Origin of the sequence: Streptomyces sp. NPDC058653, assembly GCF_042716895.1 — a bacterium.
Classification (GTDB): domain Bacteria; phylum Actinomycetota; class Actinomycetes; order Streptomycetales; family Streptomycetaceae; genus Streptomyces.
The window spans coordinates 1-115343 of record NZ_JBHXRM010000017.1; the positions used below are offsets into that span (position 1 = coordinate 1).

At 71.3% G+C, this 115343-nt stretch carries 90 protein-coding genes and 1 riboswitch; of the genes, 47 read left to right on the forward strand and 43 right to left on the reverse strand.

Annotated elements, in window-relative coordinates:
• Positions 1–320: 320 nt before the first annotated feature.
• Positions 321–962: a DNA-3-methyladenine glycosylase gene (locus ACFWU9_RS16525; protein WP_384318824.1), complete on the reverse strand. Its 642-nt coding sequence runs from the start codon at positions 960–962 to the stop codon at positions 321–323.
• 75 nt (positions 963–1037) lie between these two features.
• Here ACFWU9_RS16525 and ACFWU9_RS16530 point away from each other — a divergent pair, with 75 nt between their 5' ends.
• The 3 genes from ACFWU9_RS16530 to ACFWU9_RS16540 all read left to right on the forward strand — a co-directional run bounded on the left by ACFWU9_RS16530 (position 1038) and on the right by ACFWU9_RS16540 (position 3149).
• Positions 1038–1820, forward strand: a complete 783-nt coding sequence (locus ACFWU9_RS16530; protein ID WP_384318826.1) for a sporulation protein — start codon at positions 1038–1040, stop codon at positions 1818–1820.
• An 87-nt stretch (positions 1821–1907) separates the two neighbouring features.
• The gene (locus tag ACFWU9_RS16535) at positions 1908–2447 is read left to right on the forward strand and encodes a YbhB/YbcL family Raf kinase inhibitor-like protein (protein ID WP_384318828.1); all 540 of its coding nucleotides are present in this window, start codon (positions 1908–1910) and stop codon (positions 2445–2447) included.
• Positions 2448–2636: 189 nt separating this feature from the next.
• A complete protein-coding gene (locus tag ACFWU9_RS16540; RefSeq protein ID WP_384318830.1) occupies positions 2637–3149 on the forward strand; it encodes an HNH endonuclease in 513 nt (170 codons plus the stop codon).
• A 7-nt stretch (positions 3150–3156) separates the two neighbouring features.
• Here the strand turns inward: ACFWU9_RS16540 and ACFWU9_RS16545 are convergent, their stop codons facing one another.
• The 4 genes from ACFWU9_RS16545 to ACFWU9_RS16560 all read right to left on the reverse strand — a co-directional run bounded on the left by ACFWU9_RS16545 (position 3157) and on the right by ACFWU9_RS16560 (position 6453).
• A complete protein-coding gene (locus ACFWU9_RS16545; protein ID WP_384318832.1) occupies positions 3157–3924 on the reverse strand; it encodes a sulfite exporter TauE/SafE family protein in 768 nt (255 codons plus the stop codon).
• A 139-nt stretch (positions 3925–4063) separates the two neighbouring features.
• The gene (locus tag ACFWU9_RS16550; RefSeq protein ID WP_189108739.1) at positions 4064–4993 is read right to left on the reverse strand and encodes an SPFH domain-containing protein; all 930 of its coding nucleotides are present in this window, start codon (positions 4991–4993) and stop codon (positions 4064–4066) included.
• A 144-nt stretch (positions 4994–5137) separates the two neighbouring features.
• Positions 5138–5566, reverse strand: a complete 429-nt coding sequence (locus ACFWU9_RS16555) for an NfeD family protein (RefSeq protein ID WP_384318834.1) — start codon at positions 5564–5566, stop codon at positions 5138–5140.
• Between the two features lie 95 nt (positions 5567–5661).
• Positions 5662–6453, reverse strand: coding sequence for an ABC transporter ATP-binding protein (locus ACFWU9_RS16560; protein ID WP_384318836.1), 792 nt, complete (start codon positions 6451–6453; stop codon positions 5662–5664).
• Positions 6454–6577: 124 nt separating this feature from the next.
• On the opposite strand from ACFWU9_RS16560, the gene ACFWU9_RS16565 reads away from it, so the two are divergent.
• Positions 6578–7366: a hypothetical protein gene (locus ACFWU9_RS16565; RefSeq protein ID WP_384318837.1), complete on the forward strand. Its 789-nt coding sequence runs from the start codon at positions 6578–6580 to the stop codon at positions 7364–7366.
• A gap of 113 nt (positions 7367–7479) precedes the next feature.
• Here ACFWU9_RS16565 and ACFWU9_RS16570 read toward each other — a convergent pair whose 3' ends face one another.
• The 3 genes from ACFWU9_RS16570 to ACFWU9_RS16580 form a co-directional block, all read right to left on the reverse strand.
• A complete protein-coding gene (locus ACFWU9_RS16570; RefSeq protein ID WP_384318839.1) occupies positions 7480–7731 on the reverse strand; it encodes a chaplin in 252 nt (83 codons plus the stop codon).
• A 140-nt stretch (positions 7732–7871) separates the two neighbouring features.
• On the reverse strand, positions 7872–8519 hold the full coding sequence (locus ACFWU9_RS16575; RefSeq protein WP_384318840.1) for a response regulator: 648 nt from the start codon (positions 8517–8519) through the stop codon (positions 7872–7874).
• The gene (locus ACFWU9_RS16580; RefSeq protein WP_384318842.1) at positions 8512–9657 is read right to left on the reverse strand and encodes a GAF domain-containing sensor histidine kinase; all 1146 of its coding nucleotides are present in this window, start codon (positions 9655–9657) and stop codon (positions 8512–8514) included. The genes ACFWU9_RS16575 and ACFWU9_RS16580 overlap by 8 nt, the downstream gene beginning before the upstream one ends.
• 197 nt (positions 9658–9854) lie before the next feature.
• Between ACFWU9_RS16580 and ACFWU9_RS16585 the strand changes: the two genes are divergently transcribed.
• From ACFWU9_RS16585 to ACFWU9_RS16595, 3 genes are all read left to right on the forward strand, one after another.
• On the forward strand, positions 9855–10553 hold the full coding sequence (locus ACFWU9_RS16585; protein WP_384318844.1) for an SDR family NAD(P)-dependent oxidoreductase: 699 nt from the start codon (positions 9855–9857) through the stop codon (positions 10551–10553).
• Positions 10554–10603: 50 nt separating this feature from the next.
• On the forward strand, positions 10604–11698 hold the full coding sequence (locus tag ACFWU9_RS16590; protein ID WP_384319045.1) for an S-adenosylmethionine:tRNA ribosyltransferase-isomerase: 1095 nt from the start codon (positions 10604–10606) through the stop codon (positions 11696–11698).
• Positions 11699–11958: 260 nt separating this feature from the next.
• Entirely contained in the window at positions 11959–12705 is a 747-nt protein-coding gene (locus ACFWU9_RS16595) for a transglycosylase SLT domain-containing protein (protein ID WP_384318846.1), read from the forward strand.
• Between the two features lie 128 nt (positions 12706–12833).
• Here the strand turns inward: ACFWU9_RS16595 and ACFWU9_RS16600 are convergent, their stop codons facing one another.
• Positions 12834–15398 (reverse strand): FHA domain-containing protein, encoded by a 2565-nt coding sequence (locus tag ACFWU9_RS16600; RefSeq protein WP_384318848.1) that lies wholly within the window; start codon positions 15396–15398, stop codon positions 12834–12836.
• 307 nt (positions 15399–15705) lie between these two features.
• Here ACFWU9_RS16600 and serB point away from each other — a divergent pair, with 307 nt between their 5' ends.
• Positions 15706–16953 (forward strand): phosphoserine phosphatase SerB, encoded by a 1248-nt coding sequence (gene serB, locus ACFWU9_RS16605; protein ID WP_384318850.1) that lies wholly within the window; start codon positions 15706–15708, stop codon positions 16951–16953.
• Positions 16954–17112: 159 nt separating this feature from the next.
• On the opposite strand, the gene ACFWU9_RS16610 is transcribed toward serB, so the two are convergent.
• The 4 genes from ACFWU9_RS16610 to ACFWU9_RS16625 all read right to left on the reverse strand — a co-directional run bounded on the left by ACFWU9_RS16610 (position 17113) and on the right by ACFWU9_RS16625 (position 19506).
• Positions 17113–17631 (reverse strand): SixA phosphatase family protein, encoded by a 519-nt coding sequence (locus tag ACFWU9_RS16610; protein ID WP_384318851.1) that lies wholly within the window; start codon positions 17629–17631, stop codon positions 17113–17115.
• A 75-nt stretch (positions 17632–17706) separates the two neighbouring features.
• The gene (locus ACFWU9_RS16615; RefSeq protein WP_384318853.1) at positions 17707–17913 is read right to left on the reverse strand and encodes a hypothetical protein; all 207 of its coding nucleotides are present in this window, start codon (positions 17911–17913) and stop codon (positions 17707–17709) included.
• 136 nt (positions 17914–18049) lie between these two features.
• Positions 18050–18166: an SGM_5486 family transporter-associated protein gene (locus tag ACFWU9_RS16620; protein ID WP_384318855.1), complete on the reverse strand. Its 117-nt coding sequence runs from the start codon at positions 18164–18166 to the stop codon at positions 18050–18052.
• Positions 18167–18183: 17 nt separating this feature from the next.
• Positions 18184–19506 carry a CynX/NimT family MFS transporter gene (locus tag ACFWU9_RS16625; protein WP_384318856.1) on the reverse strand — a complete coding sequence of 441 codons (1323 nt, stop codon included), beginning with the start codon at positions 19504–19506 and terminating at the stop codon, positions 18184–18186.
• A 77-nt stretch (positions 19507–19583) separates the two neighbouring features.
• Here ACFWU9_RS16625 and ACFWU9_RS16630 point away from each other — a divergent pair, with 77 nt between their 5' ends.
• A complete protein-coding gene (locus tag ACFWU9_RS16630; RefSeq protein ID WP_384318858.1) occupies positions 19584–20258 on the forward strand; it encodes a FadR/GntR family transcriptional regulator in 675 nt (224 codons plus the stop codon).
• A gap of 18 nt (positions 20259–20276) precedes the next feature.
• On the opposite strand, the gene ACFWU9_RS16635 is transcribed toward ACFWU9_RS16630, so the two are convergent.
• From ACFWU9_RS16635 to fabG, 3 genes are all read right to left on the reverse strand, one after another.
• Positions 20277–20816 carry a hypothetical protein gene (locus ACFWU9_RS16635; RefSeq protein ID WP_384318860.1) on the reverse strand — a complete coding sequence of 180 codons (540 nt, stop codon included), beginning with the start codon at positions 20814–20816 and terminating at the stop codon, positions 20277–20279.
• A gap of 159 nt (positions 20817–20975) precedes the next feature.
• Positions 20976–21749, reverse strand: a complete 774-nt coding sequence (gene fabI, locus ACFWU9_RS16640) for an enoyl-ACP reductase FabI (protein WP_384318862.1) — start codon at positions 21747–21749, stop codon at positions 20976–20978.
• Between the two features lie 4 nt (positions 21750–21753).
• Positions 21754–22473, reverse strand: coding sequence for a 3-oxoacyl-[acyl-carrier-protein] reductase (gene fabG, locus ACFWU9_RS16645; protein WP_384318864.1), 720 nt, complete (start codon positions 22471–22473; stop codon positions 21754–21756).
• Between the two features lie 191 nt (positions 22474–22664).
• On the opposite strand from fabG, the gene ACFWU9_RS16650 reads away from it, so the two are divergent.
• The 5 genes from ACFWU9_RS16650 (at position 22665) to ACFWU9_RS16670 (ending at position 28030) form a co-directional block, all read left to right on the forward strand.
• The gene (locus ACFWU9_RS16650) at positions 22665–24188 is read left to right on the forward strand and encodes a TldD/PmbA family protein (RefSeq protein WP_384318866.1); all 1524 of its coding nucleotides are present in this window, start codon (positions 22665–22667) and stop codon (positions 24186–24188) included.
• Positions 24185–25579: a metallopeptidase TldD-related protein gene (locus ACFWU9_RS16655; RefSeq protein ID WP_384318868.1), complete on the forward strand. Its 1395-nt coding sequence runs from the start codon at positions 24185–24187 to the stop codon at positions 25577–25579. Before ACFWU9_RS16650 ends, ACFWU9_RS16655 begins: the two co-directional genes overlap by 4 nt.
• 69 nt (positions 25580–25648) lie before the next feature.
• Positions 25649–26926 (forward strand): tyrosine--tRNA ligase, encoded by a 1278-nt coding sequence (gene tyrS / locus ACFWU9_RS16660; protein WP_384318870.1) that lies wholly within the window; start codon positions 25649–25651, stop codon positions 26924–26926.
• Between the two features lie 238 nt (positions 26927–27164).
• A complete protein-coding gene (locus tag ACFWU9_RS16665; RefSeq protein ID WP_384318872.1) occupies positions 27165–27539 on the forward strand; it encodes a DUF3099 domain-containing protein in 375 nt (124 codons plus the stop codon).
• A gap of 230 nt (positions 27540–27769) precedes the next feature.
• A complete protein-coding gene (locus ACFWU9_RS16670; RefSeq protein ID WP_384318874.1) occupies positions 27770–28030 on the forward strand; it encodes a hypothetical protein in 261 nt (86 codons plus the stop codon).
• Here ACFWU9_RS16670 and moaA read toward each other — a convergent pair.
• From moaA to ACFWU9_RS16685, 3 genes are all read right to left on the reverse strand, one after another.
• Positions 28013–29002 (reverse strand): GTP 3',8-cyclase MoaA, encoded by a 990-nt coding sequence (gene moaA / locus ACFWU9_RS16675; RefSeq protein WP_384318876.1) that lies wholly within the window; start codon positions 29000–29002, stop codon positions 28013–28015. The two genes, ACFWU9_RS16670 and moaA, sit on opposite strands and share 18 nt — an antisense overlap.
• A gap of 220 nt (positions 29003–29222) precedes the next feature.
• On the reverse strand, positions 29223–30872 hold the full coding sequence (locus ACFWU9_RS16680; RefSeq protein WP_384318878.1) for a cation acetate symporter: 1650 nt from the start codon (positions 30870–30872) through the stop codon (positions 29223–29225).
• Positions 30869–31240 carry a DUF485 domain-containing protein gene (locus ACFWU9_RS16685; RefSeq protein ID WP_384318879.1) on the reverse strand — a complete coding sequence of 124 codons (372 nt, stop codon included), beginning with the start codon at positions 31238–31240 and terminating at the stop codon, positions 30869–30871. The genes ACFWU9_RS16680 and ACFWU9_RS16685 overlap by 4 nt, the downstream gene beginning before the upstream one ends.
• Before the next feature lie 235 nt (positions 31241–31475).
• On the opposite strand from ACFWU9_RS16685, the gene ACFWU9_RS16690 reads away from it, so the two are divergent.
• A complete protein-coding gene (locus tag ACFWU9_RS16690) occupies positions 31476–33008 on the forward strand; it encodes a S8 family serine peptidase (protein ID WP_384318881.1) in 1533 nt (510 codons plus the stop codon).
• Between the two features lie 47 nt (positions 33009–33055).
• Here ACFWU9_RS16690 and ACFWU9_RS16695 read toward each other — a convergent pair whose 3' ends face one another.
• A complete protein-coding gene (locus ACFWU9_RS16695; RefSeq protein WP_384318883.1) occupies positions 33056–33724 on the reverse strand; it encodes a lysoplasmalogenase in 669 nt (222 codons plus the stop codon).
• Positions 33721–34554 (reverse strand): sterol desaturase family protein, encoded by an 834-nt coding sequence (locus tag ACFWU9_RS16700; RefSeq protein WP_384318885.1) that lies wholly within the window; start codon positions 34552–34554, stop codon positions 33721–33723. The genes ACFWU9_RS16695 and ACFWU9_RS16700 overlap by 4 nt, the downstream gene beginning before the upstream one ends.
• Before the next feature lie 195 nt (positions 34555–34749).
• Between ACFWU9_RS16700 and ACFWU9_RS16705 the strand changes: the two genes are divergently transcribed.
• The 5 genes from ACFWU9_RS16705 to ACFWU9_RS16725 all read left to right on the forward strand — a co-directional run bounded on the left by ACFWU9_RS16705 (position 34750) and on the right by ACFWU9_RS16725 (position 39572).
• Positions 34750–35748, forward strand: a complete 999-nt coding sequence (locus tag ACFWU9_RS16705) for a DEDDh family exonuclease (protein ID WP_384318887.1) — start codon at positions 34750–34752, stop codon at positions 35746–35748.
• Positions 35749–35811: 63 nt separating this feature from the next.
• Positions 35812–36045, forward strand: coding sequence for a hypothetical protein (locus ACFWU9_RS16710; RefSeq protein ID WP_384318889.1), 234 nt, complete (start codon positions 35812–35814; stop codon positions 36043–36045).
• 118 nt (positions 36046–36163) lie between these two features.
• Entirely contained in the window at positions 36164–36952 is a 789-nt protein-coding gene (locus ACFWU9_RS16715) for an SURF1 family protein (RefSeq protein WP_384318891.1), read from the forward strand.
• Positions 36953–36981: 29 nt separating this feature from the next.
• The gene (locus ACFWU9_RS16720; RefSeq protein WP_384318893.1) at positions 36982–38811 is read left to right on the forward strand and encodes a glycoside hydrolase family 15 protein; all 1830 of its coding nucleotides are present in this window, start codon (positions 36982–36984) and stop codon (positions 38809–38811) included.
• A 5-nt stretch (positions 38812–38816) separates the two neighbouring features.
• The gene (locus ACFWU9_RS16725; RefSeq protein WP_384318895.1) at positions 38817–39572 is read left to right on the forward strand and encodes an SDR family oxidoreductase; all 756 of its coding nucleotides are present in this window, start codon (positions 38817–38819) and stop codon (positions 39570–39572) included.
• Between the two features lie 62 nt (positions 39573–39634).
• Here the strand turns inward: ACFWU9_RS16725 and amaP are convergent, their stop codons facing one another.
• The 5 genes from amaP to ACFWU9_RS16750 are packed head-to-tail and all read right to left on the reverse strand — an operon-like array spanning position 39635 to position 41968.
• Positions 39635–40213: an alkaline shock response membrane anchor protein AmaP gene (gene amaP, locus ACFWU9_RS16730; protein WP_384318897.1), complete on the reverse strand. Its 579-nt coding sequence runs from the start codon at positions 40211–40213 to the stop codon at positions 39635–39637.
• 4 nt (positions 40214–40217) lie between these two features.
• Positions 40218–40913, reverse strand: a complete 696-nt coding sequence (locus tag ACFWU9_RS16735) for a DUF6286 domain-containing protein (protein ID WP_384318899.1) — start codon at positions 40911–40913, stop codon at positions 40218–40220.
• Positions 40910–41236 (reverse strand): hypothetical protein, encoded by a 327-nt coding sequence (locus ACFWU9_RS16740; RefSeq protein ID WP_384318901.1) that lies wholly within the window; start codon positions 41234–41236, stop codon positions 40910–40912. Before ACFWU9_RS16740 ends, ACFWU9_RS16735 begins: the two co-directional genes overlap by 4 nt.
• A 24-nt stretch (positions 41237–41260) precedes the next feature.
• The gene (locus ACFWU9_RS16745; protein WP_384318903.1) at positions 41261–41452 is read right to left on the reverse strand and encodes a hypothetical protein; all 192 of its coding nucleotides are present in this window, start codon (positions 41450–41452) and stop codon (positions 41261–41263) included.
• Positions 41453–41485: 33 nt separating this feature from the next.
• Positions 41486–41968 carry an Asp23/Gls24 family envelope stress response protein gene (locus ACFWU9_RS16750; RefSeq protein WP_384318905.1) on the reverse strand — a complete coding sequence of 161 codons (483 nt, stop codon included), beginning with the start codon at positions 41966–41968 and terminating at the stop codon, positions 41486–41488.
• Positions 41969–42061: 93 nt separating this feature from the next.
• On the opposite strand from ACFWU9_RS16750, the gene ACFWU9_RS16755 reads away from it, so the two are divergent.
• Positions 42062–42814, forward strand: coding sequence for a hypothetical protein (locus ACFWU9_RS16755; RefSeq protein ID WP_384318906.1), 753 nt, complete (start codon positions 42062–42064; stop codon positions 42812–42814).
• Between the two features lie 137 nt (positions 42815–42951).
• Positions 42952–43647, forward strand: coding sequence for a type 1 glutamine amidotransferase domain-containing protein (locus ACFWU9_RS16760; protein ID WP_384318908.1), 696 nt, complete (start codon positions 42952–42954; stop codon positions 43645–43647).
• Between the two features lie 44 nt (positions 43648–43691).
• Here the strand turns inward: ACFWU9_RS16760 and ACFWU9_RS16765 are convergent, their stop codons facing one another.
• The 3 genes from ACFWU9_RS16765 to ACFWU9_RS16775 form a co-directional block, all read right to left on the reverse strand.
• Positions 43692–44483: an enoyl-CoA hydratase/isomerase family protein gene (locus ACFWU9_RS16765; protein WP_384318910.1), complete on the reverse strand. Its 792-nt coding sequence runs from the start codon at positions 44481–44483 to the stop codon at positions 43692–43694.
• A 133-nt stretch (positions 44484–44616) separates the two neighbouring features.
• On the reverse strand, positions 44617–44835 hold the full coding sequence (locus ACFWU9_RS16770; protein ID WP_023542602.1) for a helix-turn-helix domain-containing protein: 219 nt from the start codon (positions 44833–44835) through the stop codon (positions 44617–44619).
• A 339-nt stretch (positions 44836–45174) separates the two neighbouring features.
• Positions 45175–46773: an ABC-F family ATP-binding cassette domain-containing protein gene (locus ACFWU9_RS16775; protein ID WP_384318912.1), complete on the reverse strand. Its 1599-nt coding sequence runs from the start codon at positions 46771–46773 to the stop codon at positions 45175–45177.
• Positions 46774–47008: 235 nt separating this feature from the next.
• On the opposite strand from ACFWU9_RS16775, the gene ACFWU9_RS16780 reads away from it, so the two are divergent.
• On the forward strand, positions 47009–47410 hold the full coding sequence (locus ACFWU9_RS16780) for a VOC family protein (protein WP_384318914.1): 402 nt from the start codon (positions 47009–47011) through the stop codon (positions 47408–47410).
• A 63-nt stretch (positions 47411–47473) separates the two neighbouring features.
• On the opposite strand, the gene ACFWU9_RS16785 is transcribed toward ACFWU9_RS16780, so the two are convergent.
• The 3 genes from ACFWU9_RS16785 to ACFWU9_RS16795 all read right to left on the reverse strand — a co-directional run bounded on the left by ACFWU9_RS16785 (position 47474) and on the right by ACFWU9_RS16795 (position 50996).
• Positions 47474–48907 carry a hypothetical protein gene (locus ACFWU9_RS16785; protein WP_384318916.1) on the reverse strand — a complete coding sequence of 478 codons (1434 nt, stop codon included), beginning with the start codon at positions 48905–48907 and terminating at the stop codon, positions 47474–47476.
• A gap of 180 nt (positions 48908–49087) precedes the next feature.
• Positions 49088–50215, reverse strand: a complete 1128-nt coding sequence (locus ACFWU9_RS16790) for an alpha/beta hydrolase (RefSeq protein WP_384318918.1) — start codon at positions 50213–50215, stop codon at positions 49088–49090.
• Positions 50216–50297: 82 nt separating this feature from the next.
• Complete coding sequence (locus ACFWU9_RS16795; RefSeq protein ID WP_384318919.1) at positions 50298–50996, reverse strand: class II aldolase/adducin family protein; 699 nt, start codon at positions 50994–50996, stop codon at positions 50298–50300.
• A 214-nt stretch (positions 50997–51210) separates the two neighbouring features.
• On the opposite strand from ACFWU9_RS16795, the gene ACFWU9_RS16800 reads away from it, so the two are divergent.
• The 9 genes from ACFWU9_RS16800 (at position 51211) to cobI (ending at position 64575) form a co-directional block, all read left to right on the forward strand.
• A complete protein-coding gene (locus tag ACFWU9_RS16800; protein ID WP_384318921.1) occupies positions 51211–52482 on the forward strand; it encodes an anion permease in 1272 nt (423 codons plus the stop codon).
• A 92-nt stretch (positions 52483–52574) separates the two neighbouring features.
• On the forward strand, positions 52575–52823 hold the full coding sequence (locus ACFWU9_RS16805; protein ID WP_384318923.1) for a hypothetical protein: 249 nt from the start codon (positions 52575–52577) through the stop codon (positions 52821–52823).
• Between the two features lie 245 nt (positions 52824–53068).
• Positions 53069–53145, forward strand: a riboswitch (cobalamin riboswitch).
• A gap of 142 nt (positions 53146–53287) precedes the next feature.
• On the forward strand, positions 53288–54274 hold the full coding sequence (locus ACFWU9_RS16810) for a cobalamin biosynthesis protein (RefSeq protein ID WP_384318925.1): 987 nt from the start codon (positions 53288–53290) through the stop codon (positions 54272–54274).
• Positions 54271–55833 (forward strand): cobyric acid synthase, encoded by a 1563-nt coding sequence (locus ACFWU9_RS16815; RefSeq protein WP_384318927.1) that lies wholly within the window; start codon positions 54271–54273, stop codon positions 55831–55833. The genes ACFWU9_RS16810 and ACFWU9_RS16815 overlap by 4 nt, the downstream gene beginning before the upstream one ends.
• Complete coding sequence (gene cobN / locus ACFWU9_RS16820; RefSeq protein ID WP_384318929.1) at positions 55830–59543, forward strand: cobaltochelatase subunit CobN; 3714 nt, start codon at positions 55830–55832, stop codon at positions 59541–59543. The genes ACFWU9_RS16815 and cobN overlap by 4 nt, the downstream gene beginning before the upstream one ends.
• Positions 59544–59595: 52 nt before the next feature.
• Complete coding sequence (locus ACFWU9_RS16825) at positions 59596–61647, forward strand: putative cobaltochelatase (protein ID WP_384318931.1); 2052 nt, start codon at positions 59596–59598, stop codon at positions 61645–61647.
• Positions 61647–62246 (forward strand): cob(I)yrinic acid a,c-diamide adenosyltransferase, encoded by a 600-nt coding sequence (cobO, locus tag ACFWU9_RS16830; RefSeq protein ID WP_384318933.1) that lies wholly within the window; start codon positions 61647–61649, stop codon positions 62244–62246. Before ACFWU9_RS16825 ends, cobO begins: the two co-directional genes overlap by 1 nt.
• A gap of 92 nt (positions 62247–62338) precedes the next feature.
• Positions 62339–63823: a cobyrinate a,c-diamide synthase gene (locus ACFWU9_RS16835; protein WP_384318935.1), complete on the forward strand. Its 1485-nt coding sequence runs from the start codon at positions 62339–62341 to the stop codon at positions 63821–63823.
• Complete coding sequence (gene cobI / locus ACFWU9_RS16840; RefSeq protein WP_384318937.1) at positions 63820–64575, forward strand: precorrin-2 C(20)-methyltransferase; 756 nt, start codon at positions 63820–63822, stop codon at positions 64573–64575. Before ACFWU9_RS16835 ends, cobI begins: the two co-directional genes overlap by 4 nt.
• Positions 64576–64592: 17 nt before the next feature.
• Here the strand turns inward: cobI and ACFWU9_RS16845 are convergent, their stop codons facing one another.
• Positions 64593–65369, reverse strand: coding sequence for a ZIP family metal transporter (locus ACFWU9_RS16845; RefSeq protein WP_384318939.1), 777 nt, complete (start codon positions 65367–65369; stop codon positions 64593–64595).
• Between the two features lie 92 nt (positions 65370–65461).
• Here ACFWU9_RS16845 and cobM point away from each other — a divergent pair, with 92 nt between their 5' ends.
• From cobM to cobC, 6 genes are read left to right on the forward strand one after another with little or no spacing between them, the layout of a single operon-like run.
• A complete protein-coding gene (gene cobM / locus ACFWU9_RS16850; RefSeq protein WP_384318941.1) occupies positions 65462–66289 on the forward strand; it encodes a precorrin-4 C(11)-methyltransferase in 828 nt (275 codons plus the stop codon).
• Complete coding sequence (cbiE, locus tag ACFWU9_RS16855; protein WP_384318943.1) at positions 66286–67569, forward strand: precorrin-6y C5,15-methyltransferase (decarboxylating) subunit CbiE; 1284 nt, start codon at positions 66286–66288, stop codon at positions 67567–67569. The genes cobM and cbiE overlap by 4 nt, the downstream gene beginning before the upstream one ends.
• A complete protein-coding gene (gene cobJ, locus ACFWU9_RS16860; RefSeq protein WP_384318945.1) occupies positions 67566–69314 on the forward strand; it encodes a precorrin-3B C(17)-methyltransferase in 1749 nt (582 codons plus the stop codon). Before cbiE ends, cobJ begins: the two co-directional genes overlap by 4 nt.
• Positions 69311–69934 (forward strand): precorrin-8X methylmutase, encoded by a 624-nt coding sequence (locus tag ACFWU9_RS16865; protein ID WP_384318947.1) that lies wholly within the window; start codon positions 69311–69313, stop codon positions 69932–69934. Before cobJ ends, ACFWU9_RS16865 begins: the two co-directional genes overlap by 4 nt.
• A complete protein-coding gene (locus ACFWU9_RS16870) occupies positions 69931–70881 on the forward strand; it encodes a sirohydrochlorin chelatase (protein WP_384318949.1) in 951 nt (316 codons plus the stop codon). The genes ACFWU9_RS16865 and ACFWU9_RS16870 overlap by 4 nt, the downstream gene beginning before the upstream one ends.
• Positions 70865–71956, forward strand: a complete 1092-nt coding sequence (gene cobC, locus ACFWU9_RS16875) for an Rv2231c family pyridoxal phosphate-dependent protein CobC (protein ID WP_384318951.1) — start codon at positions 70865–70867, stop codon at positions 71954–71956. Before ACFWU9_RS16870 ends, cobC begins: the two co-directional genes overlap by 17 nt.
• Before the next feature lie 183 nt (positions 71957–72139).
• Here cobC and ACFWU9_RS16880 read toward each other — a convergent pair whose 3' ends face one another.
• Together ACFWU9_RS16880 and ACFWU9_RS16885 are read right to left on the reverse strand one after the other, a co-directional pair.
• Positions 72140–73066 carry an SCO1860 family LAETG-anchored protein gene (locus ACFWU9_RS16880; protein WP_384318953.1) on the reverse strand — a complete coding sequence of 309 codons (927 nt, stop codon included), beginning with the start codon at positions 73064–73066 and terminating at the stop codon, positions 72140–72142.
• A 275-nt stretch (positions 73067–73341) separates the two neighbouring features.
• Positions 73342–74433 carry an amidohydrolase family protein gene (locus ACFWU9_RS16885; RefSeq protein WP_384318955.1) on the reverse strand — a complete coding sequence of 364 codons (1092 nt, stop codon included), beginning with the start codon at positions 74431–74433 and terminating at the stop codon, positions 73342–73344.
• Between the two features lie 102 nt (positions 74434–74535).
• Here ACFWU9_RS16885 and ACFWU9_RS16890 point away from each other — a divergent pair, with 102 nt between their 5' ends.
• From ACFWU9_RS16890 to thpD, 5 genes are all read left to right on the forward strand, one after another.
• Positions 74536–75666 (forward strand): pyridoxal-phosphate-dependent aminotransferase family protein, encoded by a 1131-nt coding sequence (locus ACFWU9_RS16890; RefSeq protein WP_384318957.1) that lies wholly within the window; start codon positions 74536–74538, stop codon positions 75664–75666.
• Positions 75667–75972: 306 nt separating this feature from the next.
• Positions 75973–76524, forward strand: a complete 552-nt coding sequence (ectA, locus tag ACFWU9_RS16895; RefSeq protein ID WP_384318959.1) for a diaminobutyrate acetyltransferase — start codon at positions 75973–75975, stop codon at positions 76522–76524.
• Positions 76525–76579: 55 nt separating this feature from the next.
• Entirely contained in the window at positions 76580–77848 is a 1269-nt protein-coding gene (gene ectB, locus ACFWU9_RS16900; protein ID WP_384318961.1) for a diaminobutyrate--2-oxoglutarate transaminase, read from the forward strand.
• A 111-nt stretch (positions 77849–77959) separates the two neighbouring features.
• Complete coding sequence (locus ACFWU9_RS16905) at positions 77960–78358, forward strand: ectoine synthase (RefSeq protein WP_384318963.1); 399 nt, start codon at positions 77960–77962, stop codon at positions 78356–78358.
• 6 nt (positions 78359–78364) lie between these two features.
• Positions 78365–79261, forward strand: coding sequence for an ectoine hydroxylase (thpD, locus tag ACFWU9_RS16910; protein ID WP_384318965.1), 897 nt, complete (start codon positions 78365–78367; stop codon positions 79259–79261).
• 70 nt (positions 79262–79331) lie between these two features.
• Here the strand turns inward: thpD and ACFWU9_RS16915 are convergent, their stop codons facing one another.
• Positions 79332–80381: an aminotransferase class V-fold PLP-dependent enzyme gene (locus tag ACFWU9_RS16915; RefSeq protein WP_384318967.1), complete on the reverse strand. Its 1050-nt coding sequence runs from the start codon at positions 80379–80381 to the stop codon at positions 79332–79334.
• A gap of 956 nt (positions 80382–81337) precedes the next feature.
• Here ACFWU9_RS16915 and ACFWU9_RS16920 point away from each other — a divergent pair.
• Both ACFWU9_RS16920 and ACFWU9_RS16925 read left to right on the forward strand, forming a co-directional pair.
• The gene (locus ACFWU9_RS16920) at positions 81338–83995 is read left to right on the forward strand and encodes an amino acid adenylation domain-containing protein (protein ID WP_384318969.1); all 2658 of its coding nucleotides are present in this window, start codon (positions 81338–81340) and stop codon (positions 83993–83995) included.
• Positions 83996–84026: 31 nt separating this feature from the next.
• Positions 84027–84803 (forward strand): thioesterase II family protein, encoded by a 777-nt coding sequence (locus tag ACFWU9_RS16925; RefSeq protein WP_384318971.1) that lies wholly within the window; start codon positions 84027–84029, stop codon positions 84801–84803.
• 82 nt (positions 84804–84885) lie between these two features.
• Here ACFWU9_RS16925 and ACFWU9_RS16930 read toward each other — a convergent pair whose 3' ends face one another.
• The 6 genes from ACFWU9_RS16930 to ACFWU9_RS16955 form a co-directional block, all read right to left on the reverse strand.
• Positions 84886–86112, reverse strand: a complete 1227-nt coding sequence (locus tag ACFWU9_RS16930; protein WP_384319047.1) for a 3-deoxy-7-phosphoheptulonate synthase — start codon at positions 86110–86112, stop codon at positions 84886–84888.
• A 38-nt stretch (positions 86113–86150) separates the two neighbouring features.
• Positions 86151–86426 (reverse strand): chorismate mutase, encoded by a 276-nt coding sequence (locus ACFWU9_RS16935; RefSeq protein WP_384318973.1) that lies wholly within the window; start codon positions 86424–86426, stop codon positions 86151–86153.
• A gap of 60 nt (positions 86427–86486) precedes the next feature.
• Positions 86487–87458, reverse strand: coding sequence for a quinone oxidoreductase family protein (locus tag ACFWU9_RS16940; RefSeq protein WP_384318975.1), 972 nt, complete (start codon positions 87456–87458; stop codon positions 86487–86489).
• Between the two features lie 187 nt (positions 87459–87645).
• Entirely contained in the window at positions 87646–88392 is a 747-nt protein-coding gene (locus ACFWU9_RS16945) for an RraA family protein (protein WP_384318977.1), read from the reverse strand.
• Positions 88389–88928 carry a bacilysin biosynthesis protein BacA gene (locus ACFWU9_RS16950; protein WP_384318979.1) on the reverse strand — a complete coding sequence of 180 codons (540 nt, stop codon included), beginning with the start codon at positions 88926–88928 and terminating at the stop codon, positions 88389–88391. The genes ACFWU9_RS16945 and ACFWU9_RS16950 overlap by 4 nt, the downstream gene beginning before the upstream one ends.
• 16 nt (positions 88929–88944) lie before the next feature.
• The gene (locus ACFWU9_RS16955; RefSeq protein ID WP_384318981.1) at positions 88945–89274 is read right to left on the reverse strand and encodes a cupin domain-containing protein; all 330 of its coding nucleotides are present in this window, start codon (positions 89272–89274) and stop codon (positions 88945–88947) included.
• Between the two features lie 372 nt (positions 89275–89646).
• Here ACFWU9_RS16955 and ACFWU9_RS16960 point away from each other — a divergent pair, with 372 nt between their 5' ends.
• Positions 89647–95757: an amino acid adenylation domain-containing protein gene (locus ACFWU9_RS16960; RefSeq protein ID WP_384318983.1), complete on the forward strand. Its 6111-nt coding sequence runs from the start codon at positions 89647–89649 to the stop codon at positions 95755–95757.
• Between the two features lie 55 nt (positions 95758–95812).
• A complete protein-coding gene (locus ACFWU9_RS16965) occupies positions 95813–97009 on the forward strand; it encodes an NAD(P)/FAD-dependent oxidoreductase (protein ID WP_384318985.1) in 1197 nt (398 codons plus the stop codon).
• 509 nt (positions 97010–97518) lie between these two features.
• Here ACFWU9_RS16965 and ACFWU9_RS16970 read toward each other — a convergent pair.
• Positions 97519–115017 carry an amino acid adenylation domain-containing protein gene (locus ACFWU9_RS16970; RefSeq protein ID WP_384318987.1) on the reverse strand — a complete coding sequence of 5833 codons (17499 nt, stop codon included), beginning with the start codon at positions 115015–115017 and terminating at the stop codon, positions 97519–97521.
• Between the last annotated feature and the right edge of the window lie 326 nt (positions 115018–115343).

Consider the following 115343-nt stretch of genomic DNA (forward strand, 5'->3'; position numbering starts at 1 on the left):
GTCTCCGGGCCCCTCCGGGCTTTCCCTTCGGTCTTGCTGTCCTGCGTTTCCGACTCTATCAGAACCTTTCAGGCCCTGATTCCCAGTCGGCGGGAGTGCCTGATAAGTAATCCGCTTTCGCGTTTCCCTTTCGGCGTGTCCACTACGTTAACCGATTCCCCGGGCGACTCATAATCGGGTCGAGCGAGTTCGAATTTCGGCATGCCGAAAGAGAACCCGTCAGGGGCACATGGTAGGTAGTGGATGGCCGCTCCGGGCTGCTGATGAGCAAGACCCGTTCAGAGCGGCTCGGGCTACATTAGGCGTCCGGACCCGGCGCGTCAAGTTGCCCTGCGGCGCGGGGTGTGGGCGCGGTACGGACTCACCGTCGGGTCGCCGTCGATCCAGAACCGCCAGGGGTGCGGGGCTCCTTCGCCGCCCACCCCGGTACGTGGGCCACTGCGTACCTGGTCAAGCGGCGGCGGCGTACCCATGTGGACCGACAGGGGCGTGTCGCCCCCGGTGCAGACGTCCGTGCCGTTCAGGGAGCGGTCGATGTCCAGGCCCGTGGCCAACCGGGCCGGACCTTTGGCCAGTTCCTTGTCGTTCCGGGCCGAGACACGTCGTTTCCGTACCTGCTCCGCCCCCTCCCGGATCTCGCCGGCGCGCAGCAGTACACCGCTCGCCCGGCCCTCCGGGCCGCACACCAGATTCAGGCAGTGCCACATGCCGTACGTGAAGTAGACGTACGCGTGACCGGGCGGACCGAACATCACGCTGTTGCGGTCGGTGCGGCCCCGGTAGGCGTGGGAGCCCGGGTCGATGTCGCCCGCGTACGCCTCCACTTCGGTGAGACGGAGTTCTATCGTTCCTTCAGCCGTGCGGCGCAGGAGGGTTCGGCCCAGGAGGTCGGGGGCGACTTCCAGCACGGGCCGGTTGAAGAAGTCGCGGGGCAGCGGCGTACGGTCGGGGCGCTCGATCATGTCGTCCGAGCGTAGCGGGGGAACCGCCCGCGGTCGTGACGCGTATGTAGAGGTCAGGATCTAGGAGGAGTGACTATGGGCTTCAAGAGGCTGCTCGCGAGCTTGGGCGCCGGCGGCGCGTCCGTCGAGACCGAGCTGACCGAGCTGAACGTCGTGCCGGGCGGGGTCGTCCAGGGCGAGGTGCGCATCCAGGGCGGATCGGTCGACCAGCAGATCGAGGGGCTCTCCGTCGGTCTCCAGGCCCGTGTCGAGGTCGAGGGCGGGGACCAGGAGGTCAAGCAGGATCTGGAGTTCGTCAAGCAGCGTCTCGGCGGTGCCTTCGAGGCGAAGGCCGGCGCGGTCCACGTGGTTCCGTTCGGTCTGGAGATCCCGTGGGAGACGCCGGTCACCAGCATCGGCGGGCAGCAGCTGCACGGTATGAACATCGGGGTGACGACGGAGCTGGAGATCGCCCGCGCGCTGGACTCCGGTGACCTGGACCCGATCAACGTGCACCCGCTGCCGGCGCAGCAGGCCATCCTGGACGCCTTCATCAGCCTGGACTTCCGCTTCAGGAGCGCGGACATGGAGCGTGGGCACATCCGTGGGACGCGTCAGCGGCTGCCGTTCTACCAGGAGATCGAGTTCGCTCCGCCGCAGCGGTTCCGCGGGCTGAACCAGGTCGAGTTGACCTTCATCGCGGACGACCGCGAGATGGACGTCATCCTGGAGATGGACAAGAAGCCGGGCCTGTTCAGCGCGGGCAGCGACTCGTACCGCGCCTTCCAGGTGGGTCTTAACGACTTCCAGGGCACCGACTGGGCCGCCTATCTCAACCAGTGGATCGCGGACGTCGGCGGGCGTCGGAACTGGGCCTGAGGTCCGTACGGCCTTAGTCTCGGCTGCGGAAGGCCGCCGGGCCCGGCGTGGCCCGGCGGCACCGAAGCCGAATCCGGAGGTTCAGTAGTGACCGAGGCGAAGAGGGCTCCACTCCCTCATGACTTCCTCCCGCCCGTGCCGTCCTTCACCGTGGTGAGCGACGACATCGCGCCGGGTGCGGTCCTGAAGGACGCCCAGGTCTTCGCGGCGGGGAACACATCGCCGCAGCTGCGGTGGGAGGGGTTCCCCGCGGAGACCAAGAGCTTTGCCGTGACGTGTTTCGACCCAGACGCGCCGACCGGCAGTGGTTTCTGGCACTGGGTGGTCTTCGACATCCCGGCGTCGGTCACCGAGCTTCCGGCGGGCGCCGGTTCCCGTTCGTTCGAAGGGCTGCCCAAGGGCGCCGTGCAGGCGCGCAACGACTACGGGACGAAGGACTTCGGGGGCGCCGCTCCCCCGGCGGGTGATCCCGCGCACCGTTATGTGTTCTCGGTGTACGCGGTGGACAGTGACGCGCTGGGTCCGGACTCGGACGCCTCGCCCGCCGTCGTCGGCTTCAATCTGCGGTACCACACGCTCGCGCGTGCGCAGCTGATCGGTGAGTACACCGCTCCGGCGGAGAGCTGACCGTTCAGCTGTTGTTTGCCCTGCCCTGGTCTTGGAGAGATCAGAGCAGGGCATTTTTTCGTTGCGGGGGTTATTGGGGTCGTCCTCGGAACTCGGATAGGCGGATATTGCGTTGTCCATCTTGGCGCGCCCGGCCAGAGTTGATCCCAGCCCGCCGTCCGGCGGGGCGGCACACGGGAGGTGGGCGGGATGCGGGACACGCTGGTACTGAATGCGAGCTTCGAGCCGCTGTCGACGGTGACACTCAACCGTGCGGTGGTGCTGGTCCTCCAGGACAAGGCCGTCGTCGAGCAGTCCCACCCGGCTCTTCGGGTGCGTGCCGCCGCGGTGGATCTGCCGGTGCCCCGGGTGATCAGGCTCTGCAGGTATGTACGGGTGCCCTTCCGAAGACAGGCACCGTGGTCGAGGCGTGGTGTGCTGATACGTGACCAGCACCGTTGCGCGTACTGCGGTCGGCGTGCGACGACCGTGGACCATGTGCTGCCGCGGTCGCGTGGCGGTGCGGACAGCTGGCTCAATACGGTCGCCTCGTGTGCCGAGGACAATCACCGCAAGGCCGACCGGACGCCGGAGCAGGCCGGAATGCCGTTGCTGCACGAGCCGTTCGTGCCGTCGCCCGCCGACGCGATGCTGCTGGCGCTGCGGGCCGGTGAGCGGTCGGCGCTGCCGCAGTGGCTGGCGGGGGCCGGCGCGGCGGCGTAGGTCTTGATCAGCGGGTGACGAGCTGGACGATGGCGGCGGTGCCGACGACCACGATCATCGTGCGCATCACGGTGGGTGAGAGTCGTCGGCCGACCTTCGCGCCGAGTTGGCCGCCGATGGCGGAGCCGACGGCGATGAGGACGACGGCCGTCCAGTCGAAGTCCGCCACGAAGAGGAAGAAGATCGCGGCGATGGTGTTGACGATGGCGGCTAGGACGTTCTTGACCGCGTTGAGCCGTTGCATCTCCTCGTCGATGAGCATGCCCATGAGGGACATGTAGATGATTCCCTGGGCGGCGGTGAAGTAGCCGCCGTAGACGCTGGCGGCCATGACGCCTCCGAAGAGGAGCGGTCCGCCGTCGGTCTTGGTGGCGACGTTCTTGCGTGCGCGGTGGCGCTGGACGGTTCTGGCGAGGCGGGGCTGGAGGATCACCAGGACGAGGGCGAGACTCACCAGGATCGGCACGATCGTCTCGAAGGCGGTCGAGGGCAGGGAGACGAGCAGGATCGCCCCGCAGAGGCCGCCGCAGACGGCGGCGGTGCCCAGGCGCGTGATGCGCCGGCGCTGTCCGGTGAGTTCCGCGCGGTAGCCGATGGCTCCGCTGACGGCGCCCGGTATCAGGCCGAGCGCGTTGGAGACGGTGGCGGTGACCGGTGGCAGGCCGGTGGCGAGCAGCACCGGGAAGGTGATCAGCGTGCCCGAGCCGACGATGGCGTTGATGGTGCCGGCGCAGGTGCCCGCGACGAACACGGCGAGCATCTCCCAGATGGTCACGCGACACGTCCCTCGGTGATCGGTGGTTGTTGAACCGATCATGCCCGAGGACGGGACCGTTCCCGTACGACGGGTGGTGCGTCGTACGGGAACGTGACGTACGGATCAGAGGGGGATCGCCCGGCGCGGGCGGGGGCCGTCAGTCGAGCGGTGCCTGCTGGCGGCGCTCCTTGCCGGTGTTGAAGCCCGGTACGCCGGAGCCGAGGTTGTCGAAGGCGCCGCTGAGTCCCTTGAGCGCGTCGCCGATCTCGCTGGGCACGATCCAGAGCTTGTTGGCGTCGCCCTCGGCGATCTTGGGGAGCATCTGGAGGTACTGGTAGGCGAGGAGTTTCTGGTCGGGGTCGCCGGCGTGGATGGACTCGAAGACCGTACGGATGGCCTGGGCCTCGCCCTCGGCGCGCAGGGCCGCCGCCTTGGCCTCGCCCTCGGCGCGCAGGATCGCGGACTGCTTCTCGCCCTCGGCGGTGAGGATCGCGGACTGGCGGATGCCCTCGGCGGTGAGGATCGCGGCGCGCTTGTCGCGGTCCGCGCGCATCTGCTTCTCCATCGAGTCCTGGATGGAGGTCGGCGGCTCGATGGCCTTGAGCTCGACGCGGTTGACGCGGATGCCCCACTTGCCGGTGGCCTCGTCGAGGACGCCGCGCAGGGCCGCGTTGATCTCCTCGCGGGAGGTGAGGGTGCGCTCCAGGTCCATGCCGCCGATGATGTTGCGCAGTGTGGTGACGGTGAGCTGTTCGATCGCCTGGATGTAGCTGGCGACCTCGTACGTCGCGGCGCGGGCGTCGGTCACCTGGTAGTAGATGACGGTGTCGATGTTCACGACCAGGTTGTCCTGGGTGATCACCGGCTGGGGCGGGAAGGGGACGACCTGTTCACGGAGGTCGATGCGGTTACGGATCGAGTCGATGAACGGGACCACGATGTTCAGGCCCGCGTTGAGCGTGCGGGTGTAGCGCCCGAAGCGCTCCACGATGGCGGCGCTCGCCTGCGGGATGACCTGGATCGTCTTGATCAGGGCGATGAATACAAGCACCACCAGGATGACCAGGACGATGATGATTGATGGCATCGCGTTCCCTACTGCCCTTCATACCGAACTGCCGGACTGTCAGATGATCGAGTTTCGCAGAACACGCCTGTCTGTGCGGGGCGTTCGGCCTGGTTGGCTGGGCGGCTCATGTCGCACAGGGGGGCGCGTCGGCCCTCGGGGGGCTCACATCACCACCGCGGTGGCGCCGTCGATCTCCGCGACGTCGACCTTCTCGCCCGGTTCAAAGACCTGTTCGGCGTCGAGGGTGCGTGCCGACCAGATCTCTCCGGCGAGTTTGATCCGGCCGCCGCTGCCGTCGACCCGTTCGACGACCACGGCCTGACGCCCCTTCAGGGCGTCGATTCCGGTGGCCAGGCGGGGAGTTCGGGCGCTCTGTCTGGCCGCCAGGGGCCGTACGACGGCGATGAGCGCGACCGAGACCACCACGAAGACAAGGACCTGTGCCACGATTCCGCCGCCGAGCGCCGCGACGACCGCACCGGCCACCGCGCCCACGGAGAACATCCCGAACTCGGGCATCGCCGTCAGGACGAGCGGTATCGCCAGTCCCACGGCCGCGATCAGCCACCACACCCATGCTTCGATTTCCACATCATCATGGTAGGTGGGCGGGTCCGGTCCGGACAGGGGGTGCGACCAGGTCATTCACGCTGCCCAGGCGCCGTGTTGGCGGTCGGGCGGTGGGATCAGCGCAGGGGGAGACCGCGTGCGGACCAGCGGTCGTCGGTCTGCTCCACGACGAGCGGGAGGCCGAAGCAGAGGGAGAGGTTACGGGACGTCAGCTCGGTCTCCATGGGGCCGGCGGCGAGGACCCTGCCCTGGCGGATCATGAGGACATGGGTGAAGCCGGGGGCGATCTCCTCGACATGGTGGGTGACCATGATCATGGAGGGGGCGTACGGGTCCCTGGCGAGCCGGCCGAGACGGCGTACGAGGTCCTCCCTGCCGCCGAGGTCGAGTCCGGCGGCGGGCTCGTCGAGGAGGAGCAGTTCGGGGTCGGTCATCATGGCGCGGGCGATCAGGGTGCGCTTGCGCTCGCCCTCGGAGAGCGTGCCGAACCTGCGGTCCAGGTACTCGGTCATGCCGAGCCGGTCGAGGAAGGCGCGGGCGCGCTGTTCGTCGACCTCGTCGTAGTTCTCGTGCCAGGTGGCGGTCATGCCGTACGCGGCGGTGAGGACGGTCTGGAGCACGGTCTGGCGCTTGGGGAGCTTCTCGGACATGGCGACTCCGGCGACGCCGATGCGGGGCCGGAGTTCGAAGACGTCGACCTTGCCGAGCTTCTCGCCGAGGATCCTCACCTTGCCGGTGGAGGGGAAGAGATAGCTGGACGCGAGGTTGAGGAGGGTCGTCTTGCCGGCGCCGTTGGGGCCGAGGATCACCCAGCGTTCGCCTTCCTTGACGGACCAGGAGACATCGTCCACCAGAGCGCGTCCGTCGCGGACCACGGATACGTCCACCAGCTCCAGTACATCGCTCATGAGCGCGTTGTCTCCCCATGCAGTCTTGAGATCTGGCATGCGCCTGTGGGCGCAGCTCCACAGGGAAAACCTACGCCACCGGTCCGGCGGTCAACTCCTTAGGTCCGTTCCCTAGGCTGGGGCCATGCTTGACGAACCACGCTCAGGACTGTTGGCGGCCTGGGGAAATGCCCTCCTTGCCGGTTTCGTATCGCCGGACGACGCGGTTGTCGCGATCGTCGGGCCGGACGCGGTGCACCGGGTGGCGGGGCTGCCGGGTGAGGCGGGGCCGGTGGGGCTGACGCTGGCGCTCGGGCGGCTGCGCGCGCTGGGGGTCACCGGGTACCGGGTGGCGCTTCCGGCGCCTGGCCATCCGCTGGGGCTCAGCGGGCCGCCGGAGTTCAACGCCCGGGCGCTGGAGGCGGAGGAGGCGGTCGTCGCCTCGGGGGCGCCGTACGGGCTGGTGCCCGAGGTGTCGGCGGTGGGTCCCGAGGGCGACCGTCATGTCGAGGTGCTCTGGGACTGTCTGTCGGTGCGCGAGGCGCCGCCGGCGGACGTGCCGTCGCTCGGTGAGGCGGAGCGGGAGCTGGCGGAGGCGCTGCGGGACGCGACGGACGCGCTGTCGCGGCTGGATGTCGCGGCGTCGGGGCCGGTGGCGGAGGCGGCGCTGGACGCGTACCGGGCGCGGTCGGAGCGGGGCCGGGAGGTGCTGGCCCCGGGCTATCCGCCGCGTGCGGTACGGGTGCTGGAGCTGGCGCGGCGGGTGGGGCTGCTGGTCGCGCTGGCGCGGGAGCACGGGCACGGCGGGGCGGTGAGCGCGTCGGAGATGGCGGCGCGCGGTGAGTTGCTGCGGCCGGTGGAGCGGGTGTCGCGGCGGGCGCAGGTGGCCGCGTACAACGCGTATGTGGAGGAGATGGAGCGCGGTCCGCGCTGAGCGCGGTGCACACGGAGCCGTCCCGGGTGTGAGGAACGGCACGGCCCCGGTACCCGTCGCTGAGGACGGGTACCGGGGCCGCGGTGCCTGGCGGACGGTGGCGCGGGGGTGACTCAGACGTTGAGGCCGCCGTTGCCGAACGCCGGGTTGAGGACGCCGATCACGTTGACCGTGTTGCCGACCGCGTTCACGGGAATCTGCACCGGGACCTGAACGAGGTTGCCGGAGCCGACGCCCGGGGAGTGGACGGCCTTGCCGTCGGCGTCGGCGTGGGGGCCGCCGGTGGCGAAGGCGGCGCCGGAGCCCGCGGCGACGAGCCCGCCGGCGATCATGGTGAGGGCGGCGGCCTTCTTGAAGTTGTTCATTTTCAGGATCCTCCATAGCAAGGGCCGCGGCGGTACTCCGCGGCACGCCATGGAGAACGCCCGGACACCGTCGGGGATACGCCGTGTGGGGGACATACACCCGACGGTATGAATCTCAGATCGGAATACGACGTTCCGAATCAGCCGGTGATCCCGTGCCGTACGGCCCACAGCGCCGCCTGCGTACGGTCCGCGAGATCCAGCTTCATCAGGATGTTCGAGACATGCGTCTTGACCGTCTTCTCGGAGAGGACGAGCGCGCGGGCGATCTCCCGGTTGGAGCGGCCGTCCGCGATCAGGGTGAGCACCTCGCGCTCCCGGTCGGTGAGCGAGGACCCCCGGCCCTGTCCCGACCCGGGGTCGTCCTGGGCCAGCAGGGCCCCGGCCACCTCGGGCTGGAGCAGGACATGACCGGCGTGTACGGAGCGGATGGCGCCGGCCAGCGCCTCCGGGTCGACGTCCTTGTACACATAGCCGGCGGCCCCGGCCCGTAGCGCGGGCACCACCGTGCGCTGTTCGGTGAAGCTCGTCACGATCAGCACCCTGGCCGGGTTGGCGAGTTCGCGGAGCTTGCGCAGCGCCTCGATACCGTCCGTGCCCGGCATCTTGATGTCCATCAGGACGACGTCCGGGCGCAGCTCCTCCGCGCCCGCGACGCCCTCGTCCCCGTCGGACGCCTCGCCGACGACCTCTATGTCGTCCTGGATCTCCAGGAAGGTGCGCAGCCCGCGGCGGACCACCTGGTGGTCGTCCACCAGCAGGACGCGGATTCTCTTCTCGTCAGCCACCGGGAACTTCCATCTCGATCGTGGTGCCCTGTCCGGGCGCCGATTGCACCGTCAGCCTGCCGCCGACACCGCTCGACCGGTCGCGCATCGAGACGAGCCCGAGGTGGCGGCCGGCCCTGCGCACGGCCCTCGGTTCGAAGCCCTTGCCGTTGTCGGTGATGCTGAGCACCGCGCCCTGGCCCCGGCGGGCGATGGTCACGTCGACCCGTTCGGCGCCGGAGTGCCGCAGCGCGTTGTGGAGCGCCTCCTGGGCCACCCGCAGCATCGCCTCCTCCTGGGAGGCGGGCAGGGCCCGTACCCCGCAGCTGTCGAAGGTGACGTGCGCGGAGTGGGCGCGGTCGAGCACCTGGATCTGGGTGCGGAGGGTATGGACGAGGCCGTCCTCGTCCAGGGCGGCGGGGCGCAGCTCGACGACGGCGGCGCGCAGCTCGTCGGCGGCCTCGGCGGCGAGGTCGGCGACCTGTTGCAGCTCGCCCTTGGCCCGTGCCGGGTCGCGGTCGATGAGGCTGGACACGGCCTGGGCGGTCAGCCGCAGCGAGAAGAGCTTCTGGCTGACGGCGTCGTGCAGCTCGTGGGCGAGCCGTGAGCGTTCCTCGGCGATGGTCAGCTCCCGGCTGCGCTCGTACAGCCGGGCGTTGGTGAGGGCGATCGCCGCGTGCTGGGCGAGGATGCCGAGGAGTTCCTCGTCCTCCTCGGTGAATCCGCAGCCGCCGGCCGGCTTGGGGCAGCGCTTGTTGGCGAGGAAGAGCGTGCCGATCGTCTCGTCGCCGTCGCGGATGGGCAGGCCGATGAAGTCGGACATGTCGGGGTGGGCGGAGGGCCAGCCCTCGAAGCGGGGGTCCTCCTTCACATCGGGGAGCCGCTCGGCGCGCGCGTCGTGCAGCATCGCCGCGAGGATGCCGTGCTGGCGCGGGAGCGGGCCGATGGCCTTCCACTGCGCGTCGCTGACGCCGTCGACCACGAACTGGGCGAAGCCTCCGTGGTCGTCGGGCACTCCGAGCGCGGCGTACTCGGCGTCGAGCAGTTCACGGGCGGAGGCGACGATCGTCTTGAGGACGTCGCGCACCTCCAGATGTCTGCTCATCGCGAGGAGCGCGGTGCTCACGGCGGCGAGCCCGGAGCTCGGTCGGTGGCTCATGGCCTCACCGTACCGGCGGGCGGGACCGCCCGGATCGGACCTCCGGCCCAGTGGAGGAGGCCTCCCGGCCTAGGCCCAAGTGCCTCCTCGTGGAGGGACCCGCGCCCGAGGCAGTGGGTCCCCTGTCCTTTCTATGTTGAGGACAACGGCTCTCGGCGACGTCCGGGGCCGACGCGAGGCGAGAGGGAGCGGACGCCATGTCGGTAGCGATCATCACGGGGGCCTCGAAGGGTCTGGGGCGGGCACTCGGCGGGGCGCTCGCCGAGGACGGGTGGGATCTGGTGCTCGACGCCCGGACCCCGGGCCCGCTGGCGGGGGCGGCCCGGGAGATGGGGGCCCATGGGACGCGGGTGACGGCGATCCCGGGGGATGTGACCGATCCCGTCCACCGTGCGGAGCTGGTCGCGGCGGCGGGCGCCCTCGGCGGGCTCGACCTGCTGGTGAGCAACGCGAGCGCGCTGGGCGCCGAACCGCTCGTACGGCTGGACGCCCTCGCGCTCGACGGGCTGCGCGCCGCGCTGGAGACCAATGTGGTGGCGGCGCTCGGGCTCGTACAGGAGGCGCTGCCCCTGCTGCGGGCCGGCGGGGCGGGCACGGTGATCGCGGTCAGTTCGGACGCGGCGGCGGAGGCGTACGAGACCTGGGGCGGGTACGGGGCGTCCAAGGCCGCGCTCGACCATCTGGCCGCCGTGCTGGCCGTGGAGGAGCCGGGGCTTCGGGTGTGGACGGTCGATCCGGGCGACATGCGGACCGATCTGTACGCGGCGGCCGTGCCGGACGACGGTGACCCGCGGCCCGATCCCCGGTCGGTGGTGCCGGGCTTCCTGCGGCTGCTGCGGAGGCGGCCGACGAGCGGACGGTATTCGGCGGCCTCGTTGCTGGGGGCGGAGGCGTGACCGGGGCGGCCGTACGGCGGCCGGGCCCGGCGGGGGCGGGCGGCCCGGGGCTGGAGGGGCTGCGGGTGCCCGACGCGCTCTTCGCGCGGGTGCCGGCCGAGCGGCGCGGCTCGGGCCGGGACGACGTACGGCTGCTGGTGTCCCGGGGCACGGAGGTGTCGCACCACGTCTTCGGGGAGCTGCCGGGGCGGCTGAGGGCGGGGGACGTACTGGTGGTGAACACCTCGCGGACGCTGGCGGCGGCGGTCGACGGGCGGCTCGGGGCCGACCGGCTGGTCGTCCACTTCTCCACACGGGGGGACGACGGGCGGTGGGCGGTGGAGCTGCGGACGCCGGGTCCGCCGGCCGGGCTCGGGGGCAAGGGGGCGACGCTGGCGCGGGCCGGGGGTCCGGCCGGGGCGGTCGTACGGCTGCCGGGCGGCGGGCATCTCGTACTGGAGGAGCCGCTGGACCCGGCGGGCACGCGGCTGTGGTGGGCGCGGGTCGACGGCGGGGACGTGCCGGCGCTGCTGGGCGGCCACGGCCGTCCCATCCGCTACGGGTACACGGAGCGGGACCAGCCGCTCTCGGCGTACCAGACCGTCTTCGCGCTCCCCTCCCCCGACGGGTCGGGCTCCGCGGAGATGCCGAGCGCCGGGCGGCCCTTCACCGCCCGGCTGGTGGCGGAGCTGATGAGCCGGGGCGTGTGGTTCGCGCCGATCCGGCTGGACACGGGGGTGGCGTCGGCGGAGGCGTACGAGCCGCCGTACCCGGAGCGCTTCGAGGTGACGGCGACGACGGCCCGGCTGGTGAACGCCGCCGCGGCGGGCGGCGGGCGGATCGTCGCGGTCGGGACGACGGCCGTACGGGCGCTGGAGTCGGCGGCCGGTCCCGGCGGGGGTGTACGGGCGGCCTCGGGGTGGACGGATCTGGTGGTCACGCCGCGGCGCGGGGTGCGCGTCGTCGACGGGCTGCTGACCGGGCTGCACGAGCCGCGGGCCTCGCATCTGCTGATGCTGGAGGCGATCGCCGGGCGCGAGGCGCTGGAGGCCGGTTACACCGAGGCCCTGCGGCATCTCTATCTCTGGCACGAGTTCGGCGACGTCCATCTCGTACTGCCTGCGGAGAACGCTCACTCTCTGAGTTGCTCCAGCAACTTCGGGTGAAATCGGACCTACCCCAATGTGACGCCGCGCATAGGACGCAGATCACTTACGAAGGTATGTAGTGGACATATCGGCGGGTGTAAGGATGCCGTGAATGGGTATCCGGATGTCTCATTTAGACCCCTTTCAACTACCACGGGTCGTACGTCACACCTTTGCCACAGGGTTTTGCTGCCGCTAAGAATTGCACCCGTCGCCGCCGCTCAGGCATCTGGCTAACCGGCCTCCGCGACGCCCCGCTATTCGAAGAGGTATGTCGTATGACCGCGCCCAGCACCCCTGGCAACCGTCTGAACAAGAGCCACCGGCTCTCGATCGCCGGCGTGACAGCAGTCGCCGCCGCGGCCGTAACCTTCTCCTTGATCCCGGGCAACGCGTCCGCCGAGGGCTCGAACAGGGCCGTGGCCGCGTCCACGTCCGCCGCCCCGGTGGCGTTCGAGTCGAGCGCGAGCAGCACCCAGGCCGCTGCCGCCCAGAAGAGCCTTACCGGCCAGCACTCCATGGCCGACCGAATCGCCGAGATACACGCCAAGCAGGACTCGGCCGCCGAGGCCAAGGCCAAGGCCGCCGCGAAGGCGAAGGCGAAGGACAAGTCCGACGCCAAGAAGGAGGCGGCCGCGAAGGCGAAGAAGCGCGCGGCGGCCAAGGAGAAGGCCAACCGCTCCACCGACCGCAAGCCCCACTACGCGAACAACCTGAACGGATGGATCAAGGAAGCCCTGTCCATCATGAAGAAGGAGAAGATCCCCGGTACGTACGAGGGTCTGCACCGCAACATCATGCGTGAGTCCAGTGGTAACCCGAAGGCGATCAACAACTGGGACATCAACGCGAAGAACGGCGTCCCGTCGATCGGCCTGCTCCAGGTGATCAAGCCGACCTTCGACACCTACCACGTCAAGGGCACCCCGCACAGCCAGTACCACCCCGTCGCCAACATCGTCGCCGCGGCCAACTACGCCGCCGACCGGTACGGCTCGATCGACAACGTCGACAGCGCCTACTGAGCCACCGCGCGACAGGGCAGGACAGCGCACGACCGCGCACCGACGCGTGGCACGCGCGACACGGACAGACGCCGGTGGGCGGCACCCCGCGAAGGGGTGCCGCCCACCGGCGGTGCGCGTGGTCCGGGTTACTTGCGCATGACCTCGGGCTCATGGCGGCGCAGCAGCCGCGCCACCATGAATCCGCAGACGACGCCGATGAACAGCAGGACCGAGACGTTGAGGCCCCACTGACCGATCGAGTGGTCCCAGAGCGGGTCCAGGTCGTTGGGGTTCTTCGGGTCCCACGGCGGCATCAGATGCGCCAGATCGAGGGTCGAGCCGGTACCGGCGATCGCCCAGCGCGAGGGCATCAGCCAGGCGAACTGCTCCAGGCCGGGCGAACCGTAGATCTGGAAGAGCGTGCCGGTGAAGACGACCTGGACGATCGCGAACATGACCAGCAGCGGCATGGTCTTCTCGGCGGTCTTCACCAGCGAGGAGATCACCAGACCGAACATCATCGACGTGAATCCCAGCGCGATGATCACGATGCACATCTCGACGGCCGGCGGCATGACCAGGCCCTCGTCGGGCAGCGCGCGCGGCGCGAAGCCGATCCCGCACAGGATCACGCCCTGGAAGGCCGTGATCACACCGAGCACGATGACCTTGGACATCAGATACGCGGAGCGGGAGAGGCCGGTGGCCCGTTCCCGTTCGTAGATCACCCGTTCCTTGATCAGCTCTCTTACGGAGTTCGCCGAGCCCGAGAAGCACATGCCGACCGCGAGGATCAGCAGGATCGTGCCCGCCTTGCCGTTGAACCTGGCCGGCGGGTCCGGCGGTCCCAGGCCGAACTCCGCCGGGATCACGACACTCACCACGCCGATGACGGCGGGCAATATCACCATCAGGGCGAGGAAGCCCCGGTCGGAGGCGAGCACCGAGGTGTAGCGGCGGATCAGCGTCCACAGCTGGGAGCCCCAGCTCTGCGGCTTCGGCGGGCGCATCTGCTGCGGCGGCGGCATATGGACGGACTGCGCGGCGACGGCGTCGATGTCGGCGGCGTACATCTGGTAGTGCTGCGAACCGCGCCAGCGGCCCGCCCAGTCGTAGTCGCGGTAGTTCTCGAACGCCGAGAAGACATCGGCCCAGGTCGAGTAGCCGAAGAAGTTGAGCGCCTCCTCCGGCGGGCCGAAGTACGCGACCGAGCCGCCGGGGGCCATGACGAGCAGCTTGTCGCAGATCGCCAGCTCCGCCACCGAGTGGGTGACCACCAGGACCGTACGGCCGTCGTCGGCGAGACCGCGCAGGAGCTGCATGACGTCGCGGTCCATGCCCGGGTCGAGACCGGAGGTCGGCTCGTCCAGGAAGATCAGCGACGGCTTGGTCAGCAGTTCGAGGGCGACGGAGACGCGCTTGCGCTGGCCGCCGGAGAGCGAGGTGACCCGCTTCTCCTTGTGGATGTCGAGCTTGAGCTCGCGCAGCACCTCGTCGATACGGGCCTCGCGCTCGGACTCGGCGGTGTCACCGGGGAACCGGAGCTTGGCGGCGTACTTGAGCGCCTTCCGTACGGTCAGCTCCTTGTGCAGGATGTCGTCCTGCGGGACCAGACCGATGCGCTGGCGCAGCTCGGCGAATTGCTTGTACAGATTCCTGTTGTCGTACAGGACATCGCCCTCATTGGCGGGCCGGTAGCCGGTGAGCGCCTTGAGGAGCGTGGACTTTCCGGAGCCCGAGGGGCCGATGACCGCGATGAGCGACTTCTCGGGGACGCCGAAGGAGACGTCCTTGAGGATCTGCTTTCCACCGTCGACCGTCACCGTGAGATGGCGGGCCGAGAACGAGACCTCGCCGGTGTCGACGAACTCTTCCAGCCGGTCCCCGACAAGGCGGAAGGTCGAGTGACCGACGCCGACGATGTCGTTCGGGCCGATGAGCGCCGTACCGGACTTGGGGATCGGCTGGCCGTTGACGTACGTGCCGTTGTGCGATCCGAGGTCGCGGATCTGGAACCGGCCGTCGGGCGTCGAGGTGAACTCGGCGTGCAGACGCGAGACCTGGAGGTCGGAGACGACCAGCTCGTTCTCCAGCGCACGGCCGATGCGCATCACCCGGCCGAGGGCCACCTGGTGGAAGGTGGTCGGGCTGCGGTCCCCGTACACCGGTGGGGCCCCCGCCGCGCCACCGGAACCGGGACCGCCATGACCGCCGGCACCCGGGCCCCCCGGCCCTCCGTGCTGCGACGGGACATAGCCCTGCTGAGGCTGCTGTTGGTGCTGTTGCTGCTGGGGCGGCTGCTGTTGCTGCGGCGGCCAGCCCTGCTGCTGGGGAGCCCCCTGCTGAGGGGCCCAGCCCGGGCCGCCCTGCGGCTGCGGTTGCGGCTGTGCGGGCGCGTGCTGCGGCGGCGCGTGCTGCGCCTGCGGCGTCTGGGACGCGGCCGCACCATTGAGTTTCAGCCGTGGTCCATCGGTCGCATTGCCGAGACGCACCGCGCTGCCCGGACCGATTTCCATCTGGTGGATCCGCTGGCCCTGCACATAAGTGCCGTTGGTACTGCCGTGGTCCTCAATTACCCAACTACGGCCCCCCCAGCTGATGGTGGCATGACGCCACGAGACACGCGCGTCATCGATCACCAGGTCGCCCTGCGGATCACGTCCCAGGCTGTACGACCTGGACTGATCGAGCGTCCAGGTCCTTCCGTTCATTTCAAGTACGAGTTCCGGCACTCCATGCCCCACTGGTTGTCCCCCGGGTTACCCCCATCACAGGGAGTCTAGGGATGGCGAACATCGTGGGGAACTATTTCAGGCCCGGCCCCTTATACGAAAGTCGGGCCTCACGAAAGAGCGCAAAATCCCGTTCGTGGCGCGGCGAAACGTAAGTGAACACGCTCAAACCCCGCAAGCGGGACCCGGGTCGGGAGACAGGCCGGCGGAGGGGTCCGGGAGTGCTGTCCGGCACGCGGGACGGCCGGTCGCCCCACGCGTCCCGCCCGATACGGTGGGGATCACCATGAGCGCATCGCAGCCCCGTCAGACCACTGACGCAGCCCCCACGCTTCTCGTCAAGATCTTCGGGAAGGACCGCCCGGGGATCACCGCAGGCCTCTTCGACACCCTCGCCGCCTACTCGCTCGACGTCATAGACATCGAGCAGGTCGTCACCCGTGGCCGTATCGTCCTGTGCGCGCTCGTCACCTCGCCCGAGGTCGGCGGCGGCACCGAGGGCGAGCTGCGGGCGACCGTCCACAGCTGGGCCGACTCCCTGAAGCTCCAGGCGGAGATCATCTCCGGGACCGGCGACAACAGGCCGCGCGGCAGCGGCCGTTCCCATGTCACCGTGCTCGGACATCCGCTCTCCGCCGAGTCCACCGCGGCCATCGCCGCCCGTATCACCGCGACCGGCGGGAACATCGACCGTATCTTCCGGCTCGCCAAGTACCCGGTCACTGCGGTCGAGTTCGCGGTGTCCGGCACCGCGACCGAACCGCTGCGCACCGCGCTGGCGACCGAGGCCGCCGAGATCGGGGTGGACGTCGCCGTCGTCTCGGCCGGGCTGCACCACCGGGCGCAGCGGCTGGTCGTCATGGACGTCGACTCGACCCTCATCCAGGACGAGGTCATCGAACTGTTCGCCGCGCACGCGGGCTGCGAGGAGCAGGTCGCCGAGGTGACGGCCAGGGCCATGGCCGGTGAGCTGGACTTCGAACAGTCGCTGCACGCGCGCGTGGCGCTGCTGGCCGGACTCGACGCGTCGGTCGTGGAGAAGGTACGCGCGGAGGTACGGCTCACGCCCGGCGCCCGCACCCTGATCCGTACGCTCAAGCGGCTCGGGTACCAAGTGGGCGTCGTCTCCGGCGGGTTCACCCAGGTGACCGACGCGCTGAAGGACCAGCTCGGGCTGGACTTCGCCTCGGCGAACACGCTGGAGATCGTGGACGGGAAGCTCACCGGCCGGGTCGTGGGCGAGATCGTCGACCGGGCGGGCAAGGCCCGGCTGCTGCGCCGGTTCGCCGCGGAGGCCGGGGTGCCGCTGTCGCAGACCGTGGCGATCGGCGACGGCGCCAACGACCTCGACATGCTGAACGCGGCGGGGCTCGGGGTCGCGTTCAACGCGAAGCCGGTGGTGCGCAGGGCCGCGGACACGGCGGTGAACGTGCCCTTCCTCGACACCGTGCTCTATCTGCTGGGCATCACGCGCGAAGAGGTCGAAGAGGTGGAGGCCGCGGAGGCGGAGCCGGGGGCGGACGCCGACCGGTAGGGAACGGCGCGGACGGGCCCGTCGCGCAGGACCGGCCCGGAACGAGAGACGGAAGAGCCCCGGCACGCACACCGTGCCGGGGCTCTGTCGTGAGGGCTTGAGGACCTGAGGGACGTAGGGGAGTTGGGGCGGGGCGGTCGGGCCGGGTGACGCGCGCCGTCAGTCGTGCGGCGCCCAGTATTCGAGCAGCGTCCCCACGTCGGGCTCCACCGTCTTCCACGAGCCGGCGATCTCGATGACGGCGAACGCCGAGGTCGGGAACGCGCTCGCGGTCAGCCGGCCCAGGGCGTCACCCTCGGCGCGCGCCGAGAGGGCGTCGGCGAGGGCGTGCATCCCGGGGTTGTGGCCGATCAGCAGGAGATCCTTCACCTCGTCCGACGTCTCGGTGACCAGCGCCAGGAGATCGCCGAGCGTGGCGTCGTACAACCGGTCCTCGTACACGGTCCTGGGCCGGGACGGCAACTCGTGCACCGCCAGCTTCCAGGTCTCGCGCGTGCGCGCCGCTGTCGAGCACAGGGCAAGGTCGAAGGCGATGCCGGTCTCCGCAAGCCGGCGACCCGCCACGGGGGCGTCCGCGCGGCCCCGCTCCGCGAGCGGCCTCTCGTGGTCGGCCACGTCGGGCCAGTCGGCCTTCGCGTGCCGGAGTAGGACAATCCTGCGAGGTGTTTCGACGCTCATGCATTCCAGCTTCGCATGAAATGCGGCGTCAGGCGCGGGGTGTTGGAAGGGGGCACCCGTCACGGGGGGACCGTGCTAGCGGGCGAGCGTCTGCTGGATGTGGATCACCACACCGCCGACGCCGGGATCGGTCGCCGCGGCCTCGGCCGGGGAGGGACCGGCCATCAGCAGCAGGAGCGCGGCGAAGGCGAGGGCCGGGAGCACTACCGCCCACCAGGGCAGACGGATGTCGACGGTGTCGGGGGACGAGTGGTGGGACCGGGTGTGCGTAGGGGCCGGCATGGCCGCCTCCGTAGGTCAGCGGTTGAGGTACCTCAAAGCTACGGATCGGCGGATGCCGCTCCCATCCGGAGACCCACCCACTTGACCCTGACCCTGGCCCCCTAGGGGAGGGTGGGGCCAGCACCACCATGGTCTCTCAGGGCGAGGCGATCGTGGCGATGACGGCGATCACGACCATGATGCCGATGATCGTGCCGAACATCATCAGCAGCTTCTTCTGGCCGTTCTGGGGATTCGGCTCAAGGACTGGCATGCGCCCAGTTTCTCATCTCAGGCCTCGTCCTCGATCACCCGGTCCCGGCCCGCCACGACCCCCAGAATGATCTGCGGCACCATGAGCCCGCCCATCAGCGTGATCGGCAGCTCCCAGCCGCCGCTGCTCTCGTAGAGCACGCCCACCAGCAGCGGGCCCGGGATGGAGATCAGATACCCGGTGCTCTGCGCGAAGGCGGACAGCTTGACGATCCCGGCCCCGGTCCTGGCGCGCATGCCGATCATCGTGAGCGCCAGCGGGAAGGCGCAGTTGGAGACGCCCAGCAGCACCGCCCATACCCACGCCCCGGCGGCGGGCGCGAGGAAGAGGCCCGCGTAACCGGTCAGCCCGCAGGCTCCCAGAGCGACGACGATCGGGCCCTGGTTCCTCATCCGGGTGGCCAGCCGGGGGATCACGAAGGCCAGGGGCACGCCCATCACCATGGTGACGGCGAGCAGCAGCCCCGCCGTACCGGCCGACACCCCCGCGTCGCGGAAGATCTGCGGCATCCAGCCCATGGTGATGTACGCGCCCGTGGCCTGGAGGCCGAAGAAGCAGCCGAGCGCCCAGGCGGTGCGGCTGCGGGTGATCCTCGGCGCCGCCGCGACCGCCGGGGCCGGGGCCGGTTCGGGCCTCGGCCGGTGCCCCGCGTCCGGGCCGGCCGTCGTCCTGCTCGCCGCGTCCTTCCGGTCGCGTACGAGAAGGGCCGCCCACGGCAGTACGGCGACGGCGGCGACGACCGCCCACAGGCCCAGGCCGAGGCGCCAACTGCCGCCCAGCGCCGAGGTCATGGGGACGGTCGCGGCGGCGGCCACGGCCGTGCCGGCGGAGAGCGACATCGAGTAGAGGCCGGTCATGGTGCCGACCCGGTCGGGGAAGTACCGCTTCACGATCACGGGCATCAGCACGTTGCCGACGGCTATGCCCATCAGCGCGAGCGCGCTCGCCGCGAGGAAGGCGGCCGTGCCGTCGGTGAAGGGGCGGATCAGGAGCCCGGCGGTGATGGCCACCATGCCCGCGCAGACGACGGTCGCGGGCCCGAAGCGACGGGCCAGGCGCGGCGCCGTGACGCCGAAGACGGCGAAGCAGAGGGCGGGCACGGAGGTGAGGACGCCGGCGACGCCGCCGCTCATATGGAGTCCGGCGCGTACGTCTTCGAGGAGCGCGCCGAGGCTGGTGATGGCGGGGCGGAGGTTGACGGCCGCGAGGACGAGCCCGACGACGAGCAGCCGGGTCAGCCAGACGTTCGTCCGGGGAGAGGGAGCTCTCCCGGAGGAATCGGCGGGCGCGGGCGCGGCGTGCCGCCGGGACGGCAGCGGGGTCGTAGTCTCGTCCAGCATGGAGCCATCATAGAATCATGGGATGATTGGTTGTCCAATCGCCTGCCGTCACCTCGGCACCGAGAACCTGGAGCACCATGGCCCTGACCTCCCCCCGGCGATCCGCGCTCTCCGACCAGGTGATCACCGAACTGCGGAACCAGATCACCTCGGGCGAATGGCCGGTCGGCTCACGCATCCCCACCGAACCCGAGCTGGTCGAGCAGCTGGGCGTGGCGCGCAACACCGTCCGTGAGGCGGTGCGCGCGCTGGCGCACAACGGGCTCCTGGACATCCGGCAGGGCTCGGGCACCTATGTCGTCGCCACGAGTGAGCTGGCCGGTGTGATGCACCGCAGGTTCGCCGACGCCGATGCCCGGCACATCGCGGAGGTGCGCTCCACCCTTGAGGCCTCGGCCGCCCGGCTGGCGGCCGAGCGCCGTACGGAGCGGGACATGCGCCAGCTGGACACGCTGCTGGCGCGTCGCGAGGAGGCGTGGACGGGCGGGGACGCGGAGCTGTTCGTGGCCGCGGACGCGACCCTGCATCTGGCGGTGGTCTCGGCCTCGCACAACGAGGTGCTCACCGCGCTCTACGCGGACCTCAGCGATCTGCTGCGCGACGGGCTGCGCGCCGACGTGGGGCGTGAGCTGCGCCCGGCCGCCCATCTGGACCATTCGCGGCTGGTCGAGGCCATCAGGGCCCGGGACGCGGAGACGGCGGGGGCGGAAGCGGCGAGCCACGCGTTCAGCTGTCTGCGCGAGACGGTCTGAGGAGCGCCGGGCGCCCCGTCAGGAGACGACGCGCTCGTGGCTGACCCAGGCGGACTCGATCTCCTTCCAGCAGCGACCGCTGAGCCGGGCGTAGCCGGCGGGCCCGGCCTCGGCGGGCGCGCTGTCGGAGTCGACGTCCCACCAGCGCGCGCACTCGATGTGCAGCTGGACCCGGTCGGCCTCCGGGTAGGGGTTGTGGCAGAAGACGGTCACCAGGGAGCCCTCTGTCGTCGTACGGCAGGAGGCTCCGAAGGGTTCGCGTCCACGCCGGCGGTCGTCGTCGCGGCCGTGGTCGCGGCCGTCCCGGCGATCCGCCCCGTCCGCCCCGTCCGCACTGTCTTCGGAGTCCGCACCGTCCTCACGGCCGGCGCCGAGGTCCCGGCCGCCGTCAGCGCCGGTGTCGACCGGGAGGCGCTCCACACCCAGCACGTCCGCCGCCGAGGTTCTGGCCGCCGGGGCCGGTGACCCGCCCCGTACGACGGCGGTGACGGCGAGGCCCGCGACGATCAGCAGCGCCACCGTCAGCGCGAGGGCCATCTTGCGTGCTTGCCGGTACACAGCGACACCTCCTCCCCGATCAGTGTGCGGGGAGTGGTCGCTCTTCTCGACTCGTACGGACACGGACAGTGAGCACTCACGCTGTGCGACGCACGGAACCGCGTGCCGCCGTGGGGCGGTCACGCGGTTCCGTGGGTGTGCTGCTCGCGAATCCCTGGGTCAGGCACCCATCATGTGGACGCCGCCGTCGACGTGCAGGATCTCGCCCGTCGTCTTCGGGAAGAAGTCCGACAGCAGCCCGACGACACCGCGGCCCGTCGGCTCCGGGTCGGACAGGTCCCAGCCGATCGGCGCGCGGTGGTTCCACACGTCCGCCAGCTCCTCGAAGCCCGGGATGGACTTGGCGGCCATCGACCTGAGGGGCCCGGCCGAGACCAGGTTGCAGCGGATGTTCTTGGCGCCGAGGTCGCGCGCGAGATAGCGGTTGGTGGATTCGAGCGCCGCCTTGGCGATGCCCATCCAGTCGTACTTGGGCCAGGCGAACTGCGCGTCGAAGGTGAGCCCGACGACCGAGCCGCCGCGCTTCTCCATCAGCGGGAGGCAGGCCATCGTCAGCGACTTGAGCGAGTACGCCGACACCTGCACCGCCGTGCCGACGTCCTCCCACTCCGCCTCCAGGAAGTTGAACACTCCCTGCGGTCCGAAGGCGATCGAGTGCACGACGCCGTCGAGGCTCGCGTCCTCGCCCTGGTGCTCACGGATCCGGTCGGCGAGGGAGTCCAGGTGCTCCTGGTTGGTGACGTCCACCTCGAGGACGGGGGCGGGCTTGGGCAGCCGCTTGGCGATGCGCTCGACGAGCGAGAGGCGCCCGTAGCCGGTGAGGATGACGTCCGCGCCTTCCTCCTGCGCGATCTTGGCCGCGTGGAAGGCGATGGAGGCGTCGGTGAGGACGCCGGTGACGAGAATGCGCTTGCCGGCGAGGATTCCACTCATGTGATCAGTGACCCATGCCCAATCCGCCGTCAACGGGAATGACGGCTCCAGTGATGTACGCGGCGTCGTCCGATGCGAGGAAGCGGACCGCGGCCGCGATCTCCTCGGGCTGTGCGTAACGGCCGAGGGGGACGTTGGCGACGATGTTCTTGCGCTGCTCGTCGGTGAGCACCTGGGTCATGTCGGTGTCGACGAAACCGGGCGCCACGACGTTGAACGTGATGTTGCGCGAGCCGAGTTCACGGGCGAGGGAGCGGGCGAAGCCGACCAGTCCGGCCTTGGAGGCCGCGTAGTTCGCCTGGCCCGCCGAGCCGAGGAGGCCCACCACGGACGAGATCAGGACGACGCGTCCGCGCTTGGCGCGCAGCATGGCGCGGTTGGCGCGCTTGACCACGCGGAAGGTGCCGGTGAGGTTGGTGTCGAGGACGGAGGTGAAGTCCTCCTCGGACATCCGCATCAGCAACTGGTCCTTGGTGACACCGGCGTTGGCGACCAGCACCTCCACGGGACCGTGCGTCTCCTCGATCTCCTTGTAGGCCTGCTCCACCTGCTCGGAGTCGGTGATGTCACACCGGACGGCCAGGCAGCCCGAATCGGTCAGGGCCTTGGGCGGTTCGCCCGAGCGGTAGGTGATGGCGACCTTGTCGCCGTTGCCGACGAAAGCCAGGGCGATGGCAAGACCGATGCCCCGGTTTCCTCCGGTGATCAGAACCGAGCGGCTCAACGGAGCACCCTTTCGTAGCTGTGTGGTACCTGGAAAACCTATCGTTCGCACCGCCCGTCCGTGGACTCGGGCATGGACAGCGCGTCGGTACGGTCACTGTGGGGTCCCTACATAAACGCGGCGAAATCGCGGTCCGTACCGCATGATTCACTGCGGACACCTTTACCGAGGCGTGTGAAAGGGAGGCCGACATGGCCCATGAGGTCGATCAGTCGTTTCTGGCACTGCCGCTGAGGGCGCTCGCCGACGCGGCCCTCGCCAGAGCGCGTGCGCTCGGCGCCGACCACGCAGACTTCCGGTTCGAGCGGGTACGGAGCGCGGCCCGGCGCCTGCGCGACGCCCGGCCCGCCGGGTCGTCGGACTCCACCGATGTCGGGTACGCGGTACGTGTCGTGCACGGCGGTGCCTGGGGGTTCGCCTCGGGGGTCGATCTGACGATGGACGCGGCGGCCAGGGTCGCCGGACAGGCCGTGGCGATGGCGAAGCTGTCGGCGAAGGTGATCGCGGCGGCGGGCTCGGACGAGCGGGTGGAGCTGGCCGACGAACCGGTCCACGCCGAGAAGACCTGGGTGTCGTCGTACAAGATCGACCCGTTCGAGGTACCGGACGAGGAGAAGAGCGGGCTTCTCGGTGAGTGGAGCGCGCGGCTGCTGCGCGCGGAGGGTGTCGCGCATGTGGACGCCTCCCTGCTGACCGTCCACGAGAACAAGTTCTACGCGGACACGGCGGGCACCGTCACCACGCAGCAGCGCGTCAGGCTGCACCCGCAGCTCTCGGCGGTCGCGGTGGACGGTGAGACCGGTGAGTTCGACTCGATGCGCACGATCGCCCCGCCGGTGGGCCGGGGTTGGGAGTATCTGACGGGCACCGGCTGGGACTGGGACGCCGAGCTGGAGCGGATCCCGGCGCTGCTCGCCGAGAAGATGCGGGCGCCGAGTGTGGAAGCGGGGACGTACGACCTGGTCGTCGACCCGTCGAACCTCTGGCTGACGATCCACGAGTCGATCGGCCACGCGACCGAGCTGGACCGGGCGCTGGGGTACGAGGCGGCGTACGCCGGGACGTCCTTCGCCACCTTCGACCAGCTGGGGAAGCTGGCGTACGGCTCCTCGATCATGAATGTGACGGGTGACCGGACGGCCGAGCACGGTCTGGCGACGATCGGGTACGACGACGAGGGCGTCGAGGCCCAGTCGTGGGACCTGGTCAAGGACGGCACGCTCGTCGGCTACCAGCTGGACCGGCGGATCGCGAAGCTCACCGGCTTCGACCGCTCCAACGGCTGCGCGTACGGCGACTCGCCGGGCCATGTGCCGGTGCAGCGCATGGCCAACGTGTCGCTGCGGCCGGATCCGGGCGGGCTCGCGACGGAGGATCTGATCGGCGGTGTGGAGCGCGGGATCTATGTGGTCGGCGACCGGTCGTGGTCGATCGACATGCAGCGCTACAACTTCCAGTTCACCGGGCAGCGGTTCTTCCGGATCGAGAACGGCAAGCTCACCGGTCAGCTGCGGGACGTGGCGTACCAGGCGACGACCACGGACTTCTGGGGCTCGATGGAGGCCGTGGGCGGACCGCAGACGTATGTGCTCGGCGGCGCCTTCAACTGCGGCAAGGCCCAGCCGGGACAGGTCGCCTCGGTCTCCCACGGCTGCCCCTCCGCCCTCTTCCGCGGAGTGAACATCCTCAACACGACGCAGGAGGCGGGACGATGAGCAGGAACAGCAGCAAGCCGCACGAGATCGTCGAGCGGGCCCTCGAACTGTCCACCGCCGACGGCTGCGTGGTCATCGCCGACGAGCACTCGACGGCCAACCTGCGCTGGGCGCGCAACGCGCTGACGACGAACGGTCTGACCCGGGGCCGTACGCTCACCGTCATCGCGACCGTCGACGGCAAGGAGGGCACCGCCTCCGGTGTGGTGTCGCGTTCCGCCGTCACCGCCGACGAGTTGGAGCCGCTGGTGCGCGCCGCCGAGGCCGCCGCGCGTGGTGCGGGCCCCGCCGAGGACGCCCGGCCGCTCGTCGAGGCCGGTCCGGTGTCGAAGGACTTCACCGACGCGCCCGCCGAGACGACGTCCGCGGTCTTCGCCGACTTCGCTCCGGCGCTGGGTGAGTCGTTCGCGCGTGCCAGGGCCGGCGGCCGTGAGCTGTACGGCTTCGCCAACCATGAGCTGACCTCGACGTATCTCGGTACGTCCACGGGTGTCCGGCTCCGGCACGACCAGCCCAACGGCACGCTGGAGCTGAACGCCAAGTCCCCGGACCGCTCGCGCTCCGCCTGGGCGGGCCGGTCGACACGGGACTTCAGGGATGTGGATCCGGCGGCGCTCGACGCCGACCTCGCGAAGCGGCTGGCCTGGGCGGAGCGCCGTGTGGAGCTGCCCGCGGGCCGCTACGAGACGCTGCTGCCGCCCACGGCGGTGGCCGATCTGCTGATCTACCAGCTGTGGTCGTCGTCCGCGCGGGACGCGGCCGAGGGCCGTACGGTCTTCTCCAAGCCCGGCGGCGGCACCCGGGTTGGCGACACCCTCGCCGGGCTGCCGCTCTCCCTGCGCAGTGATCCGGACGAACCGGGCCTGGAGTCGGCGCCGTTCGTGATCGCGCACGCGTCGGGCGACGACTCGTCGGTGTTCGACAACGGTCTGCCGCTGGGCGCGACGGACTGGGTGCGGGACGGCAGGCTGGAGCGGCTGGTCACCACGCGTCACAGCGCGGAGCTGACCGGGCTGCCGCTCGCGCCGCCGGTGGACAACCTGGTCCTCGACGGCGGCGGTGAGCGTTCGCTGGAGGAGATGGTCGCGGGGACCACGCGCGGGCTGCTGCTGACGTGCCTCTGGTACATCCGCGAGGTCGACCCCGCGACGCTGCTGCTGACCGGGCTGACCCGGGACGGTGTCTATCTGGTCGAGAACGGCGAGGTCGTGGGCGAGGTGAACAACTTCCGCTTCAACGAGTCGCCGGTGGATCTGCTGTCGCGGGCGTCGGAGGCGGGCCGGACGGAGAAGACGCTGCCGCGCGAGTGGGGCGACTACTTCACCCGGGCCGCGATGCCCGCGCTGCGGGTGCCTGATTTCAATATGAGTTCGGTCAGCCAGGGCGTATAACCTCGAAGGGGTTCCCGCGCGCGCCATGGGCGCGGGACCGTCCGAATCGGAGAAGGAGACGCGAGAAACGTGACGGATATCGTCGACGAGCTGCGGTGGCGTGGGCTGATCGCCCTGTCCACCGACGAGGACGCACTGCGCAAGGCGTTCGCGGACGGCCCCGTCACGTTCTATTGCGGCTTCGACCCGACCGCTCCCAGTCTGCATCTGGGCAATCTGGTCCAGATCCTCACGATGCGCCGGATCCAGCGGGCGGGGCACATTCCGCTGGGGCTGGTCGGCGGGGCGACGGGGCTGATCGGCGACCCCAAGCCGAACTCGGAGCGCACGCTGAACGAGCCCGAGGTCGTCGGTGAGTGGGTGGGGCGGCTGCGCGGGCAGATCGAGCGGTACCTGGACTTCGACGGTCCGCACGCCGCGACCATGGTCGACAACCTGGACTGGACGTCGGGTCTGTCGGCGATCGGCTTCCTGCGCGACATCGGGAAGTACTTCCGTGTCAACAAGATGATCGCCAAGGAGGCGGTCGCGCGGCGGCTGAACTCCGACGCGGGCATCAGCTACACCGAGTTCAGCTACCAGATCCTCCAGGGCATGGACTTCCTGGAGCTGTACCGGCGCCACGGCTGCACGCTGCAGACCGGCGGCAGTGACCAGTGGGGCAATCTCACGGCGGGTACGGACCTGATCCACCGGGTCGAGCCCGAGGCGTCGGTGCACGCCCTGGCGACGCCGCTGATCACGAAGGCGGACGGCACCAAGTTCGGCAAGACGGAGACCGGCACGGTCTGGCTGGACCCCGAGCGGACGACGCCGTACGCGTTCTACCAGTTCTGGCTGAACGCGGACGACCGGGACGTCTCCAAGTTCCTGCGGATCTTCAGCTTCAGGACCCGGGCGGAGATCGAGGAGCTGGAGAAGCTGACCGAGGAGCGTCCGCAGGCCCGCGCGGCCCAGCGTGCGCTGGCCGAGGAGCTGACGACGCTGGTCCACGGCGCCGACCAGTGCGCCGGAGTGGTCGCGGCGTCGAAGGCGCTCTTCGGTCAGGGCGAGCTGACCGGGCTGGACGCGCCGACGCTGGCGGCGGCCCTCTCCGAGCTGCCGCACGCGCGCGTGGCGGAGCTGGCACCGGTGGTCGACCTGCTGACCGAGGTGGGGCTGGCGCCGAGCAAGTCGGCGGCCCGCCGCACGGTGAAGGAGGGCGGGGCGTACGTGAACAACGCCAAGGTCATGGACGCCGAAGCCGTACCGGACAGCGGGGAGCTGCTGCACGGGCGGTGGCTGGTGCTGCGCCGTGGCAAGAAGAACCTCGCCGCGATCGAGGTCACCGCGGAGACGGCCTCCTGACTCCGTCCGGCCGCATGGCGTTCCCTCCGGCTCCGGCCGGCGCCCTGTGATCGGACTTCCGCGCGGACAGTGATACGGCCCGGTACGCCACACGCGTACCGGGCCGTACCCGATCGGGCGGGGACACGCTGCGACTCCGTCGGGCGTACCCCCTCTCGTGGGAGGCGCACGTCGGGCGTACGGTGGAGCGGGTCCGGCACTGGGAGCGGCCGGCGAGGGAATCGGATGGTGGACCGTGATGCGGAAGCAGAGCAGCACCGAGGTTTTCCGCATCACCGGAGCGAGGCGGGGGCTCGACGAGGACGTGCGCGGCAGACAGCGGCGATATGTCATCTCCATGCTGGTGCGCACCCTGGCCGTGATCGTGGCCGTCGCTCTGTGGAATGTCGAGCGTTATGTGGCGATTGCCGGTCTGGTGCTCGGCGTCCTGCTGCCGTACGTGGCCGTGGTGGTCGCCAACGGTGGCCGTGAGAACGCCGGTTCTCTGCCGTCGACCCACCTTCCCCCGCCGGCCCGGCCGATGATCGCTCCGGCCCCCGTCCCCGGTGGAGCGGAATCCGGCGCGCGGTCCGCGAACTTCGAACACCCCGCTCCCCCGCACGGCCGCGGTTGAGCCGAAGGCGCGCGAAGCTCAAGAAAAGCTCAGATCAATCATGAAGTTCCGGTGCACCTGAGCCGGTCTCCCGTGACATACTTTGTAGGCGCTCCGCATCCCCCGTCGGAGCGACGGACCGACGCCGGGCAGCTCCCCCCGTGGCTGCTCGGCGTCGCCTTTTTCGGGGCACTTCTCCCCGGGATCAGTGACTGTCGGGCACGCTCCCGCGACGGCCTAGGCTGGTGTCCGTGGACCTCTTCGATTCTCCCGGTGGATCCGACGGCCCCGACGGGCCGGTCTGTTCGGCCAAGGGCTGCCGCGCCTCCGCCGTCTGGGTGCTGGCCTGGAACAACCCCAAGCTGCACACGCCCGAGCGCCGCAAGACCTGGCTGGCCTGCGAGGAGCACCGCGAGCATCTGTCGTCGTTCCTCGGTGTCCGCGGTTTCCTCAAGGACGTCGTCACCCTGGCCGAGTGGGAGGAGCGGGACACCTCACCCGCCGATGGCTGACATCGGCCGGTCGGGCTGGAGGAAGAGCGGGTCGTCCAGCCCGGAGCCCGCCTTCTTGCCCCACATGGCCAGCTTCCAGCGGGTCGCGATCTCCTCGTCGGTGGCGTCCGAGCGCAGGGCGGCACGCAGATCGGTCTCCTCGCGGGCGAACAGACACGTACGCACCTGACCGTCGGCGGTGAGCCGGGTGCGGTCGCACGCCGAGCAGAACGGGCGGGTGACGGAGGCGATGACGCCGACCCGGTGCGGGCCGCCGTCCACGATCCAGCGCTCGGCGGGAGCGGATCCACGCTCCTCGCCGCCCTCCTCGGTGAGGGTGAAGCGGCTGCTCAGCGACTGGAGGATGTCGCCCGCGGTGATCATCCCGTCACGCTTCCAGCCGTGCTGGGCGTCGAGCGGCATCTGCTCGATGAAGCGCAGCTCGTAGCCGTTCTCCACCGCCCAGGCGAGCAGCTCGGGGGCCTCGTCGCCGTTGAGCCCCGGCATCAGGACGGTGTTGACCTTGACGGGGGTCAGGCCCGCGTCACGCGCGGCGGCCAGCCCGTCGAGCACGTCCTGGTGGCGGTCGCGCCTGGTGAGGGTCTTGAAGACATCGCGGCGCAGGGTGTCGAGCGAGACGTTCACCCGGTCGAGGCCGGCCGTCTTGAGCGCCACGGCGATGCGCTTGAGCCCGATGCCGTTGGTGGTCACGGACATCTTGGGGCGGGGGGCGAGTGCGGCGCACCGCTCGACGATCCCGACGAGACCGGGCCGCAGCAGCGGCTCACCGCCGGTGAAGCGGACGTCGCGGACGCCGAGGAGCGTCACGGCGATCCGGACGAGTCTGACGATCTCGTCGTCGGTGAGAAGATCGGGCTTGGCGAGCCACTGCAGGCCCTCCTCCGGCATGCAGTACGTACAGCGGAGATTGCACTTGTCGGTGAGCGAGACTCGCAGGTCGGTTGCCACCCGGCCGTAAGTGTCGATGAGCACTCTGAGCCCCCTTCCTCGTGGTGCCTCTGATACCTCTGGGCTGTCGTCCCGGTGCTCTTCGCGACCGATCTTTCGAGCGTACGGCAGACCTCTGACATCCACAGGGTCCAGTTGCCACGAGGAACGGCGTGGCCGCGTCGTAGGACTCTACGACGCGGCCACGCCCATGGCTTCGACTTCGACGGAAATCGATCAGTGGGATTCGGTCACCGGGATTCGATCAGTGCGCTCCGGTGCCGGTGAGCGACTTGACTTCCAGTTCGGCGTACTTCTTGACGTCGGGCTCCTCCTTGGAGAGGACCGAGCCCAGCCAGCCGAGCAGGAAGCCCAGCGGGATGGAGATCAGTCCGGGGTTCTCCAGCGGGAAGAAGGCGAAGTCCACGTCGGGGAACATCGAGGTGGGCTTGGAGGAGACGACCGGCGAGAACAGCACCAGCAGCACGGACGAGGTCAGACCGCCGTAGATCGACCAGAGCGCGCCGACGGTGTTGAACCGCTTCCAGAAGAGGCTGTACAGAAGCGTCGGCAGGTTGGCGGAGGCGGCGACCGCGAAGGCGAGGGCCACCAGACCGGCGACGTTCAGGTCGCGGGCGAGGGCGCCGAGGGCGATGGAGACGATGCCGATGGCGACGGTCGCGTAGCGGGCCGCGCGGACCTCCTCCTTCTCGGTGGCCTTGCCGCGGCGGATGACGTTGGCGTAGATGTCGTGCGCGAACGACGACGAGGACGCCAGTGTCAGACCGGCGACGACCGCGAGGATGGTGGCGAAGGCGACCGCGGAGATGACGGCGAGCAGGATGGCGCCGCCGGTGGAGTCACCGCCGCCGCCGATCTCCATCGCGAGCAGTGGCGCCGCCGTGTTGCCCGCCGCGTTGGAACTGGTGATCTCCTCCGGGGTGAGCAGCGCCGCGGCGCCGAAGCCCAGGGCGATGGTCATCAGGTAGAAGCCGCCGATGATGCCGATGGCCCAGTTGACGGACTTACGGGCCGCCTTGGCGGTGGGCACCGTGTAGAAGCGGATCAGGATGTGCGGCAGTCCGGCGGTGCCGAGTACGAGCGCGATGCCCAGGGAGATGAAGTCGAGCTTCGAGGTCTCCGTGAGGCCGTACTTGAGCCCCGGCTCCAGGAAGGCCGAGCCCTTGCCGCTGTTGGAGGCGGCGGTGCCGAGCAGGTCGGAGACGTTGAAGTTGAACTTGAGCAGCACCAGGAAGGTGATGAGCAGGGTGCCCGCGATGAGCAGGACGGCCTTGACCATCTGGACCCAGGTGGTGCCCTTCATCCCGCCGATCGTGACGTAGACGATCATCAGGATGCCGACGAGGGCGACGATGAGGACCTTGCCCGCGTCGCTCGTGATGCCGAGCAGCAGCGAGACGAGGACGCCCGCGCCGGCCATCTGCGCGAGCAGGTAGAAGATCGAGACGACGATGGTGGAGGCGCCCGCCGCCGTACGGACGGGGCGCTGGCGCATCCGGTAGGCGAGGACGTCGCCCATGGTGTAGCGGCCGGAGTTGCGCAGCGGTTCGGCGACCAGCAGCAGTGCGACGAGCCAGGCGACCAGGAAGCCGATGGAGTAGAGGAAGCCGTCGTAGCCGAAGAGGGCGATGGCGCCGGCGATACCGAGGAAGGAGGCGGCGGACATGTAGTCGCCGGAGACGGCGAGGCCGTTCTGGAAGGCGGTGAACTGGCGTCCGCCCGCGTAGAAGTCCGCGGCGCTCTTGGTCTGCCGGCCGGCCCAGACGGTGATGACGAGGGTCGCGATGACGAACAGCGCGAAGAGCGTGATGATCAGCGGCCGGTGCTCGCTGGCGTCGGTGTTGGCGGCCAGCTGGATTCCCGCGGCCTCGCTCAGCTGGATGGTCGGGCTCACAGGTCGGCCTCCATACGGGACTTGATCGCCGCGCCCTTGGGGTCGAGCTTCTGCGAGGCGAACTTCGCGTAGAACCAGGCGATGAGGAAGGTGGTGAGGAACTGACCGAGGCCGAAGACGAACGCGACGTTGATGTTGCCGAAGAGCTTGGTACCCATGAAGCCGCCGGCGTAGTTGGACAGCAGCACGTACAGCAGGTACCAGGCGATGAAGGCGACGGTCAGGGGGAAGGCGAAGGAGCGGTAGGTACGGCGCAGTTCGCCGAACTCGGCGCTCTCCTGGACCTCTGTGAACTGTGCTGACGTGGGCTGTGCGGGGATGCTGGGGTCCGAATTGCCCTTGGGCGGCGGCGGTCCATCGGTAGCCACGGAATCTCCTCGTGACGCGGGTGCGGTAGGTGCGGTCTGGGGGGCGCTCACTGAGGGGGTGATGTTGTCCACCCCCTGACAACGGCACGGAGGGCGTGGCGAAGTGGTTCAACACCGGCGATTTTCTGGCCGAAATCATTGATGAGCAGGGATGATCAGCGATAGCTTCGCTCGTCATGTACCCGTCCATGCGCGTCGTGCGCAGGGGCGGCCTCACGGATGATGTGGAGAACCCATGGCTCATCTGAGATCCAGACGGCGGCACGCACTGGCTCTGCCCGTCGGTCTGGCGCTCATCGCCTCGCTCGGCTTCCTGCCGGCCGGTTCCGCTTCGGCGGCGCCGGTCGAGGACATCCCGGCCGCTGTGTCGACGGACGGCCCGAAGATGTCGTACGTCGTGAACACGAACGGCGGGCACTCCACCGTCAAGTCGGTGAAGAAAGCCATCGCCAAGGCCGGTGGGACAGTGGTGATCGCCTATGACCAGATAGGTGTCATCGTCGTCCACTCGCAGAACCCCGAGTTCGGACCGACGATCCGCAAGGTCCGGGGCGTCGCCTCGGCGGGCGCCACCCGTACGAAGCCGATGACGGCCCAGACCACCACGGACATCGAGGCCGAGCAGCCGCTGTCCGCCAAGGAGGCCAAGGCCGCCACGGCGAAGGCGTCCGGCGACCAGGACGCGCTGGAGCCCCTCCAGTGGGACCTGCCGGCCATCAAGGCCGACAAGGCGCACCAGAAGTCGCTCGGCAGCAGCAAGGTCACGGTCGGTGTGATCGACACGGGTGTCGACGACACGCACCCCGACCTGGCCCCGAACTTCGACCGTCGCGCGTCGGTCAGCTGTGTGGGCGGCACGCCCAACACGGCGGACGGCGCCTGGCGTCCGGGTCCCGGGGAGAGTGACCACGGCACGCACGTCGCGGGCACGATCGCCGCGGCCAAGAACGGCACCGGTGTCACCGGCGTCGCTCCGGGCGTGAAGGTCTCCGGCATCAAGGTGTCGCAGCCCGACGGCTTCTTCTACACCGAGGCGGTCGTCTGCGGCTTCGTGTGGGCGGCCGAGCACGGCGTCGATGTGACGAACAACAGCTACTACACCGACCCGTGGCTGTTCAACTGCGAGGACGACCCGGACCAGAGGGCTCTGGCCGACGCCGTCACGCGGGCCACGCGGTACGCCGAGGGCAAGGGCATCGTGAATGTCGCCGCCGCCGGCAACTCGGACATGGATCTGGCCGCCGACGAGCTCACCGACGGTTCCAGCCCGAACGACACCACCCCGGCCGACCGGGTGATCGACCCGTCCGAGTGCCTGGACATCCCGTCGCAGGTGTCGGGTGTCGTCACGGTCTCCGCGACCGGTGCGAAGAACCTGAAGGCGTCGTACTCCAACTACGGTCTCGGCACGATCGACATCGCCGCTCCCGGTGGCGACCTGACGGCGTACCAGACCCCGGAGGCGCCCGCCGTCAACGGTCTGATCCTGAGCACGCTGCCCGGCGGTGGCTTCGGCTACAAGGGCGGTACGTCGATGGCGTCCCCGCACGCGGCGGGTGTCGCGGCGCTGATCAAGTCGACCCACCCGTACGCCTCGCCGTGGCTGGTCAAGACGTTGTTGAACGTCCAGGCCGACGCGACGTCGTGCACCAACCCGTACGACATCGACGGTGACGGCACCGTCGACGCGGTGTGCGAGGGAAGCAAGCACAAGAACGGCTTCTACGGTGTCGGCGTGGTGGACGCGCTGGACGCCGTCCGCCGCTGAGCGCGCACCTGAGTAACTGGGCGGGCCGTCCCGACGGGGCGGCCCGCTCAGTCGTGCACGGGGCGGGTGCGGGCCGTCGGGGCCCCCGCGCCGGGCGAGGGGCGGGCGCGGGAGCGCAGGACGCCGGCCGTGAGGAGGGCCTGCGCCGCGACATAGGTCAGCATGACCCAGAGGCCGGCGGCGGGCGGTTGGCGCCACTCGGCGACTCCGGTGGCGATGAGGGTGTCGGAGAGCAGGAAGAGCGCGCCGCCCGCGCCCGCGAGGGGCCCGAGGGCGCTCGCCCGGCAGGCCATGGCGGCCAGGAGCAGGCTGTAGAGGGCGACGGGGACGCGTAGGTCGGCGGGGAGGTCCGGCCAGAGCAGGGCGAGCGTCAGGACGAGCAGGAGGCCGTAGGCCACCGCCAGGCCGGGGCGGGTACGGCGGCGGCCGAACAGCGTCAGGTAGCAGACGTGACCGGCGGCGAAGCAGCCCATGCCCGCGAGGAACGCCGTGTCGGCCGAGGAGAGCAGGAAGACGTCCCCGCCCCAGCCGAGGAGCAGTGCGGCGACGAGCGTCCGGGGGCCGCCACGGGCCACCACGTACGCCGCGAGCAGCGGCATCAGCAGGGGTTTGGCGAGGAGTTGACCGGTGCGGGAGTCGGCGGCGACAGCCGTCAGCTCGGCGGCGGAGGCCACCGCGAAGGCCACCAGGAGCGGCTTCGCGGACCGGCCGCTCACTCGGGCTGCCAGCCGGGTCCCCGGAAGACCCGTCCGGCCCGTTCGCGCCAGTCGCGGGAGGCCCGTACGTCGCGGGCGATGGCGACGTACTCGTGGGTGGCGACCCGGAGCGGGTTGTAGGTCTCTATGTTCTTGGTGAGTCCGAAGACGGGCCGCTCGGTCTCGGCGGCGAAGGAGCCGAAGAGACGGTCCCAGACGATGAGGATCCCGCCGAAGTTGCGGTCCAGGTAGCCGCCCTGGGAGGCGTGGTGCACCCGGTGGTGCGAGGGCGTGTTCAGCGTGTACTCGAAGGGCCGGGGCAGCTTGTCGATCCGCTCGGTGTGCACCCAGAACTGGTAGACGAGGTTCACCGACGAGCAGAAGGCGAGCGCCGCCGGATGCGCCCCGAGCAGGATGAACGGCAGATAGAACGGCCAGACCGTCAGGGAGGTCCAGGGCTGGCGGAGCGCGGTGCTGAGGTTGAACTTCCGGCTGGAGTGGTGCACCACGTGGCAGGCCCAGAGGATCCGGACGACATGGTGGCCGCGGTGCGACCAGTAGTAGAGGAAGTCCTGCGCGAGCAGCATCAGCGGGACCGTCCACCACAGGAGCGGGACACGCAGGGGCGTCAGCTCGTACGCCGCCGTGTAGACGGCGACGACGGGGATCTTCCACAGGAGGTCGAAGCCGAGGCTGCCGAGCCCCATGGAGAGGCTGGTGGCGGCGTCCTTGCCCGAGTACCCGGCGGCGTCCTCGTCGGGACGGAGCCGGTAGCTCACCACTTCGACCAGGGTGAGCAGGACGAACGCGGGGATCGACCAGAGGACGACATCGGGCAGGTTCTGCGGCATGCCAGCACGGTAGGGCCGGGCGCGCGGGCCCGGCTAGATGTTGTTACCGACAAGTAAATGAGGTGGGCTGTCAGCCGATTTTGGTGACTTCCACCAACGGGTGACCGGACGGTCCGTCAACACCGTTTGCGCGCGGGCGGGGCGACGGCAGGTCAGAGGCGCGTCACGGACTGTCAGTCGTGGCCCGTATTCTCTGTGACCATGCTCGACGACCCCGCGACTTCAGCGATGTGGCCGGCCGCGTACCCCCAGGGATACGCGGTCGTCGACGTGGAGACCACCGGACTTGCCCGCGACGACCGGATAGTGTCCGCGGCGGTGTACCGGCTGGACGCGCGGGGCGAGGTGGAGGACCACTGGTACACGCTGGTCAACCCCGAGCGCGATCCGGGGCCCGTCTGGATCCATGGACTGACGGCCGAAGTGCTGGCGGGCGCCCCGCTGTTCGGCGAGGTCGCGCGGGAGTTCTCCGAGCGGCTCGCGGACCGGGTGCTGGTCGCGCACAACGCCGCCTTCGACTGGTCGATGATCGCCCGGGAGTACGCCCGCGCGCGGGCGACCGTGCCGACGCGTCAGCGGCTCTGCACGATCGCGCTCGCCAGAGAGCTCCGACTGCCGCTGCCCAACCACAAGTTGGCCACGCTCGCCGAGCACTTCGGTGTCGCCCAGCGCCAGGCGCACCACGCGCTGGACGACGCGCGGGTGCTCGCGGAGGCGTTCCGGCCGAGCCTGCACGCGGCGGCGCGGGACGGCATGGAGCTGCCGCTGCTCGAATGCCGGCCGCTCACGGAGTGGTCGGACGCCCCGGCGAAGCCGCTGATCGGCCATCAGCCGACGCACCGTCCGGCGACCTGGCGGCCCTCGCGCAGGCTGCCGCCCTGTCCGTATCCGAACCCCGGGCGGTACGAGAGCGACAAGCCCCTCGCGCAGGGGATGCGGGTGGCCTTCTCGGGTGACACCTCGGTCGACCGGGAGCTGCTGGAGGACCGGGCCGTCGAGGCGGGGCTGCACGTGGCCACCAGCGTGTCGCGGAAGACGAGTCTGCTCGTGACGAACGATCCGCGCTCGACGACGTCCAAGGCGGTCAAGGCGGCGGAGTACGGCACACCGGTCGTCGACGAGGCCGCCTTCACACATCTGCTGCGCGACGTGGCGCCCGCCCGGCCGGTGCCCGCGCCCCGGGCAGACGGGTGATTGCCCCGCGACTCGCCTGCCGTCCGCTCGCACAGCGCGCCGCCGCGTCCCAACCTGTGGCGCATGGCACGTTGCGAAGTCTGCGGAAACGAGTACGGCATGTCCTTCGAGGTGCACGCGCAGGGCGCGGTGCACGTCTTCGACTGCTTCTCCTGCGCCATCCACCGCATGGCGCCCGTCTGTGAACACTGCCGCGTCCAGATCATCGGCCAGGGCGTCGAGGTCGGGGGGCAGTGGTTCTGCGGGGCCCACTGCGCCCGCGCCGAGGGAAAGGCGGGCATCGTCGACCGGGTGTGACGGCCGTCGGACAGGTGTACGGCCGGGCGTACCGGCGCCCGGCCGGCGGGGCGGGGCGCCGGCCGGGCGGCCGGACCCGCTGCCGGGCGGGACGGACCCGCCGGGTACCGTCGGAGGCGTGTACCGGTTCCTCTTGTCGCGTCAGTGGGTGATTCTCACCCTGCTCGCCCTCCTCCTCGTCCCCGTGATGATCGAGCTCGGCTTCTGGCAGCTGCACCGGCACGAACACCGGGTGGCGCAGAACGCGCTGATCGCGGGCAACCTCAAGGCGAAGCCGGTCCCCGTGACCGAGCTCACCTCCCCCGGCCACACCGTGCCGCGTGCCGACTACTGGCGGCGGGTCGAGGCCACCGGCACCTTCGACACCGCCGACGAGGTCGTCGTACGCCGGCGGACCAACTCCGACGAGACCGTCGGGTTCCATGTCCTGACCCCGCTCGTCCTCGGCGACGGCCGCGCGGTCCTCGTCAACCGGGGCTGGATCCCCTTCGGGGCCGACCAGCGCTCCTTCCCCGACATCCCGGCGGCGCCCAGGGGCGAGGTCACCGTCACCGGCCGTCTCAAGGCCGACGAGACGACCGGTACCAGCGGCATCAAGGAGCTGAGCGACCTCCCGGACCGCCAGGTCATGCTGATCAACAGCGAGCAGCAGGCCAGGTCCCTCGGCCGGACCGTCCTCGGCGGCTACATCGAGCAGACCGCCCCCGCGGCGGCCGGCGGGAGCCCGCGGCAGATCCCCGAGCCCGACTCCGGATCCATCGGGCCGCACATGGCGTACGCCGTGCAGTGGTGGCTGTTCACCGCCGGCGTGCCCGTGGGCTGGGTCGTTCTCGTACGGCGCGAAAGGCGCGACCGCGCGGTGAGCGCCGCCCGGAGCGCCCCCGAGCGCGCGACGGCCGCCGCATAACGCGCCTGTCCTGCGGGAACAGGGCAGAAGTGACCCAACGCATCGAGGACTACGCCCTCATCGGCGACTTGCAGACCGCGGCTCTTGTCGGCATGAACGGCTCGATCGACTGGTTGTGCCTGCCACGCTTCGACTCGGCCGCCTGCTTCGCGACCCTGCTCGGCAACAAGGAGAACGGCCACTGGCTGCTCGCCCCCCGGAACGCGAGCCGGTGCACCAGCCGCCGGTACGTGGGCGATTCGCTGGTGCTGGAGAGCCTCTGGGAGACCAGGGGCGGCACGGTGAAGGTCACCGACTTCATGCCGCAGCGCGATGTCGCGCCCGATGTCGTCCGCATCGTGGAGGGCGTCAGCGGCTCGGTGGAGATGAGCGCGACGCTGCGGCTGCGCTTCGACTACGGCTCCATCGTGCCGTGGGTGCGCAGGACCGACGGCCAGCGGGTCGCCGTCGCCGGGCCGGACTCGGTGTGGCTGCGGAGCGTCTCGCGGGCGCGGCCCTCCGACGGTGAACCGGCGCCGGACGAGGGGCCGTTGGTCAAGACGTGGGGGCAGGAGTTCAGCACCTGCTCGTCGTTCACCGTCGGCGCCGGGGAGCAGGTCGCCTTCGTCCTGACCTGGCATCCCTCGCATCTGCCGCGCCCCGATCTGACCGACCCCTTCGAGGCGTTGGAGCACAGCACGGAGGACTGGGAGGAGTGGGCGGCGCTCTGTACGTACAAGGGGCCCTACCGCGACGCGGTCCTGCGCTCCCTGCTCACGCTGAAGGCGCTCACCTACGCGCCGACGGGCGGCATCGTGGCGGCGCCCACGACCTCGCTCCCCGAGGAGCTGGGAGGCGTACGGAACTGGGACTACCGCTACAGCTGGCTGCGTGACTCGGCCCTCGTCCTCAACGCCCTGCTCAGCGCCGGCTATGTGGACGAGGCCAGGGCGTGGCGCGACTGGCTGCTGCGGGCGGTCGCCGGGGACCCGTCCGACCTTCAGATCATGTACGGGGTCGCGGGCGAACGGCGGCTGCCGGAGAGGGAGTTGCCGTGGCTCAACGGCTACGCGGGCTCCCGCCCGGTCCGGATCGGGAACGAGGCGGTCGAACAGCTCCAACTCGACGTGTACGGCGAGGTCATCGACTCCCTGCACGTGGCGCGGAGCGTGGGCCTGCCGGGGCAGCCGCACGCGTGGGACCTCCAACTGGCCCTGCTGGGCTTCCTGGAGTCGAAGTGGCGTGAGCCGGACGAGGGGCTGTGGGAGGTGCGCGGGCCCCGGCAGCACTTCGTGCACTCCAAGGTGATGGCGTGGGTCGCCGCCGACCGGGCGGTGAAGACGCTGGAGGCCGATCCCTCGCTGCGCGGCGATGTGAACCGGTGGCGGACGATGCGCGACGAGGTCCACCGGGAGGTGTGCGAGAAGGGATTCGACCCGGTTCGCAACACTTTCACCCAGTCGTACGGCTCCACGGAGCTGGACGCCGCCACACTTCTGATCCCGCGGTTCGGTTTTCTGCCACCGGACGATCCCCGGGTCGTGGGGACGGTCGACGCGGTGCGGGCGGAGCTCGGCCCGGACGGACTGGTGCGCCGCTACAGTACCGAGGGGGCGTCGATCGACGGACTGCCGGGCGGCGAAGGAACGTTTCTCGTCTGCTCGTTCTGGCTGGCCGACGCCCTGCTGATGACCGGCCGCCGTCGGGAGGCGACTCAGCTCTTCGAGCGGCTTCTCGCCCTGCGCAACGATGTCGGCCTCCTCGCCGAGGAGTACGATCCGGCGATCGGCCGGCAACTGGGCAACTTCCCGCAGGCGTTCAGCCATATCGGTCTCGTGGGGACGGCCCTCGCCCTGGCCCAGGGGGACGAGGCAGGATAGGGGCCATGGATCTTGGACTGAGGGACCGCGTCTACATCGTCACCGGCGCGTCCCGGGGACTGGGGCGCGCGTCCGCCGAGGCGCTGGCCGCGGACGGCGCGAAGGTGGTCGTCACCGGGCGCGACGAGAAGTCCGTCGGCGAGGCGGCGGACGCGATCGGCCGGAACGCCTTCGGGGTGGTCGCGGACAACGCCGACCCCGGTGTCGCGGAGCGCCTGATCGCCGTGGCGCGTCAGCGGTTCGGCGGCTTCGACGGGATCCTGATCAGCGTCGGCGGACCGGCGCCGGGGCTGGCGCTGGACACGACGGACGAGCAGTGGCTCGCCTCCTTCGACTCGGTGTTCCTCGGCGCGGTACGCCTCGCGCGCAGGGCGGCGACGGAGCTCGGCGAGGGCGGGGTCATAGGTCTCGTCCTGTCGGGCTCGGTCTACGAACCGATCCGCGGTCTCACCATCTCCAACGGACTGCGGCCGGGCCTGGCGGGGTTCGCGAAGTCGCTCGCCGGCGAGGTGGGGCCGCGCGGCATCCGCGTGGTCGGCCTGCTGCCGGCCCGGATCGACACGGACCGGGTGCGGGAGCTGGACGCGCTCGCCGGGGACCCGGCGGCGGCACGCGCGGCGCACGAGGCCCGCATACCGCTGCGGCGTTACGGCACGCCGGACGAGTTCGGGCGTACGGCGGCGTTCATGCTCTCGCCGGCGGCGTCGTATCTGACGGGCGTGATGCTCCCGGTGGACGGCGGCACCCGCCACGGGTACTGAACCGACCGGTCACGGCGGCGGGTGAGGGGCAGAGCCCCGGCTCCGGAAAGGGGCGCACCCCCTCATGTCACGCGCCGCGCCCGGTGCTTCGAGGCCCGCAGCCTCGCCTCCGTCGGCAGCGCGGCCAGCCCCGCCGAGTCCCGGGCGTGCGCCACCGCCTCCTCCGTCAGCTCCTCCAGCGCCCGTCCCGGCGCCGCGTGCGGCTCCAGCAGCAGCCGTACCCGCGCCTCCGGCGCGGTGCGCCGGCCCGTCAGCCGGACCTGGGCCCGGGACACACCGTGCTGCGCCTCGGCCTCGCTCTGCAGGACGTTCTCCAGCGCCCGTCCCCTCAGCAGCGCGCCCTCGCCGTTGCCGCTCTCGACCAGCACCTCCCCCAGGCGCGAGCGCCGCAGCTGGGACAGCAGCCACCACAGGGTCAGCAGCACCAGGACCGTGAGCACCGCGATGACCACCGGCCACCACCAGCTCTGGCCGCTCCAGCGGTCCCGGTCCGCGTCGGTCAGCAGCACGTCGTGGCGGCCCGAGTAGGGCCACCAGGACGGTACGGACACGCCGAGCCCCGTCGCGAAGACCCCGCCGCCCACGCAGAGCAGCGCCAGCCCGACCAGACCCAGCAGGACACGGTTGACGACCCTGAGCATCCCGTCATCCCTTCTTCGGCCGGCGCACCCGCACGGAGAGCCCCGGCGGATCGACAAGGCCCAGTTCGCCGATGCCGGCACCCAGCGCGGTGTCGAGATCGGCGCGTACGTCGTCGAGTTCGCGGAAGTGGGAGATGGCCCGCACGCGGACCTTGGAGCGGCGGGCCCGTACCCGTGCGGACTGCACACCGGCGACTTCGAGCGCCCGGTCGCGCAGGATCAGCGCCACCGCCTCCCGGTCGAGCCCGGCCCGTACGCGCGAGGGTCCGCGCCGCATCGGCAGCACCTGGCGCATGCCCGGTGTCAGGGCGAGGACGATCAGCCAGACGCCGACGGCCGCGGCGGCACTGGAGCCGACCAGGACCCAGGTGTTGTCCAGGGGCACGGTGGCGAGCCGATCGGCCAGCCAGCGGCGCCAGTACATGGCGGGGTGTTCGGCGCGTACGGCCGATACGTCGTACAGCACCAGACCCGCCGCGCCGGCCAGCACCGCCGCGACCACCGCGGCCGGGATCCGGCGCCCGGCCCAGAAACGGCCGGTCCCGTGGTCCTCGTCCCCGTCGCCCTCGCCCTCGCCCTTCGCCAGGGTCGGCCGTCGCGGTTCGTACCGCGACGCTGAGGACGACTGGTCCAGCTCGACCATGTCCTCGCGGACAGCGCCCGGGGAGCGCTCGGTCCCCTCGCCCTGCGGCTCGCTCATGTGATCCTCCCCTGTGCCGCGCGGGTGTGGACGGAGTGGAGCCGTTCGACCCTGACCACCACCTCGGGCACGTCCATCCCCGCCAGGGCGTGTACCCGCTGGACGACCCGGTGACGCACCGCGCCGCACTGGGCGCCGATGTCGGAGGGGTAGTCCAGCTCGACACCGATCCGTACCCGCGCCACGTCGTGGTCGACCACGACGCCCGCGTGCGGCGCCGCACCGCCCTCCGGTACGCCTCCCAGCGCCTCCCGGGCCGCCTGCGCGGCGATCTTCGAGACGACCCGGTCGGCGATCGTGGTCGCCCCGCGCTCCTCAGCCACCACCCGCTCACCGGCCACGGGCGGTCACCGCCGACGTTCGTTGCGGTCCCGACCCCGGAAGAGGTCACCCGCTTCCAGATCGCCGTCGAGGAATCGGCCGGCCACGAACCCCACCGCGCCCAACGCGGCCACCAGCAGAAAGGCTCCGAACCCGCCGAAATATCCGGCGAACGCCAGAGCCATGCCGGCCAACAGGCCGACCAACGCCATGTTCATCGAGTGACTCCTCTTCGGTCTTCGAACCGGCCGTTACTGGAGCCGTGACTCGGGCTCTTCGTCCTCTTCGTCGGGCAGCTTCACATCGCTGACGGCGATGTTGACCTCGACAACCTCAAGGCCCGTCATCCGTTCCACGGCGGAGATCACGTTCTCCCGCACATCGCGCGCGACGTCCGAGATCGACACGCCGTAGTCGACGACAATCTCCAGATCGAGGGCGGTCTGCACCTCGCCGACCTCCGCCTTCACCCCGCGTGAGACGGACTTGGTGCTCCCGGGGACCCGGTCGCGTACGGCGCCGAAGGTACGGGACATACCGCTGCCCATCGCGTGGACGCCGAGCACGTCACGCGCGGCGAGGCCGGCGATCTTCTCGACGACCCCGTCGGCGATGGTGGTCCGGCCGCGGACGGCCGGGTCGCCGCCACCCCTTCTCGCGGGGGACTTCCGCTGGTCGTCGGACGGCGTCTTGGCGGCGGGGTCGGACTGGTTGCGCTGTGCGGTATCGGACATAGCGATTCGCCCCTTTCCGGGCGCTGATGGACTCGTTGTACACATTAGGGCGCCTTGCCCGGTCTCGCGCCGGGAATGCGGCAGTCTGGGGCCATGACGACTGGGCAGGACGCGAACGATGGGGACGGCTGGACGGCGGCCGTACGCGAACGGCTCGACCTCGGGCGGCTGCTCCCGCTCGGCGACGCGGCCGACGGGGCCTGGCTGGCCGAGCGGGCGGCGACGACGGCACTGCGGCGTACGGCGGCGGGGGTCCCCGGCGCGGTTCTCGGGCGGCTGAGGGTCGCTCTGGCCGATCCCGGCTCGGCGGAGCAACCCGCCGTACCACCGCCGCCCAGCGCGCTGCCGCCCGGCCTTCTCCGTATCGAGGGGGACTTCGCCGCGGTCGCGGGCGAGCCCCTGCCGGACGTGGCGGAACGGCTGCGTACGGCCCTGTACGCGTACGCGGTGGACCGGCTCGGCCTGCGGGTGGGCGAGGTCGATCTGCGGGTGACGGCGCTGCTCGACAGGGAGCCGGATTCGGCTCCCGGGGGCGGGGCCGGCGATTCGGTGGGGGCCGCTGAGCCCTTCGGGTCAATCCCCGTCGTCCCGAGGGGCACGGCGGCGGTCGTCGCGGCAAAGGTACCGGGGGTGGCTCATCTGTCGGGGTCGCTCGGCGCCGCGGTGCTCGTGACCACGGGCCATGTCCGGGTCGAGCTGGCGACGGCGCCGGGCCGGCACCCGTCGGAGGTGGTACGCGCGGTGAGCCGGGCGGTCTCGGCCTCGCTGCCGAGTCACCCGACGGTGGCCGTGATCGTCACGGCGGTGGACGCGACGGACGGGCAGGCCCAGCGGGGACCCCGGTGACCGAGGTCCCCTCGGCTCGGCGCGCACACCCGAATGACCGAGCCTAGATTGGCAGAAGGGGGGAAACCGGCCGCGGCGAGTCGTCTCGTGGCTCGTCCCGCGGAACCGTCATACGCGTCCGAGAGGGGACCTTTGCCATGTCCAAGGTGCTTTTCATCGTGAGCGGAGCCACCTACTGGGTGTTGAACGACGGCACCAGGTACGCGACGGGCTACTGGGCCGAGGAGTTCGCGAACCCGTACAAGATACTGACGGACGCCGGCCACGAGGTCGTCGTCGCGACGCCGAACGGCGTGACCCCGAACGTCGACATGATGAGTCTGCGTCCCGAGATGGTCGGCGGAAACGACAGTGCCCTCGAACTGGAGGCCGTCATCCGTTCCGCGGAGGTGATGCGCCGGCCGCTGCTGCTGTCGGACGTCCGCCTGGAGGACTACGACGCGGTGTACCTGCCGGGCGGTCACGGTCCGATGGCGGACCTGGCGTGGGACGCCGATGTCGGCCGGCTGCTGACCCGGCAACTGGCCTCGGGTGACCCGCTGTTCATCGTCTGTCACGCTCCGGCCTCGATGCTGGCCACCAGGATCCACGGCAAGTCGCCGTTCGAGGGCTTCAACATCACCTGCTTCGCCAACGAGGAGGAGGAAGGCGTGGGGCTCGCCTCCAGGGCGCCGTGGCTGCTGGAGACCGACGTGCAGGAGAAGGTCGGGGTCAACTACAGCCGCGGCCCGATCTGGGAGCCGTACATGGTCGAGGACCGCAATCTGGTCACCGGGCAGAACCCGGCCTCGGCCGCGGTGCTGGGAGACCGGATGCTGGCCATCCTCAAGTGACGGGTGTTCCGGGCCACCGAGGATCCGGATCCGCCGGGTGGGGCCTAGTCGCCGATGCCCGCCAGGTCCCGCAGGCGGCGCGCCTGGGCCGCGCGCTCGGCGGCGCGCTGTTCGTCGTACGTACGTGACGAGGCGCCCAGCAGCAGCGCCTTCGTCTCGATGGTCGCGTCGCGCGGCGCGGCGAGCAGCGCCGCGGTCAGGTCGCGCACCGCCCCGTCGAGTTCCGCCGGCTCCACCACCAGATTGGCCAGACCGGTGCGCTCGGCCTCCTCCGCCTGGACGAAGCGGCCCGTCGCGCAGATCTCCAGCGCGCGGGCCTGCCCGACGAGGCCGACGAGGGAATGTGTGCCGCCGAGGTCGGGGACGAGGCCGAGACCGGTCTCGCGCATGGCGAACTGTACGTCCGACGCGACCACGCGCAGGTCACAGGCGAGCGCGAGCTGGAATCCGGCGCCAATGGCATGCCCCTGGACAGCGGCGATCGACATGAGGTCGGCCCGGCGCCACCAGGTGAAGGCGGACTGGTACTCGGCGATGGCCGCGTCCAGCTCCGTGTCGGAACGGCGCGCCAGCTCCGGGAAGGAAGGTTCACCGTCGAAGCCCTCGGGGCTGAACGCCTGCCGGTCGAGGCCCGCGGAGAAGGACTTGCCCTCGCCACGCAGCACGACGACCCGCACGCTGCCCGGCAGTGCCTGCCCGGCTTCCGTCAACGCCCGCCACAGAGCGGGAGACTGAGCGTTGCGCTTGGCCGGGTTGGTCAGGGTCACGACGGCAACCGCGTCCTCGACGGTGAGCCGTACGCCGTCCTTGTCGAGTACGGGATCGATCGAAGTCATGGGGTGCCTCCGGTTCGGTGCAGTCGGTCAGCAGGGTCTGCTGGGCTACTGCACAGTAACCACCCGGTCGACCGCGACGACCGGCCGGGTGGTCACCGGCGGAACCGGTGGCCGGAGAAGCTGTACGCGGTCGTCAGGCCGAGGCCTTCTTGCCGCGTGTCGCTCCGCCGCGTCCCCGCAGCGTGACTCCGGATTCACTGAGCATCCGGTGGACGAATCCGTAGGACCGGCCCGTTTCCTCGGCCAGCGCCCGGATACTCGCACCGGAGTCGTACTTCTTCTTCAGGTCTGCCGCGAGCTTGTCGCGCGCGGGGCCGGTTACCCGGCTGCCCTTCTTCAGAGTCTCGGCCACCCGTGCCTCCTCATGGAAGTGCGCTCTGGACTTCTCATGATCACCCCTCGGGCCGCTCCTGGCCACCCATTCAGCAAGGTTCGCACCACAAGCTTCGGCGGAGCGCAGCATTCGAACACGAACGGAATTGCTACTTCCAGAGCGGCATACGTAGCCCCATCACCGAAGACGCCCAAGAAATCGCAGGTCAGACCAGGTGCGCCGGAAAGCTGATCCAACTGGTCATGGAACGGCTTGATCGTCGCCGCGCCACGCCAAAGTACGAGACGCACTCACTCAGATGATGGATCACCGCTGAGCCGAATGATCCATACGGAGTGGATCACGCCTTGTGCCCGGTCAGGCCAGCGCCACCAGATCCGCATAGTCGGCGCCCCACAGGTCCTCGACACCGTCGGGCAGCAGGATGATCCGTTCGGGTTCGAGCGCCTGGACGGCACCCTCGTCGTGCGTGACGAGGATGACCGCGCCCTTGTACGTGCGCAGCGCGCCCAGGATCTCCTCACGGCTGGCCGGGTCGAGGTTGTTCGTGGGCTCGTCCAGGAGCAGCACGTTGGCCGACGAGACCACCAGGGTCGCGAGGGCGAGACGGGTCTTCTCGCCGCCGGACAGGACCCCGGCCGGCTTGTCCACGTCGTCCCCGGAGAAGAGGAAGGAGCCGAGGGTCTTGCGGACCTCGACCAGGTCCAGGTCCGGGGCGGAGGACCGCATGTTCTCCAGGACCGAGCGCTCGGGGTCGAGCGTCTCGTGCTCCTGCGCGTAGTAGCCGAGCTTGAGGCCGTGGCCCGGGGTGACCTCACCGGTGTCGGGCTTCTCCACCCCGGCGAGCAGCCTCAGCAGCGTCGTCTTGCCCGCGCCGTTGAGGCCGAGGATGACGACGCGCGAGCCCTTGTCGATGGCGAGGTCGACGTCGGTGAAGATCTCCAGGGATCCGTACGACTTCGACAGTCCCTCGGCGGTCAGCGGCGTCTTGCCGCACGGCGCCGGGTCGGGGAAGCGCAGCTTGGCGACCTTGTCCGACTGGCGTACCGCCTCCAGGCCCGACAGCAGGCGCTCGGCGCGGCGGGCCATGTTCTGCGCGGCGACGGTCTTGGTGGCCTTGGCGCGCATCTTGTCGGCCTGCGAGTTGAGGGTCGCGGCCTTCTTCTCCGCGTTGGCGCGCTCACGCTTGCGGCGCTTCTCGTCGGACTCGCGCTGCTGCTGGTAGAGCTTCCAGCCCATGTTGTAGACGTCGATCTGGGAGCGGTTGGCGTCCAGGTAGAAGACCTTGTTGACGACTGTCTCGACGAGGTCGACGTCGTGGGAGATGACGATGAAGCCGCCGCGGTAGGTCTTGAGGTAGTCCCGGAGCCAGACGATGGAGTCGGCGTCGAGGTGGTTCGTCGGCTCGTCGAGCAGCAGGGTGTCAGCGTCCGAGAAGAGGATGCGGGCCAGCTCGACGCGGCGGCGCTGGCCGCCGGAGAGCGTATGGAGGGGCTGGCCGAGGACCCGGTCGGGCAGGCCGAGCGCGGCGGCGATGGTGGCGGCCTCGGACTCGGCGGCGTAACCGCCCTTGGTCAGGAACTCCGTCTCCAGGCGCTCGTACTTCTTCATGGCCTTCTCGCGGGTGGCGCCCTTGCCGTTCGCCATCCGGTCCTCGTTCTCGCGCATCTTCTTCAGGACGGAGTCGAGGTCCCGGGCGGAGAGGATGCGGTCGCGGGCGAGGGTGTCGAGGTCGCCCGTGCGCGGGTCCTGGGGCAGATAGCCGACCTCGCCGGAGCGGGTGATGGTGCCGGCGGCGGGGATGCCCTCACCCGCGAGGCACTTGGTGAGAGTGGTCTTGCCGGCTCCGTTGCGGCCGACGAGGCCGACGCGGTCGCCCTTGGCGATACGGAAGGAGGCTGACTCGATGAGGACGCGAGCGCCGGCGCGCAGCTCGACACCGGTGGCGGTGATCACGGAAAAACTCCAGGGCGGGTATGGACGGCGGAAGGGCGGGCGGAGGGGATTCTTCGACGCCGGCTAATGCACAAGGAGAAATGCCATGCGGTCGAGTCTACCGGGGCCGCACAACTGCTTTACGCCTCACGGGGTCCCCCGGGAGCATGCGGCCGGGCTGCGTTGTCGGTGGCCGGTGCCAGACTGGGGGAACTGAGACACAGGTCACATCCGAGCTTGGGGAAGGGTGATCGGCATGGCCGGTGCGCCGAGTATCTGTCCGACGCTCGTCTACGAGGACGCGAAGGCGGCCATCAGGACCCTGAAGGACGCCTTCGGCTTCACGGAGGTGAGTGTGTACGAGGGCGAGGACGGCAGCGTCCTCCATGCCGAACTGGCTCATGGGAACGGGATGGTGATGCTGGGATCGCGGAAGCGGGAGGGCGTCTTCGCCCGGGCGATGGCGGGCGGCGGGCCCGTCGGCGTCTACGTGGTGGTCGAGGACGTGGACGCGCACCACGCGCGGGCCGCGGGGCAGGGCGTGGAGATCCTGATGCCGCCGACGGACCAGGACTACGGGTCGCGGGACTACATGGCGCGTGACGCGGAGGGCAACGTGTGGAGCTTCGGGACGTACGCGCCGGGCGCCGGCGGCTGAGCTTCCGGCCCCGGGGCACGGGGCGGGGGCGGTGCGGGCCGACGCGGGCGGCGGCGGTCCCGGTCAGGCTCCTCCGGTGTGGACCTGGAACGCCGCCCGGCGTACGGCCTTCGCGAGCGCCGGGTCGGGGTGCGCGGCCGCGAGTGCGACCAGCACCTGCACGGTGCGGGGATGACCGACGGCCCTGACCTCGTCGAGCAGGGCGGGGACGGTGCCCTGGACGGCCGAGTCGAGATGGCGCACGAGCAGCGCCGTCTCGCCGTGGTCGGCGACGGCCGCCGCGGTGTCGACCCAGAGCCAGGTCGACTCCTCACGGGTGAGGACGTCCGGCGCGTCCTCGGGGTCCGCCCCCTCGTACTCGGCGAGCCAGAGCAACGCGTAGGGGCGCAGGGAGGGTTCGGCCGACGCGGTACGCACCTCCGGCTCGGCGGGGGCGCCGACGACACGCAGCGCCTCGAAGGCGAGCCCGCGCAGCAGCGCGTCCTCGCCGCGTGCCACCGCGAGGAGTTCGGTGACCGCGCTGCCGACGGTGCGGGCGGCGAGCCAGGCACGGTATTCGGCGCGGGCGGGTCCGGGGGTGAGCCGGGCGCAGCCGCGCAGCATGTTCTCCGCGGACTGTTCGATGTTGCCCGCCGGGCTCTGCGCGGCGACGCAGATCTGCTCCAGCTTGACCCACACCGCCCAGTTGCCGAGCGGGGTGAGGGTCGCCTGGCCCTCGCCGAGGGTCAGGGCGCCGACGGCGGCCAGGCCCTCCAGGGCCCAGTCGAGCAGCTGCGGCAGCGGGACGGCCGTGTCGGTGGCCGGGGCGCCGTCGGAGTCGGGCGCGGGCGCGGCGGCGGTCGGTGCCGTGGGGCCGGACGCGGTCGTGGGGTCGTACGGCACCTCGCAGCGCTCGTCGCGCAGTTCCGCGACGCGCTGCTGGAGCAGGTCGAGCAGGGCCGGTACGAGCACGGGGCCGGCCGAGAGCTGGAGGAGGGAGAGCACCTGGGGGACGGCCTCCACGACCTCGGCGACGGTCGCCGGGGCGAGGTCGTCGGGGGCGGCGTGCACGAGCGACCAGGCGTCGAAGAGGGCGACCCAGCCGCGCAGGACGGCGGACTCGTCGCGGTCCCAGGCGCGCAGGCGCCAGCCGGGGCGCGCGGTGCCGCCGTGCAGTTCGACGAGCCCGGCCAGCCTCGCGCGGTCCCAGCCCGCGCTCACCTGGTCCGGCGTCAGCTCCAGGGCGGTGGCGGCCCGTTCCCGGGCCTTGGGGGCCAGTGGGCCCGCTCCGGGGTCCCGGTCGGCCGCGGCCCAGCGGGCGATCCGTACGGCGTCGGCGAGCACGGCCCGCGCCTGACGGGCCAGCTCCGCGGGCGGTGGTGTGCCCTCCGGCGGACGGGGCGCCGGACGTGTTCGCCCGGTGGTCACGGCCCGGCGGGCCGTGGTCAGGGCCCGCGGACGGACGAGTCGGAGTCTGGAGTTGCGCGCCAATTGCTCATCAGGCTTTCGGGACGTCACGGGAGCAGTCTTCCCGCTGATTGCCCGAAAGCCCAAACGGAACCTCCCGCCCGGGCCTTCTCCCGCCGGTCACACGCTGGGGAAGACACCGGAGCGGAGGGTGGCCGGGGGCGCTCCGAGAGCTTCCGCGGGCTTACCGCACGAAGGTTGCGCCCGGGGGTGGGTGAGGGTGACGCGGGGTTACATGAGGGGGGTGAGGAAGCGACGGAGCGTCTCCTCGTATCCGAGGGGGTCCGCGTTCCACATGGCACCGTGCGGGGCGTCCGACACCGTGTGGAGGGTGACCAGGTCGGTGCGGCGGGCGGCCAGTTCGCGGGAGGGGTACCAGGGGGCCAGGGCGTCGTCGGGGCCGTGGACGATCAGTGTCGGGACATGGAGCTCGGCCGGATCGGAGACCACGGACAGCCGGCCGCCGCGCAGTCCGGTCCGGCCCTGGGCCGCGCGGACGGCGAGCGGCAGCAGCGGGCCGGGGGTGCGGCGCGCGGTGGCGAGGGCGCGCAGGGTCGCCTCCCAGTCGAGCACGGGGCTGTCCAGGACGAGCCCCTTGATCCGGTCGCGCTGTCCGGACTTCGCGGCTGCGTGCAGGGCCATCGTCGCCCCGACGGACCAGCCGTACAGGATGACGTTCTCCGCACCGCCCCGCAGGGCGTAGCGCATCGCGGCGTCGAGGTCGCGCCACTCGGTGTCGCCGAGATGGCCGAGGCCGTCGGGGGAGTGCGGGGCGCCCTTGTCGCCCCGGTAGAACAGGTTCAGGATCGGGAAGTGCTGCTCGACCAGGAACTCCATGACGTTCATAGGGTGCTCCGGGGTCGCGCCGAGCCCGTGCGCGGTGATCACCCAGGTCTCCCGGCTGCCGGGCACGAACCACCCGGGCAGCGCGCCGAGTTCACCGGGGATCTCCACCTGGTCGTATTCGAGCCCGAGGGCGCTGCCGGGGTCGCCCTGGTGGAGCTGCGGGGTGAGCCGGACGCGTCTGCCGGCGTGGAAGGTGCCGCGGCCGACGCGCTCCAGCCGGCGGACGACGGTGTCCGCGGGGTGCGGCACGTCGTCGATGACCGGTCCGACGACCGCCTGGACGTCGGGGGACACCAGCCCGTAGGTGCCGGGCCGCAGGGAGGCCAGACAGCGTGTGAGGGTCACCCGGCCGGCGGCCGTGGCGTGCACGGTGAGCCGTGGGTCGCCCGGCAGGGGCCGTCCGCGGGGCGCCTTGAGCGCGGCGTCGCTTGCGTACCGGCCGGCCGCCACAGCGGCCGTGCCGACACCGATCACTGTGGTGACGGCTGCTGCCGTCGCTCTGGCCGGGCGCATTTTCCCAGTGTCGGTACGGACGGCCGGTCCGGCCAGTGGAGCAGCCGTCCGGGGTGACGCGGCCGGGCGGTCCGGTGCCCGCTCAGCCCTGCTGGCCGTAGCCCTTGAGGCGCTCCTCGACGTCGCGCACCTGCTGCCGGGAGAGCAGGGTGGGCGTGTGGCCGGGCACCGAGCGGGCCGTGAGCCAGAGGCGGCACATCCACTCCAGCTGGGCCGTACGGTCGTAGGCCTTGTCCAGGGTGGCGGCGTGGGTGACGGTGCCGTGGTTCCCCAGCAGACAGCCGGTGCGGTCGCGCAGCGCGCGCACCATGTTCTGGGCCAGGGCGTCCGTGCCGTACATCGCGTACGGGGCGACCCGGACCGGACCGCCGAAGTCCGCCGCCATGTAGTGGATCAGCGGGAGTTCGGTGACGAGGGTGGAGACGGCGGTGGCGTGGACGGCGTGGGTGTGGACCACGGCGCCGGCGTCCGTGTTCCGGTAGACCTCCAGATGCATCGGCAGTTCGCTCGTGGGCCTGAGACCGCCGATGACCTGTTCGCCGTCGAGATCCACGGCGACGGTGTCCCCGGGCGTCAGCCGGTCGTACGCCACCCCGCTCGGTGTGACGAGGACGAGCTCCCCGACCCGTACGGAGACATTGCCCGAGGTGCCGACGACCAGTCCGTCCGCCGCGCTCCGGCGGGCGGTGGCGACGAGGTCCCGCCACGCCTGTTCGATCTCCGGCCCGTGGCTGCCGGGGTGCTCGCGCCTCTGCCCGTGCCCGTCTGCGGTTCGCGTCATACGGCGATCCTGCCAGGTGCCCCGGCCGGCTCCGCGCGGGTCCGCGAGGTCCACCTTCGGGTGAATCCCGGCGCGGTGCGGGGCGTCCGGGCGAGGGGCCGAACAAGCACCCACGCCCCTACGTCACCCCGAAGCCCGCCCCAGTTCATCTGCTGTTCATGGAAGATCCCTACGTTCCTGAACGGCCGATGAAATCAAGGGATTGCCAGGGTTAATGGAACACCTCACGCTGCTGCTCGCGATCGTGATCGTCACGGCTCTCGTGTTCGACTTCACGAACGGTTTCCACGACACCGCCAACGCGATGGCGACGACCATCTCGACCGGCGCGCTGAAACCCAGAACAGCGGTGGCGATGTCCGCCGTGCTCAATCTCGTCGGCGCGTTCCTGTCGGTGGAGGTCGCGAAGACGATCTCCGGCGGACTCATCAACGAGCAGGGCATCAGAACGGAAGTGATCTTCGCGGCGCTCGTCGGCGCCATCCTGTGGAACCTCTTCACCTGGCTGCTCGGCCTTCCGTCGAGCTCCTCGCACGCGCTCTTCGGCGGTCTCATCGGCGCCACGCTGATGTCCGTGGGCACCTCGGGGGTCAACGGCGGGGTCGTCGTCACCAAGGTCCTGCTCCCGGCGCTCGCCGCGCCCCTGGTCGCCGGTCTGGCCGCGATGCTCGCCACCCGGCTGACGTACCGCATCGGGCGCGGCACGGACGAGAAGGCCACGGCGAAGGGCTTCCGCGCCGGACAGATCGCGTCGGCCGGCCTCGTCTCACTCGCCCACGGCACCAACGACGCGCAGAAGACCATGGGTGTCATCACCCTCGCGCTCGTCACCGGAGGCGTCCTCTCCCCCGGCTCCAACCCGCCGCTGTGGGTCATCGTCTCCGCCGGTGTCGCGATCGCGCTCGGCACCTATCTCGGCGGCTGGCGCATCATCCGCACCATGGGCAAGGGCCTCACCGATCTCCGCCCGCAGCAGGGCTTCGCCGCCCAGACCAGCGCGGCGACCGTCATCCTCGCCTCCTCGCATCTGGGTTTCTCGCTCTCCACCACCCAGTCCTGTTCGGGTGCGGTGATGGGGGCCGGTCTCGGCCGCAAGGGCGGAGTCGTCCGCTGGTCGACGGCCACCCGGATGTTCGTCGCCTGGGGGCTGACCCTGCCGGCGGCCGGGCTGGTCGCGGCGGGCGCCGAGTTCCTGACCGGGCAGGGCGCTTGGGGTGTCGCGGTCACCGCCGCGCTCCTCGTCGCGCTCTCGGCGGTCATCTGGGCCGCGTCGCGGCGCCAGCCGGTCGACCACACCAACGTCAACGAGGCGGACGGGCCCACCGGGACGGACGCGCCCTCGGGTGTCGTGGCCGCCGCGGTCGCCGCCGTCACCCCGCCGCCCGTCGGCGGTCCGGCGTCGGAGATCGCCGCCACCATCCCGGCGCCCGGCCCGGAGAGCGCCGGTGACGCCGCCGGCGAACCGGCCAGGCCCGCGACCGTCTGATACCGGCGACCTGTCGACTCGACGACTCAGCGACTCGACGACTGGGCGACCGACCGACCGATCGACTCGAAGAAGCTAAGGACACCTTCAGCATGAACATCGACTGGGCGGCGCTCGGCTCCGTCTTCGGCGTCAGTCTCGTGGCCACCGTCGCCCTGGTGGGCCTCTTCACCCTGGGCATCGTCGCGCTCGCGAAGGGCGCGGCGCCCACGGAGGGCTCCACGACGGCGACGGAGGGCACGGGCGGCGGGTCCGTCGCGGTCGCCCGCACCGGCGCGTACCTCTGCTTCGCCCTGTGCCTGGCGGCCGTTTCGTACGGGATCTACATGATCGTCGCCTGACCCGGCGCGACCACACACGTTGAGGGGGCGACCCGGCAGGGCGGACCGGCCGGGTCGCTCCCCCTTCTTCGTCGCCGTAACGGGCCACCGACCGCCTCCAGGAGCCGGGCGGCCCCTCCGGCCGTCCCCCGGTGTCGGGCGCCCGCGCCGTGTGGGTATGAGCACACTGCCCCGTCGCAGGTCAAAGCCTGGTTGACGGGAATTCTCACGCGTGGTGGACTGCCGAGGCCAATACGGCGACAGCGAGAGGAAGCCGGTGCGAATCCGGCGCGGTCCCGCCACTGTGACCGGGGACAGTCATGTCCCCGGGAGCCAGGAACTCTTGTCGCCGCATCACGTCGAACCGGGGCGCGGACCCTGAGTGAGGACATGTCGCCATGCCCGGCTGCGGCTCAGCTGTCGAGTTCAGACCTTCGTCCACGAGAACCCCGAGAGCGTCCCGAGGCGTATCGGCGGGCTGAGCGATGCGTGCCGAGTATTCGGCGGGCCGCGAAGTACCGGCCCAGGGAAGCGTTTTCGCGTACGGCGCCGCCGCCGGTCTGCTCGCGGACCGGCTCATCGGCGATCCCCGGCGCGGTCATCCGGTCGCCCTTTTCGGGCGGGCCGCGGGCGCCGTGGAGCGCCTGCTCTGGCATGACCACCGGGGCTGGGGCGCGCTGCACGCCGTCGTGTGCGCCGGGGGTACGGCCGGGACGGCCGTGCTCGTCGCACGCGGGCTGCGGGACCGTACGGCCGCCTCGGTCGCCCTGACCGCCGCCGTCACGTGGGCTGTCGTGGGCGGTACGACCCTGGGGCGCGAGGCGCGCGCCGTCGGCGGGGCGCTGACGGCCGGGGACATCGAGGGGGCACGGGAGCGGCTGCCGCGTCTGTGCGGACGGGATCCGCAGCATCTGGACGGGCCGGGGATCGCCCGCGCGGTGGTGGAGTCCGTCGCCGAGAACACCTCGGACGCCGTCGTGGGAGCACTCGTCTGGGGAGCGCTGGGCGGGGTGCCCGGGCTGGTCGCGTTCCGCGCCGTCAACACGCTGGACGCGATGGTCGGACACCGGTCGCCGCGCCATCTGCGCTTCGGCTGGGCGTCCGCGCGGCTGGACGACGTGGTCGGCTGGCCGGGCGCCCGGCTCACGGCCGCGCTGGCGGCGGTGGCGGGCGGCGCGCCCGCGCGGGCGCTGCGCGCGGTACGGCGCGACGCGGGCCGCCATCCGAGCCCCAACGCGGGCCCGGTGGAGGCCGCGTTCGCGGGCGCGCTGGGCGTACGGCTCGGCGGGACCCTCGCGTACGGCGGGCGGGTCGAGCACCGGCCGGTGCTGAACGGCGGCGGGCGACCGGTCGAGGTGGCCGACATCGAGCGCGCGGTCGCACTGTCCCGCCGTGTCGGCCTGCTGGCCTTCGGGGTCTGCGTGGCCGGACGGCTGCTGGCCGACAACCTCCTCAAGAGGAGGGGCCGATGAGCACGGGACCTACGCGCGGCGGTGGGCTGCTCGTCGCGGGCACGACGTCCGACGCCGGGAAGAGCGTCGTGACGGCGGGCATCTGCCGCTGGCTCGTACGCCGGGGCGTGAAGGTGGCGCCCTTCAAGGGCCAGAACATGTCGCTGAACTCGTTCGTGACGCGCGAAGGGGCCGAGATAGGCCGGGCGCAGGCCATGCAGGCACAGGCGGCGCGCGTCGAGCCGACGGCGCTGATGAACCCCGTCCTGCTCAAGCCGGGCGGCGACCGGAGCAGTCAAGTCGTCCTGATGGGACGGCCGGTCGGTGAGCTGAGCGCCCGCGGCTACCACGGCGACGGCTCGGGGCCCGGCCGCCAGGAGACCCTGCTGGGCACCGTCGTGGAGTGTCTGGAGGAGCTGCGGCGCACGTACGACGCGGTGATCTGCGAGGGCGCCGGCAGTCCGGCGGAGATCAATCTGCGGCGTACCGACATCGTGAACATGGGCGTCGCGCGGGCCGCCCGGCTGCCGGTCGTCGTGGTCGGCGACATCGACAGGGGCGGCGTCTTCGCGTCCTTCTTCGGTACGACGGCGCTGCTGAGCCCCGAGGACCAGGACCTGGTCGCGGGCTATCTCGTCAACAAGTTCCGGGGCGACGTGTCGCTGCTGGAGCCGGGCCTGGAGATGCTGCGCGGGCTGACCGGCCGCGCCACCTACGGTGTGCTGCCCTTCCGGCACGGTCTGGGCATCGACGAGGAGGACGGGCTGCGGGTCTCGCTGCGCGGCGCCGTACGCGAGTCGGTGGTGGCGCCTCCGTACGGAGAGGAGATCCTGCGGGTCGCCGTCTGCGCGGTGCCCCTGATGTCGAACTTCACCGACGTGGACGCGCTGGCGGCCGAACCGGGCGTGGTGGTGCGGTTCGTGGACCGCGCCGACGAGATCGCGGACGCGGACCTGGTGATCGTCCCCGGTACGCGCGGCACGGTGCGGGCACTGGCCTGGCTGCGTGAGCGCGGTCTCGCCGACGCGCTGGGGCGGCGCGCCGCCGAAGGGCGCCCCGTCCTCGGTGTCTGCGGCGGCTACCAGCTCCTCGGCGAGCACATCGAGGACGACGTCGAGTCCCGCGCGGGCTCGGTCGACGGGCTGGGACTGCTGCCCGTACGCGTCGAGTTCGCCCGTGGGAAGACCCTCGGGCGGCCCGTCGGAGAAGCGTTCGGCGAGCGGGTCGAGGGCTACGAGATCCATCACGGTGTCGCCTCCGTGGAAGGCGGCGATCCCTTCATGGTCGACGGCGCCGGCCGCCGGCTGGACGGGACGCGCGTGGGGCCGGTGTGGGGCACGCACTGGCACGGCTCGCTGGAGAGCGACGGTTTCCGGCGGGCCTTCCTGCGGGAGGTCGCCGCGGCGGCCGGGCGCCGCTTCGTCCCCGCCCCGGACACCTCGTTCGCCACCCTTCGCGAGGAGCAGCTCGACCTCCTCGGCGATCTGATCGAAGAACACGCGGACACGGACGCGCTGCTGCGGCTGATCGAGTCGGGCGCCCCGTCAGGACTTCCCTTCATCGCACCTGGAGCGCCATGACCACCGTGAGCAACGAGGACGGCGAGCGGACGGGCACCGTCCTCCTGCTGTCCACCGCCGACACCGACCTGCTGGCCGCCCGCGCCTCCGGGGCGCCGTACGTCATCGGCAACCCGACCCGGGTCGACGCCGCCGAGGACCTGCCCGCGCTGATCGCGGGGGCGCGGATCGCCGTCGTACGGCTCCTGGGCGGCAAACGCGCCTGGGAGGACGGTCTCGCCGCGCTCGCCGCCTCCGGTATACCGACCGTCCTGCTGGGCGGTGAGTCCGTACCGGACGCGGAGCTGATGGCCGACTCGTCGGTGCCCGCCGGGGTGGTGGCGGAGGCGCTGCGCTATCTGGTCGAGGGCGGTCCGGAGAATCTCGCGGAGCTGGCGCGGTTCCTCTCCGACACCGTGCTGCTGACCGGTGAGGGATTCGACGCGCCGCGCGCGATGCCCGAGTGGGGTGTGCACGGCGAGCGCGCCTTCGTGGAAGGACGGCCGACCGTCGCGGTGCTCTTCTACCGCGCGCACGAGCTGTCCGGGAACACCTCCTTCGTGGACGTGCTCTGCGACCGCGTGGAGGAGCGGGGCGCCAACGCCCTTCCCGTGTACTGCGGTTCACTGCGCGGCGCCGATCCCGCGCTGTACGAGCGGCTCGGCGCGGCGGACGCGCTGATCGCGACCGTGCTCGCGGCCGGCGGCACCGTCGCGTCGGACGCGTCGGCGGGCGGCGCCGACGAGGCGTGGGACGTCGGGGCGCTGGCCGACCTCGACGTACCCGTCCTGCAAGGGCTCTGTCTGACCACGTCGCGGGCCGCCTGGGACGCCTCCGACGCCGCGCTGTCCCCCATGGACGCGGCGATGCAGGTCGCGATCCCGGAGTTCGACGGACGGCTCGTGACCGTCCCGTTCTCCTTCAAGGAGGAGGGCCCCGGCGGCGTCCCGGTGTACGTCGCCGACCCCGAGCGGGCGGGGAGGGTCGCGGGGATCGCGGTGCGGCACGCCCGGCTCGCGCACCGGCCGAACGCGGAGAAGAGGCTGGCCGTGGTCTTCACCGCGTACCCGACGAAGCACTCACGCGTCGGCAACGCGGTCGGTCTCGACACCCCGGCGTCGGCGGTGCGGGTGCTGGACGCGCTGCGCGACGCCGGGTACTGGGTGGGAGAGGGCGCGGACGGGCACCCCGACGACGGGGACGAGCTGATCCACCGGCTCATCAACGCCGGTGGCCACGACGTGGAGTGGCTGACGGAGGAGCAGTTGGCCGTGGCGCCCGCGCGGGTGCCGCTGGCCGACTACCGCGCCTGGTTCGACACGCTGGACCCGGAGCTGCGCGCGGGCATGCTGGAGCACTGGGGCGAGCCGCCGGGCTCGCTGTACGTGGACGGCGAGGACATCGTCCTCGCGTCGCTGCGGTTCGGGAACGTCGTGGTGATGATCCAGCCGCCGCGCGGCTTCGGCGAGAACCCGATCGCGATCTACCACGACCCGGACATGCCGCCGTCGCACCACTACATGGCGGCGTACCGCTGGCTGGAGACGGCGAGTTCGGACAACGGCTTCGGCGCCGACGCGATCGTCCACATGGGCAAGCACGGCACGATGGAGTGGCTGCCCGGCAAGGGCCTCGGTCTGTCGGCGGGGTGCGGCCCGGACGCGGTGCTCGGCGAACTGCCGCTGATCTACCCGTTCATCGTCAACGACCCCGGCGAGGGCACCCAGGCGAAGCGGCGCGGCCACGCCACCGTCGTGGACCATCTGGTGCCGCCGATGGCGCGCGCCGACACCTACGGCGACCTGGCCAAACTGGAGCAGCTGCTCGACGAGTACGCGCTGGTCAGCGATCTCGACCCGACCAAGGCCCCGGCCGTGCGCGCCCAGATCTGGACGCTCGTCAAGGCGGCCGAGCTCCACCACGACCTGCATGTCGACGAACAGCCGGGCGAGGACGACTTCGACTCGTTCGTGATGCATGTCGACGGCTATCTCTGCGAGATCAAGGACGTCCAGATCAGGGACGGTCTGCATGTCCTCGGCGGCGGCCCCGAGGGCGAGGCGCGGGTCAACCTGGTGCTCGCCGTGCTGCGCGCCTCACAGGTGTGGGGCGGCGAGGCGAACGCCCTGCCGGGCCTGCGGGCGGCGCTCGCCGAGCACTTCGGACTCGTCGAGAAGGAGCTCCTCGGTGAGCCGGGGGCACCGGTGAAGGTGCCGGCGGAGCTGACGGACCTGGTGGCGGGCCCGGCGCGGACCGCCGCGGACGCGATCGACCTGCTGGAGCAGCTCTGCCGGCGGCTGGCGGAGGGCATGGAGGAGCGGGGCTGGGAGCTGCCGGCGGTGGCCCCGCTGGTCGGTCGGGTGCTGGGACACGAACTGGCGTCGGCGGTCGCCGTGCTGGGCTTCGCCTCCACCGAGGTCGTGCCGAGGCTGGCCCGTACGACGGACGAGATCACGAACATCCTGCGCGCCCTGGACGGCGGTTACGTCCCGGCCGGTCCCTCCGGCTCCCCGACACGCGGACTCGTCAACGTGCTGCCGACCGGCCGCAACTTCTACTCCGTCGACCCCAAGGCGATTCCGTCACGGCTTTCGTGGGAGGTCGGGCAGGCGCTGGCGGACTCGCTGGTCGCCCGCTACCTGGCCGACACGGGCGCCTATCCGGCCTCCGTGGGGCTGACCGTCTGGGGCACCTCCGCGATGCGCACCCAGGGCGACGACATCGCCGAGATCCTGGCGCTGCTGGGCTGCCGGCCGGTGTGGGACGACGCGTCGCGGCGGGTCACCGGTTTCGAGATCGTGCCCGCGGCGGAGCTGGGGCGGCCCCGGATCGACGTCACGGTGCGGATCTCGGGCTTCTTCCGGGACGCCTTCCCGCATGTGGTGGGGCTGATCGACGACGCGGTACGGGCGGTGGCGGAGCTGGACGAGCCGGCCGACGCCAACTACGTACGGGCGCACGCCGACCAGGACACGGCCGAGCACGGCGACCGGCGGAGGGCGACCGCGCGGATCTTCGGGTCGAAGCCGGGCGCGTACGGGGCGGGTCTGCTGCCGCTGATCGACGCGCGGAACTGGCAGTCGGACGCGGACCTGGCCGAGGTGTACGCGGTGTGGGGCGGCTACGCGTACGGGCGCGGACTCGACGGGCGCGCGGCGCGCGGCGACATGGAGACGGCGTTCCGGCGGATCAAGGTGGCGGCGAAGAACGTCGACACCCGGGAGCACGATCTGGTCGACGCGGACGACTACTTCCAGTACCACGGCGGCATGGTCGCGATGGTGCGGCATCTGACGGGTGAGTCGCCCGAGGCGTACGTGGGCGACAGCGCGACGCCGGACCAGATCAGGACACGGACGCTGGGCGAGGAGACGCACCGCGTGTTCCGGGCACGGGTGGTCAACCCGCGCTGGATGGCGGCGATGCGGCGGCACGGCTACAAGGGCGCGTTCGAGATGGCCGCGACCGTGGACTACCTCTTCGGCTACGACGCGACGGCCGGTGTGGTGGACGACTGGATGTACGAGAAGTTGTCGGCGGAGTACGTCTTCGCGCCGGAGAACCAGGAGTTCATGCGGCGGTCCAACCCGTGGGCGCTGCGCGGCATCACCGAACGGCTGCTGGAGGCCGCCGAGCGGGGGCTGTGGGCGGAGCCGGACGAGCGGACGCTGGAGCGGCTGCGGGCGACGTATCTGGAGCTGGAGGGCGATCTGGAGGGCGGCGGCGAATGAGAGCGCGAGTTCCGGACCTGCCGAACACCCCGATCCCCGCCCTGGAGGCACTGTGAGTACGCCGTATCCCTTCACCGCCCTCGTCGGGCAGGACGATCTGCGGCTCGCCCTGCTCCTCAACGCCGTCTCCCCGGCCGTCGGCGGGGTGCTGGTGCGCGGCGAGAAGGGGACCGCCAAGTCGACCGCCGTACGCGGCCTCTCCGCCGTGCTGCCCGAGGTCGCCGTCGTCGCGGGCTGCCGCTTCTCCTGCGATCCCGGGGCGCCCGACCCGGTCTGCCCCGACGGGCCGCACGAGACGGGTCCGGGGGCCTCGCGGCCCGCGCGGGTGGTCGAACTGCCGGTCGGCGCCTCGGAGGACCGGCTGGTCGGCGCGCTCGACATCGAACGGGCGCTGGCGGAGGGCGTGAAGGCCTTCGAGCCGGGCCTCCTCGCCGACGCCAACCGGGGAATCCTGTACGTCGACGAGGTCAACCTGCTCCACGACCATCTGATCGACGTCCTGCTGGACGCCGCCGCGATGGGCGCCTCCTACGTGGAGCGCGAGGGCGTCTCCGTACGGCACGCCGCGCGGTTCCTGCTCGTTGGGACGATGAATCCCGAGGAGGGCGAGCTGCGGCCGCAGTTGCTCGACCGGTTCGGGCTCACCGTGGAGGTCACCGCGTCGCGCGAGCCGGATCTCCGGGTGGAGGTCGTACGACGGCGGCTCGCCTACGACGACGACCCCGCCGGGTTCGCCGCACGCTGGGCCGAGGAGGAGAACGACCTGCGGGCGCGCATCGTCGCCGCGCGGGCGCTGCTTCCGGAGGTGCGGCTCGGTGACGCCGCGCTGCGGCAGATCGCGGCCACGTGCGCCGCCTTCGAGGTGGACGGCATGCGGGCCGACATCGTGATGGCCAGGACAGCGACGACGCTCGCGGCGTGGGCGGGGCGCACGGTCGTGCTCGCCGAGGACGTACGGCAGGCCGCGCTCCTCGCGCTGCCGCACCGCAGGCGGCGCAACCCGTTCGACGCGCCGGGGCTCGACGAGGACAGACTGGACGACACGCTGGAGGAGTTCGGCGGCGGGGACGACGCGCCCGAGGACGATCCGGACCCCGACGGGCCGGGTGGGGGCGGCCGGCCGCCGCAGGACGGCCCTGACGCCCCCCAGGAGCCGCAGGACGGTTCCGCCGACACGGCGGACTCCCCCGCACGGCCCGAGGAGGGCCAGGGGGGTCTGCCCGCCGGTGGCGGTGAGCAGTCCGCCGTACGGGCCGCCGAGCCGTTCCGTACGAAGGTGCTCAGCGTGCCCGGTCTCGGTGAGGGCGCGGCGGGGCGCCGTTCACGGGCGCGGACCGACCACGGCCGTACGACCGGGGCCCGGCGGCCACGAGGCGCGCTGACCAAGCTGCATCTCGCGGCGACCGTCCTCGCGGCGGCCCCGCACCAGCGGGCGCGCGGCCGTTCGGGGCGCGGACTCGTGGTGCGGCGCGACGATCTGCGGCAGGCGTCCCGCGAGGGGCGTGAGGGCAATCTGGTGCTGTTCGTGGTCGACGCCTCCGGGTCGATGGCCGCGCGGCAGCGTATGTCGGCCGTGAAGGGCGCGGTGCTGTCGCTGCTGCTGGACGCCTACCAGCGGCGCGACAAGGTCGGTCTGATCACCTTCCGTGGGAAGGAGGCGACGGTGGCGCTGCCGCCGACCTCCTCGGTCGACGCGGCGGCCGTACGGCTGGAGTCGCTGCCCACCGGCGGGCGCACCCCGCTGTCCGCCGGGCTGTTGAAGGCGCACGACGTCCTGCGGGTGGAGCGGATGCGCGATCCCGCGCGGCGCCCGCTGCTCGTCGTGGTCACGGACGGGCGGGCGACCGGCGGGAGTGATCCGGTGGCCCTCGGCACGCGCGCGGCGCGGCTGCACGCCGCCGACGGCACGGCGTCGGTGGTCGTGGACTGCGAGTCGGGGCCGGTACGGCTCGGGTTGGCCGTCGCGCTCGCGGGTGAGCTGGGCGGCACGGCCGTCACGCTCGACGAGCTGCGCGCGGACAGCATCGCGGGGCTGGTCAGGGATGTGCGAGGCGCGCAGGACGCCGTCCGGGGCGTCTCCGGTGCGCAGAGGAGGGTTGCCTGATGCCGCAGGGACAGCCGGCCGTCGTGCCGGACGACGGTCTGACCACCCGCCAGCGCCGTAACCGGCCGCTCGTCGTCGTCCACACGGGCATCGGCAAGGGCAAGTCGACGGCCGCGTTCGGGCTCGCGCTGCGCGGCTGGACGCAGGGCTGGCCGATCGGGGTGTTCCAGTTCGTCAAGTCGGCGAAGTGGAAGGTGGGCGAGGAGCACGCGCTGAAGGTGCTGGGGGCGAGCGGCGAGGGCGGTTCGGTCGACTGGCACAAGATGGGCGAGGGCTGGTCCTGGGTGCAGCGGGACAGGCAGCTTTCCAACGAGGACGCGGCGCGCGAGGGCTGGGAGCAGGTCAAGCGCGATCTGGCGGCGGAGACGTACCGGCTGTATGTGCTGGACGAGTTCGCGTACCCGATGCACTGGGGCTGGGTGGACACCGACGAGGTCGTGCGGGTGCTGCGGGACCGGCCGGGGACACAGCACGTGGTGATCACCGGGCGGAACGCGCCGGAGCCGCTGGTCGAACTCGCGGATCTGGTCACCGACATGACGAAGGTCAAGCATCCGATGGACGCCGGGCAGAAGGGGCAGAGGGGCATCGAGTGGTGAACAGCTCCTCCAGGGCGGGTGCAGGCCCCTCGGTGGCGCGGGCTCCGGGTAACGGTCCCTCGGTGGCGCGGGCTCCGGGGGACGGTCCCTCGGTGGCGCGGGCGAGCAGCGGACTGTCAGTGCCGCGGCTCGTCGTCGCCGCGCCCGCGTCCGGCAGCGGCAAGACCACCGTCGCCACCGGGCTGATGGCGCTCCTCACCGCGCGCGGTCTCGCCGTGTCCCCGCACAAGGTCGGGCCCGACTACATCGACGCGGGCTACCACGCGCTGGCGACGGGCCGGCCGGGCCGGAACCTCGACGCGTACCTGTGCGGTACGGAGCTGGTCGGACCGCTCTTCGCGCACGGCGCGGCGGGCTGCGACCTGGCCGTGGTCGAAGGCGTGATGGGGCTGTACGACGGCGCCGCCGGGCAGGGCGAACTCGGCTCCACCGCCCAGGTGGCGAAGCTGCTGCGGGCGCCGGTGGTGCTCGTCGTGGACGCGTCGTCGCAGTCCCGGTCGGTCGCGGCGCTGGTGCACGGCTTCGCGTCCTGGGACCCGGAGGTGCGGATCGGCGGGGTGATCCTCAACAAGGTCGGGTCCGACCGGCACGAGGCGCTGCTGCGTGAGGCGCTGGACGAGTCGGGGGTGCCGGTGCTGGGCGCGCTGCGGCGTTCCGCCGAGGTCGAGACGCCGTCGAGGCATCTGGGGCTGGTGCCGGTGGCGGAGCGGTGGGGGGACGCGGTGGCGGGGGTTCGGGGGCTGGCGGAGCGGGTGCGGGTGGGGTGTGACGTGGAGGGGTTGCTCGCGTTGGCGCGGAGTGCGCCTTCTTTGGAGGTGGGGGTGTGGGACGCGGGTGACGCCTGCGGCGGGCCTGTTCCCGTACCCGCCCCTTCCCGGCAGTATCGATACGCCGCTCCGCCGCGGGGGGGCTCCGCCCCGGACCCCGCGCCTCGGACGCCGGCGGGGCTGGATGGGGAGCCGGCGGGGCTGGCGAGGGCCCCCGTCGTGGCCGTCGCCGGTGGGGCGGCCTTCTCCTTCTCCTACGCCGAGCACTCGGAGCTGCTCCGTGCGGCCGGTGCCGATGTCGTCGTGTTCGATCCGCTTCGGGACGAACGACTTCCGCCCGGCACCCGGGGGCTGGTCGTCGGGGGCGGCTTCCCCGAGGTGTACGCCGGTGAGTTGGGGGCCAACGAACCCCTCCGTGGAGCCGTCGCCGAACTGGCCCGCTCCGGCGCCCCCGTGGCCGCCGAGTGCGCCGGGCTGCTCTATCTCGCGCGGTCGCTGGACGGCGCGCCGATGTGTGGCGTGCTGGACGCCGACGCCCGGATGTCGGAGCGGCTGACCCTCGGCTACCGGGAGGCCGTCGCCGTCGGGGACAGCGTCCTCGCGGCGGCCGGCACACGGCTGCGGGGCCACGAGTTCCACCGGACGGTGCTCGAACCGGGGGCGGGCGCGGAGCCCGCGTGGGGGCTGGTGCGGCCCGAGCGCCGGGTCGAGGGGTTCGTACAGCGGGGGGTGCACGCGAGCTATCTGCATACGCACTGGGCGGCGGCGCCCGGCATGGCACGGAGATTCGTCGAAAGGTGCGCGGTATGAGCGGCAGACTCGTCGGGGTCGGGGTGGGACCCGGTGATCCCGAGCTGGTGACGGTGAAGGGCGTGCGTCTTCTGAGGGAGGCGGACGTCGTCGTCGTACCCGTGATGGCGGCGGCCGACGGCACCGACGGCGGGGAGCCCGGCCGGGCGGAGGCGACCGTGCTGCACTACGTCGGCGCCGAGAAGGTCCGGCGCGTCGTCTTCGCGCTCAACGAGCGCGCCGACCGGGCCCGCCGCGAGGCCGCCTGGGACGCGGCGGGCGGGCACGTCGCCGAGCTGCTGCGCGCGCATCCGTACGGAAGCGTGGCGTTCGCGACGATCGGCGATCCGAACGTCTACTCGACCTTCACCTATCTCGCGCAGACGATCGGTGAGCTGGTCCCGGGGACGGTCGTGGAGACGGTGCCGGGGATCACCGCCATGCAGGACCTGGCGGCACGCGGAGGCGCCGTACTGACCGAGGGCACCGAGCCGTTGACGCTGGTGCCGGTGACGGCGGGCGCCTCCGTACTGAAGGACGCGCTGGGCGGTCCGGGCACCGTCGTGGCGTACAAGTTCGGGCGGCTGGCGGGCGAGGTCGCCACCGCGCTGCGCGAGACCGGCCGTACGGAGGGCGCGGTGTGGGGGTCGGCGCTCGGGCTGCCGGAGGAGTCGATCCGCCCCGCCTCCGAGCTCGATCAGGGGACGCTGCCGTACCTCTCGACGCTCATCGCACCCGCGCGGCGCGACGGCGGGCGCGGGGGCAAGCTGTGAGCGCGCGCCGGCCCGGCTCAGTTGGCCAGCGCCACCACCAGCCAGATGAAGCCCACTCCGCCGACCGTGCAGAGCAGCGTGGACAGGGCGGGGTGTTCGTGGTGCGCCTCGGGCAGGATCTCGGCGGCGGCCAGATACAGCAGCGCGCCGCCGAAGAAGCCCAGATAGCCGCCGACCAGTTCCTCCGGAAGGGTGAACAGCAGCGTGGAGGCCGCCCCGGCGACGGGCGCGAGAGCGTCGGCGAAGAGCATCGTGAACGCTCTGCGGCGGTCGTTCCCGTAGAGGCTCGTGAGCGTGTACGTGTTGAAGCCGTCGGCGAAGTCGTGGGTGATGACGGCCAGTGCGACGGTCGCGCCCATCCCTCCGCCGACCTGGAAGGCCGCGCCGAGCGCGACGCCGTCCATCAGGCTGTGCAGCACCATCGCGGAGGCCGCCGTCAGACCCACCTCGGGCGCACGGTCGGCGCGGCCCGCGCCGCCGCCGTGGCCGCCCGCGTGACCGTCCGGGGTCTCGGCGTCGGCCGCCCCGTGCGCGGCCCTGCGTACGGCCAGCAGCCGCTCCACGACGTGCGCGAAGAGGAATCCGCCGACGAAGAGCAGCAGCGCCTCGTGGACGCCCAGGAAGTCCTCGCCCGCCGCCTCCATGGCCTCGGGCAGCAGTTCGAGGCCGACCACGCCGAGCATCAGCCCGCCGGCCAGGCCGAGTACCAGATGGCGGCGGTCGGTGACGCGCTGCGCCGTCCAGCCGCCGAAGAGCGTCATGAGGAACGCGCCGAGCGCGACGAACACCGCCATGCGCCCTTGCTAGCCGATCGGACCCCGGGTCCGCACATCCATGTTCACCCCTTCCGCTCCCCCGCCCCGTTGACCCGCGAGGACCACCGCTCATGACCGATCACACGTCCGGCAAGGTGACCTTCGTCGGGGCCGGCCCCGGCGCGGCCGACCTGCTGACCTTCCGCGCCGCGCGCGCCATCGCCGACGCCGATGTCGTCATCTGGGCGGCGAGCCTGGTGCAGGCGGAGGTTCTCGACCACGCGCGCGAGGGCGCCGAGATCCTCGACTCGGCGGCGCTTTCCCTGGAGGACGTCGTCGCCGTGTACGGACGGGCGGCGCGCGAGGGGCTGAAGGTCGCCCGGATCCACTCCGGCGACCCGGCTCTCTGGGGCGGTACGCAGGAGCAGGCCGACCGCTGCGACGCCCTCGGTCTGGAGGTGGAGATCGTGCCGGGCGTCTCCTCGTTCTCGGCCGTCGCCGCCGTCGCGGGGCGGGAGTTGACGATTCCGGAGATCGCGCAGTCCGTGATCCTGACCCGGCTGGGCGGGGGCAAGACGCCGATGCCGCCGGGTGAGGAGGTACGGGAGTTCGCCAGGCACGGCACGACGATGGCGGTGTTCCTGTCGGCCGCGCGGTCGGGGCAGCTCACCCACGAGCTCCTGGAGGGCGGCTATCCGACGTCCACGCCGGTCGTCGTCGCCCATCAGGTGACCTGGCCCGAGGAGCTCGTGGTGCGCTGCACCATCGGCACGCTGGAGGAGACCGTCAAGGAGCACAGGCTCTGGAAGCACACGCTCTTCCTGGTGGGACCGGCGCTGTCCGCGTCGGGGACGCGCTCGCACCTCTACCATCCCGGGCATTTCCACGGCTTCCGGCGTGCCGACCCGGCCGCCCGCAAGGCCCTCCGCGAGGAGCGGGCCCGGGGTGCCGCACGGTGATCACCGTCATCGGTACGGGGACGGGGACACCGCTCTCGCCGGACTCGCGCCGGGCCGTGGCCGAGGCGACCCTGGTCGTCGGCGGGCAGCGGCATCTCAAGGAGGCCGAGGCGGTGGCCGGACTCCGCCGAGGCGCCTCGCGGGTGGTGCTCGGGCCCCTCGCGCCGGCCCTGGACACCATTGCGCGGCACCACGCGCGTGAGGGCGCCGGGCGCGTGGTGGTGCTGGCGTCCGGCGACCCGGGGCTGTTCGGGATCGTACGGGCGCTGGCCGGGCGTTTCGGGGCCGAGGCTCTCGACGTACGGCCCGCCGCCCCGTCCGTGGCCGTGGCGTTCGCCCGCATCGGCCTGCCGTGGGACGACGCGGTGGTCGTCAGCGCGCACGGACGCGACCTCCGTACGGCGGTCAACGTCTGCCGCGCGCACCCCAAGACGGCGGTGCTGACCGGTCCGGGCGCGGGGCCCGCCGAACTCGGCGCCGCGCTCGCGGACACCGGGCTCCCCCGCACCCTCGTCGTCGCGTCCGCCCTCGGCGACCCGGACGGGGAGCGGGTCGAGCGCCTGTCCCCCGCCGACGCGGCGTCCCGTGACTGGCCTGAGCCGTTGACCGTGGTGCTGTGCCTGGACGAGGCGCGGGCGCACGCCCCCGCGCCGCGCACACTGGCCGGTCGGGGCCCGGGGCCCACCCGCTGGGCGCTGGGCGAGGAGGAGTTCGCGCACCGCGACTCGATGATCACCAAGTTCGAGGTGCGCGCGCTGGCACTGGCCCGACTCGGCCCGAGAACGGGCGATCTGGTGTGGGACGTCGGCGCGGGCTCGGGCTCGGTGGCCGTCGAGTGCGCCCGGCTGGGCGCGGCGGCCATCGCGGTGGAGAAGTCGCCCGACGGCGTCGGGCGCGTCCGCGCCAACGCGCTGGCCCACGGCGTGGACGTCCAGACGGTGCACGGGGCCGCCCCGGCGGCGCTGTCCCGACTGCCCGATCCGGACGCCGTGTTCGTGGGCGGCGGCGGCCGTGAACTGGCCGACGTCGTCACGGCGTGCGCGCGCCGGGCGCGCCGGACGGTCGTGGTGTCGCTGGCCGCGCTGGACCGGGTGCCGGCGGTACGGGGGGCCCTGACCGACGCCGGGTTCGTCACCGACGGCGTACTGCTCCACTCCTCGCGCCTCGCGCCGCTGCCCGGCGACGTGACCCGGCTCGCGGCCACGAACCCCGTCTTCCTGCTGTGGGGCGACCGCCCCGCGGCGCCGGACCCCCATTCCCTGCAAGGAGCGACCCAGTGATCGGCCTGATCTCCGCGACGGCGGCGGGTGCCTCGGCCCGTGACCGCCTGGCCACGGCCTGGCCCGGCCGGACACGTGTCTACGACGGCCCGGTGCGCCAGGCGGTGGAGCGGGCGTTCGCCGAGTGCGAACAGTTGGTGTGCTTCCTCGCCACGGGCGCGACGGTACGGCTGCTGGCCCCGCTGCTCGCCGACAAGGCGACGGACCCGGGGGTGGTGTGCGTGGACGAGGCGGGACGGTACGCGGTGTCACTGCTCGGCGGCCACCGCGGCGGGGCGAACTCCCTGGCGACGGAGGTCGCGTCGGTCCTGGCCGCCACCCCGGTGATCACCACGGCCACGGACGCCACGGGGGTCCCGGGGCTCGACACGCTCGGCCTGCCGGTCGAGGGCGCGGTGGCGGCGGTGACGCGCGCACTGCTCGACGGCGCGCCGGTGACGCTGCGGGCGGACGCGACCTGGCCGCTGCCCGCGCTGCCGCCGAACGTGACGCGCGGCGGGGCCCCCGGCGGGGAGCAGGTGTCGACGGCCGGGGAACGGCCGGACAGCGCCGGCATTCTCCTCACCGACCGCGTGGTGCCCCTGGGGCCGGCGGACGTCGTCCTGAGGCCGCCTTCGCTGGTCGTGGGGGTCGGTGCCAGCAAGGGCGTGGGCGAGGACGAGGTGTACGAGGTCGTCGGTGCCGCCCTGCGGGACGCCGGGCTCTCCCCGCTCAGCGTCGCGGCGTTGGCGACGGTCGACGCCAAGGCGGACGAGCCCGGGATCGTCGCGGCGGCCGGCAGGCTCGGGGTGCCCCTCCGGGCGTACCCGGCCGAGCTGCTGGCTGCGATCGCCGTGCCCAACCCGTCCGACGCGCCCCTCGCGGCCGTCGGTACCCCGTCCGTCGCCGAGGCGGCGGCGCTCGCCGCCGGACGCGGCGGTGAACTCCTCGTACAGAAGCGGAAGTCCAGCCCCGAGGGACGTCCCGCGATGGCCACCTGCGCCGTCGTGCGCACACCTCCGCGCGGGCGGCTCGCCGTCGTCGGCCTCGGGCCGGGCGCGCGGGACCTGCTGACCCCGCGCGCCACGGCCGAGCTGCGGCGCGCGTCGGTGCTCGTCGGGCTCGACCAGTACGTCGACCAGATCAGGGACCTGCTGCGGCCCGGCACACGTGTCGTCGAGTCGGGGCTCGGCCACGAGGAGGAACGGGCCCGTACGGCGGTCGCCGAGGCCCGTGCGGGCCATGCCGTCGCGCTGATCGGCAGCGGCGACGCGGGGGTGTACGCGATGGCGTCTCCCGCGCTGGCGGAGGCGACCGACGACATCGAGGTGGTGGGCGTACCGGGGGTGACGGCCGCGCTGGCCGCCGCCGCGATTCTCGGCGCGCCCCTCGGGCACGACCATGTCTCGATCAGCCTGTCCGACCTGCACACGCCGTGGGAGGTCATCGAGCGCCGCGTCCGCGCGGCGGCCGAGGCCGACATCGTGGTGACCTTCTACAACCCGCGCAGCCGGGGCCGGGACTGGCAACTGCCCAAGGCGCTGGCCCTGTTGGCTGAGCACCGTACGGGCTCGACGCCGGTCGGGGTCGTACGCAACGCCTCCCGCCCCGACGGCACCAGCCACCTCACCACCCTCGCCCGGCTCGATCCGGCGACGGTGGACATGATGACGGTGGTGACGGTGGGCAACACGGCCACGCGTGAGATCGCGGGCCGCATGGTGACGCCCCGGGGTTACCGGTGGCAGTCGGAAGGAGTCCGATGAGCCGCGATCCCGCTCCCGACCGCGTGGTCCATCCGATCGAGGAGGAGTCGTTCCGCAGGCTGCGCGCCCGTGTCGACACCTCGCACCTCGCGCCGCTGACCCGCGCGGTCGTGGAGCGCGTCATCCACTCGGCGGCCGATCCCGACTATCTGGGCGATCTGGTCTGCGACGAGGCCGCGTTGGCCGCCGCGCACGGCGCGCTGCACGCGGGCGCCCCGGTCGTGGCGGACGTGCGGATGGTCGCCGCCGGCATCACCCGCCGCACCGCGGTCTGCCGTCTTGAGGAGGCGGTGTCCGGGCCCGGGCTCACCCGTTCCGCGCACGCGGTGCGCCTGGCGTACGAGGAGGTCGGCCCCGGCGCGCTCTGGGTGATCGGCTGCGCCCCCACCGCGCTGGAGGAGCTGCTGCTCCTGGACGCCGCGCCCGCCCTGGTGATCGGGCTCCCGGTCGGCTTCGTCGGCGCGGTCGAGTCCAAGGCCGCGCTCCGTGGGAGCGGGCTGCCCGCGGTGAGCAACATCTCGGAGAAGGGCGGTTCCGCCGTGGCCGCCGCCGCGCTCAACGCCCTGCTCTACCACCCGTACGACCCGTCCCCGTACCCGCTCGCCAAGGAGAACGCGTGACCACCCCCCGACCCGCACTGCTCATCGCCGGCCACGGCACCAGGGACACCGGGGGCGCCGAGGCCTTCCGGGAGTTCGTACGGGAGGTGGGCAGGCGGCACCCCGAACTGCCCGTCGCGGGCGGCTTCATCGAGCTGTCGGCACCGCCGATCGGGGACGCCGTGGCCGAACTCGTCGAACGGGGTGCCACACGGTTCGCCGCCGTCCCGCTGATGCTGGTGTCCGCCGGACACGCCAAGGGCGACATACCGGCCGCGCTCAAGCGCGAGCAGGAGCGCCACCCGGGGATCTCGTACACCTACGGCCGTCCGCTGGGTCCGCACCCCGGACTGCTCACCGTTCTCGAACGGCGCCTGGAGGAGGCCCTCGCGGGCCTGGAGGGGTTCGACGGCGACCGGTCCGAGGTGACCGTGCTGCTCGTGGGGCGCGGTTCGACCGACCCCGACGCCAACGCGGAGGTGCTGAAGGCGGCACGGCTTCTCTGGGAGGGCCGCGGTTACGCGGGGGTGGAGACGGCCTTCGTGTCACTGGCGGCGCCGGACGTGCCGAGCGGGCTCGACCGCTGTGTACGGCTCGGGGCGCGCCGGATCGTGGTCCTGCCGTACTTCCTGTTCACCGGGATCCTGCCGGAGCGTGTGGTGCGGCAGACCCGGGAGTGGGCGGCGGCGCATCCGGGGACCGAGGTGGCGTCGGCCGATGTGGTGGGTCCCACCGAGGAGTTGCTGGACCTGGTGATGGAGCGCTACCGGGAGGCGGTCGAGGGCGATCTGCGGATGAACTGCGACAGTTGCGTCTACCGGATCGCGCTGCCCGGCTTCGAGGACAAGGTGGGGGCGCCGCAGCAGCCGCACTTCCACCCGGACGACGACGGCCACGGCCATCACCACGGGAACGGCCAGGGACACGGCCACGGGCACGGGCACGGCAGTCATGCGCACGCGCACTGACACCGCCGACCTCGGCCGGCCGGACCTGGCCGGCCACGATCTGCGCCACCACGGCGACGCCGAGGTACGGGACGACGGGGCGGACCTGACCGACCTCGCGGTCAACGTCCGCCCCGGCACACCCCCCGACTGGCTGCGGGAGCGCATCGCCGCGTCGCTCACCACCCTCGCCGCCTATCCGGACGGACGCGCGGCACGGGCCGCCGTCGCCGCCCGCCACGGGCTGCCGGTGGAACGGGTGCTGTTGACCGCGGGCGTCGCGGAGGCGTTCGTCCTGCTGGCCCGCGCCCTTCCGGCCCGCCATCCGGTCGTGGTGCACCCGCAGTTCACGGAACCCGAAACGGCGCTCGTCGGCGCGGGGCACACGGTGCGGCGTGTGCTGCTCGACCCCGCGAACGGCTTCCGGCTGGATCCGGCGGCCGTCCCCGAGGAGGCGGATCTGGTGGTGGTCGGCAATCCGACGAACCCAACGTCCGTGCTGCACCCGGCCGACGACCTCCTGGGACTGGCGCGTCCGGGGCGGACGCTGGTCGTGGACGAGGCGTTCATGGACGCGGTGCCAGGGGAGCCGGAGGCGCTCGCGGCGCGCGGCGACGTCCCCGGGCTCGTGGTGCTGCGCAGCCTGACCAAGACGTGGGGGCTGGCCGGGCTCCGGATCGGTTACGTGCTGGCCGATCCGGCGACCCTCCAGGCCCTCGCGGCGGCCCAGCCGCTCTGGCCGGTCTCCACGCCCGCGCTGGCCGCCGCCGAGGCGTGCATGACCCCCGCCGCGCTCGCGGAGGCGGAGACGGCCGCGCGCCGCACGGTGGTGGAGCGGGCCCATCTGCTCGCCGGGCTGGCCGAGTTCGGCACCGTACGCGCCGTGGAGCCGGCCTCGGGGCCCTTCGTGCTGGTGGAGACGGACGCGGCCGACGCGGTACGGGAGCGGCTGCGCGCGCTGGGGTTCGCGGCCCGGCGCGGCGACACCTTTCCGGGGCTCGGGCCCCGGTGGCTGCGGCTCGCGGTGCGGGACCGGGCGACGACGGACCGCTTCCTGCGTGCGCTCGGCCTCGCCCTGTCGGCGGTCCGCGCCTGAGAGTCACGGACCTGCGTGCGCGGCCGGCCGCCGGAGGGACTCACGCCCCGCCCGGCGGCCGGCCGTACACCACCGGCGCCCGGCCGCGCACCACCCACGACCGGCGCCGACAGCCGGACCGGACCCCGACGCGCCGACGCCGGCGCCCAAGCCCGCGTCGGCAACAGCCCTCAGGACCGACCGTCAGCTCCTGCCGCGCCCGCGCACCAGCACCATCGCGCCGCCGCCCACGGCGAGCAGCAGCACGGCCCCGCCGGCCAGATACGGCGTCGTCGAACCCCCGCCCGTCTCCGCGAGGTTCTCGGGGGCGGGCTCCGAGGCGGTCTGCGGTTCGACGCCCTCCTTCTCCGGTGCCAGCCGCTCCCGCTCCACCGGTTCGGCGGGCGCCTCGCACGTCGCCTCGGCGAGCGTGACGGTGCCCCGCACATCGGCGACGTTCAGCTTGAGCGGGTCCAACGCGACCCGCAGTTCGAGCGCGGTCGCCGCGGCCGTACGGGAGGTGGTCCGCGTCTTCGACAGGTCGAGCGTCACCTCGCCGACGCCCGGCACCTCCACGCGGGTCGGGCCGCCCGCGGAGAGCGTGACCTTCTTACCGAGGACGGTGACGGAGCCGAGCACGTCGGATTCGGCGACGGGCTTCTCACCGGCCTCGCAGACGGCCTTGGAGGTGACCTCCTGGACCTCGACGAGCGAGAGCAACGGCAGCCCGGGGACATGGACCTTGGCGTGCGCGATGTTGGCGTGGCCCTCGGCCCTCCGGTCGTCGGCGGTGGCCCGCGCGCTGGCGACGTCGGCGCGCAGCACGGTGAACGGCCTGCCCTTGTCGACCCCGTCGAGTTCGACGGTCAGCGCGGTCCTGTCGGCGTCGGCCGGGGCCTGCACCTCGTTGAGCGACGCCCGCAGGGGCACCTCGACCGTCCTGTTGAGCAGGGACACGTCGAGGGCGGTCCGCAGAACGACCGCGCCCGCCGTGCCCTTTCCCGACGTCGCTCCGGTTCCTCCGGTGGCCCCCGCCGGGGCGGCGAGCAGGGCGGGCCCCGCGACCAGGGCCACCGCGGCGGCCAGGGCGGCGGATCGGCGTGCGGGCATGCGGAAGACATTGCTGTTCAAGATGGTGGAACCCCCACAGAGATTTGACGTCGCCGACCGGCCGGCACGGGGACACAGGGGCGGCGGCGACCGAGACACCGGAATCTTTACGCACCAAGAGTGAACTGGCGGACACCTGGGGTGAGTTCACCCTAAAGGGGGGTTTCCGTGTCAACGTTCGAATCAGGTGGGTACGGGCGTTCCTTCCAGCCACCCGCACGGGGGGCGCGGGGGTCGTACGCTCGGCCGTTCCGGCAGGCGTACGGCGCCCGCGAGCCACTCCCCCGCCGTCAACGTCAGCCCACGACCCGCCCGTTGAGCACGATCCGCCGCGGCGCCGCCAGCACCCGCACATCGGCCCTCGGGTCCGCGTCCAGCACCACCAGATCGGCCGGAGCGCCCTCCTCAAGGCCCGGTCGCCCCAGCCAGGCCCGCGCACCCCAGGAAGTCGCCGACAGCGCCTCCACGGCCGGGATACCGGCTTTCACCAGCTCCCCGACCTCGTCGGCCACCAGACCGTGCGCCAGGGAGCCCCCGGCGTCCGTGCCGACGAAGACCTGGACGCCCGCGTCGTACGCGTCGCGGACCGTGTCGTAACGGCGTTCGTGCAGCCGTCGCATATGGGCCGACCAGCGCGGGAACTTGGTCTCGGCGCCGGCGGCCAGCTCCGGGAAGGTGGCGATGTTGACCAGCGTCGGGACGATCGCGACGCCGCGCTCGGCGAAGAGCGGGATCAGGTCGCCGGTGAGACCCGTCGCGTGCTCGATGCAGTCGATGCCCGCCTCGACGAGATCGCGCAGCGCGACCTCGGCGAAGCAGTGCGCCGTCACACGGGCGCCGAGCCGGTGCGCCTCGGCGATCGCCGCCTCGACCTCGCCGCGCGGCCAGCACGCCGTCAGATCCCCGGCCTCACGGTCGATCCAGTCGCCGACGAGCTTGACCCAGCCGTCGCCGCGCCGGGCCTCCTCGGCGACGAAGGCGACGAGATCGCCGGGCTCGATCTCATGGGCGAAGTTACGGATGTAGCGGCGGGTACGGGCGATGTGCCGGCCGGCCCTGATGATCTTCGGCAGATCGTCGCGGCCGTCGATCCAGCGCGTGTCGGACGGCGACCCCGCGTCGCGCAGCAGCAGCGTGCCCGCGTCCCGGTCGGCGAGCGCCTGCTTCTCGCTCGTCGCCTCGTCCACCGGTCCATGGGTGTCCAGACCGACATGGCAGTGGGCGTCGACCAGGCCCGGTACGGCCCAGCCCGCGATCGTGCGGATGTCACGCGCGCCGGAGGGACGCTCGTAGGTCGTCCGCCCGTCCACCACCCAGAGCTCGTCCCTGACGTCGTCGGGACCGACGAGCACCCGCCCCTTCACATGCAGCACCGCGCGATCACTCATGGGCCGAACTTTACGAGGCGCTGAGTACCCTCGACGAGGGAGTGTCCGAACACCGTTCGAGCGACTCGCCCCACCCGACCGAACCGAAGAGAGCACACCGCCGTGACCCACCCTCTGCTGGACCTCGCCCCCCTCACCCCCGCCCACTTCGCGGCCGTCGAGCGGCGGGTGGCCGCCCTGCTCGACACCGAGCAGGACGTGGTGATCACGCAGGGTGAGGCTCTGCTTCCGTTGGAGGGCTGCGTACGGGGCGGGGCCCGCGCCGGCTCGACCGCGCTGAACGTCATCACGGGGCCGTACGGCCAGACCTTCGGCAACTGGCTCCGCGACTGCGGTGCCGCGGTCGTGGACCTGGAGGTGCCCTTCCACACCGCGGCCACGGCCGAGCAGGTCGAGCGGGCCCTCGCGGAGCACCCGGAGATCGACTTCGTCTCCCTGGTCCACGCGGAGGCGGCCACCGGCAACACCAATCCCGTGGCGGAGATCGGTGAGGCCGTCCGCGCCCACGGGGCCCTGTTCATGCTGGACGCCGTCGCGTCCGTCGCCGCCGAGCCGCTGCTGCCCGACGCCTGGGGCGTCGATCTGTGTGTGATCGGCGCGCAGAAGGCGATGGGCGGCCCCGCCGGGGTCTCGGCCGTGTCGGTGAGCGCCCGCGCCTGGGAGCGGCTGGCCGCGAACCCGGGGGCGCCGCGCCGCTCCTACCTCTCCCTCCTCGACTGGAAGGAGCGCTGGATCGACACCGGCCGTGCCGCGCTGCCCCATGCCCCGGCCCAGCTGGAGATGCTGGCCCTGGAGGCGTGCCTGGAGCGCGTCGAGGAAGAGGGGCTCGCCACTCGGATGGCGGCACACGCGTCGGCGGCCTCGGCCACCCGATCGGGCGCACTGGCACTCGGGGGTGGGATTGAGCCGTTCGTGTACGCGTCACGGGACGCCGCTCCGGTCGCCACCACGCTGCGCACCCCGCCGGGCGTCGACGCCGCCGCGCTGGTGGCCGAGGCGCTGGCCGCCGATCCCTCGCTCCCCCTGATCGCCGGGGGCGGGGCGCTGGCCGGGGAGATGGTCCGCGTCAACCACTACGGCTCCGACGCGACCCCTCTCGCGGTGAGCTCCTCGCTCGCCGCACTGGGCGCGGCACTCGTGGCGAGGGGCCTCGACGCCGACCCCGCGGCGGCCGAGAAAGCAGTATCCGACAGTTGGGCCGGCATCGCATCCGGAAAACAAAGTCGGCGTTAATTCGAGAATGCGGGAATGAATTCTTCTCCACACAGCTTCCCTGATTCGTCTGCCCGCTTTTTCTGATCCTAAACGCCAAGGTTTCAACAACGGCGCGCATGTAATTCCGACAGGGATCCAGAGCGTTACGCACATGTGACCGAGTACACAAGCGCGCCCGTCTTGCCCGGTATCTCCAGGGCAAACCAGCCCAGACCACCTCCCCGTGACCATGGCGCACGCGCCCGCGTGATAACACACATCGGGCCGGTGCCCAACCCCTGCCGACGATGCGATTTCGGAATCCGCTCGGTAAATTCAATAGACATGACTGCCGCCCAAGCAGACCTTGAAGGTGTCCGAAGCGAATTCACGCGATCCCTTCGGATCGAGGCCCCACAAGTGGAGGACGGGGCCGAGATCTGGCGCATCGCACGCGATTCCGAGGTGCTCGACCTGAACTCCTCGTACAGCTATCTGCTGTGGTGTCGTGACTTCGCCGCGACCTCGGTCGTGGCCCGCGACACCGCCTCCGGAGCGGACGGGGCCCCGATCGCCTTCGTCACGGGCTACATCAGGCCCGAGCGCCCCGAGGCCCTGGTCATCTGGCAGGTGGCCGTCGACAGCGCCCACCGGGGCAAGGGCCTCGCGGGCACCCTGCTCGACGCACTCGTCACCCGGGTCACCGACGAGCAGGGGATCACCTCCGTCGAGACGACCGTCACCCCCGACAACACGGCGTCGGACCGTATGTTCCACGCCTTCTCCGAGCGTCATGGCGCGACCCTGGAGCGCGAGGTGCTCTTCGACGGGGAGCTCTTCCCCGACGGAGGTCATCAGCCCGAGGTGCTGTACCGGATCGGCCCGCTCACGACCTGAGCAGCGCCACGTCCCCCATCCCTCACTCCTCTCCCCCACCCTTCAGGAGACCGCGATGACCATCACCCCTCCCGTCCTGAGCATCTTCGAGACCCTCGAATCCGAGGTACGGAGCTACTGCCGTGGCTGGCCGGCCGTGTTCGACCGCGCGCAGGGCAGCCGTATCACCGACGAGGACGGCCACAGCTACCTGGACTTCTTCGCCGGCGCCGGGTCCCTCAACTACGGGCACAACAACCCCGTACTGAAACGGGCGCTGATCGACTACATCGAACGCGACGGCATCACCCACGGCCTGGACATGGCGACCACCGCGAAACGCGCCTTCCTGGAGTCGTTCCAGAGCGTCGTGCTGCGGCCCCGTGATCTGCCGTACAAGGTGATGTTCCCGGGCCCCACCGGCACCAACGCCGTCGAGTCCGCCCTCAAGCTGGCCCGCAAGGTGAAGAACCGCGAGTCGATCGTGTCCTTCACCAACGCCTTCCACGGCATGTCGCTGGGCTCGCTCGCGGTCACCGGCAACGCGTTCAAGCGGGCCGGAGCCGGCATCCCGCTGGTGCACGGCACCCCGATGCCGTTCGACAACTACTTCGACGGCCAGGTCCCGGACTTCCTCTGGTTCGAGCGGCTGCTCGGCGACCAGGGCTCCGGGCTCAACAAGCCCGCCGCCGTCATCGTCGAGACGGTGCAGGGCGAGGGCGGCATCAACGTCGCCCGCGCCGAGTGGCTGCGCGCCCTCGCCGACCTGTGCGAGCGCCAGGACATGCTGCTCATCGTCGACGACATCCAGATGGGCTGCGGGCGCACCGGCGGGTTCTTCTCCTTCGAGGAGGCCGGCATCACCCCGGACATCGTGACGCTGTCGAAGTCCATCAGCGGCTACGGCCTGCCGATGGCGCTGACGCTCTTCAAGCCGGAGCTGGACATCTGGGAGCCCGGCGAGCACAACGGCACGTTCCGCGGCAACAACCCGGCCTTCGTGACGGCCGCCGCCGCGCTGAACACCTACTGGGCCGACGGGCAGATGGAGAAGCAGACCCTGGCCCGCGGCGAGCAGGTCGAGCGCGCGCTGCTGGCGATCGTCGAGGAGTGCGCCCCGGACAGCGTGAGCTTCCGCGGCCGCGGCCTCGTGTGGGGCATGGAGTTCGCGGACAAGCCGCGGGCCGGCGCGATCTGCCGCCGGGCCTTCGAGCTGGGGCTCCTGCTGGAGACCTCCGGCCCGGAGAGCGAGGTCGTGAAGCTGCTTCCCGCGCTGACCGTCACGCCCGAGGAGCTGGACGAGGGCCTGCGCACGCTGGCCCGCGCCGTACGCGAGACCGCCTGACCGAAAGGTCACCCCGGGGCCCGGGCCTGACCCGGGCCCCGAGGGGGCACCAGAACAGGACAACGCGGCCCGTCACCACAGCGGGCCGCAGCACAGAAGGGTCCCAGCCACGTGATCGTTCGATCGTTGAAGGACATCGAGAACACCGACCGCCATGTGAGATCGGCATCGGGTACCTGGGAGAGCAAGCGCCTGGTGCTCGCCAAGGAGAAGGTCGGCTTCTCCCTCCACGAGACCGTGCTCTACGCGGGTACGGAGACACCCATGTGGTACGCGAACCACATCGAGGCGGTGCTCTGTGTGGAGGGCGAGGCCGAACTCACCAACGACGACACGGGTGAGACCCACTGGATCGTCCCCGGCACGATGTATCTGCTCGACGGCCACGAGAAGCACACGCTCCGGCCGAAAACCGACTTCCGCTGTGTCTGCGTCTTCAACCCGCCGGTGACAGGGCGGGAGGACCACGACGAGAACGGCGTCTACCCACTGCTGACCGAGGAGGGCTGAATCCCCATGACCACCGCCCCTGCACGCACCGACCTGTACCCGACCCGTGGCGTGGGTGAGGTGACCACCCCGCGTCAGGACCCCGTCGTCTGGTCACAGCCCGGCGCTCCCGGCCCGGTCTCATCGGGTGAGCTCCAGGGTCTGGAGCGGGACGGGTTCCTCACCGTCGACCAGCTGATCGACCCGGACGAGGTGGCGCTCTACCGCGCCGAGCTGGACCGGCTGGTCACCGACCCCGCCGTCCGGTCCGACGAGCGTTCGATCATCGAGCCCAAGTCCAAGGACGTACGGTCGGTGTTCGAGGTCCACAGGATCAGCGAGCTCTTCGCCGGTCTGGTGCGCGACGAGCGGGTGGTGGGCCGGGCGCGGCAGATCCTCGGCTCGGACGTGTACGTCCACCAGTCCCGTATCAACGTGAAGCCGGGCTTCGGCGCCTCGGGCTTCTACTGGCACTCGGACTTCGAGACGTGGCACGCGGAGGACGGTCTGCCGAACATGCGGACCGTCTCCGTGTCGATCGCGCTGACCGAGAACTTCGACACCAACGGCGGTCTGATGATCATGCCCGGGTCCCACAAGACCTTCCTGGGCTGCGCGGGCGAGACGCCGAAGGACAACTACAAGCAGTCGCTGAAGATGCAGGACGCGGGGACGCCGTCGGACGAGGCGCTCACCGCTCTCGCGGGGCAGCACGGCATCAGGCTCTTCACGGGCAAGGCCGGTTCGGCGACGTGGTTCGACTGCAACTGCATGCACGGCTCGGGCGACAACATCACCCCGTTCCCGCGCAGCAACGTCTTCATCGTCTTCAACAGCGTGGAGAACGCGGCGGTCGAGCCGTTCGCGGCGCCCGCCCCGCGGCCGTCGTTCATCGGCTCCAGGGACTTCACCCCGGTCCGCTGACCCACCGCCTCCGTAGGAGGACGCGGGGCCGGTCGTCACGACCGGTCCCGCGCCTCTGTCCTCCGGCCGCTCAGCCCGCGATGACCGCCAGCGCGTGGTCCACGTCCGCCGTGGAGTTGTAGAGGTGGAAGGCGGCCCGCAGATTGCCCGCGCGGACCGACACCTTGACGCCCGCCGCCATGAGCCGGGGGTGCAGCTCGCCGAGGCCGGGGACGGCCACGACGGTGGAGCCGGGGGCGGCGACCGGCTCGTGCCCGAGGGAGAGCAGACCGGCCCGGAAGCGGTCGGCGAGCGCCGTGACGTAGGGGTGGATCCGCCCGACGCCGATCTCCTCCAGGAGGCCCAGGGACTGCTCGGCGCCGTGGTACGAGAAGAAGGCGATCGGCTCGTCGAACCGGCGGGCGGAGTGCGCCAGTTGCTCGACGGGGCCGTACGTACTGGCCCAGATGTCCTCGCCGGAGACCCAGCCCGCGTGGATGGGCACCAGACTCTCCTGCGCCTCCTCGGAGACGGTCAGGAACGACGTGCCGCGCGGGCTCACCAGGAACTTGTAGCCGCCGGTGACCGTGTAGTCGTACGCCCCCGCCTCCACCGGCAGCCAGCCCGCCGCCTGGGTCGCGTCGAGCAGCGTACGGGCGCCGTGGGCGCGGGCGGCGGCCCGTATCGCCGGCAGATCGGCGATACGGCCGTCGGCGGACTGGACGGCCGAGACGGCGACCAGCGCGGTCTCCGGCCGGACCTCGTCGGCCAGCGACTCCAGCGGCACATACCGGGGCTTGAGGTCGCCGCGTACGGCGAAGGGGTTGACGACGGAGCTGAACTCGCCCTCCGCCAGGAGGACCTCACCGCCCGCCGGGACGGAGGCCGCGATCAGACCGACGTGGACCGCCACGGAGCCGCCGACGGCCACGCGCCCGACGGGGACGCCCATGAGGCGGGCGAACGAGGCGCGGGCCGCGTCCACGGCGTCGGGACTGCCCGCGCCGTCACCGGCGCCCGTGCCGTTCTCAATGGCCAGCGCCCGTACGGCCTCGACGGCCCGACGTGGCAGCAGCCCGCAGCTGGAGGTGTTCAGATACGTCGTCGTGGGCCCGAACTCGGTGCCGCCCAGAGTGTCCATGACCTCACCCTGGGACCCGCGCTTCTCCCCGTCAATTGCGCGTCTTCAAGGGGGAAACCCAAGGAATCCTTATGAACGGGTGTGGGCCCTGACGGCCCGCCCGCTCAAGCCCAGCGATCTGATCCGCCATCACGCCCCCACGCGTATCCACCCGACGGACAGGACTTGGGATACCGAACCAGGCGCACGGCGCATCCCTCGGGAAGGCGCGGACAGCATGCGGTCGACATCTCTCCGGAAACATCCATGATTCTTCTGGCCCCCGTTCAACTCGGCCGCAATCCGCCGGCCCGGCTTTCAAGCCATCAGGATCATGTTCTCCCCGGCGGTCAGCTTTGACAACGTATGCAACGCCGGAATTTCCGCGCGCTCACGTTTCCGGTGAAGTGGAACCGGGTGACGTAATGCCTTGGTCCTCGGTTGTGGCAGGGGCGCACGGGTACGTCAAGTATTCGGTCGAGTCCGTGCGCCTGTCCTGTTGACGGGACAGATGGCGGATCAACCGCGGGTACGGTCGGTTGATCGATCGCGATCGGCTCACTACCGTGGTCGATCGGCGATTGGATAACGTCGGTCCGATGCCGTGGAGCCGGTTCGGCAACTCGACGACCTCAAGGAAAACTGTGTGCACGATTACGCACATCGGATTCCTCGGGCGGAAATTACATGCAAGGCGCTGACATCACAGTTCGAAGCGGCGAAATAAGCGACCCGTTTCGCCGCCGACTTGACCGCGACAAGCTCCAACGTGCGACCGATGTCGACGCGGTGAAACCCTTTTGATGACGCCGACGGCAGGTTCTTCGCCCTGGTGAACCACGAGGAGCCAAAGCGAGGTTCCGCCGCTTCTCCCCGCGGTCGGCGCCTTCCCATTCTCCGCCACCCGCGGAACTCACAAGCCGGGCTGCCCCAGCGGCGGGCTTGTCGCAGGCAATGAACGCGAAGGGAACAGTGACATGTCCGAGGGCCTACTCAAACCCGATGTGTTGACCCACACCACCGACGCCGGTACCGGTCCGCCCGTCGGCGGTCAGCGCAGTACTGACGCCGACGAGCGGACCGGCTCGGGCGACCGGCTGACCGAGGCTCACCTCGCCGAACAGCAACGCTACTGGCTCGACCAGCTCGACAACCTTCCGGTGTTGCGGCTGCCGACCGACCGGCCACGGCCGGCCATGCCGAGCAAGGCGCGCACCACCGTCGAGTTCCGTGTGCCGACGGACGTCGTCAACAGGGTGAACGACCTGGCGGACAGAGCCGGCGGGACGCTGTTCACTGTCCTCCTCTCCGCGTCCCAGGTGCTCTTCTCCCGTTACGGCAAGCAGCAGGACATCCCTCTGGCCACCGTGGCGACCGGCCGCACACTCGATACGCCGGACGGTCGTTTCGACAATGTCGTCGTCCTGCGGTCGACAATCCAGCCGGACGACCCGTTCACGCGGCTGATCGAGCGGAACGTCCTGCTCGTCAAAGACGCGGCGGCCAACGCGGACCTGCCCTTCTCCCGGCTCGCGCACGAGCTGACACCCCACGGAACCGATGGCGGCTCTCCCCCGGCGCAGGTGCTGGTGGTACTGCGCGACGCCGACGTGATCGGGACACCTCAGCCGTTCGACCTCACGATCGACTTCCGGCCGACCGCTACGGGCGAGCTTGTCGGCACCCTCGCCTACGACCCGGGACTCTTCGAGACGGCCACCGTCCAGCGGTTGGCCCGGCACTTGGTGGTGCTGCTGACCGCCGCCGTGCGGGATCCCGCGAGGCCGGTGGGCGACCTTCCCCTGTTGGACGAGGGGGAGCGGCACACACTGTTCGATGAGTGGGGAGTCAACCATGTGGAGTTGCGGGCCTGGCCGTGCGTCCACGAGTTGGTCGGCAGGCGCGCCCAACTGGAGCCCGACGCGGTCGCGGTCGTCGCCGACACGGACATGGTGACGTACGGGCAGTTGGACACCAGGGCCAACCAACTCGCCAACCTCCTGGTGTCCGCCGGGGTTCGGAGGGGCGATGTCATCGCCGTGTGCCTGCCGCGCGGCCCGGGGCTGGTCACCGCACTTCTTGCCGTCCTTCGCGCCGGCTGCGCCTACTTGCCGCTCGACCCCGGGTACCCGACCGAGCGGCTGGGCTTCATGCTCGGCGACGCCGACGTGTCGGTGTGTGTGACGGAAGGGGCGCTGGTCGGGAAGTTGCGTGAGGCGACCGACGCCGACCTGATCCCGGTTGACGAACGGGAGCAGAACCTGGCCGCCCAGCCCACTGTGCCGCCGGCCATCCCGGTCTCCGGTCGTGACGGGGCGTACGTGATCTACACCTCGGGCTCGACCGGCAGGCCGAAGGGGACGGTGGTCGAGCACCGTTCGATCACCAGACTGCTCTGCGACGCCGACTACATCCGGCTGCGGCCTGATGACGTCGTCGCCCAAGGTGCCGACGCGACGTTCGACGCGGCGACCTTCGAGATCTGGGCGCCGCTGATCGCGGGCGCCCGGATGGTGGTCATCGACAAGGACACGATGCTCGACCCGATGGCGCTGACAGGCGCGCTGACTCGGCATCGCATCAGCACACTCGTGCTCACGACGGCGGTGTTCAACCAGGTCGTCGCCGCGCGGCCCGACGCGTTCAAAACGCTGCGCCACCTGCTCTTCGGTGGTGAGGCGGTCAATCCGGACCGGGTGGCGCAGGCATTGGCGGCGGGTCCACCGGAGCGCCTGATCCACGGTTACGGGCCCACCGAGACGACCACCTTCGCCACCTGGCACCTGGTGGAGCGGATCGACCGGCACCGCACGGTGCCCATCGGCCGTCCGGTCGTGAACACCGGCGTGCACGTGCTCGACGAACGGCTGAACCCGGTCCCGATGGGTATGGTCGGCGAGCTGTTCATCGGCGGGCCAGGGGTTGCGCGAGGCTATCTGGCTCGTCCGGGTCTTACCGCGGAACGCTTCCTGCCCGACGTCTTCGGCACGGCACCGGGAGACCGGCTGTACCGCACCGGCGATCTGGTGCGATGGTCGCCGGAGGGCGCTCTGGAGTACGTCGGCCGGATCGACCGCCAGGTCAAGGTCCGCGGCTTCCGGATCGAGCCGAACGAGATCGAGCTCGTACTCCAGCAGCACCCGGAGGTCGAAGCGGCCGTGGTGATCGCGCGCGACGACGGTGAGCACAAGCGCCTTGTCGGCTATGTCCGCCCCGAGCCGGGGCACCGCCCCGAGCCTGCCGCGCTGCGGGACTTCGTCGGGGACCGGCTCCCGGAGTTCATGGTGCCCGCGGTCGTCGTGCCGCTCGCCGAGTTCCCGCTCACCCCGAGCGGCAAGGTCGACCGTGCCGCGCTGCCGGCCCCGGAGCGTACCGCCGACTCCGAGAACTACGTCGCGCCGCGAACGGAGGACGAGCGCGTGCTCGCCGAGATCTGGGCCGATGTGCTCGACATCGAGCGCGTCGGGGTGACCGACAACTTCTACGAGCTGGGCGGCGACTCCATCCTCGGGATCAAGGTCGTCGCCAAGGCTCGGGCGGCGGGTGTGCCTGTCTCGCCCAAGGCCCTGTTCCGCTTCCAGACCATCGCCGGGCTGAGCGGCGAGGCGGCGGCCGACACCGCACCTGTTCACTGATCCTGCTGGTCACACATTCGCGGAGGACATTGTGCGCACACAAAGACCTGGCCTCAAGGGGCGTCTGGTCCCCGAGAACCGATACCTGTGGCGTGCGCGGCGCCCCGGGGCACGACACCGGATTCTCTGCTTCCCTCATGCGGGCGGCGGCGCCAACGCCTATTCGAGCTGGGCGCGCAGGCTGCCCGAGGACATCGAACTGGCGGCCGTGCAGCTGCCGGGCCGGCAGAACCGGATCGCCGAGGATCCGGCCACGGACGTCGGCCAACTCGTGAAGGAGATCGTCGCGGACCTGAACCCCGTGCTCACCGGACCGTTCTCCTTCTTCGGCCACTCGTGCGGGTCGTTGCTGGCCTTCGAGGTGGCGAGGGCGTTGCAGTTGCAGGGCGGCCCCTGCCCGACCCGGCTGTTCGTGTCCGCCCAGTCCACGCCCGAGGTGATCTGGGCCGGGCCGAAGCTGCACGACCTCCCGGAGCGGGAGTTCCACGCCGCCGTGCTCAGCCTCGGGGGATTCGACGAGGAGGTGAGCGCGGACCAGGAGGTCATGGACGAGTTGGTACCGGTCGTCCTCTCCGACTTCCAGCTCTGGGAGCGCCACCACGTCACCACCGTGCCGGCATTGGACTGCCCGATCACCGCGCTCGTCGGGCAGTCCGACTGGCGGGCGCCGCTGGAAACCGTTGTGGGGTGGAGCGAGTACACCTCGGCACCGTTCACGACCGAGATTTTCCCGGGCGGTCACTTCTATCTGAACGAGGAAGGCAACGACGTCCCGGGGTTTGTCGGTCAGACCCTGCTGGGGGCGTAGCACCGCTGCCGAACCGACCGACAAAGACGCTGCACGGGCGATCCGCCCGTGCAGCGTCTTTCGCTTGATACCGCGAGTGTGTTCAGCCGAGCATGGCGTCGTCCTGCAACAGCTCCACGCTCCGGGCGCTCGGGCGGAGCAGCGGTGCGACCAGCCGGGCCAGTTCCATCGCCTGCCCCCCGTTGAGGCGCGGGTCGCAGGCCGTCTCGTACCGCAGATGGAGATCCCGCTCGTGCACGGGGGCGCGGTCGTCCATGCATTCGGTCACGTCGCGGCTGGTCAACTCCAGGTGCAGGCCGCCCGGGTGGGTACCCAGCGCCCGGTGTACCTCGATGAACCCGTGGACCTCCGCCCAGATCGCCTCGAACCGACGGGTCTTGGTGCCGTCCGCGGCCGTGAAGGTGTTGCCGTGCATCGGATCGCACACCCAGGTCGCCGGTGAGCCTTGGGTGATCACCTCGTCGACGAGCGGCGGCAGCAGGTCGTGCACCGCCTTCGCGCCGAGGCGGGTGATGAACGTCAGCCGGCCCGGCTCCCGGTGCGGGTCGATCAGTTCGATCAGTTCCGCGATGTCCGCGCGGGTCGTGGTCGGCCCGATCTTGACCGCCACCGGGTTGCTCACACTGGCCGCGAAGGCCACGTGCGGCCCGTCGAGCTGTCGCGTCCGCTCACCGATCCACAGCAGATGACCGGACAGGCCGTACGTCCGGCCGGAGGCCGGGTCGACCCTGGTGAGTCCGGTCTCGTACGGCAGCAGCAACGCTTCGTGGCTGGTGAAGAAGTCGCCGCCGAGGTCGGTGAACAGCGCGTGGTTCCTGGTGCGAAGCCGCCGGATGTCGTTCAGGACGCTGTGCGCGGCCCGGTACGCGGCGAGCAGTCGCCGAGGGTTCGGGGTACGAGCCTCGGCGTCGAAGCGCAGGTCGTTCACCGCGTCGCCCCGGTAGGCGGGAAGTACCCGGTCACCCCTGGTCTCGGTGCCCATCGAGCGGGGTTTCGCGTACTGCCCGGCGAGCCTGCCGACGGTGAGCGACGGCAGCCCTGACTCGGAGGCCAGCACCGCGGCCATGTCCGCGAGGCAGCGCAGCTTCTCCCTTGTCGGCTCGATCAGCGGCCCCGCGAACAGCTCGGCGCAGTCGCCGCCCTGGAGCAGGAACGCCTCACCTCGGGCCACCGCGGCCAGGCGCAGCCGGAGCCCGTCGCACTCACCCGGTGGCACCAGCGCGGGCAGGCCGCCCAACGTGCGTACCACATCGGCCAGTTCGTCGGGGTCGGGCCAGTGCGGCTGCTGGTGCTCGACGGGTAAACGCAGTGGATCGGCACCGCTGAGCGCGGTGTTCGTCGCGGCGGTCACGACCGGCAGACCCGGAGGACGGCGGCCGCGACCTCGTCGCCGTTGTCCCCGAAGTAGGAGCGGTACACCTCCGCGATGTCGGCCTCCCGACCGGGCACGGTCTTCGGCCCGTTCGCCTGGAGGCGAGCCTGCTGGATACGCTGGGACACCTCACGACGCATCCGCAGCAAGCTGATGATGCCGAGGTCGAGGTTGTCGATGTCGGTACGCGCTTGGCCTGTGGACAGTCGGATGTCCAGTTCCGCCAGTGCTTCGGTCCCTGAGTCCAACACTCCTTGCCTCCTTGTGTTGTTGTGCTGTTGCCGCAGGTCAGATGTGTGCACGGTGCTCGGTCAGGGTGTCAGCAGCAGTTTGCCGATGGTGCGGCGCTGCTGGAGGTCCGCCTGTGCGGTGCCGGCGTCGGCCAGTGGGTAGAGCTGTCCGATGTGGACCTTGAGGTTGTCCCGGCGTACCCAGGAGAACACCGCGGCGCCCCGGGCCTGTAGTTCGTCGGAGGTCGCGATGAAGTCCGGGAGGTAGGGGCGGGTCAGCTTGATCGAGCCGCGTGTGCCGGTGCTCATGTCGATGGGCGGTATCTTGCCGCTGGACTGTCCGTAGAGGACGAAAGTGCCCCGTGGACGCAGCGAGGCGATGCTTCCCTCGAAGGTTGTCCTGCCGACCGCGTCGTAGACGACATCCACGCCGTCGCCGCCGGTGAGCCTACTGACCTCGGCGGCGAAATCGACCTCGGTGTAGCGGATGACCTCGTGCGCCCCTGTCCGCCGCGCCACCTCTTCCTTCGCCTCGTTGGACACGGTCCCGATGACGCGGACGCCGAGCGACCGCAGCACCTGGGTGAGCAGCAGTCCGACACCGCCCGCCGCGGCGTGCACCAGAGCCGTCTCACCGGGACGGGCGGAATGGCTGTCCTGGGTGAGCACGTGGACCGTGAGACCCTGCAACAGCACGGCCGCGGCCTGTTCCGCGCTCACCCCATCGGGCACCCGGATGACGCGGTGGGCGGGCAGTACGACCTGTTCGGCGTAGGCGCCGGGCACCGGCACGTCGGCCGTGGCCACCAGGTCACCGACCGCGAGGCCGGTGACGTCCGCCCCGACCGCGGCCACGGTCCCCGCCAGCTCACGTCCGGGGACGTAGGGCAGCTCGCGTGGATAGAGGCCGCTCCGTTCATAGGTTTCGTGATAGTTGACGCCGATGGCGGCGACGTCGACGAGCACATCACCGGGACCGGCGACCGGCGTGGCCCAGTCGGTCGGTATGAGTACCTCGGGACCGCCGTGCCGGTATACCGCGACCGCACGCATTGCGGCCTCCTTCTCGGGTGTTGGGGCTGGAGCCGCGTCAGGCAGGGGTTGCCCGGTCGCGAGATGCTCTGGTGCGGTCGGCCGCAGGGCGCCGGCTCGGCCTCGTAGGGGCTACTCGGCCGGTCGGGCGACGCGGCGGACGGCCGTACCGGGGCGGCGAGCGGGGTGAACGTTGCCTGACGCGGCACTAGATGGTGCCGACCTCGTCGATGATGTTCGGCAGTCGCTCGCCGGCCCGGACACGCCGCAGGACGTCCTGCTCGGTGCGTCCCGTGGCCGCGGCCGCGGCCAGCACCTCGTGCAGCCGTGCCGCCGGCACCACCACCGTGCCGTTGCCGTCGGAGAACACCCAGTCGCCCGTGTGCACCGGCACGTGGTTGACCAGGCATGTGCTGCCGGCCGACTCGACGCGGTACGCGCCCTGGGTGTCGGTCGGGACGAAGTTGCTCGCGACGACCGGACGGGTGCTCTGCTCGACGACGTCCCGGTCGCGGATGGCGCCGCCCAGCACGATCCCCTCGAAACGCAGCTGTTCGAGCAGATAGGTCGTGGACAGCCCGCCCGCGAGAGCGGCGTCGGTGACGAGCGGGCCCGAGCCCGCGACGTAGACCATTCCCCGCCCGTCGGCGACGTCGGGTACCAGGAAGTCACGGACTTCGTGCCAGGTGCTCGGCGAGGAGGCGACGATGCTCGGGCCCTTGCGCACCGCCACCCAACTGACCGTGTAGGCGGCGCCGAAGAACATCCGGTCGTCACCTGACACACGGTGCAGCCGCGAGTCCAGCACGCGGTTGGTGATGCCCAACGCGTCGAGCACGTCCGCGATCGTGGCGGTGGAGATACCGTGCTCATGCGCCGTTTTCGCGACCAGGCTGTAGGTTTCGTCGAGCGGTGCCCCGGTGCCGGCCCGCCGGACGTCGGTGCCTGCGGTCACAGTGTGATTCCGTGCGGTGTGTGAATGCTGAAGCCCATCTGCACCGGGCCGAAGTCTTCGAGGATGCCCAGATGGTTCGCCTCGGCCGCGACACTGGTCGTGATGCACGCGTCCGCTCCACCGGTGGAGCACTCCAGCGCGGCGGCGGCGTTGCTCGTCACGAACCGGACGTCGTAGCCGCGATCCTCAATGAGGCCGATCGGCGCGGGGTGGCTCAGCACCGTCCGTATCGGACTCCGGTCGCGTGCGGCGAACACCATTCGATGGGTCGGCATCATGAAGCATTCATGCAACGACATCGACCCGAGATTCCGGAAGACGATCTCGTTCAGCTTCGGATAGACGACACAGCCGAGAAGTACACTGTCGTCCGGACTTGCCATAACGCCGTCGACAGCGCTCTCAAGCGTGTCGTACAGCACCACGTTGCCCGGCTTGTAGCCCCGCTCCTGAAGATAGTAGTGCGCGGCGGCTTCGCAGTTTGTTCCAGTCGGTCCCAGCGTATGGACCCGCAACTGGAGATCATTGTTGGACATGAATTCTCCCATCACCTCAGAGTCGGTAATCTTCGCGCACCGGGTGGAATATATCGATTCCACGAGCGGCGGTCCGCGCATGCGCCGAGTGCTCGACACCGCCGGGGATGACCACGGATTCACGCGGCCCGAGTACAAGGACCTCTCCGCCGACCGTCACCTCGAACGTGCCCTCCAGGCAGTGCACGATCTGCTCGTGCGGGTGCTGGTGGATCGGCACGTCGCCGCCCTGGTCGAATTCCCACAGGGTGACGGTCATCGAGTCGCCGTGAATGAATTCGACCCGCCCCTTCGGGAACATGTCGGCAATCACAGACGTGCCCGGACGGTGCTTCTTCGCCGTCATTCTATTGCTCCTTCGACCGATGAGCCGCAATGCGGCCTGAATGAACGGGGACTCACCCCGATGCGATCGGACAATACCGGTTCCGCCGGGAATCCGGCCGCGAGTGCCTCCCATTTATTTACGATGGGAGCGTACCGCCGGGTGTCCCGGCGACAGGACAACCGGCAGGCTTCCGGCGATCATGATCCGGCTATTCAGAGGCCGTTGGCATGCATTCCTTGACAGCCTTGGCGATCGTGTTCATAAGCTACGGAAGCCGCGCTCGGCGGTCGATTTGCACTTTTTGACTTCCAGCTCCGCCAGGGCGTCGCCCGGGTATCTACCGAGAGTGCCGCACACATTGTTGAGGGAGACACCGTGGAAGGAGGGACCGTGGGACAACTGGGCGCCAATACTGAAGTCGGCGCACGATCTTTTCCGGAATTGTTCGACCACTGGGTGATGGTGGCGCCCGACGCGGTGGCCGTGGAGTCCGCCACCGGGTCGTTGACATACCGGGAGTTGGACGAACGAGCCGACCGGGTGGCGCGTGGGCTGCTCGCGGCCGGAGTGCGGGCCGAATCCGTGGTCGCCGTCGCCCTGCGCAGGTCGGTGGACTGGGTGACGGCGATCCTCGGGGTGCTCCGCGCGGGTGCGGCGTACCTCCCGCTGGACACCGCCCACCCGGCCGAGCGCCTCGCGTACATGGCCGACGGGTCCGGTTGCGCACTCGTGTTGGCGGACAAATCCACCCTTGCGGAGCTGCCTGGAATGGCGGCGCCGGCCCTCTGCCTCGACGACCTGGACGGGGACGTTCCGGTACCGGGGTTCCCGCGGCCGGCGCAGAGTGCCTACGTCCTCTACACCTCGGGTTCGACCGGCCGGCCGAAAGGCGTGGTCGTCACCCACAGCGGATTCGCGGGACTCGTCGCGGCGCACGCCGACCGGCTCGGCGTCGCCCGGGGCAGCAGGGTGCTCCAGTACGCCTCCCCGGGTTTCGACGCCTCGGTCTGGGAACTGTGCATGGCCCTGCTCTCCGGCGCGACGCTGGTGCTCGCGGACGACGCGGATCTCGCCCCCGGCCGCCCGCTTGCGGGGACTCTCGCGACCCGGGCGGTCACCCATGTGACGCTGCCGCCGCCCGTGCTGGCCACGCTCGAGGCCGACGCGATGCCCACGGTCGAGTGCCTGGTGGTCGCCGGGGACGCGACCACACCGAATCTCGTCGAGGCCTGGGCCGGCCCCCGGAAGATGATCAACGCCTATGGGCCGACCGAGACCACCGTGTGCGCCACCATGAGCGACCCGCTGGTCGCCGACGGCCGGATGCCGACCATCGGCCGGGCCATCACGGGAGCACAGGTACAGGTCCTGGACGCCGCGCTGTGCCCGGTCCCGCCGGACACCGTCGGCGAGCTGTACGTATCCGGCCCCCTGCTGGCCCGTGGCTACCTGGGCAGGCCGGGGGAGACCGCGGCGCGGTTCGTCCCGGACGCGTCGGGCCCGCCCGGCGCCCGGATGTACCGCACCGGGGACCTGGCGGCCCGCTCGGCGGACGGCACGCTCGTGTTCCACGGCCGGGCCGACACCCAGGTCAAGATCCACGGCGTACGGATCGAGACCCACGAGGTGGCGGCCGTGCTCGCCGCGCACCCCGGCGTCGCCGACGCGGTGGTCGTCGCCCGCGACACGCGGTCGAGCAAGCAACTCGTCGGATACGTCGTGCCGCGGCGGCGCGCGGAGAGGTCGACCAGCGCGCTGAGCGACTCCTACGGCGCCCTCGCGCTGGAGCCGGCCTTCTCGTCGGGCGACCTCCGCGCGTTCGCGGCGCGACTGCTCCCCGCGTCGATGATCCCGTCGGCGTTCGTTGCGCTGGACCGGATTCCCCTCACCCCCAACGGGAAGCCCGATCTCGAGGCGCTGCCGGAGCCCCGGCTGCGGCAGGTGCCGTACCAGGCGCCACGCGACGAGACGGAGGCGGTACTCGCCCAGCTGTTCGCCGAGGTGCTCGGGCTCGAACAGGTGGGCGTCGACGACGACTTCTTCGCCATCGGCGGCGACAGCATCCAGTCGATCCAGGCGGTCTCGCGCGTACGGGAGTACGGCATCCACATCAGTGCTCGGGAGATCTTCGAGCGGCGGACGGTGGCGGCCCTGGCCGAGATCGCGGCGACGCGATCGCCGGTGACACCAGTGGCCGCACTGGCCGAACTCGACGGCGGCGGAACCGGATCGATGCCGTTGCTGCCGGTCGCACAGTGGATTCGAGGCTGGGGCCCGGGCTTCGACCGCTTCCTCCAGGCGATGGTGGTGTCCCTGCCCGAGGGGATCGACGAGGAAGGCCTGACCACGACCCTCACGACCGTGCTGGACCACCACGACATGCTGCGCGCGCGCCTGGCGGGAGACGAGATCGTGGTGGCACCCGCCGGTACGGTTCCGGCCGTCGTCGACCGGGTCGACGGCATCGACGAGTCCGACCCCGCATGGCCCCGGGCGGTGGCGCGGGAGCTGGACAGGGTGGCGGCGAGCCTGGACCCGTCCTCGGGGGCCGTCGCCCGTTTCGTCTGGTTCGACGGCCGGCCGGGGAGGCTGCTGGTGGTTCTGCACCACCTTGTGGTCGACGGTGTCTCCTGGCGCATCCTTCAGTCCGACCTCGCCAGTGCGTGGGCCGCCGTCGACGGCGGACGGAGATCACCTCTGCCCGAGGTGCGTACCTCGATGCGCAGATGGGCTCACGCGCTGGCCGACGAGGCCCACAACCCGCTGCGGCTGGCCGAACTGCCGCTGTGGCGGTCGATCCTGGCCGGACCGGACCCCCTCCTCGGCGCGCGTCGACTGGACCCGTCCGTCGATGTGGTCGGCACCCTGGTCGAGGTTCCGGTGACCGTGCCGGTCCCGGTCACCGAGGCGCTGCTGACCACCGTGCCTTCGGCGTTCCGTGGTGAGGTGATGGACGGACTGCTCGCCGCGCTGGCGCTGGCGCTCACCGCGCGGCGGCAGGCCGGGAGCGATACCGAGTCGTCCGTGCTGATCCGGCTGGAGGGACACGGCCGCGAGGAGAGCGCGGTACCGGGAGCCGACCTGTCGCGGACGGTGGGGTGGTTCACCACCGCGTACCCGATTCGCCTCGATCTCGCCGGCATCGACGTCGCCGACGCGCTTGCCGGCGGTCCGGCCGCGGACCGGGCCGTCATGCTGGCCAAGCGGCGCCTGCGGGCGATCCCCGAGAAGGGCATCGGCTACGGGCTGCTGCGCCACCTCAACGACGACACCGCGCCGATGCTCGCCGAGTATCCGATGGCCCAGGTGGGCTTCAACTACCTCGGCCGCTTCGCCTCGGCGGACACCGGTGCCTGGAACCGGCTCGACGTGGCCCAGCTCGACCAGCTGGACTCCGGCCAGGACCCGACGATGCCGGCGCCCGCCGAGCTGGACATCAACGCGAGCCTTGTCGACACGGATCAGGGGCCGCGACTGCGCGCGGTGTTCACCGCGCCCTCGGGTGTGCTGGCCCGCCGGGAGGTGGCGGAGATCGCCGGCCTGTGGAGTACGGCACTGGAGGCGTTGACACGTCGCGCGGCCGACCCGGCCGCCCGCGGGCTGGTGCCCTCGGACGTACCACTGGTGCCGGTCACGCAGTCGGACCTGGACGGGTGGGCCGATCGGCACCCGAACCTGTCCGACGTCTGGCCGTTGACACCGCTTCAGTCGGGGCTGCTGTTCCACAGCATGGAGGTCGGCTCGGGCTTCGACGCCTACCAGGTGCAGTACGTGCTCGGGCTGTCGGGGCCGATCGATCCGGCGCGGATGCGCGCGGCCGGGCAGCGACTGCTCGCACGCCACGCGGGCCTGCGGTCGGCGTTCGCCCCCGACGGCAGCGGGGAGATGGTCCAGCTCGTCCTCGCCGACGCCGAGCTGCCGTGGCGTGTGATCGATCTCGGTGACTCGGACGAGACGACGCGCGCGACCGCGCTTGAACAACTGCTCGCCGACGACCTCCGAGAGCACTTCGACCCCGCGGTGGCGCCGATGCTGCGGATGACGCTGCTCCGCAGCGGACCCGAGGCGGCGGACCTTGTGCTGACCGCGCACCACGTGGTCGTCGACGGCTGGTCGATTCCGCTCATCGTACGAGAGTTGCTGCTGCACTACGGTTCCGACCCTTCGCGGCTGCCGAAGGTGCGCAGCCAGAGGGACTTCATCGAGTGGCGGGCCCGGCAGGACGTGAACGAGTCCGTGGCCGCGTGGGCGCGTGAACTGGACGGGGTCGACGGGCCGACGCTGATCGGCGGCGGGAGCCGTACCGGCGGCGAGGGCGTCGGGCAGGTGGACGTGCCGCTCGCGGTGGCGGAGTCCGAGGCGGTCACCACGTGTGCCGCGCGGCTCGGGGTGACGGTGAACACCCTCATCCAGACGGCGTGGGCGCTGATGCTGTCCAGGATGACAGGCCGGCGGGACGTCCTGTTCGGAGCCGTCGTCTCCGGACGTCCGCCCTCCGTGCCCGGGGTCGACGCGATCGTGGGCATGTTGCTCAACACGGTGCCGGTCCGCCTGGACTGCGACCCCGCCAAGTCGGTGTCCGAACTGGTCGTCGACCTTCAGCGTAGGCAGGCCACGCTGCTGGATCACCATCACCACTCACTCAGCGCGATGCACCAGGCGTCCGGCGTGAGCGCGCTGTTCGACACGGTGGTCGGGTTCCAGTCGTTCCCACTCGACCGGACCGGCATCGCCGCCGCGGGCCACGAGGCCGGACTGGAGGTGCTGGGGATCCGCTCCTTGACCGTGAGCCACTATCCGCTGGCGCTCATGGTGTTCGCCGAGCCCGACCGTCCGCTGCGCCCCTGCGTGCAGTACCGGCGAGACGGGTTCGGCCGGGACGCGGCGGTCGACATCGCGGCCATGTTCGCCCGGATCCTGCGCCGGATCGCGGACGACCCGGCGATGCCCGCAGGCACCCTGGACGTCCTCCCCGAGGCCGGGCGGACGATCCCGGACGCTGAGGATCCCGCACCCGTCGGAACGACGGTCCCCGCGCTGCTGGCCGCGCGGCTGGCGCGGACACCGGACGCCGTCGCCGTCTCGTGCGACGGGGATTCGCTCACCTACCGGGAGCTCGACCACAGGGCCACCGAGATGGCGGGTGCGCTCGTCGACCGGGGTGTCGTCCCGGAGACCACCGTGTCGATCCGGCTGCCGCGGTCGCTCGACGCGGTGATCGCACTGGTCGCGGTCCTGCGCGCGGGCGGCTGTCTTGTGCCCGAGTACGACGACGCGGACCTGGTGCTCACCGGCCTGGCCGCGCCGGCGGTGGAAGCGGGCGCACCGAACCCGGTACACCCGAACCGGGTCGCCGCGCTGCTGCCGAGCTGGGGACACCTGGACGGCCGCCGCACCGCGGCGGTCAGCCATGCCGCACTCGCCGCGCGCGTCGAACATTCCGCGCCCGAAACGCGCCTGCTCACCAGTCTCACCGGGGACTTCGGGCTGCGGCTGGTCGACGTACTCGGCGCGCTGTGCGTCGGCGGCGGTGTCGAGATCCTCGCCGACCCCGGCCAGGAGGACGCCCCGGCGAAAGGCTCGGTCGCGTACGCCGCGAGCGAGACCGGCTGTACGACCACGTCCTCGCCGGACGCCGACGGGCAGGTGTCCGACGCTGTCGCCGTGGGCGCCCCGCTGCCGGGCGTCGGTCTCTACGTGCTCGACCACACCCTCCAGCCGTCGCCGCCGGGAGCCGTCGGCGAACTCTACGTCGCCGGCCCGGCGCTCGGCCTCGGCTACCACGGTCGGCCCGCCACCACCGCGGCGTGGTTCGTCCCGGACCCGTTCCGCGAGGGCGCGTCCCGTATGTTCCGCACCGGCGAGCTGGTGCGCCGCGGAAGGAACGGCGGGCTGGAGCGCGTCGGACGCGCCGACCGACAGGTGACGGTGCGCGGCGTACGGATCAGCCTGCCCCTGGTCGAATCGGCTCTGGCCGAGCACCCCGAGGTGGTCGAGGTCGCCGCGGTGGCGGGGATCGAGGACGGTCTCCCGTGCGTGACCGCCTATGTGGTGGGCGCCGGTGTGGACACCGGGGAACTGGCCGGGTTCGCGGCGGACCGGCTGCCGGGCTGCGTGGTCCCGGACGCCGTCGTCCTCCTGACGTACCTCCCCCGGCTGCCGAACGGCAGGGTCGACACGTCCGCGTTGTCCTCGGTGGACCGCGCGGAGCGCGCCCGTCGAGAACCGCGCGATCCGCAAGAGGCCGCGCTGTGCGCGCTGTTCGCGGAAGTACTCGAGGTCGACGACATCGACATCGACGACGACTTCTTCGAACTGGGAGGGTCGTCGCTGGAGGCGACCCGACTCAGCAGCCGTATCCGCAAGGAACTCGGCGTCACCGTCTCGATCCGGACCATCTTCCAGTCCTCCGCCGTCGTCGATCTGGCGCGCGCGGTCAAGGAAGCCAGTGGGTCCACCAGGCCAGGTCTGCGCCGGATGAACAGGAATGGCGAATCGTGAACCCACTGTCGTCTGTGAACCCGCTCCGTCGCGCACGCGCCACAAGGCGTCCGCGATGAACGACACGTACGACGTCGTCGTGGTGGGCGCCCGCGTCGCCGGATCTCCGACCGCCATGCTTCTCGCGCGTGCCGGATACCGGGTCCTGCTCCTGGAACGCGGGCGTTTCCCCCAGGACACACTGTCCACCCTGCTCATCCACCAGCCCGGGGTCGCGCTGCTCAAACGGTGGGGTGTGCTGCCGGGTGTGGTCGCCACCGGGTGCCCGCCGATCGACCGGGCCAGCTACACCGTGGCCGATGTCCGGCTGGACGGATGTTCCTGGCCCGTCGACGGGGTGCGGACCGCGTTCGCACCCCGTCGGTACCTCCTCGACTCGGTCCTGGCGCAGGCCGCGGTCGACTCGGGCGCCGAGTTCCGCGACGAGTCCACCGTGCGCGACGTGACGTTCGTCAATGACCGGGTGACCGGGGTTCGGGTGCGGTCGGGCGGAACCGAGTACACGGTGCGGGCCACCCTGGTCGTCGGCGCGGACGGGATGCGGTCCACCGTGGCCGCCAAGGTCGGCGCGCCGGTCGAGTTCGAGGACCCCAAGCTGACATGTGCCTACTACACGTACTGGTCGGACCTGCCGCAGCGGTTCCGGCTGCACGAGGCGCCGGGGAGTTGGGTCGGGACAATCCCGACCAACGACGGAGCGACGCTGGTCGGTGCGTACTTCCCCCAGGATCGGTTCGGGCAGGTACGCGCGGACGGACTCGGGGAGTTGCTCGGCGCCGTCGAAGCCATCGCCCCGGAGCTGCGTGAGCAGATGGCCGGCGGCCGTATGCTCGAACGTCTGCACGGCACGGGGGGCCAGCGCAACTTCTTCCGCAAGGCGGCCGGCCCCGGATGGGTGCTGGTGGGAGATGCCGGGCATCACAAGGATTCCATCACCGCACGGGGCATCACGGATGCCTTCCGCCAGGTTCAGCTGCTGGTCGACTGCGTCGGCGACGGACTGCACGACCCGCGGCGGCTCGGCCGGGCCCTCGCCGGGTTCGCCTCGCAGCGCCATGACATGCTCATAACGGACTACCGCAACACGCTCACCACCGCCGGGCTGTCGGCCAGCAAGCACCAGATCGAGTTGCTCCGGGTGATCGCCGGCAGCGCGGAACTCACCGATCGCTACTTCTCGGCGATGTCGGGCGCCTGTCCGGCGGACGAGTTCGTCACGCCCGAGCTGCTCGACCTCCTCGCGTCGAAGTGACGGGGCGCAGCGGCGTCTGAGCACGGACCGCCACGGCGGGGTTCGGCCGCGACGCGGTCCGCACCCCGCCGTGGCGTTCTCGCCCGTACCGGCCCGGGCCTGTTCGGCGGATCTCCTGCCGCACGGGACCGGGCTCACCCTCGTCCACGGCCAGGCCCTGGACAGTGACGTGACGACCGACCACCCGGACCTGCCGGCCGAGAACCACGACGGGGGAATCTCCGTCGTCGCCCGACAACGCGAACGCGTCGTCTCCTCGGGCCGGTTCGGCGGTGGGCGGCGGCGCCACGACCGGTACGCCGAGCCGAGCCCGACACCTACGAGCACCACGGCAGCGCATGCCGGAGGGAGGCACACGCCGGGTATCGGTACGGCGTGTGCCTCCCTCCCCGGGCCGGTGGCCCCGGCCCGGGGAGGGAGGCACAGGGCTCATCGACCAGCCTCGACGGGCGTACGGAGTGTCAGCCCTCGGGGATCTCGTCGAACGGGTTCGTGCTCACGGCCGGCTCCTACGCTTCGAGGTAGCGGTTGAGGATCTCGCAGATGCCGACCGCGTGCTTCGGCTCCGTCATGCCGAAGTGCGTGGCCTCGATGTCGTACGTTCGCACGCTGCCCTCGACGTACGGCTCCCACAGATCGGCTGACGGCTCCTCGCTGAGCGTCGCGTTGAAGAACACCACGTCGCCCCGGTAGGTGGGCTGTGCGAACTCCCGGACCAGCCTGACGTGTTCGACCATGAGCCATGAACCGTTGGTGATGAGGGCCTGGCGGTCGGCGTCGTCCTGGCCGCCCGGCAGGTAGCCCTGGAGGAAATCCCGAGCCTGGGAGGCGTCGAGGAACACGTCCTGCTCGGCGAACTCGCTGCTGGGGGCGGCGTCCAGGATGGCGACCAACGGCACCTCGTGGCCCCGCCGTTGGAGTTCGGCGGCGATGGCGTGCGAGAGCGTGCCACCCATGGAGTGCCCGATGAAGCGGAAGGGGCCCTCCGCCTGGACGCCGAGGATCTGCTCCACGTAGTCCAGGACCATCGCCTCGAAGCTCTCCGGCAGCGGTGCGCCGTCGAAGCCGCGGGCCTGAATCCCGTACACCGGCCGGTCGCCCAGCTGGACCGCCATGCCCAGATACGACCAGCACAGGCCGATACCGGGGTGGATGAACCAGACCGGCGCCTTGTCGCCGCCCGTCCTCAGCGCCAGCACCACCCCGAACGGGTCGGTCCCGCCGGCGGATGCGTCGCCGCCGGCCAGGTGCGCGGCCAGCCCCGCGACGGTGGGCGACTGGAACACGACCCGCATCGGTACGTCGACCCTGAGAACCGTGCGGATCCGGCTGACCAGGCGGGTGGCGCGCAGTGAGTGGCCGCCCAGATCGAAGAAGTTGTCGTCGATGCCGACCTTGCCGACGCCGAGGACATCGGCGAACAGGCCCGCCAGGACTTCTTCCTGGGGAGTGCGCGGGGCCCGGTAGGCCGTCGAGGCGGCCAGCTCCGGCTCGGGCAGCGCCTTGTGGTCGAGCTTGCCGTTCGGTGACAGCGGGAGCCGTTCCAGGGTGACGAAGGCGGCGGGCACCATGAACTCCGGCAGCCGCTCGGACACGAAGGCGCGCAGCTCGGCGGTGGTCAACTCGCCGCTGTCCGCCGCCGGGACGGCGTAGGCGACGAGCTGTTTGCCTCCCGCCCCGGTGCGTGCGATCACCGCGGCCTGAGCGACCTTGGGGTGCGCCGCCACCGCGGCCTCGACCTCGCCCGGCTCGATCCGGAAACCACGTATCTTCACCTGCGAGTCGGCGCGGCCGGTGTACTCGAGCTCGCCGTCCTCGCTCCAGCGGGCCAGGTCGCCGGTGCGGTACATCCGCTCCCCCGCCGGGCTGAACGGGTCGGCCACGAAGCGCTCGGCGGTCAGAGCCGGGCGGTTGTGGTAGCCGCGGCCCACGCCGGCGCCCGCCATGTACAGCTCGCCGACGGCGCCGTGGGCGACCGGGGTCAGACCTGGGCCCAGGATGTACGCCCGCAGATTGCCCAGCGGCCTGCCGATCGGGATGCCGGAGGCTCCGGGACCGTCCGCGGGCACCACGTGCGAGGTGACGTAGAAGGTCTCGCTGGGCCCGTAGCCGTTGACGACGCGGGCCTCGGGCCAGGCGACACGGATCCGGTCGACCAGGGCGGTGGTCAGGGCCTCACCGGCGAACACCAGCGACTTGGGGTGCACGCGGTCGCCGAGCTGGTCGACCAGTTCGGCGAAGGCGGACGGCACCGAGCTGATGACGTCCACGTCCCACGCGTCGCGTTCGGCCAGGGCGAGGACGTCCCGGACGAGTTCGACGCTGCCACCGGTGGTCAGCGTGACGAACAGCTCGAATGCCGCGATGTCGAAGCCGATCGAGGTGCTCGCCAGCATTCGCCAGCCGTTCGGCACGCCGATGTCCTCCGCCAGTCCCACCAGGGCGTTGGCGAGATTGCGGTGAGTGATGCCCACGCCCTTGGGCAGGCCCGTCGAGCCCGACGTGTACACCTGGTAGACGAGGTGGTCCGGGCGCAGCGGCCGGGTCCGGTCGCCGTCGTCCAGGTCGGTGCCGAGGTGTCCCGACACGTCCGTCCGGTCCAGGTGCAGCAGCACCGTGTCCCGCTCGGGAAGCACGCCGGCCGCGGTGGTGTCGGTGACGATCAGGCGCGGCTCGGCGGTGGAGAGGATGTGCGCCAGGCGGGTGCTCGGGTAGCCCGGGTCGATGGGTACGTAGGCGGCCCCGGTCTTGACGACGGCGAGCAGGGCCACGACCAGTTCGGGCGTGCGCGGCAGGACCACGGCGACCGTGTCGTCGGGGCCGACACCCCGCCCGGTGAGGTGGCGGGCGAGCCGGTTGGCCCGCTCGTTCAGCTCCCCGTAGGTCAGCGACCGGTCCTCGCAGACCACCGCGGTCGCCCCGGGCCGCTGGGCGGACTGCTCCTCGACCAGTTGTGCGATGGTCCGCTCGGGCACCTCGCACGCCGTGTCGTTGAACTGACGCAGGATCAGGTCGCGTTCGGCCGCGTCGAGGAATTCCAGACCGGTGAGCGGGGTGTGCGGATCGGCCGCCAGCTGCTCCAGCAGGCGCACGAGCCGGGCACCGATCCGCTCGACCGCGCCGGCGGTGAACATGCTGTCCCGGTACTGAAGGCCGAGCCGCAGGTGCGGATCGGCGGTGCCGGCCAGCATCAGCGGGTAGTGGGTGCCGCTGAGCATACGGACACCGGTGACGGCGACGCCGGCCGAGGTGTGCGCCCCGGTGAGTCCTTCGCGGTCGATCGGAAAGGACTCGAGCAGCACCATCGAGTCGTACAGGGTGCCCAGGCCGACCGCCTCGTGGATCTCGCTGAGGCTGTGGTGATGGTGGTCCATGAGCACGGTCTGACGGTCCTGGAGCCGGGTGAGCACCTGCGCCAGCGTCTCGTGCGCGGAGTACCGCACCCGCACCGGCAGGCTGCTGATGAACAGGCCGACCATTTCGTCGGCCCCCGTCAGCTGCGGCGGGCGGCCGGTGACGGTGGTGCCGAACACCACGTCCTGACGTCCGGTCAGATGACCGAGGAGCACACCCCAGACGCCCTGGATGAGGGTGTTGAGGGTGATGCCCAGCTCGCGTGCCCGGCGGGACAGGGCACGCGTGGTCTCCGCGCCGAGCGGGAGCTCGAACTGACCGAGGCCGCCGCCCTGCTCCGTGGCGGCGGCGCGCGCCAGCATGGTCGGCTCGGTCACACCTTCCAACTCCTTGGCCCAGGCCTGGACCGACGCCTCGTGGTCCTGCCGCGCGAGCCAGGCCAGGAAGTCGCGGTAGGAACGCACGCGCGGCAGCGCCGAGGCGTCGCCTCCGGCCTCGTACAGGAGGATCAGGTCCCGCATGAGGTGCGACAGCGACCAGCCGTCGTACAGGGCGTGGTTGACGGTGAGGACCAGCTCCGAGCGCTCCGCGTCCATCTGGACCAGGGTCATGCGCAGCATCGGCGGGACGGCCGGGTCGAAGTGCTCGGCGTGGTCGGCGGCGAGGAGCCGCTCCAGCTCCTCGTCCCGCAGGCTGTCGCTCAGGTCGCGCAGGTCCACGACCCTCCAGGGCAGTTCGACGTGATCGAGGATGAGCTGCACCTGCTCACCGGACGCGCCGGTCACGAAGGCGGCGCCCAAGTTGGGGTACCGGCCGAGGAGCGCCTGGCCCGCGGTCCGCATCCGTTCCGGGGCCACGGCCCCGGACAGATGGAGGACGAGCTGGATCCGATAGGCGTCGAACGACGACTCAGCCATCACGCTGTGGAACAGGATGCCGGACTGCGCCGGGGTCAGCGGCCACACGTCCGCGAGCCCCAGGTAGTTCTCCTCCCATGCCTCCAGGTCGCGCCGGCTCACCCGGACCAGCGGCACGTCCGACGGCGTGAGACCGCCCGCGCCGGGCCCGGCCGCGTGCCGGGCCAGACCTTCGAGGGCCGTGCGCCACAGGTCCGCGAACTCCCGCGCCTCGTCCCGGGTGAGCAGACCGGCCGGGAAGCCGATCTCGGCGCTCAGCCGCGGGCCCTGCTCGCCGTCGAGGACATAGCAGTTGACCTCCACGGTGGCGAGGGCGGGCATGTCCGCGTCCAGGTCGGCGGCCAGACCCTCCGCGTCCGCCGCCATGGTCCAGCCGGTTCCGCTCGGACTGGGCGGCTTGGTGTCCGCCGCGAACCGGCCCAGGTAGTTGAAGGAGAACTGCCCGGTGCCGTGCGCCTTGAGGACGTCGGCCGTCCCGGGGTTGAGGTAGCGCAGGAGGCCGTAGCCGATGCCCTTGTCCGGGATGGCGTTGAGCTGCTCCTTGACCGCCTTGACGGCCCCGCCCGCCGACCCGCCGCCGGCGAACGCCTGCTCCAGGTCGAAGCCCCCCACATCCAGGCGGACCGGGAACATGCTGGTGAACCAGCCGACCGTACGCGACAGGTCCGCACCCGGCGCCGCGGCCTCCTCACGGCCGTGGCCCTCCAGGCGCAGCAGCAGCGAGGACTCGTCCACGCCGCGCTGCTTGCGCCATTTGGCCACCGCGAGGGCAAGGCCGGTCAGCAGCCCGTCGTTGACACCGCCGTGGAACACGGCGGGCAGCGTCGTCAGGAGCGTCTCGGTGGCCGCCACCGGCAGCTCCAGCTTCATCGTCTCCACGGTGGAGCGCAGGTCGACGGCCGGGTCGAAGGACCGCGCGCCGACGACCGGATCCGGGCCCTCGACCACCGAGCGCCACAGCTCCAGCTCCGCGACCCGCTCCGGCCGTGCCGCCTCGTCGACCAGGGCGTGCGCCCACTGACGTATCGAGGTGGCGACCGGGGCGATTTCGGGCGTACGGCCCTCACGGACCTGCTCCCACGCCTGGGCGAGGTCGGGCAGCAGGATGCGCCAGGAGACACCGTCGACCACCAGGTGGTGCAGGACGACGATCAGGCGCCCGGCGGTCTCCGGGCCCGCGTCGAACCAGACGAAGCGGGCCATGCTCCCGGCCTTGGGGTCCAACTGGCCTGCGGCCACGTCGAGTTCGGCGGTGGCCCGCTCCCGCCAGCCGTCCTGGTCCCAGGCGCCGTCGGAGGCGACGCGGTGGATGAGCGCCGTCGCGTCGACCGTGCCGGGCGCGGAGATCTCAAGCCCCGGCTCCGCACCCGGCACCAGGCGCGAGCGCAGGACGTCGTGGTGGTCGAGGACCGCGGACAGCGTCGCGGCCAGGCTCTGCCGGTCGATACCCGTCGGCAGGTCGAGCACCATCGACATCGCGAACCGGTCGTAGCCGCCGCCGAGTTCGGTGATGTACCGGGCGATCGGCAGCAGCGGCATGGCGCCCACGCCGCCGCCCTCCAGCTCCTCCAGGACCGGGGTGGCGCGGTCGCTGGTGTGGAGGGACACGGCGAGCTCGGCCACGGTGCGGTGCTGGAAGATCTGCCGTGGGGTGACCTCGACGCCGTGCGCCTTGGCGCGGGAGACCACCTGGATGGAGCGGATGCTGTCACCGCCGACGGCGAAGAAGTCGTCGTCGATACCGACCTGTTCGACGCCGAGGACCTCGGCGAAGACCGCGGCGATGACCTGCTCCTGGGCGGTGCGCGGGGCACGGTACTCCCCCTCGGTGACCTCCGGCTCGGGCAGCGCGGCCCTGTCCAGCTTGCCGTTCTCGGTGAGCGGCAGCTCGTCCAGGAGGACGAACACCGACGGCACCATGAACTCCGGCAGCCGGCCGGTGGCGAACCTGCGCAGTTCGTCCAGGGACACACCGGTGGTCAGGTCGAAGTCGTCGCCGGCGTCCGCGTGCCGGTTGCCGGTGGGCACCACATAGCCGACGAGCTGGGTGCTGCCGCGCAGTTCGCGGGTCAGCACGACGGCATGGGCCACCCCGTGGTGCTCGGCCAGGGCCGCCTCGATCTCGCCGGGCTCGATCCGGAAGCCGCGGATCTTGACCTGGTCGTCGCCGCGGCCGAGGTATTCGAGCTGCCCGTCGCCGCCGCGGCGCACCACGTCACCGGTGCGGTACATGCGCGAGCCCGCCGGGCCGTACGGGTCGGCCACGAAGGCGCCCGCGGTCTGGCCGGGGCGGTGCACATAGCCGCGGGCCAGGCTCGGGCCCGCCACGTACAGCTCGCCGGGCGAGCCCGGCGGGACCGGGGCCATCCGCTCGTCGAGCACATACACGCGGCTGTCGGTGACGGCCGTGCCGATCGGGGCGCGCTCGGGGGTGAGGGGGGTGCTGATGGCGCCCAACACCGTGGTCTCGGTGGGACCGTAGGCGTTGACGACCCGGCGCCCGGGCGCCCACCGGGCGACCAGGCCGGGCGAGCACGCCTCACCGCCCACCGTCAGCACCCGCAGCCGGGTGAGAGTGCGGGCGGCGTCGGCGGGCATGGTGGTGGCGACGCTGGGCGGCACCATGACGTGCGTGACGCCACGGGTGGCCAGGGTGTGCGCGAGGTCCTCACCGGCCAGGCGCTGCTGGTCGGGGACGATCAGAGCCGCGCCCGTGGTCAGGCTCATCACCAGCTCCCAGAAGGCCGCGTCGAAGCTCGGCGACGCCTGCTGGAGGACACGGGAGTTCGCGTCGAGGGCGAGGTGCTCGGCGGTCGTGGCGCTCAGGGCGGCCAGTCCGGTGTGGGTGACGCTCACGCCCTTGGGGCGTCCGGACGAGCCCGAGGTGTAGATGACGTACGCCGGGTGTTCCGGGACGAGAGCGGTGACCGGGTCGGTGTCCGGCAGTTCTCGCCAGGCCCGCCGGATGTCCTCGGCGTCGATGGCGACGAGTTCGGCGGGCAGGTCGGCGGGCAGCTCCTCGGCGGCGGACCGGGTGGTGAAGACCACCGCGGGGCGCGAGTCGCCGACCATGTAGCTGATGCGGTCGGCCGGGTAGTCCAGGGCGATCGGCAGATACGCCGCACCCGCCTTGAGGATGCCGAGCGCCACGGCCACCTGGTGCGCGCTGCGGGGCAGGGACACCCCGACCGGCTGCTCGGGCCCGATGCCGCGGGCGATCAGCCAGTGCGCGACGCGGTTCGCCCGCGCGTTCAGCTCCTCGTACGTCCAGGTGTCGTCGGCCGACTCCACGGCCGGCGCAAGCGGCGCCCGCTCCATGGCGGCCCGGAACAGCTCGGGGAACGTGGCCGCCGGCAAGCGCTGTTCGGCCTGCCGCTGCTCGGCGAGCAGCAGCTCGCGCCGCTCCTCCGCGGTGAGCAGGTCGGCGTGGCTGACGCGGTGCGAGGGCGTGGTGACCGCGGCGATCAGCAACTGCTCCCAGCGGGCGATCAGGGTCTCGATCGTGGCGGCGTCGTACAGCTCGGTGGAGTACTCCACCGCGAGCTGGATGCCCGCGGGCGTGGTGCGGTCGGTGAACGTCTCGTTCAGGCTCAGCAACACGTCGTAGCGGGCCGTCCCGGTGCCCACGCCCTCCCCGCGCACCAGCAGGCCGGGCAGCTCGAACTCCGCCTCCTTGTTGTTCTGTAGCACCAGGGCGATCTGGAAGAGCGGATGGACGGACGCCGAGCGCTCGGGGTTGAGCTTCTCCACCAGCGACTCGAAGGGGATGTCCTGGTGGCTGTAGGCGGCCAGGCTCGACTTGCGCACCTGGGCGACCAGTTCGGCGAACGTCGGGTCCCCCGAGGTGTCGGTGCGCATCACCCAGGTGTTGACGAACAGGCCGATGAGATCCTTCAGGCCGTCGTCGGTACGGCCCGCGATACCACTGCCGATCGCGATGTCCGTGCCCGCGCCGAGGCGCGTCAGCAGCGCGGCCATGGTCGCCTGGAGCACCATGAACGGCGTGGCGCCCGAGGCCCGGGCCAGCTCGCTCACCCCCTCGTGCACCTCCGCTCCCAGGGTGAAGTGCAGCAGGTCGCCCTTGTACTGGAGCACCGCGGGACGCGGGCGGTCGCCGGGGATGGTCACCTGCTCGGGCAGCCCGGCCAACTGCTTGGCCCAGTAGGCGTACTGCTTCCCGTACAGGCTGTCCGGGTCACTGTCGTCACCCAGCAGCTCGCGCTGCCACAGCGTGTAGTCCGCGTACTGCACCGGCAGCGGTGCCCACTCGGGCACCGCGCCCCGGGCGTGGGCCGTGTAGGCGGTGGCCAGGTCCTGCGCCAGCGGCGCGGCGGACCAGCCGTCGGCGGCGATGTGGTGGATCACCATGGCCAGCACGTACTCGGTCGGTCCGGTGGTGAACAGCCATGCCTTCAGGGGTACTTCACGCGCCAGGTCGAAAGTGTGACGGGCCGCCGCGCCGACGGCCTCCCGCACTCCTTCCTCGCCCTGAACCGGCCGTACGGTCAGGCTGATGTGGGCCTGCGCCGGCTCAAGGATGTCCTGGTACGGCTTGCCGCCGATCTCCGGGTAGACGGTGCGCAGCGACTCGTGGCGGGTGATGACGTCGTTGAGCGACTCCTCCAGCGCCGCCACGTCCAGCTCGCCGCTCAGCCGCAGGACGAACGGCATGTTGTACGTCGCCGACGGGCCCTCGAACTTGTGCAGGAACCAGAGCCGCTGCTGGGCGAACGACAGCGGAATCCGCCCTGGCCGCTCGGCGACCCGCGCCAGGGGCGTCCGGACACCGGCACTCCCGTCCAGGTGCGGGGCGAACCCGGCCACGGTCGGGTGGGCGAACAGGGTGCGCAGTTCGGCCTCCGCACCCAGCTCGGAACGGATCCGGCTGATGAGCTTGGTGGCCAGCAGCGAATGCCCGCCCAGCGCGAAGAAGTCGTCATCGACACCGACCCGCTTCAGGTCCAGGACCTCGGCGAACAGCTCGCACAGCAGCTCTTCCCGCGGGGTGCGCGGCGCCCGCCCGGCGGCAGCCGCGGCGAGATCCGGTGCCGGCAGCGACGCGCGGTCCAGCTTGCCGTTGGCGGCCAGCGGCACCGTGGCTATCGCCACGACGGCGGCGGGCACCAGGTGCGCGGGCAGTCGCTCCTGGAGGTAGCCGCGCAGCGAGCCGACCAGGGCGCCGATCCGCCTGGCCGCGGCCGGGGCGTTGGCGAGCGTCCGGTCGGCGCGGCCGGAGGGCAGGAAGGTGCCGGAGAACTGCCGTGCCGCCGACGGGCCGTCGGTGAGGACGATCGCGTCGAAGCGCTCGGCCGATGTCGCCGACCAGGTCATCAGCACGCTCCAGCCGCGTTCGGCCGCCCATTCGTGGAGATGTTGCGGGTCCACGGCCGCACCCGTGGCGGCGGGGGCTTGGAGCACCTGGGTCTCCACGGCCAGGTGCAGCTCGCTGGTGAGACGGGCGTTGGGGATGTCCCTGACCCGGACCGGTCCGCCCTGCCCGGCGCACAGTTCCGCGAGGCCGGCCAGGGTGTCGGTGTCCCGGCCCCAGGCCAGCACCGGCACGTCGGCCAGGTCCACCGTGTCGGCGGGCTGCCTGTGCAGGACGACCTCGTAGCGGTGGCGGGTCAGCTCGTTGTGCGCACTCCCCAGCTTGAGGCGGATGTCCGCCCCGGCCGCGCCGTGCCGTTCGGCCCACCGGGTGAACCACTCGGGGTCCACGACCAGTTCCGGCTCCGTGAGCGCCGCGCGGGCGATCGCCGCGCGCGCCGCCGACGGGGCGGCATCGGGGTGCTGGGCGAGTTGGACCCCCGTGCTGAACAGGGGCAGGGTGGCGGCGTTGCGTACGTCGCCGACGACGATCCGCCCGCCCGGCGCCAGGAGTTCGAAGGCCAGGGCGAGGACCTGGTCGAGGTACTGGGCGTGCGGGAAGTACTGGATCACCGAGTTGAGGACCACCACGTCGAAGTGGCCGGCCGGCAGCCCGGTCACGTCCTCGGCCGGCTGGTGCAGCAGGGTGACCTTGTCGGCGTATCCGGCCTGCTCGACCTCGTGGGTGAGGCGCGCGATCGAGGCCGACGACAGGTCGGTGGCGTAGAACTCCTCCACGTGCGGCAGCACATGGGCCATCAACAGACCCGAGCCGACGCCGAGTTCGAGGACACGGCGCGGCTGCCGGCGGAGGATCTGCTCGACCGCCATGTCACGCCAGTGCCGCATCTCGGCCGGCTCGATGGGCAGACCGTCGTAGCTGGAGTTCCAGCCGAAGAAGTACTCGCCCCACTCGGTCTTCTCGCCCGAGTAGACCTGGTCGTAGATCTCCTCCCACTCGTCGACCTGCTGCTCGGCCTGCGCCGAGTCCTCGATGCCGTCCAGATCCGGCACCACGTAGGCGACCAGCTGCTTCTCCCCCGCACCCGCCTTGCTCCGGGCGACGACCACGGACTGGGCGACGCCCGGGTGTGTGACCAGGGCCCGCTCGATCTCGGCGGGCTCGACCCGCACACCGAGGATCTTGACCTGGTCGTCGCCGCGGCCGGCGTACTCGAGCTGCCTGTCGGCGTTCCAGCGGGCCAGGTCGCCGGTGCGGTACATCCGTGCACCGGGCGGGCCGTAGGGGTCGGCCACGAACCGCTCGGCGGTCAGTCCGGCACGGCCCAGATAGCCGCGGGCGATGTTCCCCGCGACGTACAACTCGCCCACCACGCCCGGCGGTACGGGCGCCAGGCCCGGGCCGAGGACGTAGGTGCGCATGTTCCCGAGCGGCGTGCCGATGGGAGTGTTCTCCGCGGCCCGCCACTCCTGGCCCGCCCGGACGGCGAACGTGGTGGCGTAGAAGGACTCGGTCTGCCCGTAGGCGTTGACGATCCGCACGTCGGGCAACGCCTCGCGTATGCGGTGCACGAGCGTGGCGGGCAGCGCCTCACCGGCGAAGACGACCGTCTCCAGACCGGAGATGGTGGCCATGCGGTCACCGAGCTCGGCGAAGACGGACGGCACCGTGCTGATCACACTCGCGGACACCGCCTCGCGCTCGGCGAGCACCAGTGCGTCCCGGACCACCTCGACGGTGCCGCCGTTGGCCAGCGTCGTGACGATCTCGAAGACCGAGACGTCGAAGTTGACCGACGAACCGGCGAACATCCGCGTGTCCGCGCTCACGCCCACCCGCTCGGCGAGCCGCGTCACACCGTTAACCACGTTCGCGTGGCTGATCACGACACCCTTGGGGGTGCCGGTGGAGCCCGAGGTGTACATCACGTACGCCGCGTGCTCCGGCAGCACGGCCGCCGTCGCCACGCCCTCACCGGTCTCGAGGTCCACGTCGCCGAGGAACAGTGTCGGGACGTCCGTCTCGGGGAGCACACCGACGGTGCCGGCGTCCGTGAGTACCAGCTGCGGGCGCGCGCTGTCCAGGATGTGGCCCAGGCGTCTGCTGGGGTACTTCGGGTCGATCGGCAGATACGTGCCGCCCGCCTTCAGGATGCCGAGCATGGCGGTGACCAGGTCGGCCGTGCGAGGCAGCGCGAGGGCGACCACGGTCTCCGGGCCCACCCCGCGCCCGGCCAGCTCACGGGCGAGCCGATTCGCGCGCGCGTCCAACTCGTCGTAGGTATGGGTGATGTCGCCGCAGATCACCGCTGCCGCGGCCGGCGTCGCGGCCGCCTGCCGCTCGAACAGGCCGTGGACGGTCAGCTCGGGGGTGGCCGCCGTGGTGTCGTTGACCTCGACGAGGACGCGCTCGCGCTCGTCGCGCCCCAGCAGGTCCACCCCGCGGACCCGGACCTGGGGGTCCTCGGCCAGTTGGGCGAGGACGCGCCCGAAGCGCACGGCGATGTCGGCCGCCTGCTCCCGGCCGAGGAGGTGGTGCTGGTGCTGGAGGCTGACCTTCAGGTGCGGCTCGGCGAAGGCCATCACCACCAGCGGGTAGTGGGTGCTGCTGAGCGGGCTGATCCCGGTCACCGAGATCCCGGCGGCCGAGTACGCCTCGCTCAGGGCGGCACTGTCGACCGGGTACGACTCGAAGACCACCATCGTGTCGAACAGCGTGCGCAGCCCGGTGGAGCGGTGCATCTCCAGGAGTCCGTGATGGTGGTGGTCGAGGAGCGCGCTCTGCCGCTCCTGTAGTCCGCCGAGGACGGCGGCGACCGACTGGCCCGGCGGGCAGTTGACCCGTACCGGCAGAGTGTTGATGAACATGCCGACCATCTCGTCCACGCCCGTGACCTGCGGCGGACGCCCGGAGACCGTGGCACCGAACACCACGTCCCGACGTCCCGTCAGACCCGCGAGGAAGATGGCCCAGGCGCCCTGCACCAGGGTGTTGAGGGTCAGGCCCAACTCGCTCGCCCGGCGGGCGAGTGCACGGGCCCGGTCCGAACCGAGCGGCACGTCCACCTGCCCGACCCCGGTCGACTCGCCCTCCGGTGCGGAGCCGGCGGGCACCAGGAGCGTGGGCTCGTCGATGCCCTCCAGCTCCTCGGCCCAGGCGCGGGCGGTCTCCTCTCGGTCCTGGCGTGAGAGCCAGACCAGGAAGTCGCGGTAGTTGCGCGCCCTGCCCAGTGCGGTGGCGTCCCCGGCCGAGCCGTAGAGACGCAGCAGGTCCTGCATGAGCAGGGGGATCGACCAGCCGTCGAACAGGACGTGGTGGGCGGTGAAGACCAGTTCCCACGTGCCGGCGGCCAGCTTGATCAGCGACAGGCGCAACAGAGGCGCCTCAGCCAGGTCGAAGTGGGCGCTGTGCTCCTCGGCCAGGCACTGCTTGAGCCGCTCCTCCCGCTCACCCTCGGCGAGGGTGCTCAGGTCCTGCTCGCGCCACGGGAGGTCGATGTCGCTCTGGACGATCTGGACTCGGTCACCGGCGCTGTCGTTGACGAAGGCGGCCCGCAGATTGGGGTAGCGGTCGAGCAGCGCCTGCCCGGCCGCCCGCATCCGCTGCGGCTCGACCTCACCGGCGAGGTGGAAGACGAACTGCATCTGGTACGCGTCGAAGGTGCCACCGGCCAGCTCGGCGTGGAAGAGCAGCCCTTCCTGCATCGCGGTCAGCGGCCAGACCTCGGCCAGGCCGGCATAACTCTTCCGCCATCGGTCCAGCTCGCCCTGGCTCACCTTCACCAGCGGCACGTCCGAGGGCGTGAGCCCGCCCGCCTCCGGCCCCGCGGCATGCCGCGCGAGGCCTTCCAGGGCGGTGCGCCACAGCGCGGCCAGCTCCTCCACCTCGGCCTGAGTGAAAAGGCCGGAGGGGAAGTCGAGACGAGTGGCCAGGCGCGGGCCCTGCTCGCTGTCGGACACGTACGCGCTGACGTTCAGCGCGGCCAGTGCGGGCATGTTCCCGTCCGGGTCCGCGAGGAGTTCGGTGGTGCCCTCGACCTGGGTGAAGCCCAGACCGCGCAGTGACTCGGGCAGGGCGGCCGAAGTCCCGTACCTGCCAAGGTAGTTGAAGGACACCTGACCGGTCGCGTGCGGTTTGAGGTGCTCACCGGCCGGCGGATTCAGGTAGCGCAGCAGGCCGTAGCCGATGCCCTTGTCCGGCACGGCGAGCAGCTGCTCCTTGACCGCCTTGACCGCGGCTCCGGCGGCCCTGCCGCCGTTCAGGGCGTCGTCGATGTCCACCCCCGCCACATCCAGGCGGACGGGGAACATGCTGGTGAACCAGCCGACCGTACGCGACAGGTCCGCACCCGGCGCCGCGGCCTCCTCACGTCCGTGGCCCTCCAGACGCAGCAGCAGCGAGGACTCGTCCACGCCGCGCTGCTTGCGCCACTTGGTCACCGCCAGGGCGAGCGCGGCCAGCAGGCTGTCGTTGACGCCGCAGCGGTAGGCGCCGGGCAACGTGGTCAGCAGCGCCTCGGTGGCCGCCACCGGCAGGTCCATGTGCACGTACGAGACCGTGGAGATGGTGTCGACGGCCGGGTCGAGCGGGCGGCTGCCGAGCACCGTGTCCGGACCGGTGACGATCGAGCGCCACAGCGCCAGCTCACCGACACGCTCGGCGGACCGCGCTTCCTGGACCAACGCGTGCGACCAGCGTCGGGCCGACGTACCCACCGGGGCGAGCTCCGGGGTGCGTCCGTCGCGGATCTGCTTCCACGCCTCGGCGAGGTCGGGCAGCAGGATGCGCCAGGACACGCCGTCGACGGCGAAGTGGTGCAGGACCATGATCAGACGCCCGGCGCTCTCGGCACCGGCGTCGAACCACACGAACTGCGCCATGACCCCGGCCTCGGCGTCCAGGCGGTCGGTGGCGGCGTCCAGTTCGGAGGCGGCCTGTCCGCGCCAGCCGTCGGCCCAGCGGCCGTCGTTGTCCACGCGGTGGATCAGGGGCGCGATGTCGACCGTACCGGGACCGGCCACCTCAAGACCGGTCTCCTGGCCGGTGACCAGGCGCGAGCGCAGCATGTCGTGCCGGTCGAAGACGGCCGAAAGGGTCGCGACCAGACCGGCCTCGTCGATACCGACGGGCAGCTCCACCGTCATCGACATGGTGAACCGGTTCAGACCGGTGCCCAGGTCCATCAGATAGTGGCTCACCGGCAGCAGCGGTACGAAGCCCACGCCGCCGCCCTCCAGCTCGTCGAGGACCGGCCTGGCCCGACCGCCGTCGACCGCCGTCCCGGCCAGCTCGGCCACCGTGCGCGACTCGAAGATCTGCCGCGGCGTGACGTCCACGTCCCGCGCCCGGGCTCGCGAGACCACCTGGATCGAGCGGATGCTGTCCCCGCCGATGGCGAAGAAGTCATCGTCGACACCGACCCGGTCGAGGCCCAGGACCTCGGCGTACACCCCGGCGAGGACCTCCTCCACCGGGTTGCGCGGCGCCCGGTAGGTGGTGCCGGTGAACTCGGGCTCCGGCAGCGCCTTGCGATCCAGCTTGCCGTTGGGGGCCAGCGGGAGCCGGTCCAGCATCACGAACACCGACGGCACCATGAACTCCGGCAGCCTGCCGGAGACGAAGGTGCGCAGTTCTCGCGAGGAGACGGTGGCCGTCAGGTCGACCTCCAGGTCGCCCAGGCTCTCCACCGTGCCGAGCCCCGACTCCCCCGCGCCCCGCGGGAGCACGTAGCCGACCAGTCGGGTGCTGCCGCGGCCCTCGTGCATGACCACCACGGCCTGTGCCACGCCCGGGTGGGCGGTGAGCGCCGTCTCCACCTCACCCGGCTCGATGCGGAAGCCGCGCACCTTGACCTGCGCGTCGTCACGGCCCACGTACGTGAGCTTGCCGTCGGCCGTCCAGCGGGCCAGGTCGCCGGTGCGGTACATCCGCGAGCCGGCGGGGCCGTAGGGGTCGGCGACGAAGCGCTCGGCGGTCAGAGGGGCGTGGCCGAGGTAGCCGCGCGCCACGTTGCCCGCGACATACAGCTCACCCACGACACCCAGGGCCACCGGCTTGAGGCCGGCGCCGAGGACATAGGTGCGCATGTTGCCCAGCGGGGCACCGATCGGCGCGCCGACCGTGCCGGTCCAGGTCTCGTCGGCGGTGAAGGTGGTGGCGTAGAACGACTCGGTCTGACCGTAGGCGTTGACGACGCGCACGCCCGGAATGGCCTCCCGCACCTGCTTCACCAGCGACGCGGGCAGCGCCTCACCGGCGAACACGACCGCGTCGGCCCGGATCTTCTCGCCCACCTGGTCGAGGAGCTGGGCGAAGACGGACGGCACGGTGCTGATGACCCCGCCGGTCCAGCCGCCGCGCTCACCGATCACCAGCACGTCGCGGACCACCTCGAGGGTGCCGCCGACGGCCAGGGTGGTGATGGTCTCGAAGACGGAGACGTCGAAGTTGACCGACGTGCCCGCGAGGACCCGCGTGCCCGCCTCGATCCCGACGGAGTCGGCGAGGCGCAGCACGCCGTTGACCACGTCGCGGTGCGTGATCGTCACGCCCTTCGGCGTGCCGGTGGAGCCCGAGGTGTACATCACGTACGCGGCGTTCGCGGGCCGGACCACGGCCGGCGGCGCATCCGGGCCCGCCGCGCCGAAGTCGACATCCTCGATGAACAGGGTCGGCACGTCCGACGCCGGGAGCACGCCGACCGTGTCGGCGTTGGTCAGCACCAGCTGCGGACGCGCGTCGGACAGGATGTAGTCCAGGCGCGTGCTGGGGTACTTGGGGTCGATCGGCAGGTAGGCGGCGCCCGTCTTGAGGATACCCAGCATGCCCACGATCAGGTCCGCCGAGCGCGGCAGGGCCAGGCCGACGACCGTCTCCGGGCCCACCGCGCGACCCGACAGCTCACGGGCAAGGCGCTCGGCCCGCGCGTCGAGTTCCGCGTACGACAGTTCTTCGTCGCCGTGGACCAGGGCCGTCGCGTCCGGCGTGGCCGCCACTTGGCGTTCGAGCAGGCCCGGGATGCCCAGCTCGGGCGTCGCGGCCGCGGTGTCGTTGAAGGTCCGCAGGACCAGCTCGCGCTCGTCCGCCTCCAGCACGTCCAGCAGCGCGACCTCGCGGGACGGCTCGGTGACCAGCTCCTCGATGAGGCGCACGAAGCGGGCCATGACGGCCTCCGCCGTGGACCGGTCGAACAGGTCGGTCGCGTACTCCAGGAATATCAACAGGCCCGGGTCGTCGGGGTCGTTGAAGAAGTTGAACTCCATGTCGAACTTGGCCGTCGGCGTCGGCAGCGGGCCGAAGTGCGCCTTGACGCCGGGCAGGTCGAACTCGATCCAGCCGCGGGTCGCCCAGGTGAACATCACCTGGAACAGCGGGTGGTAGGCGGTGGAGCGCTCCGGGTTGAGGATCTCCACCAGGCGCTCGAACGGCGCGTCCTGGTTGTCGTACGCGGCCAGGGCCTTGTGCCGCACCCGATCGAGGAGCTGCTCGAAGGACGGGGTGCCGGAAAGGTCGGCGCGGAGCACCCAGGTGTTGACGAAGAAGCCCACCAGGTCGGCGAGTTCGTCGTCCGTGCGGCCCGCGATGGTCGAGCCGATGGCGATGTCCTCGCCCGCACCGAGCTGCTGGAGCAGGACCGCGAGCGCGGCCTGGAGGACCATCGGCGTGGTCACGTCGGCGCGCTTGGCCAACTTCTCCACCTTGCCGAGCAGTTCCTCGTCGAGCGTCAGGCCGACGCCGTCACCGTTGTGGCTGGACACCGGGGGGCGGGGACGGTCGGTCGACAGGCCCATCGGCTGCGGTACGCCGGACAGCTCGTCGCGCCAGTAGCCGAGCTGGGTGGACAGGACGCTTTCGGGGTCGCTCTCGTCGCCGAGGAGTTCACGCTGCCACAGCGTGTAGTCGACGTACTGAACCGGCAGTTCGGGCCAGTCCGGCTCGCCGCCCCGGACGCGGGCGGTGTAGGCGGCGGCCAGATCGCGCGCGAGGGGGGCCAAGGACTCGCCGTCGCTGGCGATGTGGTGGATCAGGAGCAGGAGCTGGTGGTCCTGGGCACCGGTGCGGAAGAGGGTGGCGCGGACAGGGATCTCCTCGGACAGCGTGATCGCGTAGTTGGCGGCCTCCGACACCGCCTCGTCCAGCTCCCGCGGGTCCACCTCGACCAGCGGGATGACCAGCCGGACCCGCTCGGCGGGGAGCACCTGCTGTGCCGGGACGCCCTCGGCGTTCTCCACGATCAGGGTGCGCAGGCTCTCGTGACGGGTCACCACGTCACGGACCGCCGCCGTGAGTGCCTCCGCGTTCAGCTCACCTGTGAGCCGGACGAGGAAGGGCACGTTGTACGTCGCGGACGGCCCCTCGAACTTGTCGATGAACCATAGACGTCGCTGCGCGAAGGACAACGGGATCATTACTTGGCACTCCTGTTCGTCTTGCGCAGAGGGGCCGGCTTGCCGCCGATGCGGTTCTTTGCCGTGCGCGCCGGTTCAGCGATTCCGTTGGTGCCGAATACCGCTCGGATCGGCGCGCCGTCTCCGAGCGTCCTGCTGATCCTGCTGATTCAAAGGCCACTGGGACGGAACTGTCCTGTCCCCAGGACACCGGGGAATCATCGCACCCGCGGGCGGCCCCTTCCATAGAAGAGGTCACTTTCGACGCACAGCACGGAAAGTGGAATACGGGAATCCCGCGAATTTTCCGTTCAGTGGTCCGCGACTCCCCTCCGGCCGGTGAATGC

What these genes read in the sequence shown, in the direction of transcription:
- ACFWU9_RS16650 (WP_384318866.1), top strand. Translation starts at nt 22,665, where the DNA reads ATGGCCCATGAGGTCGATCAGTCGTTTCTGGCACTGCCGCTGAGGGCG.
- ACFWU9_RS16540 (WP_384318830.1), top strand. Translation starts at nt 2,637, where the DNA reads ATGCGGGACACGCTGGTACTGAATGCGAGCTTCGAGCCGCTGTCGACG.
- ACFWU9_RS16700 (WP_384318885.1), bottom strand. Translation starts at nt 34,554, where the DNA reads ATGCCGCAGAACCTGCCCGATGTCGTCCTCTGGTCGATCCCCGCGTTC.
- ACFWU9_RS16665 (WP_384318872.1), top strand. Translation starts at nt 27,165, where the DNA reads ATGCGGAAGCAGAGCAGCACCGAGGTTTTCCGCATCACCGGAGCGAGG.
- ACFWU9_RS16790 (WP_384318918.1), bottom strand. Translation starts at nt 50,215, where the DNA reads ATGCGCCCGGCCAGAGCGACGGCAGCAGCCGTCACCACAGTGATCGGT.
- ACFWU9_RS16815 (WP_384318927.1), top strand. Translation starts at nt 54,271, where the DNA reads ATGAGCACGGGACCTACGCGCGGCGGTGGGCTGCTCGTCGCGGGCACG.
- amaP (WP_384318897.1), bottom strand. Translation starts at nt 40,213, where the DNA reads ATGCTCAGGGTCGTCAACCGTGTCCTGCTGGGTCTGGTCGGGCTGGCG.
- ACFWU9_RS16865 (WP_384318947.1), top strand. Translation starts at nt 69,311, where the DNA reads ATGAGCCGCGATCCCGCTCCCGACCGCGTGGTCCATCCGATCGAGGAG.
- cobC (WP_384318951.1), top strand. Translation starts at nt 70,865, where the DNA reads ATGCGCACGCGCACTGACACCGCCGACCTCGGCCGGCCGGACCTGGCC.
- ACFWU9_RS16965 (WP_384318985.1), top strand. Translation starts at nt 95,813, where the DNA reads ATGAACGACACGTACGACGTCGTCGTGGTGGGCGCCCGCGTCGCCGGA.
- ACFWU9_RS16970 (WP_384318987.1), bottom strand. Translation starts at nt 115,017, where the DNA reads ATGATCCCGTTGTCCTTCGCGCAGCGACGTCTATGGTTCATCGACAAG.
- ACFWU9_RS16585 (WP_384318844.1), top strand. Translation starts at nt 9,855, where the DNA reads ATGTCGGTAGCGATCATCACGGGGGCCTCGAAGGGTCTGGGGCGGGCA.
- ectB (WP_384318961.1), top strand. Translation starts at nt 76,580, where the DNA reads ATGACCATCACCCCTCCCGTCCTGAGCATCTTCGAGACCCTCGAATCC.
- cobO (WP_384318933.1), top strand. Translation starts at nt 61,647, where the DNA reads ATGCCGCAGGGACAGCCGGCCGTCGTGCCGGACGACGGTCTGACCACC.
- ACFWU9_RS16765 (WP_384318910.1), bottom strand. Translation starts at nt 44,483, where the DNA reads ATGACTTCGATCGATCCCGTACTCGACAAGGACGGCGTACGGCTCACC.
- ACFWU9_RS16560 (WP_384318836.1), bottom strand. Translation starts at nt 6,453, where the DNA reads ATGAGCGATGTACTGGAGCTGGTGGACGTATCCGTGGTCCGCGACGGA.
- ACFWU9_RS16595 (WP_384318846.1), top strand. Translation starts at nt 11,959, where the DNA reads ATGACCGCGCCCAGCACCCCTGGCAACCGTCTGAACAAGAGCCACCGG.
- ACFWU9_RS16950 (WP_384318979.1), bottom strand. Translation starts at nt 88,928, where the DNA reads ATGTCCAACAATGATCTCCAGTTGCGGGTCCATACGCTGGGACCGACT.
- ACFWU9_RS16710 (WP_384318889.1), top strand. Translation starts at nt 35,812, where the DNA reads ATGGCACGTTGCGAAGTCTGCGGAAACGAGTACGGCATGTCCTTCGAG.
- ACFWU9_RS16735 (WP_384318899.1), bottom strand. Translation starts at nt 40,913, where the DNA reads ATGAGCGAGCCGCAGGGCGAGGGGACCGAGCGCTCCCCGGGCGCTGTC.
- ACFWU9_RS16920 (WP_384318969.1), top strand. Translation starts at nt 81,338, where the DNA reads ATGTCCGAGGGCCTACTCAAACCCGATGTGTTGACCCACACCACCGAC.
- ACFWU9_RS16915 (WP_384318967.1), bottom strand. Translation starts at nt 80,381, where the DNA reads ATGGACACTCTGGGCGGCACCGAGTTCGGGCCCACGACGACGTATCTG.
- ACFWU9_RS16760 (WP_384318908.1), top strand. Translation starts at nt 42,952, where the DNA reads ATGTCCAAGGTGCTTTTCATCGTGAGCGGAGCCACCTACTGGGTGTTG.
- ACFWU9_RS16755 (WP_384318906.1), top strand. Translation starts at nt 42,062, where the DNA reads ATGACGACTGGGCAGGACGCGAACGATGGGGACGGCTGGACGGCGGCC.
- ACFWU9_RS16525 (WP_384318824.1), bottom strand. Translation starts at nt 962, where the DNA reads ATGATCGAGCGCCCCGACCGTACGCCGCTGCCCCGCGACTTCTTCAAC.
- ACFWU9_RS16845 (WP_384318939.1), bottom strand. Translation starts at nt 65,369, where the DNA reads ATGGCGGTGTTCGTCGCGCTCGGCGCGTTCCTCATGACGCTCTTCGGC.
- ACFWU9_RS16620 (WP_384318855.1), bottom strand. Translation starts at nt 18,166, where the DNA reads ATGCCAGTCCTTGAGCCGAATCCCCAGAACGGCCAGAAGAAGCTGCTG.
- cobM (WP_384318941.1), top strand. Translation starts at nt 65,462, where the DNA reads ATGACCGATCACACGTCCGGCAAGGTGACCTTCGTCGGGGCCGGCCCC.
- ACFWU9_RS16615 (WP_384318853.1), bottom strand. Translation starts at nt 17,913, where the DNA reads ATGCCGGCCCCTACGCACACCCGGTCCCACCACTCGTCCCCCGACACC.
- ACFWU9_RS16805 (WP_384318923.1), top strand. Translation starts at nt 52,575, where the DNA reads ATGAACATCGACTGGGCGGCGCTCGGCTCCGTCTTCGGCGTCAGTCTC.
- ACFWU9_RS16780 (WP_384318914.1), top strand. Translation starts at nt 47,009, where the DNA reads ATGGCCGGTGCGCCGAGTATCTGTCCGACGCTCGTCTACGAGGACGCG.
- ACFWU9_RS16750 (WP_384318905.1), bottom strand. Translation starts at nt 41,968, where the DNA reads ATGTCCGATACCGCACAGCGCAACCAGTCCGACCCCGCCGCCAAGACG.
- ACFWU9_RS16600 (WP_384318848.1), bottom strand. Translation starts at nt 15,398, where the DNA reads ATGAACGGAAGGACCTGGACGCTCGATCAGTCCAGGTCGTACAGCCTG.
- ACFWU9_RS16745 (WP_384318903.1), bottom strand. Translation starts at nt 41,452, where the DNA reads ATGAACATGGCGTTGGTCGGCCTGTTGGCCGGCATGGCTCTGGCGTTC.
- ACFWU9_RS16725 (WP_384318895.1), top strand. Translation starts at nt 38,817, where the DNA reads ATGGATCTTGGACTGAGGGACCGCGTCTACATCGTCACCGGCGCGTCC.
- ACFWU9_RS16940 (WP_384318975.1), bottom strand. Translation starts at nt 87,458, where the DNA reads ATGCGTGCGGTCGCGGTATACCGGCACGGCGGTCCCGAGGTACTCATA.
- ACFWU9_RS16530 (WP_384318826.1), top strand. Translation starts at nt 1,038, where the DNA reads ATGGGCTTCAAGAGGCTGCTCGCGAGCTTGGGCGCCGGCGGCGCGTCC.
- ACFWU9_RS16630 (WP_384318858.1), top strand. Translation starts at nt 19,584, where the DNA reads ATGGCCCTGACCTCCCCCCGGCGATCCGCGCTCTCCGACCAGGTGATC.
- cobN (WP_384318929.1), top strand. Translation starts at nt 55,830, where the DNA reads ATGACCACCGTGAGCAACGAGGACGGCGAGCGGACGGGCACCGTCCTC.
- thpD (WP_384318965.1), top strand. Translation starts at nt 78,365, where the DNA reads ATGACCACCGCCCCTGCACGCACCGACCTGTACCCGACCCGTGGCGTG.
- ACFWU9_RS16580 (WP_384318842.1), bottom strand. Translation starts at nt 9,657, where the DNA reads ATGAGCCACCGACCGAGCTCCGGGCTCGCCGCCGTGAGCACCGCGCTC.
- ACFWU9_RS16550 (WP_189108739.1), bottom strand. Translation starts at nt 4,993, where the DNA reads ATGCCATCAATCATCATCGTCCTGGTCATCCTGGTGGTGCTTGTATTC.
- ACFWU9_RS16690 (WP_384318881.1), top strand. Translation starts at nt 31,476, where the DNA reads ATGGCTCATCTGAGATCCAGACGGCGGCACGCACTGGCTCTGCCCGTC.
- ACFWU9_RS16955 (WP_384318981.1), bottom strand. Translation starts at nt 89,274, where the DNA reads ATGACGGCGAAGAAGCACCGTCCGGGCACGTCTGTGATTGCCGACATG.
- fabI (WP_384318862.1), bottom strand. Translation starts at nt 21,749, where the DNA reads ATGAGTGGAATCCTCGCCGGCAAGCGCATTCTCGTCACCGGCGTCCTC.
- ACFWU9_RS16885 (WP_384318955.1), bottom strand. Translation starts at nt 74,433, where the DNA reads ATGAGTGATCGCGCGGTGCTGCATGTGAAGGGGCGGGTGCTCGTCGGT.
- cobI (WP_384318937.1), top strand. Translation starts at nt 63,820, where the DNA reads ATGAGCGGCAGACTCGTCGGGGTCGGGGTGGGACCCGGTGATCCCGAG.
- ACFWU9_RS16625 (WP_384318856.1), bottom strand. Translation starts at nt 19,506, where the DNA reads ATGCTGGACGAGACTACGACCCCGCTGCCGTCCCGGCGGCACGCCGCG.
- ACFWU9_RS16570 (WP_384318839.1), bottom strand. Translation starts at nt 7,731, where the DNA reads ATGAACAACTTCAAGAAGGCCGCCGCCCTCACCATGATCGCCGGCGGG.
- ACFWU9_RS16655 (WP_384318868.1), top strand. Translation starts at nt 24,185, where the DNA reads ATGAGCAGGAACAGCAGCAAGCCGCACGAGATCGTCGAGCGGGCCCTC.
- ectA (WP_384318959.1), top strand. Translation starts at nt 75,973, where the DNA reads ATGACTGCCGCCCAAGCAGACCTTGAAGGTGTCCGAAGCGAATTCACG.
- ACFWU9_RS16800 (WP_384318921.1), top strand. Translation starts at nt 51,211, where the DNA reads ATGGAACACCTCACGCTGCTGCTCGCGATCGTGATCGTCACGGCTCTC.
- ACFWU9_RS16810 (WP_384318925.1), top strand. Translation starts at nt 53,288, where the DNA reads ATGCGTGCCGAGTATTCGGCGGGCCGCGAAGTACCGGCCCAGGGAAGC.
- ACFWU9_RS16610 (WP_384318851.1), bottom strand. Translation starts at nt 17,631, where the DNA reads ATGAGCGTCGAAACACCTCGCAGGATTGTCCTACTCCGGCACGCGAAG.
- ACFWU9_RS16795 (WP_384318919.1), bottom strand. Translation starts at nt 50,996, where the DNA reads ATGACGCGAACCGCAGACGGGCACGGGCAGAGGCGCGAGCACCCCGGC.
- ACFWU9_RS16565 (WP_384318837.1), top strand. Translation starts at nt 6,578, where the DNA reads ATGCTTGACGAACCACGCTCAGGACTGTTGGCGGCCTGGGGAAATGCC.
- serB (WP_384318850.1), top strand. Translation starts at nt 15,706, where the DNA reads ATGAGCGCATCGCAGCCCCGTCAGACCACTGACGCAGCCCCCACGCTT.